Below are 115,343 nucleotides of genomic sequence, written 5' to 3'. Positions count from 1 at the left end.
GTTTCGAACTTCATTTTCCATAGCAACCTGGCCTTCATCCATAATGGTTTTCCACGTACCGTTTACATTTTCCTGGAAACTTACTTTTGCAGTCACCACTAAATTAGAATTCTGAGGTAAAACTTCACTGGAATTAAAGCTTAATAAGTCTTTGGTACTATTCCAGCTGATGGTACCAATAACAGGAACGCCATCTTTTTTGATAGTGTATTCTTCAAGTTTGAGTCGGTATGTTTTTGTTCCCTGATCATCTTCGAGTGTAAAGTTTTTATCTACAGGCATATTAAAGGCGACTTGCGGAATCGCAAAAACATCTACATCTTTTGATCCCTCTGTTGGGGTAACGTCAGCAATAGATTTTAATCCTGCCAATGGATCTGCATTTATAAATTCGCATTCTTTTCCAAACTGTAATTTAAATCGGAAACTGCCTCGTATGGCTCCTCCGAGTATACTAAATTTTCCGGCCATATAACCTCTTATCCATAACGGATTAGGTAGTTTGGCTTGTAGTAAAACAGCGCCTCCTCCCTTGATGATAGATATTTTCTTGCGTACGAAAAGCAATTTAATATTAATCCCCAGTTCCCCCTGAAGATAAGCATAAGATTGTCCATTGGCATACCATCCGTTTAAGCCAATCTGGCCGGAACCCTTACATTCAGCGTCGCCATAATCTTTGACCATAATATCGAATCCAAATCCGGCCTGAAAATTAGCGTAAAACATTAAAAAGCTTAAGTCTCCTGTTTTTATGCTAAAATCTGCACCAAACGCAAATCCTCTTCCTGCATCAATCATATTTTCATTACGCATGTAATCCAGTTTGGAAGCATCTACTCCCAAAAGCTGTGCAACAATAGCAGGTGGTGGTGGACTACCCGGAATATCGTCACCCAGCATAAAGTAACCACCGGCTTCCACTTCAATGGATCCTATGGCTAATTTAATACCTAATCGGTCGGTCGGTTTTCCCATATGGATGTACCATTTATCAGGGCCAAAATGCAGGACAGCCCATCCGGCTCTGTTTCCTGAGGCACGTCCTTTTATAAAACCTCCAGGGGTATCAATATATAAGTCAAAAGATCCATGTAAAGTTTTGGCTCTGAAATCATATTCAATAGCAGCAAATGCATTGATACCCATAGAACTTTTTACATCATTCGGGTATAAAGTAGCAGCAGCTTCTGATAGATTGGATGTTTTTAGAGCCTCTAGGGCTACTTTTGTCATTAGGCTTTCGTTTTCTGCGACAGCTTTTAAAGCGCCTTGCAGTTCTTCTGCACCTGGTATTTCAAATGGCTGCATAACGTGGCCCTCACCATAAATACTGATTCGGTTGAGACCGCCGCGGTTGTTAAAAGCGATTTCAAAACCTGCACCTCCCCAAAAAGCATCGGCAGTAGCAGTTCCGGCAAATTTAATCATGGCTTTTACCCCAAGACCGGAGTCGGAATCTGGTACATAATTAGACCCTGAAGCAGCAAATCGGTTACTAAAACCGTCTTTTTTCATTCGATAATAAGCACCGCCGCCAAAACCTTTAAAAGTAATAGCACCAGCCGGGATATTAAGGTTATCCACCATAGCATCTACATACCAGTACCTGAAAGTGGTAGAGCCAAAAATAGCATTGGCCTCAACAGATATTCCTCCTGAAAAATCAGCTTTTAGTGATCCTTTAAAACCTTTACCATAGACAGGGTCATTGTCCATTATCTCAATACTTCCCTTGAATTTCATACCGCCTAAGTCGGCAGCAATGTCTACGCGTTCAAATTTTAAATGAGAAAATTTCCACTTTTGTATGCCGTCGTCTTTTCCAAATTTACCTACGACATTAAACCTTGTCCGCCCGCTGAATTGATCTTTCATCAGGTTAACAGACAAATCTATTTTTAGGGATGCGGATACATCATCTGCAATAAGGGCAATCTCATGAATAGTAATCGGGAAATTGGCGACTTTAGAAGAATTAGGATCGGTTTCAGCTTCATTTTTATAACCAAAGTACTTCGCCTTGAAAATTGGGGTGACTGTTTGTAATTCTAAATCCTGAAATAAGATGCCCTGAAAAGCAACGGCACCTTTTTCATCTTCATCTTCAGTCTGAGCTGGAGTTGGAGTTGTTGTAGTGGTTTTTGTTTGGGTTGCCTGCGCCATCGGTAGCCCCATAGAAGATAATGGCGGTCCGGAAGCTTCCGGCTCCTGATCAGCATTTGGCTTGTTACTGCCTTTTATCGTAATGCTTCCATTCAAAAAAGCTTTCGGTAAAAACTTGCCTTCTTTTACTTTTAATTCGATATAGGATCCCTTGTCAAATCGGGCTGTGGCTTTAAAGGCCTGAAAACATACGTTTTCGCTTACTTCAGCCTTTAATAAATATTCATTGTCGACAGGATTGATAAGAGCATTATAAGCAATTTCACCGCGTGTTTTGGCAGCACATTTTTTGGATTTATCAGACAGCGGTAAAACAATGGCTCCGTTAAATTTAGCATGCATTAATGAATTTGCCCTGAATTCCATTTCAATATGATCAACAGAGAACTGCCATCCTGCAGCACTGCCTTTCCCCAGATCCAGAACATTGTCGGCAGAGAAATTTCCAGACACCCCCATTCGGTCTATTAACAGATTGGATGCTTTAAATGTAAGTCGGTTATCGGTTCCTTTCTCTTTGAATTGGGATGGAAGCACTACTTTTAAAGAACTTACAAATAATCCTCTCCATAAATTTTCATTTCCGGGTACCAGATAATCTTTTTCATAATCTTTAGGCCAGACAATAGAACTGGAATTATGAAGGTCGCTAAAATCAATTACAGCTTTGTTCAGTTCAAAACAGGTTCCTTTATAATTCGTGAGTTGAAAAGTAGGGAGCGATATTTCTATTAGGATATCATTCCAGTTCGATACAATAGTTTTAAATGAAGCCTGAACTCTTTTTTCAGCCGGAAGCGGATTGTAACTGGCATCTACCGGTTCTAATAAACTTCTGGAGAAAACAACATCAGCCTCCAGTCCGAGCTCCTTAAAGCCGTTACAATCTATAGTGACATAAGTTTTATTCTTTACTTCTCCGGTAGACATTTCCATGCCGCCTTTTAAAATCAGCAACAAATTCTCCCCATTGATTTTTATAGGGACATCACCAAGTAAAACCAGATTAGTAGCACCAACCAAGCCGCCTTTATGAGAAAGTTTGATATTGTTGGCTCCAAAAAATAACTGTTTTTGTTTTCCCGTTTCATCCGTCTGAGGAAGAGTAATCCTTACAAAAGCGGTCAGTTCAGTGTATTCCGGAGTAAATTTGGCATTGCTGATGCCTAAAAGGTATTGTATGCCGCCAATAGTTTTTTTGATTCCCAGGGGCAGAGTCGAAAGCTTTTTGGGTTCCAGAAAATCAGTAAGAAGGCTCATGTTCTTATCAATTTCCTCGCAGGTTGACATAGCCTTTCCTAAATCATTACTGGTCTGGGCCGAAATTGGAAAATTGCTTTGGATAAAAGAACTTGTAAATTCACTTTCTGCCGGTGCCGATATCGAAAATGGTGTAAGAGGAGGAACCTCTTTTTGTAATCTGCTGTTTAATGAAAGAGTTTGTTTCTTATGGTCAGTGATAGTATCATTTACATGGGCATAAGAATTAATGCTGATAAATAGAACAAGAAACAATAAGATATGAGAGAACTTCAGGGTAATTTTTTTCAATGTAGGGACAGGTTAAGTTTGGTAATAAATGTTTATTGTAATAGTAAAAAAAACATTTATGTAATCGATTAACGGCGGTCAAATATAAAATAAAATTAACAGGAAAAAATAGAATTTTTAAACTTTTTTTTAACATGTTTTTTAAGATGAATTGAAAAAGTATATTTTTGATTTTGCAACCTGAATCTGAAATTTTCTCTAATAAAATGGAGTATTTTTAAGGTGTAATTTTTAGATTTAATTAAGTCCTTCTGAAAGTAAGGTTAATTCTGGGTAATACATCTCTTGCTGTTTTAGGAACCTGATGCTGCCAGAAACTGTTCGTAGCGCCGGCCATAAGTAAAAAAGTGCCATGGTGCAAAGGAATTTCAATCTGTGGAATTTCCTTTCGAAACTTGTGTCTGAGTCTGAACATTCTGGTCTCTCCAAAAGTAACAGAGGCGATATCCATGTTCTTGTTGCTGCTCCTGGTCTTATCACTGTGCCATCCCACACCGTCTTTTCCGTTTCGGTAAAGATTAAGCAGTACGGCATTAAATCGCATATGGGTTTCCTTTTCTACACGTTCCCTGATATGTTGTAGTTCATCCGGCCAGCTTTGACTGGATTCACGTCCGTCTAAATTATCGTCGCTGTACCACGAAACCATTCTGGGAGCGGTAACTATTTTGTCGTACATTGGCATATCATATTCGTGCCATTGCGTTTGGTTCAGTAAAACAGTGTAATAGTAATCAGATTCTTCTTTCGAAAAAAAGTTATCGATTAAAAGTAAGTCGGCATCAGGAACATCAAACTGCTTTTTGCCTCCTGAACCGCTCGAAAACAATTCGGTATCATTAAAAAGTGTCATTTTTCGTTGTTTTTGGAATTGATAAAATTAGCACAGGTAATAACAATTTTTTTTATATTTGTGGTTATAAATTGTAACAAAGTGATTATGTCCTTATTTTCAGATAACATCAGGGTTTTAAGGGTTAGGCAAAAAATTTCACAGGAGAAATTAGCAGAAAGCCTGCAGATTACCAGAGGCAGATATGTCAAATATGAAGACGGTACTTCAGAAGCCCCGTATGAAATTTTAAAAAAAATAGCCCGTTACTATCATATGAGTATCGATTTGCTGCTTTCGGTAGATATCCGTAAAATAGATATCCAGCATTTACTAAAACTGGAAAATAACAGGTTGGTTTTGCCGATTATGGTAGATCATCAGGGAGAAAATTATATTGAAGTAGTAACTCAAAAAGTAAAAGCAGGTTATCTCAATGGCTACGCAGATCCGGAATATATTGAAAGTCTCCAGCAAATTTCACTTCCTTTTCTGGGACCGGGTAAACACAGAGGATTTCCTGTTGAAGGGGATTCAATGCCGCCGCATGAAGACGGAAGCATCATTGTAGGGCGTTATGTCGAAAGGCTCGGAGATGTACAGGACGGCAAAACTTACATCCTCATTACAAAAACTGAAGGAATGGTGTACAAGCGCCTTAATAAAAATAAAAAGAACGCTTTGGTTTTAGAATCAGACAATAATTTCTATCCCAATTATGAAGTCAGGCTCTCCGACATCATCGAAATATGGGAATACCGTTGCAATATAGGAAGGACAGACAAAAAACAGGAATTAAATGAAATTCAGGACCTCAAAGAATTGATTTTAGACGTAAAGAGGGAAGTAAACGAAATACGTAAAAATAAGCAATAAATAGGTTAACCGGAATTATACTTCCGGTTATTCCTCTGCCGGCACAAGCACAGACTCCATGAATTTTCCGGTAATGATAGTGCCTTCCTCATCTTCCCATTGAGTAATAACATTTTCAATCAATTCAGGTTCAAAACCAATTATCTTCATGACAGGACCGCCAAACTCTTGGCGTACTTCCTGATTTTTTTTAAAACTAGTATTCATATAATTTCATTTTTAATTGTGATGATTCAGATATTAAATACATTAACTCTGGTAATTCAAAAATAAGAGCTGATGAAGCAAAATCTTTTATAAGATAACAATGTTTTATTATCAAATTTAAAGTTTGCTGATATGCATCTGCGTAACTTCAATTAATTAGTCCTGCATCATTTAGAGGCTATTGGAACGATTCTAACGTTAAATGAAATTTTGAACTAATAGTACCCGAAGCTTTAAAATAGTATATTCGTGCTCTTAAATAATACACCAACAACAGTAAAATGGAAAATATCACCATAATTATTATGTTACTATTTGGGGTTGCATTCCTGAGCCTCATAAGCAAAAGATACAATTTTCCCATTCCTGTGGTACTGGTAATTTGCGGGCTTATTATTAGTATCATCCCAGGGCTTCCGGTAATTGCCCTAAGTCCTGAAGTTGTTTTTATTATCTTTCTTCCGCCGCTTTTATATCATGCGGCATGGTATACCAGTTGGTCTGATTTTAAACAAACCATTCGGCCTATTACTTTGGCTGCAGTGGGTTTAGTGCTTTTTACAACCGTTGCTGTAGCGATTGTTGCCCACATGCTTATTGGTGATATTTCATGGCCGTTGGCTTTTCTTTTAGGGGCGATTGTTTCCCCTCCGGATGCGGTTTCGGCAACTTCAATCACAAAAGGTCTGGGTTTACGCCCCAGATTGATTGCGATACTGGAAGGAGAAAGTCTTTTGAATGATGCCAGTGGTCTGGTAGCCTATAAATATGCGCTTACGGCTATTACAGCGGGAAATTTTGTGCTGTGGCAGGCAGGATTGAATTTTGTCGTGATGTCAGTTCTTGGAATTGCAATTGGTTTGGTTGTAGGGTACATCATGAGTTTTATTCATAAAAGGTTTGTTTGCGATGAAGTTATCGAAGCTACTTTAACATTACTGACACCCTTTGCTTCGTATTTAATCGCAGAACATTTTAAAGCTTCGGGAGTTCTGGCAGTAGTAGCAACCGGACTTTTTCTTTCCGCAAGATCGGGTACCATTTTCTCGCATGAAAGCCGAATAATGACAGGAACAATCTGGAGTGTTTTAACCAATATTTTAAACGGGTTGATTTTTATTTTAATCGGTTTACAGTTGCGGCAGATTATGTCAGGAATTGAAGCATATTCCGGCTGGTCTTTGTTTGTCTGGGGATTTTTGGTTAGTGTGACGGTGATTGTAGTACGTTTTTTATGGGTCATTCCGGCAACATTGCTTCCCAGGGTGATTAGTAAAAAGATTCGCCTTCAGGAAGAATTCGATTTCCGAAACATGATTATTTTTGGCTGGTCAGGAATGCGGGGCGTGGTATCTATGGCAGCTGCTTTGGCACTTCCGCTAATGATGAATGAAACAGAAGAATTTCCTTTACGCAACCTCATTATTTATCTGGTATTTTGTGTCATCCTTTCTACTTTGGTTATTCAGGGATTTAGTTTGCCATGGCTGATAAAGAAATTAAAAATTGAAAAATACTCAATTCTTGCAGAAGAATATGAGGTTCGAAATATAATAGTTTCCCAAACCATTAGCCATATCGAAGATAATTTCTCGCTGGTCAATGATGATTTACTCCACAACATTAAAAGTAAATATGAAGTAAAATTCAATCGCCTGCAAAAAACGGAACTTCCGGCCAACTTCTTCGGAAAAGGAAATCTGATAGGAGGTGAGATCTTCAACGATTTTACGAAGCTTCAAATCGATTTACTCAATGTAGAAAGGAATAAACTCGAGTCAATGCATAAATCTGGTAATGTCAACGAGGAAATTTTCAGGAAAATTGAGAAAGAACTGGATTTGGAAGAAACGAGATTATGGATGGAGATGTATGAAGAGTAAATATTCTCCCAGGATTTAACAGGAATTGTATTTTCGGTTATGCATCTGCCGGTACAAGCACAGACCCCCGCTAGCGCGAGCGTCTCGCTCGTGCAATTACTCGTAATCAATTAATATCAATTTCTAAAACAGTTTGGTCATTGTTGCCATAATTTTTGGCAGAACTGTATTTCCAGTCTATAGGATTTGTTATAAAGCCAGTTTCGACCGGATTATTATGGATGTAATTTAATTTTTGCTCAAAAATTTTTAGAGACCAGATTTCAATGGGTTTATTGTTTTGCTGCCAAAACTGCCTGAATTTTACATTGCTGTTTTTCTTTCCGGCTCTTTCAAACATCCAAAGCATCCATTCTTTTCTGCTTTCTTGTGGATTTTCTTCGATTGCTTTGAGCATTTTTCTGGATGTAAATCCTTTAAAGTCTCTTATTAGTCCTGAAGGATTTCCGCTTGCTGATCTAAAAATTAAATGAATATGGCTAGGCATGATACAATAGCAATAAATTTCCATTGATTTATGTTTACGGCAATAGTCTAATGATTCAATAATATTTCCAAAATACTCATCCCTTGTAAATACATCTATCCAGTAAACTGTAGCAAAACTTATAAAGTATGCTCCGGTCTTTTCACCAAACTTGTATTTTCTGCTCATTTATTTTTTTGAGCTAATGTAAGAAATACTTCTCTTTTAAGAGTTGGATAGTTTTGAGTTACTGTAAAAGATATACTTTGCGTTCACGAGCATGATGCTCGCGCCAGCGTGGGAGGTTTAAATGACAGATTTGGATAGCTTTTTATTAAGAGAACAGTATAAACATTACCTTTATGAATTATTAGGTAATAAAGCGGGTTTCTGTAATGAAATAATTTCTATATCCTCACAACTAAATTCGATACTGCCATCTTCATAGTCTTCAATATAAAAATTTATATGCTCCAATCCGTGATCAGAAGCATCAATGATATCAAAGCCTGATACAAAATGTAATCCATTACCAGTAAAATCTAATTTCATATTAATTACATTTCTAAATTCAAAAGTGGCTTCAATAAAATCTTTTGTAAGATCTGGCCATTTACTCATATTAGTTTTAATTTGAAAATATAAAATTATTTTTAAATTATTTTTAGACCAGTTTATTTCTTTTATAAAAGCAATATCTGATGGTTTCCAATCATTGTAAAAATCTCTAATTTTTTCTATTTGGTTAATTTCTTTCATATTTAATCATTTGGTCTCAGATCGGATTTTAAAACCCTGCAATTTATTGCAGTGCTTTAGTAATGCGGAAAAATATAATCTTTTGACTTTTTAGTTTTGATAAAAAGTTTTCAAAATCGAGAGACTGAAAGTCTCTTGTCAAACAAACTTCTGCACTTTCAGTGCAGAGTAGTTTAGTTATTTTTTATCATAGAATGCGCAGCTTTACATTATGAATACTTCGTATAGTGCAGGGCTATTTTTTTTTAGCTATATATAAACGATATAAAAATATTATTCCTGCAGGATATAGAATTAATAAGATTCCAAAATTTACTTTTGTTTTTAAGATAATATAGCAAATTGTAATAATGATTAAGGATATGGCAATGATAATTCCATAAAGCATACCTATTTTAGTTTCATATATGGTAGGCTTTTCATGAATCAAATTTGAGTTTGTCATATTATGTTTTTCAATTTGAATTTTTAAATCATCATAAAAACCATCAAAAGATTTCAAATTTTCGATTTCAGTAAAAATTAAAAATTTGAAATTGATTCCTTTCTTTTTATTTAAATAGAAAACTTTATATCCATTTCCATATTCGTACAGATAATTTTTAATGTCAGAAATAAAAAAAACATATTTTCTTTTTTTTAAAAAAGGGTATTTTAATTCAATTTCAATTTTAGTTTTATCAGTAAAGCTAATCCAAACGTCAATGATAGATTTTTTTTTTTGTTAAAAAGTAAACAACAAAAAAAACTAACAAAAAACTGGAAATAAACAAAATTTTGTTGTTTAATCTTATATAATCATTTAATGCAATTATTGTAAAAGGAATAAGTGTTACAATCGATGTAAATATAAGTCTTATAAATAATAGGAAAATATTTGTTGTTTTAAAATTATATTTTTTCATTTGTTAAAAATTTGATTTTAGCATCGCTACCGCACGAATCCTTTCGTGTGGCCCGTCCTATTTAAACATCAAGCATTTTAAAATAAACCACCACATCATCTTTAGTTCTTTAGTTCACAAATAATCATAAGAACTGTTGTTGTCTTTTTTTGATTTTAAAAACTAAATAATATTTTTTAGAAATTAAATTTAGAAAATTTACTTTATTAAACACAAAGCCACACGAAAGGATTCGTGCGGCAGCGCGGGCTCTGTTCTTCCTGTCCGACCGCTTACTCTAAACCAATCTATTCTTGTTTTTCCAAGGTACCAGATAAAAGATCTACTTCAAATGTTGTATTAGTTTCATTCCGTATATCCCAGAATTCACCTCTTAAATACGTATCTGTTATCTCTGTTATTTTAAAGCCATCATTAGCAACACGTTCATGCCATTTAATTCCATTTTTATCATAGCCTATTAGATCAGTAAAATCAGCGAACACGATAATGTTTTGAGACTTTATGGATCGAACATCCATAATAGGGATAGATTGCACTTCATTCCAATCATTTGGATTAAAAGATGAAACAATATAACCTGATCCTCTTGATATTACACAAAACTTATCGGGATTAGGTGTAGTATAAACTCCACATAAACCTTTATAACTTATTTCACCAAAAGAAAAGACCCCAATCCACGATTCACCTTGTGAAGGAATAACTTTCACAATTAATCCGTCTTTTCCTCCACAAGAAGCATCACCCGGATAGTAGTATCTATTGTCTGTACCAAGTTTTTCTAAAAGTTCTAAACTATAATTACTTTGAAAACTTAAATCAATTATCATTATCTTCTTTTTACTGGATTAAAAAATCTATGCCATATAACTTCTGTTTTGCCTGATACAGAAGGTCTTATGCCTATTTCAAAAAAACCTTTATTTCCATTAATAATACCAGGATATTGATATAAAATATTAGTATTGCTTAACCCACCTTTCGAAACGGTAAAATAATTCGGAGTAACAGTTTTCGTCCCATTCTCAAAAATCACATTATTAAACACTTCTGGAAAATTATGAAAAGGACCAGGTTCTTCAACTCTTCTAAGTAATTCTCTTGCAGAATAAATACGCCTTATCCCATCTGCTCCGCCCTTAGTTGCTTTAAGTTCGGATAAGGCAACCTTTGCCTCACCAATTGAGGATAGAGATGAAATAGCTCCAACTAACCCCCAAACCGCTTCGTCTGTATTTGTTGTGGAACCATTTAAGTTACGCATACTATAATCTCCAACACCTCTGCCAATAAAATATTGTCCCGTAGTGTAAAAACCATTATAAAATTCGTAAATAAATCTTTCGCCTGGCTTACCCTCAGATAAATATGTCCAGTTAAACCCAAAACTACTATGCTGAGTTGGCATTTGTATATTAGCATATGTACTCAAATTAGGTGGCGGTCCATCGCCTCCTAAACCAAGAGCTCTTCCTATAGATTTTATATTTCGTCCAACATAATTCCCTACAGATTTAGCATTGTCACTCGAATGGGATTATTTATGTGAAAGTTTTTTGAAAAGCTTAAAAAATAAATCATCAAATGTATTTCCATATCGATTGTTTATAGAAAATTAATTTATTTGAAACGACTAAAGAATAATCAGCTTGTAATTTGTAAATGGATTTTGTTTACAATTTTGGATAAAAAAGCATGACTTTTAAATCATGCTTTTTCTGGTTATTATAGGTTGGTTTTAAAATGATCAAATGTCTTCAAAGGTAGTACCCTGACGGATGTCACCGCTGGTAAATCCTTTTTTAAACCAGTACATCCGTTGTTCAGAGGTACCGTGTGTAAACGAGTCAGGTACAATCTGGCCCTGCATTTTGCTTTGGATGGCATCGTCACCAACAGCGTTGGCTGCACTCAGGGCTTCTTCAATATCACCGGTATCAAGGTGTTTTTGGTTATAGTGGGTCCACACGCCGGCATAAAAATCGGCCTGTAGTTCTAAGGCAACAGACAATTTATTGGCTTCTGCCTCACTTTTGCCTTCCTGGGCTTCTCGCATTTTGGCAGAGGTGCCCAATAGGGTTTGCACATGATGGCCTATTTCGTGTGCAATGACATAGGCAATGGCAAAGTCACCGCCTTTGGCGCCAAACTTGGTTTTAAGCTCATCAAAAAAATCCAGGTCCATGTACACTTTCTGGTCGCCCGGGCAGTAAAAAGGGCCTGATGCCGAGGAAGCACCTCCGCAGGCCGTTTGCACAGATCCTCTAAAAAGGACCAGTTTCGGGTTTTGATAAGTCATGCCGTTCTCGGCAAAGATTTTCCCCCAGATATCTTCATTGTCGGCAAGGATAACACGCACAAAATCCCCCATTTCTTTATCGGCTGCACTCAATGGGGCTGCCGCCTCCGTTTGTTGCGGGTTGCCCTGGAGCTGTTCCAGCGCATTTCCCACGGTTTGCCCGGTTTCACCGCCAAAAACGTTGAGTAACAAAATAATGATCCCGATAACGCCGCCTCCCAGAACAGCTTTTCCGCCGGAGAGACCTCTTCGGTCTTCAACATTGTCACTTTGTCTTCTGCCTAACCATTTCATAAAAGAATGTTTTTAAGTTAATTGGGGAATTTAAGGAACACGAATTTATATTTTTTTTGAACAAATGGCTAATAAAAACAACGAATTATTTCAGCCATTTGGTTAAGGTTTCTTCTACAGAACCTTTCATGATCGGTTTCGGGATATAATCGTTCATGCCGGAACTGAGGCATTTATTGCGTTCTTCCTTTTCAGTACCTGCCGTCACCGCAATAATAGGGACATCTTGTCCGTTTGGGGAATTCCGTATCGCCGTCGAAGTCTCATAGCCGTTCATGATAGGCATTTGGATGTCCATGAAAATAAGGTCAGGGATAATCGTCTCAAATACTTTTAAGGCTTCATAACCATTTTCACATTCATAGATCGTAGCATTGCTGTATAGGTTTTTGATAATGGTTTTCAGCAGCAGCATATTCACCTTGTTGTCCTCGGCAATCATAAAGGTAAATTTGGCTGTATTTGTAGGACTAGGTGGTTGTGGAGCCGGAGTATTAAAGCTGTTGAAATCGTTCTTATAGTTTTCGTTGCTGTTATGTGCGCTGGTTTTTAAGGTCAGATCAAAATAAAACGTGCTTCCCTTTTCTATTTTGCTCTTAAGCTGCAGGCGGCTTTCCATAAGGGCAAGCAGTTGGTTAGAGATAGTAAGACCAAGTCCGGTACCGCCAAATTTTCGGGTAGTGGAGCTGTCTTCTTGCGAAAAAGCCTTGAAGATTTTCTCCTTGTTTTGTTTTAAAATCCCGATACCGGTATCGATTACAGAAAACCGTATAACGCAGATGTCGTCCTCTTTCTTTTCTAAAACCACCACGTTGACGGTAATAGAACCTTTATGCGTAAATTTGACGGCATTGGATAACAGATTAATTAATATCTGCTTCAGCCGCACAATATCGGTCCAGATGAACTGAGGCACAGCAGGGTCTATATGGAGCTCAAGCTTCAGGTTTTTTTGATTTGATTCATATACAATCAGGTCAAATACCTGACCCACGATCTTATTGATATCGTACAAGTCGATAAACAAATCCAATTTTCCGGCCTCAATTTTCGAAAAATCAAGGATATCGTTGATGATTTCCAGTAAGGAATGGGCAGACTGATTAATCGTGGTCATATATTTCTGCTGGATTTCTTCAAGTTCGGTTTTCATCAGCAGGTCTGTAAAGCCAATAATTCCGTTAAGGGGCGTACGGATTTCATGCGACATATTGGCAAGGAAATCCGACTTCGATTTATTAGCGGCTTCGGCAAGTTGTTTGGCTTTGATAGCATCCTCGGTCTGCTTTTTATTGGTAATATCAAAATAGATGCCGCCGATAAATTCAATTTCATCATTCTTTTTAATAACATCTCCGAACTCTTCAATCCAGATATATTCGCCCGTTTTCCGCTTGATTCGGTAAGTGTTGTGCAGGGCCTTTCCAATTTGGAGGTTTGTAAGCTGGCTGCTGATAACTTCTTTTTTATCATCAGGATGAATGAGCGAGATGAAAGAAAGGTTATGTTCCAGAAATTCTGCTTTTGAATACCCGGTAAGGTTTAAAATTTGGTCATTAAGGAATATTTTCGTCGAAAAAGTGTCAAATTTAGAAAGGTAAACCGTTCCGGGAATATTATTGGCAATCAGTTTAAATTTCTCTTCACTTTCAATAATTTGGGTCTGGTTTCGGTTTCTTTCCAAAGCAGACGAAATGTTGTTTGCAAGGGTTTGAAAAATGTAGATTTCTTCTTCAGACCATTTGTGTTCAGTGTGGCAGTCGTCAAAACCGATAAACCCGCTAAAAACATCCTGCACATACAAAGGCAGGATCAATATCGATTGGATATGATGGGTCAGGAGTAAATTTTTAAAAAAACTGTCTTCCAGTTGTCGCGTCAGGGTATTCAGGATTTTCTTGTTTTGCGCCTTTTCGGTTATTTCTTTTAAATGGTCCTCTGTAAACTTTTGAAGAATAATGCTTTCATCAGGGTTCTCTGCTCTCGACCATTTGTATTTTTGGCTGATGGTATTCGTTTCAAAATCCTTTTCATAATAATAGATATGGTCGGCGTGCGCTACTTTCCCAATGATATTGTAAGTTTCCTGAAACATCTCCTCAGTAGTTTTGCTCAGTAAGAATTTCTCGGTACAAAGGGCTAACGCAGAAAGCAGCTGGCTTTTAAACTCTAGTTTGCGTTCCGCTTTTAGGCGCATCTGCGATGATATGGCAAGCGAGATAACGTCTGCAATAGTCCGGGCATAATTGATGTCTTCATTATCCCATTCTCTTTTTTTTACAGTGCTCTCAAAGCACACTACGCCGGCTAGTTTTCCATTAAAAAAAATAGGGACATCCAGCATAGATTGTATGCTGTTTTTGATAAAATAAGCTTCCTGAAATTCGGAAGTTTCCAGTTTGTTGAATACGTCGCTGGCGTTGATGACAGCCTTGTTTTGTAAGGTTTCAAAATAAATAGGATACGAGGCCTTGTCCAGGATGTCCTTATAATAAACATCAGATTGGTTCTGGCTGTAGAGATTTTTGCAGATGATGGTATCATTATAATACTTCCAGAAACTGATGCGGCTTGCTTTTGAAACAGCGGCCTCCTCGATAATAAAATCAATAACACTGCTTAAGCTGTCATAATGGCTAAAATCTGTAGTTGATAATTTTTTGGTAGAATTGGTATAAGCTTCGATTTTTTCAAGACGGATTCTTTTCTCATTCTCATTGTTTTTCAGCTCGGTAATATCCCTGGCGATACCTGCAAAACCAATAGTTTCGCCCAGATCATTTTTGCGGATGATGACCTTTTGCGAAATCCATATTGCTTCACCGTTTTTCTTTAAGATGGGAAATTCAATTGTATCATAATTAAATTCTTTTTCTTCAAGGTTTTTATAAAAGTCCGCAACTTTTTTGCGATAGGCAGGGTGGATAAAATTAGCATGATGTTTAGAAATGACTTCTTTTTCAGTATAATGTAAAACAGAAAAGGCAAAATCATTTATAAATGTAAAATTCCCTTCGGTATTAATTTCAAAAATGATGTCTGCTGCAGTCTGGATGAGGTTTTTATACTGGTCCTGAAGTTTGATTTGCTCTGTGATATCTTGTCCGATACCAATAAATAAGTCTTCAGAGAAACGCTTGTCTTTCCATTGGATATATTTGTATTCGCCATTTTTACATTTTAATTTCCGGGTATACAAGACATTGTCCTGATAATGGTCTAAAAACCGGTCACCAATAAAATCGGGATCTTCGGTTAAGTTCCAGAAACCCATTCCCATAACATCTTCAGTGGTATAGCCTAGTATTTCTTTAATTGACTCACTGCAGAAAATAAGCTCTCCTTTTTTATTGGAAGCAACCGTTAGCGAACTCCCTTTATGCACAATTTCGTTGGTAAACCTGAAATTGTCCCGGGTGTTTAAAAAAATAGCATATTTGACCTGATTGATGACAAAAATGACCAGGGAAAAGGTAAGAAGTAAAATGGAAGATTTCACTGCAATAAAATCAAAAGCCAGATTGATGATCAGAAAAACAAATACTGCTGCTGCAAAGTACCAGTAAATTTGGATAGGTCTGAGGACGCTGTATGAAAAATAAAAGGTAATTAAAAAAGCAATAATAGGCACAATGTCATTAGGATGAATAATGATATTTCGGGCAATATGGGAGGTAAATAATAAAAATATGAAAATAAAAACCACCGAAATGTTATATCTTAGATATTCGATTTTGAGCGTTAAAAAATAAAACAATAAGATCGAGCCCCCAATAGATAAATTGACATACAAGAGGCTTTCTGGGCGTATTTGAAAAATTTCATTAATGATTTCGATTACGATAATAGTAATACTGAAAAACAAAAGATAAAGCTGGTATTCTTTATGGGAAACCTCTTTTTCCTTTTTTTTTTCAATGAAGGAACCAATTTTGGTTTTGATATTGAAAAACTGATAAACCAGAAATCCCATAAAGGCAATCAGGCATAGCTCCAGCATGATTAGTTTGGGAGTATTGTAGAAGATAAGATTGGATTTAAAAACAAAACAATTGATCCAGAATGATTTCGGGGCAGTGCCAAAAATGGGAAGCCCTGAAATCAAAAAGTTTGAAAAACTATAGCTGAATAGCATAGAATTTGGATATTGGTTGTTTTAAAAAAAGTATTTTATTCCGGATCTGGCTGGCCAATAGAGTCGATTGAATCAGGGGTGTCAATCTCCAGTATAGCGCTGTAGATAGCATATTTTACAGAATAAGTTATAGGAATGGTAAATACAACTCCAATACAGCAGCCAATAAAGCCAATAACAGAACCAATTCCTGCCACTATAAATAACAGGGCTATAACAAGGGGCTGTTTGCTGACAATTACAATACTTGATTTAATAGCATCTGTCGTATTTAAGTTTCCAAAAACAATAAGCGGAACGGACATGGAAGTAAACAGTGAAATAAGTATGGCAATAATACTATCGATAAATGTAATTCCAATGAGATTGAAAGCCACAGAAATACCTCCGCTGATGAGTCCAATCAATAAAGCGGTGACAAAAAGGCGCGAAAAATAAGGAGCTTTGTAATAAGTGAAAACAGTGGAGAAATTAAACATTTCATCTTTGTCGGCACTGTCCGCCATTTTTAAAAAACCTGCTGTAAAAGGAGTCATAAGCGCAGTTACAAAAGTGATGATAAGTGTATAGATGAGTAGGGTTGTACCTTCTGGCTGATTTTGCTGTAAACCCTCAAAAAATTCTTTGTTGAAGTGCTCAGCGCCGTATAAGGCAACTAATACCCCGCCTCCAAGGAAAAAGCAAAGTATGGAAATGACTAATAGAATAAGCCCTGCATAAACGGCAATCTTTTTATAATTTTCAAAAGCATGATTAAAAACATCCGAAAAATCTAAAGAGTATCCTTTATTTTTTATGTCTTCGATTTGATCAAGAGTAGATTTCATATTTAGTAGAATTGTTTTATACTTTAGTATTTAAGTGTACTATTCAAACGTAAATATAGTATTTTTAATCAATTTCATTTCATAATATAAGATAATAGTAAAGGCGTCGTTTTGCTCTGTTACATCCAGTCTAATACCCTTTTGATGGCTTTTAATTTATTCTGATATGGGGCATAACGCATGGGAAGATCTAACCAGTTGCCTTTTTTTACAATAGCCTTATGATGGGAGAAAATATCAAAACTTAGTTTCCCGTGGTAAGCTCCCATTCCGCTGTGGCCTACACCTCCAAAAGGCAGTCGTTTATTCGTGAAATGGGCTACTGTATCATTGATACAACCGCCTCCAAAAGAATAACGTGTAATCATTTTTTTAGCAAAAGAATCATTATCGCTAAAAACATAAAGTGCCAGGGGCTTTTCATATTTGTTGATGACAACATCAATATCATTTTCTGATTCATAAATTAAAATCGGCAGGATCGGGCCAAAAATTTCTTCTTTCATTACCGGACTTTCTAATCCAGGTTCGTCAATCAGAGTAGGGGAAATGTAAAAATCGCTGGCATCGGATTCTCCTCCAAAAATCACTTTTTCAGAAGCAATCATACCCGTTAGGCGTACCCAGTTTTTACTGTTGATAATACGGGCGTAATCAGGGGAATTTTTTATCTTTTTACCATAAGCCAGAATGATTTCTTCAATAAGGTAAGTAATAAATTTAATCTTCATATCTTTTTGGACCAGAATGTAATCAGGAGCAATACAGGTTTGACCCGCATTGATAAATTTTCCCCAGACAATGCGTTTGGCGGCCAGTTTTAAATTGGCGGTCTGATCTATGATGCATGGATTTTTGCCTCCTAATTCTAAAGTTATGGGTGTGAGATGTTCAGCCGCAGCTCTGGCTATAATTTTGCCAACCAAAACACTTCCGGTAAAGAAAATATAATCCCATCGTTTGGCCAGCAGCTTATCAGAGGCTTCAATGCCGCCCTGAACAACTTCTGCATGATTGATGTGAAATGATTTTTCGATGATTTTGGCAATAATGGCAGAAGTATTGGGAGTAAGCTCTGAGGGTTTTAAAACAACTTTATTTCCTGCAGCAACTGCAGAAATTAAAGGGCATAAAGCCAGTTGAAAAGGATAATTCCAGGGAGCAATAACCAAAACTTCTCCATAAGGCTCTTTATAAATAAAATCTGTAGAAGGAAAATTGAGCAGGGAAGGGAAAACGCGGGTAGGTTTAACCCATTTATCTATATTTTTGATTGTGCTTTTTAATTCTGAAATAACATAATTGGTTTCTGTTAAAACAGCTTCAAACTCAGGTTTTTTAAAGTCATCGTACAAGGCTTTTACAATTAAATCCTCATTTTTCTGAATATTAAAAAGTAATTTTTTAAGCGTTTCTTTTCGGTACTTTATATCGTTTTTATAGTCCATTTTAGTGAAAACTTAAATTTTGGCTATGCAAGTTAACGGATATAAATTGAAAATCTGACAATTAAATCATAAAAATCATACAGCATTCCAGATTGTTTCATCTGGGATTGGGGCTGTTATGATGATGTTTTCTTTTGAAACAGGGTGAATAAAAACTAACTTTCGTGCATGCAGGTGGATGCCTCCGTCAGGATTGCTTCGGTCTGCACCATATTTCAAATCTCCTTTTATGGGAGAACCAATGGCTGACAACTGGGCACGAATTTGATGATGCCTGCCGGTATGAAGATTAATTTCAAGGGCAGTGTAATTTTGAAGCTCTTTAATAATGGTATAATCCAGACTGGCCAGTTTGCTGTCCGGAACTTCTTTTAAATGGGCTTTTGAGGTGTTATTCTTTTCTTTTCGTTTTAAATAATGAACCAGTTTGGCTGAAGCTTCTTTTGGTTTATTTTTTACTACAGCCCAATATGTCTTTTTAGTTTCACGATTGCTGAATAATTCGTTCATCCGTGTCAATGCTTTACTCGTTCTGGCAAAAACAACAATTCCGGTTGTGGGACGATCCAGACGATGAATAACGCCCAAAAAAACTTCACCGGGTTTATTGTACTTATCCTTAATGTACTCTTTTACAACATCAGATAAAGGTTTGTCGCCTGTTTTATCACCCTGTACGATATCGCCCACACGTTTATTGACCACAATAATATGGTTGTCTTCATGCAGGATTTGCAGATTATTTTTGTTGGAAACTATTTTCAAAATGATTTAAAATTGTAATTACTTTTTACTTTAGCTTTAATAGTTTTCTGAAATTGAAATCCGGGTTACATTATTAAGGTGGATTGAAATTTTAGTTTCTAATTCTGAAATACAGATTAATTCATTGTTTACAATTTCAGCTTTTAGTATCGGATTAGAAAAGGTAAAAAAGATAGCCCATTTTAATTGATTGTCCCTATCTGTTGAAGCAACAAATCCCTCATTTCCCATACTTCCGTCACCAAATACTATTTTTTCATTTCCATGAGTAATTGAGCCATTAAAGATATCGACTTTTGTCCAGATGTCATCTGAGTAGTTTTCTAAACTCTCAATAGTGGTGTCACATAAGGGAAACCAGTATTGTTTATTTTCGAGTGTATTATAATCAATTGTTTTATAAGTGTTGGCAATGATAATTTTTCCATCTTCAAAAACGATACAGTCAATGCCGGGTAAAAATCCTTTTTCCCACTTATCTTGTATGTAATTGACCGTTTTATTCATCACAACAAATCATCAAATTTATTATCTAAACTAATATTGCTCCCTCTCATTAGGAAAATCTTTCGATTTCACATCAGCGGCATACTGACCGATTGCCTTTGTCATTTCTTCATATAAATTCAGATAACGGCGAAGAAAACGCGGACTGAATTCATTGTTCATTCCCAGCATATCATGAATAACCAAAACCTGCCCGTCTACGCCGCCTCCGGCTCCAATTCCGATTACAGGGATTGCAATACTTTTGGCTACTTTTTCGGCTAAATCAGCTGGTATTTTTTCTAATACTACAGCGAAACAGCCAACTTTTTCAAGCATTTTGGCATCTTCAATAAGTTTTTCGGCTTCTTCATCTTCCTTGGCGCGAACGCTGTAAGTTCCAAATTTATAAATAGACTGAGGGGTTAAACCTAAATGTCCCATTACAGGGATTCCTGCGTTTAATATTTTCCGTATTGATTCTTTAATTTCTTTTCCGCCTTCCAGTTTCACAGCATGTCCGCCGCTTTCTTTCATGATTCTGATAGCAGAACGCAAAGCTTCTTTAGGATCAGACTGGTAACTTCCAAAAGGCAAATCTACCACAACAAGACCTCTTTCGACAGCTCTGACAACCGATGAAGCATGGTAAATCATTTGATCTAAAGTAATAGGCAAAGTAGTTTCGTGACCGGCCATTACATTAGAAGCCGAATCTCCAACCAAAATCACATCAACACCTGCTGTGTCAACAATTTTCGCCATCGTATAATCGTAAGCGGTAAGCATAGAGATTTTTTCTCCGTGGCTTTTCATTTCAATCAACGACTTTGTGGTGATTCTTTTATAATCTTTTTTTGCTACTGACATTTTTTGTTTTTTTTGAGAATGTAAAAGTATTGAATAAATAATAGACTGAAATCAGCAATCAAATAATATTTCGACAGAAAACAGTTTCCCGTCTTTAAATATGATTCTGAGCAGACTGTATTCCATAAAGATGGAATAGGTATGAGGAGACTTAATGGAAGCTTCCAGATACGTGCCATATTTTTCAATGAAAGCTTTTTCAGACAGCTTATAATCTAAAATAACATTCGGATTGAATATGAGTTTGTTGTTTTCATTGATAAAAACTTTAACTATTTCTGCCTTGTTTTGTTTTTCATCTACAGAAACTTCTAAATCCGGATAATAGTAGAATAAATCACTCAGGTAAACACCGCATTCATCTCCGATACTGGCTTTTTTAATAGGGCTCCCAAAGATTTTTACCAATTCTTTTTGAGTGAAAAATAATGATTTTGTACTGTTTCCTTTTAAAACAAATTCGGCTTTTTTAGTGAAAGCTGCAATTTGTTCAGGAGATTTTCGGTTAGCCAGACCTTTTGCCAGAGCCATATTTAATTCGGTATCAGCAATCAATTTTGGGTCGTTTAACTGTTTAACAACCTCATAATATCTTTGATAAGCCGGCATTAATTTAGAATAATTGGTATTCCATGCCAGTTCTACGATTCTTTCGCTAAGTGTTTTGCGTTCGGTAATATTGTTGGTATTAAGTTTGTCAAAATCGTTGAGTAAAATATCAAAATCAGGTCTTGGGCCAAGGAACTTTCGTAAAGTATATTTTGCATATTCTTCTGTAAAACTGCCATTGAGATTTACCCATTCATCAGGATTTTTAGGTACATAATTAACAGCAACAGGGTCTCCTGCAAAAAGGATTTCTTTAGTCTTTGAATTTTTATCAGGCAAAGCCCTTGCTTTTAAACCAGCCACAAGAACAAAAAGATGATTTCCTCCATAATAATAATCTCCCCCTTCTAAAATGGGGTTTTCAGCGTCTTTGATTTTGAGATCTTTCGCATTCAGTCTGGTTGCTACAAATTTTTTCTCTACATAGCCTTCGTTAAAATTGTCTGCCTGAACTTTATACCAGCCATTTTCAGCTCCGGATAATAAGCGAACTTCAGCACCATATTTAAAATATCCTAAATATGAGGAAGAATTAGGGGAAATATAAAGTCTGGTGTCTGAATTTAAAAAATAACGTTCTTGTGAATGAATTAGGATAGAAAAAAATATCGCAATGATGAAGTAAGTTTTTTTCATAAAGTTAACAGGATTGTCTTTGGATGTAATTCTTTTTAAATCTAGCAATCTGACATATTTACTGCTACAGCCAAACCCCCTTCTGATGTTTCTTTGTATTTCGAATTCATATCTTTTGCCGTTTGCCACATGGTATTGATTACTTTATCTAATGGGACTTTTGCATTTTTAGAATCGGTTTCAAGGGCCAGCTCGGCAGCGTTGATGGCTTTTATGGCACCCATTGTATTTCTTTCGATACACGGAATCTGAACCAGACCGCCAATTGGGTCACAGGTTAAGCCCAAATGATGTTCCATGGCAATTTCGGCAGCCATTAAAACCTGGGCAGGAGTACCGCCCATTAATTCGCAAAGTGCCGCCGCAGCCATCGATGATGAAACGCCAATCTCGGCCTGACAGCCTCCCATTGCTGCTGAAATTGTAGATCCTTGTTTAAATAAACTTCCTATTTCACCTGCTACCATCAAAAACTGTTTGATTTCTTTTTCGCCGGCTTTATGGTTTTCGATTACCAGATAATACATTAAAACTGCAGGAATTACACCTGCACTTCCATTTGTAGGTGCAGTTACGACACGGCCTAAAGATGCATTTACTTCATTCACTGCAAGTGCAAAACAGCTTACCCATTTTAAGATTTGACGAAACTTCACTTCGGTTTTTCTGATTTCTTCGAGCCAGGACTGCGGATTATTGTAGTTTGACAAGCCAATTAAATTCTGGTGCATGTCGAAAGCTCTTCGGCGTACATTTAATCCACCGGGTAAAATACCTTCTGAGTGACAACCAATATACATGCATTCCAGCATTGTGTTCCAGATTCTCATTAATTCTGAATGAATTTCTTCTTCAGTACGCATTGACTTTTCATTCTCATAAACAATCTCTGAAATGTTTTTGTTTTCTTCAATAGCATATTTCAATAAATCATCGCCATTGTCAATCATAAAAGGGAAAGCACATTTTATGGCCATGTTATTTTGGGCATTGGTCCGCTCTTCTTTAACGACAAATCCGCCTCCTATGGAATAAAAAGTAGATTCGTATTGAGAATCATCTTTTTTATAAGCCGTAAATTTTAATCCGTTGGCATGGAAGGGAAGGAAGTCTTTATTGAAAACAATGTCCTGAAGAAAGTAAAACGGAATGGTAAGCTGATTGCCTAAAACAATCTCGTTTTTGGTTTCAATTGTTTTGATAATTCCCGAAATATTTTCAATGGGAATATATTCCGGATCCTGTCCGCTGAGCCCCAGCATAACAGCCAGATCTGTAGCATGACCTTTGCCTGTTAACGAAAGCGATCCGTAAAGATCAACCTTAACTCTGTTAATCTGCTCTAAAATTGACAGTTCTCTCAGTTCTTTTAAAAAGCGCTCAGCAGCACGCCATGGCCCGAGTGTATGGGAACTCGATGGGCCAACACCAATTTTAAGCATGTCGAAAACAGAGATACATTCTTCCATTGTTCAGTTTTTGTTTAAACAAAGATAATTGAATAATGCAATGAATTGTCTTTTTTATTTGTTAATGTTGAGGTTTTGTTAAAAAATATATTAAATAATAATAATTCATCAATAAAATAAATTTAATTGTTTAAAATAGGACTTTAATAAAAAGTTCAGCCCTTTTTAGGTACTTTTGTAAAGAGGCTTTCTCTGAAAAACTGGCTTTTTAGTTTTTTAATAATTGAAATAAACAGCAATTTTGAGTATTTGGTTTGAATTAAGAATTAGAAAAAGATACTCAACAGCTAAATTACACTATGATAGAATTTTTCAGGCATTTTATACAAGAATTTGAACTACCGCTTAGCAATCCCGTATTAATTTTTTCGTTGATACTTTTTATAATTTTATTAAGTCCTATTTTACTTAAAAAAATTAATATTCCGGGAATTATTGGTTTGATCATTTCGGGTGTAATTATTGGACCGCACGGACTTAATATTTTAGCAAAAAACTCTGCGGTAGATTTATTTTCTACTATCGGATTACTTTACATTATGTTTATTGCTGGTCTGGAACTTGATATGAATGAGTTTAAGGCCAACCGTAATAAGAGTTTATTATTCGGTTTTTTTACTTTTATCTTTCCGCTGACCATTGGCTTTCCTGTTTGTTATTATTTACTGCAGTACGATTTCAACGCCAGTTTTTTAACAGCAAGTATGTTTGCAACACACACATTAGTAGCGTATCCAATTGTAAGTAAATTAGGAATAGCAAAAAATCAGGCGGTTGCGATAACCGTTGGAGGAACTATTCTGACTGATACAGCAGTTTTGATTATTCTGGCCGTCATTATGGGAAGCAGTGAAGGAAATCTTAATCAGGCTTTCTGGATAAAATTAACTATTTCCCTGGCTATTTTTTCAGCAATAATGTTTTTGCTGATTCCAAGAGTGGCAAAATGGTTCTTTAAAAAACTGGAAAGTGAAAAACATGCCCATTATATTTTTGTCCTTTCAGTGGTTTTCTTTGCAGCATTTTTGGCAGAAGTAGCAGGAGTAGAGCCTATTATTGGTGCTTTCGTTGCAGGCTTGGCTTTAAATCCTTTGATTCCGCACTCATCTGCTTTAATGAACAGGATTGAATTCATTGGAAATGCTTTGTTTATTCCTTTTTTCCTGATCTCTGTGGGAATGCTTGTTGATATCAGTGTGATTTTAAGCGGACCAACAGCCCTGATTGTTGCAGGAACTTTGAGCATTGTGGCTATTTTTGGAAAATGGATTGCAGCATTTTTTGCCCAGATTGCTTTTAAATATACCAGAACTGAAAGACAATTAATTTTCGGATTAAGCAGTGCACATGCTGCAGCAACCCTGGCCGTAATTCTGGTTGGATTTAAAGCAAATATTCTGGATGAGAATATATTAAACGGAACTATCATTTTGATATTGATTACGTGTATCATAGCGTCTTTTGCTACCGAAAAAGCCGCTAAAAAGATTGCTATTTGTGAAGAGGAAGTTTCTCCTCAGGATGCCAGTAAAGATCAGATTTTAGATGAACATATTTTGATTCCATTAGCAAAAACATCTGCTACAGAACCTCTTTTGGATTTTGCACTTTTGATAAAAGACAAAAAATCAGCTAATCCGGTTACGTTACTTACAATAGTACCTAATAATGATCAGGCAGAAATTAATATTTTAAAATATAAAAAAGCAGTGGATAAGTTTGTTATCCAGGGATCAGCTTCTGAAATAAAAATTAATACAATTGCCAGAATTGACCACAATCCGGCTAGTGGAATTGCTAGAACTTCCAAAGAAATCATGTCAGATATTGTGATTATTGGATGGCCAAGAAAAACGGGGTTCCTTGATAAAATTTTTGGGGAGAATGTTGATTCTATCATTAACAACGTAGATAAAAACCTCTTTATTTGCAGATTTCAAAAACCATTCGTTGAAGAGAGGAGACTGGTTTTTATTTGTCCTCCTTTTTCTGAAAGAGGAATCGGGTTTCCGCCACTTATCCAGAAGATCTGCAGGTTATCACAGGAATTGAGTACGCAGATTGTTATTTATGGCGAATATAAAACGCATCAGGCAATTCAGCAAATAGCCAATAATCTCAAACTTAATTCAAAATTAGGTTTTAAAAGTATCCTGGATTGGGATGATTTTGAAGCCATTTCAGATGAAATTAAGCCCACAGATTTAATCGTGTTTAATTTATCCAGAAAAGGTTCTGTTTCATACCAGTCTATCTTTGATAAATTGCCTCAGAAATTTGAGAAATCTTTTAGCGAAAATAATTTGATATTAGTTTACCCTCAGGATGAAAGAAAAGAGAGTGCGATGGATGCTTATGAAGACTTTACGGCAACACCATTAACAAAAAGTATTGAAGCTATTGAACAGATAAGTAAAGGTTTGGGTAATATTTTGAAGAAGGGTTAAGGTTGTGAATAAATTAAAAGTGCTTTAAATAAAAATCACACAACTTAACTGTATTCTTTTCACGCTGATACCAGTCATTATAAACCAATTCAATTTTATCAACCGTGAATTTTCCAAAATCATGGTTTCTGAATTTTCCAGTGATTTCAATTAGTTTCTTTGGGTTTTCTATTTTTTTTTGAAAACGCATCACGGTAGAATGTGCAGTCGTAATACTATAACGGCTATCGATACTCTGATTTAAAGAAGATTTTTTGAAATTATCCCGAAGCCGGTCTCTCAGAATATTCAATGACTCATCAGATGGAAACCCCTGAATCATTATGGCTGAAGGTGATAGAGTAACTCCCCGATAATTAATCTCGATTTGGTTTACATCTACCAGACTTTTTTCGATAATTTCAACATATTCAGACATTGAAAATTTATCTAATGTAAAACCATCGTGACATGAAATAATTGATAAAACTGTTATATGAATATCAGAATCCGGGTAATAGTATTGCTCTGGTCCTGTCTTTTTTAATTCTTTCAGGAAGGCCTGTATATTCGTTTTTATTTCTTCACTGGGCCGCACAAGTAAAGTAATGCCAAATCTATTATCTGAATCATCATTAAGTTTAGTATCTATTGCGTAATTTTCAGATAAGATCAGTTCTGATGATGTATTGAAAAGCTCATTATAATGTTCAGATAAATTCATATTTGATTATTTATTTTACTTTTTCAAGATTTTCCTGTACTCGGAATTTGACAATTTTGGTAATTAAATCAAAAGGTATCGGCAATTTAAGAGGAAATTGTACGGAACCTTTGCCTGATTTATATTTTGAAAGTTCTTCCCTGAATTTTTCATGACCGGTTGGCAATGCATAAAGCCCAATATGATTTTTATATGCTGCAAAGTAAACCACTATTCCGTTTTGTTCAAAAGCAGGCATCGAATAACTGATTTTTTCTTTGGCATCAGGCGCTGCTTCCTGAATCGTCATTCTTACTTTTTCTAATATTTCCTGAACATCGTTTGGAAAACCACCAATATATTCATCAATATTTGCAGGTTTAGGAGTAGGAATAGTTGCCATGAATCTTTATTTTAGAAGGTTAACTAAGACCTTTTGGAAATCTGTCTAACACTAAATTCAACTGAATCTGATGTTCTAAAAAAGCTTTTGCTCCGGCCAAAACCAGTGTAAAACCTTCGGTAGAATTCCGAACTTCAGAAAGTATTTTGTCTGCATCGCCTTTAAAATTAGAATTGGTAATGCTTACAAAAGTTTCTTTTTCATCCAAAGAGCTGAAAACCCATTCTACAATAGTTTCTTCTCCGCTGTTTCCCCATTTAATAACAATTCGTTTGTCTGCTTCAATTACTTTGGTTAAAACAGTAAGAGAAAAACCGTAGATTTCCCAGGTCCATTCAGCCGATTTTCCTTCTTCTAATTTCCCGGATCCTTTAGTAAACCAAAAATTGCGGGTAATTTCAGGATTTATGAAAGCCTCAAAAACTTCTGAAACGGGTTTTCTGATCAGCATTTCGGCTTTTGCAAAATTATTATTTACTGTTGCCATATCTACAGATTTGAAAGATTATTTGCTGCTGTTAAAAGGGATATTGTTGTAAATTACAATCTGAAATTGGTTTCGGCCCGTTTTTTCCTGAATCTGTCGCATAAAACCGGCTTCAACCCTGAAATTTTTATTAATCACATAGCCCAATGCGCCATAGACACGGTCTCTGTCAAAAGCAGGTGATTCAGCATTTATAAAAATTTCATTATAAGCTGAAAAATAAAAGGCATTGTCTTCCATTTTTGGTTTGTTTAACGGAACATTCAAAGCCAGAAAATATCGAAAACGCATTTGAAAATCATCTTTTAAAAAGCGTTCCTCTACACGATAACGGTGCTGTAAATAAAACCTCCCAAAATTTTGACGTGTTATAAACTGCTGAAAAATCCGGTGTTCATTATTGTCTGCCTTATCATCTGTTCCGGGGATATAATTCTGTGAATTAATAAAACCGTAACCTAATAAAATATTATTGTTGTTTTCAGTAAGATTGTATCCAATTCCTGTTCTTAGCAATAACTGTTGAGTGTCTCCTGCAAAATTATAGTTACGGTACTGTACTTCGTTATGCCAGTTCCATTTTTTATTGATGGCCTGATTTCCAAAATAAATAAACCAGTTTCCGGTATCAGTATCCTGAGCGTTTGTGAAATTTACAGATAAAATAAGGGCAAATAAAAGGTAATGGGCTTTTAAATATTTCATTTTAGATAACGGATTTTCAGTTTTTTGGACCCACAAGATAAGAAAGTTATTCCGGAAATTGTGTTAAAAACAAAAAATCAGACTGTCAAAAAAGATTAAACTTCTCCTTTCTCAATCCATTTTCCAACCGTTGGAGCTTCGTAATTCTTCATTTTCTCGAGTAAATCATCAATGTTATCACTTACTAAAAGCATTTGCTGGTTAACCTCTTTCAATAAACCTTTGCTGACCATGGTTTCAGTTAATTGGATAAGCGAATCATAAAAACCATTAATATTCAAAATTGCGATTGGTTTTTTATGCAGTCCTAACTGAGCCCAGGTAATCATTTCAAAAAGTTCTTCCAGTGTTCCGAAACCACCGGGAAGCGCAATAACACCATCGCATAAATCGTTCATTTTGGTTTTTCTTTCGTGCATGCTTTCTACCAGAATAAGTTCTGTTAAGCCCAAATGTGCAATTTCTTTTGATCTTAAAAAATTAGGCAAAACGCCAATTGCTTTTCCGCCATTATTTAAAACACCATCAGCAACAGCGCCCATTAGACCTACATTGGCTCCGCCATAGATCAACTCAATATTTTGTTTTGCAAATGTTTCTCCAAGTAAGCTTGCCTGTTCTTTGTAAATTTCTTCAGTACCAAAACTGGATCCGCAAAAGACTGTTATTCTTTTCATTATTTTTATTAAGGGATTAGATTATGCAAAAATTACTAGTGACTAATTACTGTTCACTGAATAGCTTTAACCAATTCATATTCAAAATGGGGCAAATCAACTCCATTATGAGGAAAAATCATTTCGTTTGTTTTTACTGCGCCTAATTTTAAAACCGCTTTTTGTGAACGAAAATTTTCTGCACCAATATGAAAAATAATTGAATTTACTTTTTGAAAAGCATAATCAATCAGTAATTTTTTTGTAGCTGCATTATAAGGTCCGCCCCAAAACTTTCTTCCGATAAAGGTAAAGCCAATTCCCACATTTGATTTCTCTGGATTGTAATCGTAAAATCGGGTAGTGCCGATAACTTCGTTTGTATTTTTGTCTAAAATCAAAAAAGAACTTTTTGAACTTATGGCGCCATCAAAAAAAGGTTTAAAAACATCTTTTTTGTAACGGTCTTTTATCGGATGCTGCTCCCAGATTAAAGGATCAGATGCTACTTTGTAAAGTGCTTCAAAATGATCTTCGTGAAGCGGAATTAATTTTATGGTTTCATTTTCTAAAAAATCGGGTTGTAAATTAAAATTTGATATCGTCATTTTACGGGTCTTTATGGTTTTATTTTTTTAATCTGAACGCAGGAAACATTTTCCATTTGGATTTCATTACCGGTTTTTTTTAGCAATCCTGTTTTTGGGTTTCTTTGAAAAACGATTACATTTCCTGAATTTACATTTGTGGCAATCAGGAATTTTCCGGTTTCATCAAGAGCAAAAATTCTGGGATGATCGCCTAAAGTAGACTGATACCCTACATTCTTTAAGAGCCCTTTTTTATCAATAGCAAAAATGGCAATATTGTTTTCTTTTCCCCTGTTCGAAGCGTATAAAAATTTTCCGTCGGGAGAAATATGAATGTCTGAACTTGCAAAACCTTCCTTAATTTCATCAGAATGTGTATTGATTCTCTGAATTTTCTGTAAAGTTCCATTTTTGTATTTATAAACACTTATTGAACCAGCCATTTCTTCAATACAATACCCAAATTTTTGATTGGGGTGAAAAGTAAAATGTCGCGGCCCGGCTTCTAAATTGGTTTTTGTAAATGCGACTTTAGCTTCAGTTAAAGGTTTTTTTTGTTTTTCATCAAATTGATAACATCTGATTTTATCCGCACCTAAATCAGGTAAAAATAAATAATCAAAGTCAGGGGAGAATATAGCCGAATGAACATGTGAACGTGTTTGCCTTTCTTTATGGACACTGCCGTCCGTATATTGAAAATTTTGTGCAGTCGAATCGATTGTTCCATTTTCCAGTAATGGATGAACCGATACGCTTCCTTCTGTATAATTAGCATTTACAAGCCATTTGCCATTTTTATGAACCGAAACATACACCGGATTTTCACCTCCGCTGGTTTGTTTGTTTAAAAAAGTAAGTGTCTTGTTTTCGGGGTTGAATTCAAAACTGCTTACACTTCCTGCATTTGGTGTTTTTGTGTCTGTACAGGCATAAATATACTTTCCGTTTGGAGAAACCGTTAAATAAGACGGATTGATGATATTTTTTACGCCGGTTATTTTATTAAGATTTCCGTTTTTGGTATTCAATTGGTACACCTGGATAGATTCTGCCGATTTATCAAGATTGTAAGATCCTAAAAAGACGTAGGTATTTTGAGAAAATATAAAATTGCTGACTAATAAAGTAAGGGCTAATATATGTTTTTTTAAATTCAAAACTTGTTTGTTTTAAGGTAAAGATTTTTAGTAGAGAAATAACAATTTATCATTTATAATTATTTTATCCCTTTCCACCATTGTTTAAATTCCTGTTTATCATTTTTCAGTTCGACCAGTTCTCCAATCATCGGTGTAATCAAAGGGATTGGATTTTCTGACCTGGCATTCAATTCGGTTATTTTTATCATAGGCTCATCCCACGAATGAAGAGATAAAGGAAATTTAGAATTATGTACAGGAAAGACTCTTTTTGCTTTTAAGTCTTTCACTGCTTTTATTACATCTTCCGGTAAATTGTGAATGTATTTCCATGCCGGATTATACTGGCCATTATCAATAAGCACAATGTCAAAAGGTCCATATTTATCGCCAATTGATGCAAAATGATTGTCGTAACCGCTGTCACCGCCCAAATACATTTTGAAATCTTTGCTTTCTAAAATAAAAGAAGTCCAGAGTGTATTGCAGCGCTTAATGCTTCTGCCGGAAAAATGTCTCGACGGAGCAGTATGAAGCGTTAAATTATGATCTAATTCGATTTTTTCATGCCAGTCTTTTTCGATAATATTTTCTGGTGGAAAGCCCCAAAATTCAAAATGCGAGCCAACGCCAAGTGCAGTAATTACTTTTTTTATTTTTGGCTTTAGTTTCATTATAGTTTTATAATCTAAATGATCATAATGGTCGTGTGTGATTAGCAAATAATCAATTTCAGGAATATCATCATAGTTGTAAATATCAGTTCCTTTAAAGGCTTTTGTAGTGCCGTAAACAGGGGAGGCGTTTCCACTGAAGACAGGATCAATCAAAAACCGTTTGCCCTGAAGCTGAATGTAATAAGACGAATGCCCAAACCAGACTAAAACATCTTCATGTAAAGGAAGTTCCTTTAAATTCGTTTTTACTGAAGGAATAACATCAGTGGGGATTTTTCGGTCAACTTTCTTAAATAAAAATTCAGTTAAGACATTATAATAACCGTAACCTTCTGCCAGTTCGGGAGTGAAATTTTCATTTTCGAATTTTCCGTTTTTGTATTGAGGCGATTTTTGTATTCTGGCCAGTCTTTCCCCGGAAGGTTGTTTTCCGAACCTGGGATGGAATAAAAAATAAAAAATTAATAGTAGTAAAAGAAGGATTATTGTTAAGCCCATGATTATTTTAGATTGACGGATATAGTTTTTGTATTTCTTTTACTGATGCAGAAATCATGATTTTCAGAATTTCGAGATCAATATCATTTAAATTTTTGATATAAATACAGCCTTTTCCGGCTTTATGTTTTCCGAACTTAGAAAGAAGTTCTTCTTTATTTTCGAAAGAAGAATTGAGGTAAAGTGAAATGGCATCTTTTCTGGGTAAAAAACCGGCTAGGGGCGCATCACCTTCATGTCCGCTTTCGTACTTATAATGATAATTTCCAAAACCAATAATATTCGTTCCCCACATTTTAGGTTCGAAGCCGGTAACTTCCTGTATTATTTCCAGAAGCTCAAAAGCATCCTTTCTTTTTGCTTCATTTTCAATAGTATTGATGAAATCGATAACGCTGTATGTTGTTTCTGTAGTCTTATTTTTTGCCATAGCTGATTATTTTTGACCCGGTATCTCAAATGGAAATTTTTTAAAACATCCCATTTTCATTAATGCTTTTCTTTGGAATTGGCTGTCCTAAATCCCAAAGTTCGACTATTTTGTCTGACTCAAATCGAAAAATATGAACTACAGCGACACCTGAATCTCCTGAATTTTGTTTGACATGTGAATGAACTGCAACCAAATCTCCATCCCTTAAAACATGATGAATTTGGAGAACTTTATTCGGATTGGTTCTGGCCGATTCTTCCATGGCAAGCATCAGGGTTTCTGCATCTCCTTTAAAATAGGCATTATGATGTTTGAAATTTTTGCCGGTATATAGTCGAAATGCTTCGTGAGAATGCCCAGTAGCAGCTAGCTTTAGAAAATTCCGGGCTATAGATTTCTTAGTCATGGCATATCGATTTAAAAGAAATCTAAGTTATGAAATTTAACTCTTTTTGATGAATAATATGCCTGAAACTTGAATAGAAAGAATGTTGGGTCTGGTAAAACAGGTTTGAAGCCTGAATGGCGAATCAGTTTTATTTCACCAATCCCCATAGTGCAGTTTCAATTTTAATTTGCCTGATTTTGTTTTTGTCTGGCTGGATAAGTACGTTCAGGGCAAATGCAGCCGCAGAAGTATCAAAAACAGAATAATCAAGAGGTGCTTTAAAATTGTTGAAATATGTTCGTTGACAAGGCAAAAAGCAATAATAAAAAGCCATTTCTTTTTCGCAATTAAGTGTGTTTTAAAATTAAAGTTATGAAACTTGAAATTAATATGTTTTGAGTAAATAATCAAAATGGAACAGGATTCAATGGTATCTTTTATTCTTTGATTTTTATTGTTCCCTTTTTATACAGGTCTAAAGCTTTCTGTAAAATGTTTATAATAGCTTTTATGGGTAAATCTTCATTTGGGTTAACTCTGAAAATTTTCATTCGTGTACGGTCTCCTTCTTCTAACTGAGGATGATCAAGATATTTTCCTTCAACCATCAAAAGATAGGGCTTATCTATTTTTTTATCTGTCCATAAATAGCAGAACATTTTTTTCTTGTAGCAAAAGCAAGGCATTCCCCATTTTTTGGTCTCAGTGATGTTTGTATCCTGCTTGAGGATAATGCTCCGCAAGGCAAGCAGACAGCTCTTATTTGGCTCTGCTTTGTTTAAATAATAGTTATCAGGTTGTTGATCCATATTTTTCTTTTCCATGCTTTTTGAGCAATTCTTCAAACAGGTTGTTTTTTTTAATTCCTCCAAACTGTCCTGAAACATATTTTATGTTGGGTGCTTTTATTAGAAATTCCAAATCATCGGGAGCTTGCGGTGTATCTACGATTTCAAATTCTTCAAGATTTGGTATTAAAGTTAGAGACTGAATATCTGTAAGTCTTTTGCATTGCCAAATTCGTAATCGTTTCAGGTTTTTACAGTTGCCTAAATCAGGGAATTTTTCAAGTTTGGGCAGATACAGCAAATCAAGTTCTATAATTTGTGACAACTGATTGATAAAAGATAAATCTTCATGATTTTTAATAGCGTTCAAAAAAAGACTTTCCAGTGTATCTATTTTAGCCAGCGCATCAAAATTGTATGTGTGAACACCGTATAATTCTACAGATTTAAGCTTTGGAAGTGACTCTAAAAAATCCAGATTTCTATTTTTGATGTGCCACAACCCAATTTCGGGGCAGTTTTTATGTTTTTTGATTTGTTCGATTTCAACTTCACCCAAACGTTTCTGAATGAGAATTTTATTGCGCCCTTTTGCTTTTTGAAATCCTTCTTCCATGGTTAATTCTCTGTTATAAGCATGATTTCATAAATGTTTTTGATAAAGGAATTTAAATCCGCTTCTTTTCATTTTAATTAATAGCTTTATAGTTGATGCCAAATTAAATTCTGTTTTTAGATTAGCGTTACGGGATTTATTAATTCCAAACCCCATTCATTTCTGTAAGTATAATGGGCTTTCCGTCAGTAATAACAATTGTATGTTCGTGCTGGGCCATAAATCCTCCTTTGTCACCTACCATTGTCCATCCGTCATTAAGTTCGACTGAATATGATGAAGTTGTTGAAATGAAAGTTTCAATAGCAACTACAGAATTCTTTTTAAATCGTCGTTGGTCGTATCGGTTTTTATAATTTAATAATTCATCAGGCTGCTCGTGTAAACTTCTTCCAATTCCATGGCCACCAAGGTTTTTAATAACTTTATAACCTCTCTTTTTAGCTTCATTTTCCATAAGAAACCCTATGTCTGCAATTTTTACTCCGCCTTTAATAGTATGAATGGCTTTATGTAGTATTTCTTTTGAAGCTTCAACTAATTTTTGATGTTGATGAATATCCTTGCCCAGCACAAATGAATTTCCATTGTCAGACCAAAAACCACCAAGCTCTGCTGATACATCAATGTTTATTAAATCACCTTCTTTAAGTATTTTTTTATCAGAAGGTATGCCGTGACAAAATTCGTTATTTACGCTTATGCAGGTCCATCCCGGAAATTTATACGTCATAAAAGGTGCTGAATTCGCTCCGAAATCTTTTAAAATACTTCCTCCAAATTCATCAAGTTCTTTCGTTGTCATACCAACTTTAGCATAATTTTTCATTTCTTTTAAAGTGTAAGCAACAACGTTACTCACTTTTTGCATTCCAATGAATTCTAATTCAGTTGTTATAGACATGATAATTTTATTTTTTGTTCTGTTTTCTCTTTTAGTTTAATATTTGTGAAGGTCTACAGCTCCTAATATGTTTAAAAAGGAAGTGAAGTTTGATAACTTTAATTTATTTAATCCTGCAATTTAAAGGGTTCCCATTTATCTTTTACACTTTTCCTTTCAGCACCCACTTTTATAGGCATTTCATATAAATCATTTACAGTATGGTCGAGTTCTGTAACTTGTTTTAATGAAATGATTTTTGCATTCTCTTCAGTATGATCATCTTGTCCGCATAAAAATTGCCAGTCAGCTTCACCATCATGAGCAGCATATAAAATTGATCTCTCTTTACTTAACACATGATTACAAACAATGCAAGCCGTATTTTCGGAGTCTTTAAATTTATACTGTTTTTTTGTGGATTCTTTTTTCTGTTGTCCAAATAAGTTAAACATAGAGATTGTCATTACAAAGGTTAGTAGATATAATTTTTTCATTTTATTGATTGTTTGGTGGTGTTATAGAAAATTATGTAGATTGATTTTTGTATAGTCATTTAAAAAAACAATGTCTTATGAATTATTTTGTCCTTGATTTTTTATTCTTTAATAACTCGTTTTGTATATACTTTTCCTGAGTCTGCTATAACTTTTACTGCATATATCCCCTTTGGTAAGTTTTTAATGTTAATTTGCTTAGTCCCAGAATGAGATAAAAGCAGCTTACCGGTTATATCAAATAAATACAACTTTTCAATATTCAGCAAACTACTTATGTAAAGAATATCACTTGTTGGATTAGGGAAAATAGCTATTTCTTCAGAACTTGCATTTATCGGAGTTGAGGTACCCAAAAATTTGTCAAATATTGCTTCACCCATAAAAAGAGCATCTACATCTAAATTACGCAATCCGCTATTGTTAGTGCTTCCAATTACGTAACCTAAAAAATGAATTGTGCCATCCGGAGCTATTTTTACTTTTGAAATAGCAGAAGACTTTGTCTGATCAATTTTTTTTGCGTTTACCCAGTTTCCGGCTGTGTCAATGATAGCAATGAAAGGATTTGTTTTGTCTGAATTTAAGGATAGATTACCCAATGAAACATTTCCTTCGAACTGCCCTCCAACAACAATTTTATCACCGTTAATAAACATGGTAAGGGCATCGGAACCATTTCCTCCGTCTATGGTTTTCAACCAAACCAAATCTCCTTTAACAGGTTCGTATTTGGCAATGAAAGCAGTTCCACCGGAGGCAGATGCCTTTGTATCATAGGCAAAAGTATTGTTCAAATCGAAATCGACGCTACTTCCCCTAAAACACCCGATAACATATACATTTTCATTTTTATCGGTCAGTATTTCGGTAGCTCTGTCATACAACATACTATTAATTGTTTTTGCCCATTGCACTTTCCCTGAGCTATTGTATTTCGCAATAAAGATGTCTTCTTTCTCTCCGGCACAATCCTGCATGGTCATACTTTTGGGAGTTTTGTATGGAGTAGCATCATTAATAAACAATTCAAGTCCAGAACCAGAATGATAATTTCCGGTGATGTAAAAGTTGCCTGAAGCTGCTGAATGAACATTTAGTTCTCTGACTACTCCGCCTCCGATACCTTTAACATCAATAAATTCTCCGTTTCGACTGTATCTGGCAATAAAAGAAGTATGACAGTTATTAGCAATAATAAGGTCAGCATCATTTGGATACGTCTTGGTTTTGTCAAAATCAATAGTGATATAGTCTCCAAAACTTCCTGTTACAAGAATATTGTTGTTCTGAGCAAAACTGAGTCTGTATCCCGAGTTTAAAAGTTCTTCTCCTTTAATTTCTTTACAAAAAAGTAATGTACCTTCAGGAGAATATTTCACCAGTATAATATTTTTGTTGAACCTCCATGAGTGATCCCAGGCATTGTATATTTCATTTTTAATAATGGATTGGGGAGAAGTGTGCTGAGGATCGAGGTCTATCACATCGTTTACAAACAAATCTACATCTGCTAATATGTAGATGTTATCTTCACTGTCAACCAGCACGTCTGCTACCTGATCGACAGAGGAATGTGTTTCTTCATGTTTACTCCCGCCGATACTTTTTATCCAGATTATTTCATTATTGCTATTATATTTTGCAATAAAACCATTGGCTTCAACGCCTGTGCTCAATAAATGTGAGCTGTCAAAAGCTACATTTTTGCCCGAAAAACTACCAACTACAATTTTATTCCCTTCTGAGTCAAAGGCGATACCAGAATCAAATCCGTCCCTGGGAATTACATAGTCATTATTGAATGGGATGCTGTGCTGATTGGTAAGAGTTAATTCCTGAGCATTAGCATAACTAAATCCGAAGAAAATTACGGTTAACAATAGTAGTCTGTATATTTTATTTTTCATCTGAAACTTTTAAATAACCCAGGGTAGTTTAATTTTTTTCTTACAAATATATACAAATATATCATCTCATTTAACATAAATGAACATACTTTACTTGTGTTAATCATAACGTTCTGCCGCTTTACACAGTTGCGGGAAAACGGTTGTTATTAAGAGACTATTGTTTCTTTTCGCGCTTGATTGTCCAACGTATTAAAAATATCAAAAGACCAAATGCTAACATGTTAGCAAAAGCTGTGAAATAGTTATATGGTTTTTCAATCTGCTTTATGTTTTCGGAATTGGTAATTTTTATGGAATTAAAAAACTTTTCTTTGGCTTTTATGTCGTAGGATTGGACTTTTGAATAAATAAAAATGTATGTTATACCATTTAGATACAAAATCAAAGTTTCTGCACTTTCTTTTTCTGATTTTTTTTCTTTGAAAATCAGTTTGTAGGCATTATAATTTTTAAATTTTATTTGAATAGAGTCTTTAAGAAATAATCCTTTTTTTGCCATAGCTTTAATTTGAAAACTGGCGATTATTTTATAATTTTTCCATAACTCTTTTTCACTTTCGGGAAGTTGATTTTTAACCAAAGTTTCGGCACGCATTGCTACATAAGAATCTGCATTTGAATTCAAATAAAAAGCTCTGAGTTTTGCTTCTTTTGTAACTTGATTAATTGTTTCTGTTTTTCCGAAAAAATCAACCGCGACATTGTTGTCAAGCTTTGCTTGGCTATTAATAAGAAACGGGAATATCAGAATTGCGAAAGTTATATATTTAATCATATTCTGTTTTAGCAATGTGTTTAACTTACTGCTGACATCTTGGTACTTGAAGAGGTTGGAATAAAGATGCGGGATTTTTTAGTTAAAATACAAAAACATCTTTAAATTCAGTCTAAAAACGTAATCGCCAAACGGCTGTTAGCAGTAATGTTTTTATTTAACCTCAATTATAATTTTAGTTTTCCAACCAATTCCATCTTCTCTGTTTTCAATTAGGAATTTCTCCATTTCCCTTTTACTTTTTAAAGTTTTTTTGAAATCAGAATTTTCAATTTCAAGTGTATTAAATGAGTTAACTTGTCTTCTTATTTCAGATTCTGACCAAGTTCCGATTCCAAAATCTAAACTTGCTGTATCTTTTTCCTTAATATTAAAAACTATTGAATCTCCTTTTTTATTTTCTGCATAGTCTAAATCGTAGGTAGTTACTGTTGAGTCTATTTTAAATTTTATTTTCAATTCAGAATCCGCATTGTTTATAAATTCAATTGAATGTGGCGGGTCACAACTTAAACAAAGCATAACAATTAATAAAAGGACGATATTTTTATTTATATTTTTTTTCATTTCACATTACCGCTAACGTGTTGCTACTAAAGTGGGTTTGAGACTAAATTAAGACCATTCTTCGGATTTGCCACTCGAGCGACAGGCGAAGCAAATCATCCCAAATACAAGGCCATTTTTAAATTAAGCCAAATGCCTAAATCTATTGTAGCAAGTAATAGTGTTTTTTATATCTTAATAAATTTACTTTTAAATATTTTGTATTCAGAATGTATCTCAATCATATATATTCCTTTATCTAAATGGCTAACATCTAATCTTGAACTACCTTTATATTCTTCCAATATTTTTTTGCCTAAAATATCAAATATTAAAATTTTTGAGATTAAAAGATCCTCTTTATTAATATTAATTATCTCTGTTGTTGGATTGGGATAAAGAGTAATCAAATTTTTCAAATTGAATTGATCAGTCGTTAACGAGCTACAGCTAATTAATGTAGGTAGATTCCTTGTTGAGTATGTTCCATCTCCTGTATAACTTCCAGATGACCAGACTGTATTGTTTGATTTTAATGCGCATGAACGGTAAATTCCCAAAGAAATAAATTCCCAATTGGTATCACTTCCAATTAACGTCGGTAAAGATTTGTTACTATTGGTTCCATCCGCTAATTCGCCCGATCCATTACCTCCCCACATAAACAAAGAACCGTCTGATTTAATCCCAGCACTGTGATATCCTCCAGCGGAAACAGATAACCAATCCGTATCAGTTCCTACTTGTATTGGACTGCTACTGTAGTTATTTGATCCATCTCCTAATTGGCCTACATCATTCATTCCCCAAGAGTATATTTTATTATTATTTTTAATTCCTAAGGTGTGATATAAACCACATGATATTGATTTCCAGTCAGTATCAGTCCCTATTTGGTGTAAATTATAATCTGTTACGATCGTACCATCGCCTATCTGACCATAAAAATTACCGCCACAACCCCAAATAGAACCGTCTGTTTTTAAAGCAATGCTATTATTATATCCACATGAGACACTTGACCAGTTATTGGAAATTCCAATTTGAGTTGGAATAGTTTTATTAATAGTAGTTCCATCTCCTAACTGACCATAAGAGTTGCTGCCCCATGACCATAATGTACCATTTGTTTTTATTGCCAGAACGTGATTCGAGCCAGCTGAAAGTAATTTCCAATCTGTATCTGTACCTATTTGAATTGGGATTGTTCTATTGATAGTTGTTCCATCTCCTAATTCTCCATGAGAGTTACTTCCCCAACACCATAGTGTACCATTGTTTTTTATTGCTAAAGTAAAAGCGTAGCCCGTTTCAATAAATTTCCAATCTGTATCTGTTCCAATTTGTATTGGAGCTGATTCAGCATTTGTATTTCCATTTCCTAACTGGCCAGGATAATTATAGCCCCAACCCCATAAACTTCCATCCATTTTTAGAGCTACGGTATGCATTGATCCCAAACTAATTTTATTCCAACATTGAGCTTTTGCCTGGATTGATAATAGTATGAGTATTAATATTTTTAAGGTTTTCATTTTTCATTTTTTAATATTATCACCAACGTTCTGGCGCTACACCAAGGTGGCGATTCGATTTCGAAGCACTTAACTTTCAACTAAACACAAGGCTTGATTTAACCACTGAACCGCCAATTTTGTTAGGTGCTGTTATGGTCAGTTTTTATTTTAGTTCTGCTAAGATAATTTTCTTTTGCTGCAATGTATTCTTCATTGCCTTTTCTCTAACCTTTGGATCAGCATTGTTTATAAGGTCAAAATATTCAACAGGAACTACTTGCCACGATAAGCCATATTTGTCTTTGCACCAACCACATGAGCTTTCTTGTCCACCATTTTTAGTTAAGGCACTCCAATAGTAATCTGTTTCGGCTTGATCTTTAGTGTTAATAACCAAAGAAACTGATTCATTAAATTTTTGAAATGGACCTGCTGCTAAAATGCTTAATTCCATACCAGCAATTTCAATAATCGCTGTTTCAAAGTTTCCGCCTCCAGCTTCTGGTGGGTTTGTGTATTTGTGGTGCTCTTTTAGTTTGCCGTCTTTAAATATTGAAAGATAATAGTCGGCAACTGCTTTTGCATCTGTTGTTTCTACCCAAATTGAAGGTGTTATTTTTTGAGTAATCATATTTTCATTGTTTTTGATTGTATCATTTCTTATTAAAGTTTGGTTGATTGCTTTGTTAGCGTTATTAGATTGACTTTAATTTGAGCAAGAGGTTGTCAAGCCAATAACAAGTACATAGTTATTCATTTTTTATACTAAGGTTTGTTTGTCTATTCGTTCTTTTTGGCGCATTACGCATAACGTTCCGCTACTACAGCGGGTTTGGTTATCGCCAGTTATTCTTCAGTTCTTGTTTTCAATGGAGTTAAAATTAGTGAAATTATTCCAGACGAAATTGTTGTAACGATTACATTTCCGTATTGCTTAATTTCAAGTCCACTTAAAATTCTGATTGAAATAATTGTAAAAGTCAGTCCTGCAAAAATTATCCAGTATTTCAAGTTTATTTTTTTATTCACGCTACTATGCGTTGGAAGTTTATAAAAAGCAAGAGCAATTAAAAGACCACCGATTAACGTGCTAGAATGTTGTAAAATTTTAAAAATAGGGATTTGTTCTTCAAAAATGTCAATTGTTTTTGTCAAGCTCGGAATTGCTTCAACGAAGTAGCCGTGATTGTGTGTAAAGCTGTCCCAAAATAGGTGTGAAGCCGTACCAATTAAAATTGAAATTATCACTACCAACCAATTTTTGTAGAAGAAGCGATTCCAGTTAAATTGTTTAAATGTGGAAAATCTTGACTTTAAAAAAGTCGGCAAGTTGTCAAATAAACTGTTACGAACTATGTTGTGAAAAGTAAAAGCAAGTAGTAAACCTAATGGTAAGTCAAACCAAATCATACCTTCTAAAGTATGGCTGTAATTACTCTTAACTCTCATTCTTAAAAAATATTCAAAGTCTGGTGTTAAACTTCCGATTACAAGCCCAGTCAACGAGAACCATTTGCGAGGCAAATATGTCAACGGTAAAATTATTGCTGGATGGGTAAATGTAAAAGGCATTCTTTTCTTGTTTTTTAGTTTGGTTATCTTCTGTTGTAATTGGCGCTAACGTTCCGGCGCTTGCCGAGGTTAGGGGGCAAAGCCGAGTATTTTCGGCTAAACGAATATATGAACAAAAATGATAATTCCACTAAAGCCCCAATCACGGCAAACGCCTGTTGGCGGTAGTTTTTATTGAGAAATAGTTTCTATGAAATAACTGTTTCCCAATTGATTTAACGATATTATTTGATTTTCAAAAAGCTCAATAAACATTGGGATTCCAGTAGTGGGATATTGTTTTATGGTTGACGTAAAGTTATTTTTTTCGAAAACATCAATTCGCGGGTTGTTTAGATGTGAAAAGTAAATAAGGTTGTTTTTAGAAATTTTTGCATCTCCAAAAATAGGGTTTTTAGAATAACTTTCGGTTGTAACTGTTGATACATTTTTATAGTCTAAAGAAGATTGATAACCCAGATTTGTACTTATAAAAAAAGATTTATCATCTGATAAGGTAAATAATCTACTGTCTAATTTAGTATAATCATCAAATTTTGTCTCTGTAGATACTTCATTTCCGTTTATGTTTAATTTAGTAACACCAGTACTTCTATATTCTAGTCCGTCCACTTTAAGGAAGAAAAAATAGTTTTCTTTTGCATATACGAGTTTTGACTGAGGGTTACTGGTGTATGTACCATTTCTATTTAAAACGATATTGCTTGTAAAGTCATATACAAACATTCCTCCGATATATGCATAAGGATGTTTTTCGATAAATAATAAATGATTGTCAATTGTTATTGCAGATGTTATGTCGTAATCTGTAAATAAGTTTATAGTTTTTTTAATTTCATAAGAATTTAAATCTATAACAAAAACTTTCCCATTTTCACTTGGAACGTATAAATCAGTAACACCATTTAATTCTCCGATAGAACAAAAGAAGATTCTGCCAGCTATTTTTATTTTATTATTTGTTAATGAATTTATATTGTAAAATACTATTTCACCGTCCGGGTTAATGATAATTATCTCATTTTGATGAAAAGGATTTTTAAGTGTTTGACTAGGTTTAAAATTTAGAATCTTAGGGTTTTCTATGGATAAGAAATTTTTACTCAGTATCTTTTTGCCATTTATAGTCTTAATAACCGCAAAGTTGATCTTTTGTTTTGTATATTGACTGGCATCTGTCAAGGTATTATCTTTTTGGTCATTAAGAGTTTTCAAGATCATTCCATTTCTGACAATATCTTCACTGGAATAGGATGCGTATCCATCAAAAACAGCTATAGAATAATTTTCAAAACCTACATTATTGTCTTTTTCCCATATTAAATTTAAACTTCCGTCGGCTAATTTTTTTAGGGATGTTATTGAAAATGACAAATCTTTATTTTCGTACGAAAGATAATTGACGCTGGTAATACTCGTTTTATTATTGTGTTCATCCATATAATTTGTTACAACAGCGTAGCCTACAAATGAATTAAACGGAACTTTATTATCTACATAGACATCTTTCAGGTTATTAGTCCCTTGATATATAAGTTGTCCTAAATTGGTAATCATATTTGGACTAAAAAACTCATCCGTGTTGGATTCAAATCTATAAACGCTATAGCTTATAAATTTTTTTATTATAACTGGTTTCCAGCTTAGTGTTAACTGATTATTATTCCCTATTAGGCTAATTAATTCTGTCTGTGGTGCAAAAACTGAATTTTCAGGTAAGTCATCCTCTTTAGAGCAACTAATAAATAATAGAAAAGTAAAAGAATATAAAAACTTTTTTTTAAAAAAATAGAGATTCATAATGGTTTTAATAATCAGATTTGGGTTAATTATATAAGGTTTGGGATTAAAATGTTTCAATGGCACATTTTATATTTAAGTCAAAACTATAACCATATCCAAAACTCCAATAGGATGCAGGTTCATAGCCTCCAATAACTTTTAAACCATTACTTGTAACCATCGGGTAAAATGGATAAAGCTTAGTTTTGATTATTTCTATAAGGTCATAATTGGGGTTGAATTTATGAATAGTTTTTTCTCCTTGTACAGTCGCATAAAGGTTATCTTGGTTATCAAAGGCAAACTGAAAATAATGTTTTCCTGTAATATCATACAACCTTTTTTCAATTTTGAAATCATTGATATTAAAAATACAACCATTTATAGAGGTGATAATTTTGCTTTTTGATGTGTTCCAGGCAAATATATTCGCATCGATTGAATTTGCTTGAAGTAAAGTATTTGAATGATTATACGAAGTACGTGAACAACTTGAGCTTGTGCAAGTTCCAGAGGTAAACTCAAAAATATTTAGCCCGTTATTTCCGTTATAGCAATATAAAGCAAATAATTTAGTTGAATTATAAGGTTCCAAATAATCAGCATTTGACCCCCAACCTGTATTTATATTAATACCTGTATTTATATCATAATAACACCAAGTATCTTTATCTTGGTAATATATTATATTCCCCAATACTGAAAATGCATTTAATCTATCGGTTATTTTGCAGGAGTAAGTTGCAATTGTTTGATAATTATTGTTATTTATTTTATAAATAACACCTTTGGTATCAGCAAGAAATATTTCGTTATTGTTTACAATTTGAAATTTATTATTTAACAAGCTTCCGTCTTTAAAAGCTTTTGTATCTGTTAGTTTATTTTGTACGCTATTGTATTTTTTTAAAAAGCCGGTACTTTCTTTGTCCAATATATGGAAAACGTCAGTTTGGTTTGGTTCTTTTAGAACTTGAAAAGGAACTCTGTCAAATTTCACAATATCTCGTGAAAAAATTTTATTTTCACTTTCTAAAACAGCAATTTTTGCAGGGGATATCCTTTCATCGGCATAGGTAATTACAATTTTATAGGACACTTCAGAATTATAGGGTACCTCATTATCAACAAAAGCTGTTTCATTAGAAGGTAGATTAGCTATCTTTTCAAATGGAACGAATTCATTTTCACTGTTTTTTGCTTGCCTTTGAATTGTTAATTCCTGAATAATTACTCCTTTGGGTCTTGAAAGCTCCCAGTTAATTTTTACTTGATTGTATGAAGTTTCAAATTTTGAAACTGTAATTGCCAAAGGTAATGTGTTACTATCATCACTCTCGCTACAACTAAAAAGAATTGCAAATAATATAATCAGTAGGTATTTGTATTTAGTATAATCCATTTAATATTTCTTTTCTTAGTTTATAGGTAGCGGTAGAGTTTGGGTAATAGCTTATCGAACCGCCTCTGTAATAAATTTCATTATTTAGAGTGAAGAAATTGGTGCCAAAACCAGATAAAGAATATAAATCTACTTGTTTAGAGGCATTTGTATTGATATTAAAAAGATGTGAATTATAATTAACCTGACCTCCAAAAACGGCATTTGAATATGTAAAAAAAATATTGTACAATCGATATTCAGTAGTGTCTAAATTAGGTGTGATTTTGTATGTTTTATAATTACCCCTAAAAGTTGTAATATAAATATCTTTTCCAACAAATAAATAATTATTTCCAACATTCCCGTTACTATCTAATGCAGGAATTTCTGAAAATGAAGAACTTGGTAGAACAGTCCAAGTGTTTGTTACTTCTGAATATCGATATTTTTGATCTATAATGGTAGTATTTACATTATTGTTAATAATTCCACTAAGGAAATACAAATTATTTTGATATGCAAAAATTATAGAATTGTAAACCTTATTTCCAAAAGGGAGAATTATAGGTGTTTCAATAAAAGTCTTTAAATCTAACTTCGATAAAGAATATTCATTTGTTGTAAAAGATCGCTTATATAAATACACATATCTTTCACCGTCAAAAACAGCTTCTTTGAGATAACCCGTATATTTGAAAGACGATATTTCTGTCCACTTTTCGGTGGTTGAAGAAAATTCTAATAAAGAATATGTGAAATTGAAATCATGAGATCCATTGTCATTATATTTAAATTGATAAGCTTTGTTGTTGTATACAAATGCCGGATGTTGAAAATTTGCATCTTTGACATGGTCAACCAAAATACCATCGTTCTTAATATTTAATAAACAGTCAAAGCTATAGGTTAAACCAGCAGTTTTGTATGTTATATTGGTAATTTTAAAATCTTTGTAGGGACCCGGAGGAGTGTCTATGGTCAATTTATTATTATCAGCTTGAAACCTAGATGGAACACCATTTACAAATACTTCTCCAAAATCTTTATTAGGATTAAAATTTTCTCCAAATACAATAAGCGCTGTTCCAATCCAGACGATACTATTATTAATGCCCAAAATCACGGGTGATTTTAAAGACAAAGGCAGGGTTGATGTAACTTCTTGAAGTTGACTTCCGACCTTGATTTCTAAGTTTGTAGTTCTAATTTTAGAAGGGATTTCCAACTCAATTTTATTGTAATCAATATTAACAATTGTAGCTGTTTCATTATTTACAGTTACCGAAGCAAAATCTTTAAGTGTATCGAAATTTTCACCATAAATTGTAAAAGTTTCGTTGAATGTAACACTATCACTACTGTACTTACTAATTATTGGTTTTTTTAAAGAAAAAGCCTGCTCTAGTATTGTTTTATTTTCATTTAAATCAATAATCTTAAGTGTTGGGTTATTTCTTTTAATTGTCCTGGGAACAATAACTACAATCTCTTTATCAGATTTATAATTTATTTGGGCTTTTTCTAAATCAAAAAAGACCTGTAATTTGTCAACTTCAAAATTTTCTATTTTAATCGTTATTGGCTGACCTAACAAACCACTCTCCGGAAAATTAACAATTGTTGGAGAAATATATTTTTTGTCTTCGGAAGAACTACAAGCGTTTAAAACGTATGCCAGCAGGATAAGTGTTATTATAATATTTTTACTGATATTTTTCATATATGATAAAATTGATAATCTTAAAATTGATACTTGTTTTATAGTCTAATAACTAAAATATTTATTCGTTGGCTTACTGTAATTCAGTCGTTTTTGGGATAATTACCGCCAACGTTCTGGCGCTTGGCGAAGAACGGATTTCGAAGCACAAAACTATCAGCCGGCACTTAACTCGATACGAAGCACAAAGTTTCATTTAAGCACTGAACCCGCTTTTTTGCCAAACGCCTGTTAGCCACAGTTTTTCTCTTTGGTTAGTCTATCTAATGTTTTTAGCAATGTTGGTATTCGGTTTAGTCCATCCATATTTTCTATGAGTTTCTTTGCTTTGTCTAGGTCAATTCCAATAGAAGTTATGTAAAGCGGCTTTATACTTTTTCCTCTTGTAAGTTGTCGCTTATTTTTCTCTAGTGTTGCGAAATTTGTTTTAGCAACACCTATTATTGGTATTTCCTCTTTCAAATATTTGTATAAATGTCCGCCTAAACCCAATTTTTCATTGTCGTCTAAATACACATAACCGTCAACAATAATTGCTTCAATATTTTTGAATTTAATATTTTCGAGCAAACTTACTATGGATGGTAATTCTCGTTTGTAAAACTCACCTGATTTATATTCTTCAATATTTTCGATTATCTTACTGTGAACGTTATAATTTTTTTGGTCTGCCCAACTGTCAAATGAAATACAAACAGTTTTTGCTTTGTTCTCAAAATAATAAGTGTCAAAAGCTAGTATCATTAGTAAACAACTTTTGAATTTTCATTGTATTCCATCCAATACGTTTTTTCATTGTCTCCCTTCTTTTTCCTAACTGTAAATGAATACAAATGTTTAGCAAATTCTTGAATGTCAGCAATAGGATGCACAAAAAGTTCTGTAAGCAATCTTTCTCCCAATTTACTATTTTTCACATATACCTGACTTATCCAATCAAAAACTTTATATTTCAGATTATGAGAGTTTGAATCAAGTTCAGGGTAAAGAGCAATCAGAATCTCAGGATAGAATGAGAGTAAGTTTTTATGATAAAAAATATTTTTACTACAAGGGCTATGATACTCCGTAATAATAGCTATCTCACCATTAGGGTTAAATATGGTTGAATTGCTTTCCTCATATTTTTCTTTAATAATGCCATTTTTGTAAAACCAGCATCCATTTTCAAATGCAACTATTCCATCCTTATCCCACTTTGTTTTTTTTATAGAATCATATTTTATTTGCCCATTATCATACCATTCCTTTCCTGAAATGTAGTTGCCATTACTATAAATACTAGTTTCAGCTAATTGTCCATTCTTATGATAGGAAACAGATTCACCATCATAGTCACCATCTTTATACTCTGTATAAGAAAAAGGATTTGTGTCATTATACAAAAGAGTTCCCGTAAAGAGTTCTCCCTTGTATTTAAGATAATTTGTCCCCCAAAGATTGTGTTCTAAATTGATGTCTTCGTCAAGTATTACGGGCTCTCTCATAAAATTGTGGCGAACGTTCCGCGGCTTGACGCAGTAGCGACTGCATGAAACGATTATTTGTTGCTAAGATAAGATTTTCTAGCGGAAAATCGAACGTGATGTTAATTGTGTTTTAGTTATTGAGCCAAACCGCTGTTATAAGCCGTTTTTTCTTGACTTTCTCCAATCCTCTAATACTATCAGCTTTTTGCTTTTTGGGTCGAAAAATTTTATTTTGAAAGTTTTTTGATAAATGTAATAATTGAATTCTTTTCCTTTTTCGATATCAACTCTAACCCAATAATAATCTTTTTCATTCTCTTGAGGAGATTCTAAAATTGCAATTCCATTCCAGCCTTTACTTTCAGGTAAGTTTTGCATTAGTTTCATAATTTTTGTTCTGTTTTCATTGTCAGAATCACAAATCTCAAAGCTTGGGTTTCCAGTCGGAAAAAAGATTTCATTAAGAAGAGGTTTTCCTTTTTCAAGTTCTCCAACCCTTTTTAAAGTCCATTTGTAATAAGCAAAGTGTTTTCTAGATTTATCTTGCTCAATGGTTTTTCTATATGTTTTAAGCGCTGAAGTTTTATTTCCAGTACTTTCATAATAATTACCCAATGCATATTCATCTCCGTTCCAATTACCAATACTGTCAATAAATGATTTTGCGGTCTTGAAATCTTTTAATTTAATATAGTTTGCCGCATATGCAATAGCAGCATCTCCAGTTTTGTTGTTTTCAAAGTTTAATTCAGTGATTGATTCTTTATATTTCCCAATTTTATAAAATATTTCTGCTTTTAAATAGTGTAATTTGCTTTCAATATTAGACTTTATTTGAGATTTATATTTTTCAGTTTCTTTTTTATTTACAATAAATAAGCTATCAGATTTTTTAATTACGTTTTCTGAATTGCTTTCAGATTCTTTGTATAAAGTTACCAAATAGTCATCAAATTTTCTCATTTCTATAGAAACTTTATCTGCTTCCTCGCATGCTTCATGTTCATGTTCATATACATCTTCATGCTCATTTTTACATGATATAAAAAATATAGATAATATGATTGTAAATAATATCTTCATATGCAGATTTGTGTTTAAAATGGCTAACGTTGTGGCGCTACACGAGGTTTGGAGTTAAATTAAGCCAAATGCCCCAATCTCTTGTAGCAAGTGTTGGGCGTTCGGTGTTTTTTAGGCGTTACTTTCTTTAATTTTGAAATAGCATTTTTCACAAACAATTTTAAATTTACCTTGTTCCCAACACTTTCCTGCTAAACTATCTTCTTCAATTCTTATTTTTTCACATTCGTTACACCAAGCTACAAAGTCGTCATCTTCAAATTCAAACTCCATATCTTCAGCTGTTTCAAAAGATTCTTCAAATCCATTTTTGCTTCCTTCTTTTAAATGTTGACAAATAAAAGCTCGTCTTCTTCTATTATGATTTTCGCAATCTACATATTTGTTCTTTTCCGTATCTGCTAAATCATTATCCATCAGTTCTGTTAGTACAATATGAATCTTTAAATGGTCATAAAAAGGTCTATAAACTCCGATTCCACCAATTAAATTAATGCAAATAGACGATAATTCCCAACCTATTTCTTCATAAGAATCAAATTCGCCATTGATTAAATTCTCATACTTATTTGTAATTCCAAAACCTTTAATTATTTCAGCATCGACGGCTACTTTTTTTGTCGTATTTTCATTATCCCAAGACCATTTCCAAGTTTTTAATTCAGTCGAATATGTTCCAACTTGATAGTATCTAAAATTAAGAATTTTGTCAGATTTAGAAAGAGTTATTATTCCGCTTGCTTGGTCATAATCCCATTTTGTGAAGGAATTAATATCATAAATCTCATTTAAATTATCTTGTAACTTTTCTAATTCTTCAAAACAGCTAGTTAAGAAATCTTTATATGTCATATTTTATTATGTTGTGAAGTACTGAATTTTCTCTTCTGCGGTACAATGATGCCCAACGTTCTGGCGCCTTTAGCTGTTTGCAACTTATGAAACAGAGCATTTTCAGCTTAACGAAAATATGAATTAAAACCGATAATTTCACTAAAATTGCAAATAGCTAGAAACGTGTGTTATACCTGATTGTGACAGGTCTGTTAAGCACGAAAGATTAGACGTTCCAATTTTCGATTCCTATTTCTTAATGCTTTCCGCTTTCCAAATTCTATCACGAAAATGCTTGTACTTTCTTCTTTTTTTTTATAAAAATAGGATACGACATATACAATAAGAAGATATGGGCAATAAATAACATAAGTCATAATCGCTTTTAATTGCCAGCCTATTCCCATCATACTTATTTCTAATCCTTTTACTTTTTCCAAGTTTTCTTTGATAACATTTTTATATCGTTCAACATCATTCATTGCCTCGAAATCATAACCATAGTGAGAAAGGAGAATTTTATTTGAAAAGTCTGACCACCATCCAATTAAAAAAGTTAAAAGTGAAGTTATAATAATGCCTAAAATTAGGTAAAGGAGAAAATTATTTTTCAGTTTTAGTTTGTCTAGTTGATTAATTATAAACAGAGGAGAAACAATAAGAGTCAACAATAAAAAAAATGAAAAAGATGTTGTTAGAATTTCCATTATGATTTTGTTCTTTTAATTTTAGATGTTTTAAAAGCGAGTTTTTCTCGTCCAAGGAGCAATCAGGTATAACGTTCTGGCGCTACAATCGTTTTGCGGATTTTGAAACCGAGTATTTTCGGCTAAACGAAAATAGGGTTTAAAAACGGTAATTCCACTAAATTCGCAAATCGATTGAAACGTGTGTTGGTAGCAGTATTAATTCCACTCGTTTAATTCTGCATCAAATTCTTTTCTGTTATGATTTAAAAATTCAAGTTCAAGGATGTAATCTTTTCCGTTGATTTTATAATCTATTTTGTCAGCTATATATTTTTGGATTAAGTTTAATTCTGTTTTACTTGTTACGATTTTTAAGTTGTTTGGGTAAGTACCATATTTGGTTTTATGTTTTTCAATTTCGGTTGTTATTTTAATTCCGATTTTATTTGTAGTATAATCATAGATTTTGAAAACTAACACTATTAAAACCATATTAATAAACCCTAAATATGTTATTCTTTCTGAATATTTCCGAAGTTTGGAATTATTACTTGTTCCTCTATACCATTTAGCAATTAATGCTGATATTCCCATTATTATCATTATTGCCCAAAAAGCATAAAAATTACTTAATGAAATTATACCTAAACCTATAATAATTAAAAAGTATAAAAAGTATTTTTGAAAATCAGAAGTTGAATTCAAATTATGATTTGATAGAAATGTTCTGATTAGATTGTTTCTATCATTTTTTTCAACGTCTTTTATTTTGTTTATTAATATTGTAAGTTGGTTTTCGTCAATTTTTAATTGACTTAAATTTAGATTTAATTTTTGTGCGCCAATTAATTCAGTCAATTTTTCTGCCCAATTGTACTGTCTTTTTTTGAATTCATAAGTTTCATCAACAATAATTGAAATAAATTTTTGGTTATAAATGTCAATCGGATAAGCTTTAATAATTTGTTCCCATTTTATTTCGTTCTGCTTTGTCGTCCTGTCCCAAATTCCATTTTCATTTATTATTATTTGCGGTCTTTTGTCCAACAAAGTAAAAATACTGATTGGAATTCCTAAACCAAAAAATGAAGCAATAAACCAGCCCATATAAAAATCAAAAGTTCCATTTTGCTTTTCAGAAATCATCCAAACACCAATTAATACAAAAGGTAAACACAAAGCAAAAATTTTAATTCCTTTCAAGTTAGATTTGTATAGTTTTATTTCTGTCATTTTTGATTTCGTCTTTTTTTCTGTGAGTTGCGAAAATATTGCCACCAACGTTTCGGAGCTTTGCGATGGTGGGGCTAAAGAAGCACAAAATTTCAATTTTGCACAAATGTTGAACCGAAGAACAACTGTTGAACTTTGCAGTTTCGTCCCACTATTGCAAAACACTTGTTAGCACCAGTTTTTTTATGTTGTCTTGTAAATATACCATCCGTTTCCAATTTCTCTAATCATAATTATTCTGCTTAGGTTCATTTCGGGTAAATCTTTTTTGTCTTTTACATAAAAATACCCAACAGAGTTGTCAAGCATTCCACCAATTAAAAAATTAATACAATTTCCTAATTTGTAACCACCTGTCGAAACTGAGGAAATGAAAAGTTTATTATAGTCAATTTTAGAGGTTTCAATTAGTTTCAAACTTCTTTCTTCATCCACTTTTTCTTTTTCAAGTTGAGTTAAAGCAAGGTTTTTAAGTCTTTCAAATTCTGATTGGTTTGTCAGGAAATGTTTTATAATGTTTTCATCTAATTCAAGTGTAAGTTTTACGTTTCCTAATTGAAAATTGTAATCTTCTTTAGATTTAAACATTTCAAAGTCCTTATTTTTATTCTTTTTTGACTTTTCAATCATTTCGTCCACTTGTTGTGGTGTCATTTTTTCAAGCTCTATTTTTATCTGCTCAATCATTCCAGTCATTGCTAAAGCTCTGAATGCATTCATTTTCCAAGAAGTTTCTTTCTCAAAATGTAAATATGTGTCAAAACCTTTTCCTAATGTGTCCAAGACCGTCAATCCAACAACTGCTGTTTTGTCTGTTTGTCCAAGTAATGCAAATTTTGTAACGGTTCCATTTTGTAAATCTTTTCCGTTAGGTTTTCCTTTATATTCGCCCGAAACATAATTTTCGATGTTTGGTAAAGTCTCTTTCGAAAATATTTTCTTTGCTAAATCCAATGGCTCATAAGTCTGTCCATAAACTGTCGTAAATGTAAGAAGTAATGTCGTGAATATTGTCGTTATAAGTGTCTTCATAAAATTGGTGCTAACGTTCCGGCACTTGGTGAGGTTGCGAGCTTCTGAACCGTATATTTTCTATTAAAGATGAAATTTCTTGCGAAATGTAAACGTGAATTTACTACAAAATTCGCAATCTTGCCAAACGCCTGTTAGCAGTAGTTTTTTATATTTCGGGATCATATTTAATACTTTTCAAAGTTTTATTTCCAATTTCTAAACGGAAAGCAAAATCATTTTGAAGATAATCTAGTAAAATAATTTCAGTATTAAAAATATCATCATTATCAACATTAATTGAAAATTCAAAAACATCTAAACCGTCGTACCAGATTTGTCCAACATTAGTTAACTTATGACGAAAATTAGAATTATTATAAAAATCAATAACTTCATCTTTTATTTGTCCAAGCCATTTAATGTATTCTATTAATGATTGTAATAAATAAATATTTGGTTCTTTTTCAGAGTACAGATATCCATATTCATTTTCATTTGGCATTTTTTTATTTAGAATCACGATATTCTTAATTTTTTCAGAAATTTTTATGGTATAAGTGTTGTCTCTTTCTTTAAAAATGATAAAATCTTCTATATTTAATTTGGTTGAATCTTTAATTATTTTAGAATCACGTAAATCTCTATGTATTTTAACATTCCAATTATTACGTTGATTGTCAATTCTTTTTTGAATGGACTTTAATCTTTCAATTTGTTTGCCTTTAGCGTTAATGAGTGAATTATTAATTATTTTTGAAGCAAATATATTTTCACCAACTAAATTGTAGATTTCTGCAAGAATATAATTTTGCTCAAAATTTCTGTCTTTAATGTCTTTTAGTAAATAAATTATATCATACAAATTTTCGACGCTATTTTCTGACCCATTTGAGTTTATAAACTCTTTTTTAGCATTTATAAATCTTGTTGTTAATTCTTTCACTATCTTGGTTTTAAAATTACTGCTAACGTCCCGCCGCTACACGAGGTTTGGGATTAAATTAAGCCTTATTTTCGGATTTGCCTAAACTTCCCAAATACAAGACCATTTTCAAATTAAGCCAAATGCCCAAATCTATTGTAGCAAGTGTTAGCAGAAGTTCATTATTCTATTAGTTCAGATTCATACAAATATAAATCTTCATCTATTCTATGATCTACTAACCGTCCACGTAACTGTAGTTTTGAGCAATCATAAAAGTTGTAGCTAGAAATAATATTGTCACCGTCTTCATTATGAAAATATATTCTTAATACCCTTCTTTTTCCTTTATATTTAATTATAGTTCTTAAATAGCTATAATCTGTTTCTTCATCGTCGTTTTCATCGTTGTAATCAAAAAAATGAATAAAGTGAAACTTTTTAATTTCAATTTCGAAACCAAAAGTCATTTTATCAAATCTTTTCCAAGTTTCTTCAAAATCTGATTCTGACATAACGAAAAGTTCAGAAAATACTTGGAGATCATTTTCGCATAATTTGGTGTTTAGCCAAAACCCGCTATTTTCATTATTAGGAGCCCTAGACGCTACTTCGCCATTCTTAATCTCTATTTCACGGATTGGTGTATCTATATCTGAAAACTCGATAAACCAGCCATCAAGTATTTTAAAGTTAATACCATATTCTAAATAATCATTTTTGATATGATGCAATAAATTATTCATAGATAATTTATCATCATTATTTAGAATTTGAAACTGAATATATTTTTTCATAGAAAAGATATCTCGTTATGGTGAATTTCTGCTAACGTTCTGGTACTACAGCGGGTTTGGGACTAAATTAAGCTCTATTTTCGGATTTGCCAAATCATCCCAAATACAAAAACAACTTTCCATTAAGCCAATTGCCCAAATCCGTTGTAGTAGCTGTTGTATGCTGGTTTTTTACTTCCACAACTTTTCAGCATCTTTTTTTGTCAATGCTTTTATTAGATTTTTTGAGAATTCGACTGTTACGAGTGGAAATTGAATTTGATTTTCGCCCGTCAAAATCAATTGTTTATTTAAAACACGACTGATTTTATTCATAAAACTCAAAACCTTTTCATAATCCTCGACAGAGTTTATCTCTTCAGGTTCAATATCGAATTCAATTTCATCAACTGTAAAAAAATGAGTATTTATAATTATGTCGTCAATAATTATTGCCACAGTTTTTAATTCTAATTTCCCTGTAACGTCCGTCAATAATTGAATTAAATAATCTTTATTAATCTTATTTATAATTTGATTATCATCTGACGGCCCATATTTTACAATATGATTTGCATTTAAATAATCGATTAGAATTTTACAATCTTCAATATCTACGTTTTCTACATAAATATCTCTTAAAGTTCCGTCAGGCTCAAAAATCCATTTTATTTCTTCCCAATTATTTGTCATTCTTCATTTGGATTTTCTGAGTTTTTTTTAACCGCAAATTTTCTGATAGACTAGCATCCAACGTTCCCTTGCTACAATAGGTTTGGGGTTAAATTAAGCCTTATTTTCGGATTTGCTTAAACATTCCAAATACAAGACCATTTTTAAATTAAGCTAATTGCCCAAATCTATTGTAGCAAGTGTTAGTGGCTGGCTCTTTTGATGTTATTGATGAATGTTAGTTCGTTTTTTTTGTTTCTACCCATTGAAACTAATGAGCTTTTTTTGTTTAAGTCACAGATACTATTTACGAGGATTTTATTCTCAATAAAAATTAATGTTATTTGCTCGCCCCAACTTCCGGAAGTAAATTTCGGATTTGTGTTAGCTGTCAAATATTTTTTTGTTTTGTGATTTATTATCCATCCTAATTCGTTGGCTGTTTCTTCAGTAATTTTAAAAACTTCGTCTATGTTCAGTTTTGTTTCTACAATTTTAAAACTCAATCTTTTCTTTTGTAATATATAAAATAGAACAGAAACTATAATTGGAATTACAAATAAATAAATTTCGCCGTCTCTACTTGGTCTTTCTGTTTTATTTATAACATCTATAATTTTATAAGTTATAGAACAAATCGGAATAATTAAAACAAATATAACACTCCAATAATGACTGATTTTATCCCAAAAACTCAATTGCAATTCGTTTTCTTCAATACACTTTTTTATAATCTGGTTATTCATTTCTTAAAGTTGTAATTCGCAATTTAGCTGTGAGGTTGCCACTAACGGTTTGGCGCTTGGCGCAGTGGCGGATTTCGGAGCACAAAACTGTCAATACACCACAAAAATTGATGCGAGGTAGAATGTTCGATTAACCACGTCACCCGCCATTGAGCCAAACGCCTGTTATGCCCAGTTTTTCTATATGTCGAAATTGTGTGCATTTGTTGTCTGATTGAAATTAACTTCTAATGGTGTACCTGTTAAAGATTCTCTAATCGTTATCCTACATTCAAATGTTCTGTTGTCGTTAATAGTCAGATTTTGCAATTCTAAAATTTGGTTATACAAGGCATAGTTTATTTTAGCATTTCGAGTAAGGTCGTCATTGTTATTAACTTCTCCTTTAGCAATACCTGTCTGTACTCTATGTATCCATTCAAATATTTCAAACTTGAGGTGTTTTTTAATTTCAATTTCTATTACAGGAACAGCCTCCTTTAAAATTGTTATTAAATCTGAATATCTAGCATCGATTTCTGCATTATTAGCTTGTAGAATATAATCTCGTTCACTGTGAAACCAAGTATCTTTATTCGTAATACTCAAATAATCGATGGCAGATTGAGTATAGTAGTGTTCTATTTCACCCTTTGGAAATATGAAAGTATTGCAGGATTTGAAAGCGTTATGGAGTTGTGCCATTCTTCCAATTATTAAATTTAGATTAGCGATATTAGGAGCATCCAAGACTGTTCTGATTTCTGCATCATATTTAAGAACTGTTAAAAGTGTGGCAACCCTTTTTGAATGTTCTTCATCAGCAGTAAATGAAGCTAATTTTGTTTTTAGTGCAATAAGTTGTGGAATAGCTGTTTCTTGGCTTTGTATTCTCGTAGCGATGCCGCTTAGATGTGTTTCTAAATCTCCAATTTCATTTGAAAGATTTGCTCCAATTCCGTGTTGTTGAACATAATTTTGAGAACGCTCATCTTCACAAACAACTCGTCTTAATCGTCCTCTAAAAACAGCATCCAAGTCTGCAATAATTCTACAGTTAATTTTTAATGATTTGCAAAGTTTATAAAATACACCTAGTTCATCTTTACCCCCAACATCAATAATGCAAGAACCCGATGCACCAATATTTATTCCAATTTTTTCAAATAATATTGAAATTATTTGTTGGTCTGTATATCCTTCAACAAAAACTGGGTTTGGTGAAAAGAAAAATTGTTTGTGATGCGTATTAAATCTCGGCAGGAATTTTCTTAACACAAACTGGTCATCTGCATCTAATTCGGTTACATAAGTAGGAACTTTATTTAAATGACAAACCAAAATATTTTTTAAATCATCAAGAGTTTTTAAGTCAATAAAATAGGGAGAATGAGTAATAATAAAAAAAACCTTTTTACTTGGGTCGGTCAATGGGTCGCCAGCAACTTTTCTGATTTCTTGAAGAAAGAAGGATTGAAATTGTGGATGAAGATGTAATTCTGGCTCGTCAAAAATTATACAGTTTTTGGTTGGGTCATATAGGAAAGTTAACAATGTTATTAGCTCTTTTAGTCCGTGACATTCGCTTTGGCTTAAATTGTATTCATCTCCAGCCTTTATATTTTGCATTTTGGCTTTTAGAAAACCACCTTCTTCTACTAGTCTTATAGTTTTTCCAAAAATATCAGAGAGTAAAGCTTCAATTTTAAGTCGGATGTCAAGTCTTTCTTTGAGTATTATGATAGCTGAGGAAGACAATCCACCCCTTTCTGCATAAGTCTTATAATCATTGAAATTGCTAATATTAAATCCTTGTTTAAGACTAGCGCCACCATAATATGAAATATCATTTTTTTCAAGCCCCATAAGTCTTTCTGCATTTAGATACCTTGCAGTATAACCATTGTTGCTAAAGTGATTTTTTAGTTGTTCAGCAAGTAAAGATTTTCCTGTTCCATTCGCACCAACTAAATAATTAATAAAACCCCATTCATTTTTTATGAAGTGTTCATTTCCCCATAAAATCGGAATTGATATGTCTATGTTCTTTGTTATCATTGTGTCAGTGTCTTTTTAAAATTGGGCATAACGTCCCCTTGCTACAAGAGGTTTGGGATTAAATTATGCCTTATTTTCGGATTTGCCTAAACATCTCAAATACAAGACCATTTTTAAATTAAGTCAATTGCCCAAATCTATTGTAGCAAGTGTTGTGTACAGTACTGTTTAGTTACCCGAATAGTCATATTTAGCTATTATTGTCCATACTCCGTAAACTTTTTTTAGAAAATATTTATTTCCGTATAATTTTGGTGCAAATTTCCAATAAGTGATAGAAACAATACAATTTTCGTAATTATTATCAAAAATAGGTTTGCTTATAGCGATTAGGTTTTGTGTTTTTTTTGTATTTTTAAATATCCCTTCTGCATCTTTTTTAGTCAAACAATTTTCATTAATATGATGAGATATGTTACGCAGTTCAATTATTTCTGAATCCCACATTTCATTTTTACCTTTCGCTCCGTTTATCTCAATTTCTTTTAATATGTTTTTTGGGACATTAAGTATGGTTTCTTCTTTAAAAACTTTTTGGTCAAAAGTAGTTTTAGATTTTTCACATAGTATGTATATGTCTATTACACCCTTTTGTATTTCTTGTTCAATAATTTTTCTAAAAATTTCAGATTCAGAGCTATTCTGTGAATAAGCTAAAGTTGAAATAAGTATCAAAAATATTTTTAAAGTCCTTTTCACAGTATTTTAAGGGATTTGATTGGTTAATAAAGATGTTAATTTTTATCAACTTATTTTAAGATACACGTTTTTTAGTATTGTACACAACGTGTTGCTACTACAGCGGGTTTGGGAGTAAATTAAGACTATTTTCGGATTTGCCAAATCATTCAGATACAAAACCATTTTTCCATTAAGCCAATTGCCCAAATCCGTTGTAGTAGCTGTTGTGTGCTGTTTTATTTCAATAATTTGTTCCATAAAGATTTAAGTGAATATAAAATTTGGTCAGATACATCCCATTCACCTGATTGTTTTTTCAATTCTATTTCTCTTTTTTCGGATTCTAAAATGAGATAATGCATTTTTATTTCTTGATTTAAAGTCATAATAATCCAATCATTAAAATTCATTCGACTTTTGTTTTTTTCTATATCATATTCAGGATACACTTCGTCATTTGACGCAATGTCTTCAGTCCAAACATTTCCAAATTCTTCTCCATTTACAACAATCATAGAGCAAGTTCCGCATCCATAACCACAGAGATGAATTACTCCGCTTTTGAATCCATCATTTAAATAGAAAAATTCCTCATCAGACTTAGTGTCATCACAAACATATGTTTCATAAGGATAATCACCAAAATCTTTTGGCTTATGAAATATAACTTTCCTTGTGAGTTTAAAATTTACTGCAGGATTGTATTCTTCGTCATACCAATAATCATTGAAATTTATTTTATCTAATTTATCAAAATTCCAATCTTTTTTGCTAACTATTCCATTTGCAATATTTAGTAAAAACCATCTATATTCATTAGGTAATTTTACTTTAAATTTATTTTCAAATGAAACTATATCTTTCTCATTAGCGACTGTTGAAAATTTATATTCTCGTCTAAATATTTTTTTGAATTGTTTGATTGTTTCAAATAATTCTTGGTTATAATCATTCATTTTAAAAATATTTATATCCGCTATAAAATGGCGACTATACATCCAAATCTAAATAGATTGTCGCTATTGAGTTGCGGATTACAAACAAATATATGGTTAATATTTTTATTACAAATCATCAAACGGGCTTTTTATTTGTTGTAAACTTTTGGTACTTACATGGGTATAAATTTCTGTGGTTTTACTGCTGTTATGACCTAATAATTCTTGAATGTATCTTAAATCGGTTCCGCTTTCTAAAAGATGTGTGGCATAACTATGTCGCAGCCAATGTAGGGTAACTGGCTTTGTTATTTCCGCTTTTTTTAATGCCAGCTTTAAAACTTGTTGTAAACTCCTGTCATCATAAGATTCCCCCTTGATTCTACCTTCAAATAAATAAACTGAAGGTTTGTAAGCTACAAAATAAGCTCGCAATATTTCTAAAATCTTAGGACTTAGCGGAACTATACGGTCTTTTTTCCCTTTGGCATTTTTTATCAATACAATATTTCTAACCGAATCGATGTGTACGGGCTGAAGCGTTAATAATTCACCACAACTTAATCCGCAGGAATAAATTAAACTTAACATGGGCTTATGTTTGATGTTATTTGGTGCATTCAATATTGCTTTTACTTCTTGTTTGCTTAATACATTAGGCAATACTTTTGCACGCTTTGGGCGGTGTATTTTTTCAATTTCTATTTTAGTTTCTAGCATGATCTTGAAAAACAATTTAATGGCATTTACAATTTGATTTTGATAGGAAGCCGAAAGGTTGTTTTTTAAAATGTAATCGTTATTATATAGTATGATATGATCATTTGTGATTTCAGAAACAAGAAGTTCCCGATGAAAAACCAAAAAGGATTTTAAAGCTTCAGTATATGTTTTTACAGTATTTGGACTATAACGTCTGGAAGTAAGCCAATTGCTAAACTTTTGAATAGCTAAAATTCCTTCTTTTGATGGTAATGATAAATATGCTGCGGGAATTTTAAAATGAATCCGGTTCTGTTCATTGTCCGGTAAATGCCAGACTTTAAGGTTTGACTCCATTTTGCACCTTCAAATTGTTTGATGAGCTTAATTAGCTGAACATTTTTTTCAAAGTAAACCGCGATTCGGAGTTCTTTTTTATGATGGATTAATTTGGATGACCAATTCATTTATGTTTTTTAAACTAAAAATAAATATAAGGAAATTCTGTTTTATTTTTTGTTTCCAAACACCATTTTTAAAATCTTCATCCCTAAATTAAATAAAACTTTCTGATGAAACCTTATGGGGCATGAGGGATAGCAGCGGTATCTTTTTGTGAAGAGAAACGGAACAAAAAATTTAGCGAATAGCCCGACCCGCTTTTTCTGCGGGGCATGCCATAAAAAAATCCGAACTGCTTGTCGCAAATCGGATTCTTAAATAGTTTGTTAGTTTTGGCTTACTTTGGTATTTCGCTTCAGATACAAAAACACCGTGAGTACATTGATGACCGCCAGAATCCATAACAGAGGATTGCTGAAAAAAGCCTGATAACTGCTTCCTTTTGGGATTTCGATAAACGGAACTGTAACCAGTACATCCAGAATCAATGCGGTTCCTGTAATCACGATTCCTGCCAGAAGTCCCGACTTTTTCGCTGCTTTTTTATAATAAAACCAGGCAGCAAACCAGGCATAAAATATAATGGTAAATGCAGCAATGAAGGCTTGGGCGGTCATTGATTCGTTAAAAAACGGAATGTGTTCCAGAACATAAAAAGTGATCACAACACAAAGCCATGCAATAATGCCTGCCAATAGGGCTCTTGGATAATTCATGGTGTTGTTACAAGTTTAGGTGCATCCCAGATACCGGTTTGCGCTGTTTCTTTTACGTAGTCGGTAAAATCTTTGGCTTTTCGGCCTAAGACTTTTTCAATATCATTGGTAATGCTGGAATTTCGGCCATCCAAAACTTCAGTGAAAAGATAGTTTACCAGCCAAAGTTCGTCTTCCGGAACCTGATATTCACGTAGCATGCCAATATATTCGTCTACAGAAAGCGGCTGAAAATGGATTTCCCTGCCTGTAATCCGGGCTATTTCTGCAACAGCCTGTTCAAAATTTAGTAATCTCGGACCTGTAAGTTCGTATGTTTTGCCGTTGTGTTTTTCGTTTAAAAGCGCTTCGGTTACTACAGCCGCAATATCATCGGCATCGGTAAACGGCTCCGGAGTTTCTGCTCTTGCGATGGCTACGTGACCTGCGAGAATAGGCTCTAAAAAGATGCTTTCGCTAAAATTCTGACTGAACCAGCTGGCTCTTACAATTGTCCAGTTTTTTGCGGTCGATTTTACAATTTCTTCGCAAACCTGCGCTTCTTTTTCACCTCTTCCGGAAAGCAGTACGATTTTCTGAACGCCGTTTTGAGTAGCCAAAGTTGTAAATTTATTAATCGTTTCCGGTGCTGACGGAATGGCGAGATCCGGCTGAAAAGTGATGTAAACCGTATCGATGCCTTCTATTACTTCAGACCAGCTTTCGGGATTTTCCCAGTGAAAAGGAGGGATACCGCTTCTGGAACCGATGTATACTTCTGCATTGCTTATTTCTTTTAACAGTTTCGTTACCCTGCGGCCTGTTTTTCCGTTTCCGCCAAGGACTAAAATTTTCTGATTTTCCATTTTTATATGATTTTAGATTAATGATACTGCAAAGTTGCACGGATCATCATCAAATCATTTGTCGGAAAAGAATTAAGATTTGTTTGAAAGGAATTGTTTTTTCACTTCGTTGGGCCTTGAACCAAACTTTTTCTGAAAAGCATTCGAAAACGAACTCAGGCTTTCGTATCCAACTTCCCAGGCAGCTTCCTGAACGGTTTTCTCGGTTTGCGAAAGCAGTTCGTACGCTTTGTTCAAACGCTCTTCGTGAATATATTTGTAAATCGGAATGCCAAATAACTCCTTGAAATTCTTTTTTAATTTGGTACTGTTGAGTCCGATGAGCCTGGACAATTCTGAAATAGTAGGCGGTTTTGAATATTGAGTGCTCACGATATCTTTTGCGTGAAAAAGTTTCTCTTTGTCTTTTTCGGTAAATTCTACTTTTTTATCATCAGACAAAAGGGCAAAGTAATGCGCGAGTAATTCATTAACCTGACTTTTTAAAAATAATAGTCTTGTATTGCCGGAGTAGGAGGTATTGAATATTTTTTGGACAGCAAGCTGCATATCAAGTGTCATAAAATGAGTAGGCCCTTTTACAAAATGCTCCTTTGGATTCAATAATTCGGGCAGCTGTTTTTCGAAGATTTCTTTTTCGATCTGTGAGAGTGTATGCAGGTTTTTAAGTTTCGTAAAAATACTGATGGACTGGAGCGGTTTGTCCGGAGCGATTTTATGGGCAAATTCTACTTTCTGATTGCCAAAAAAAGAAATCGCCAGTCCGGTAGTATTCGTTAAATATTTTGTCTGATTATTGTGTTTGATTTCTAATTCTACGTTGCCGGAACCATAAAAAGCAAAACCAACCGCATCTCCGTCAATCTCACATTTCTGAACAAAGGTTTTCTCTGCATTAGATTGTTCGATCAGGACGATAAAATTGTTTAATTCTATGATGTCGGTGGTCATGTCTTTATAGGTGAAGTTTAAATACTCTCAATCACACTGTCCAATAATCTTCTCGATTTTGGCATCACTTCGATTCGGTTAAAATCATCCTCGGCGCCATAACCAACAGCCATTGCAAACAAAGGCTTGAAGTCTGTCATATTAAGGATTTCTTTGTATTTGTCAGATTCAATCCCTTCCATAGCTGTAGAATCCAGGCCTAATGCAATACTGGCTGTCAAACCAACTCCCAGGGCAATATATACTTGTTGCGATAACCATATTTTCAAATCGGCCTCCGGCTTGCTTGCCCTGATCTGATTGTACCAGTTTCTGCGGGCTTCCGGGAACTGAGTATCTACTATTTGCTGAAAAGCATCCAAATCATCTGCAACACTAAAAACCACTACCAGCTGCGCCTGATTTACTTTTTCCAGATTGTGCATCGAAACCGCAGCCAATTGTGCCTTTACTCCTGTATTCTGCACAAAAGTAAATTTCCATGGCTGAACATTTATAGAAGAAGGGCTCAGGTATAAAACCTCTTTCAAAGCTTCGATTTTTTCCTGCGGAATAGCCTTGTCAGCGTTGTACTTTTTCGCAGAGTATCTTTTTTTCATTAATTCCAAAATATCCATGGTGCTGTATTTTAACGTTTTTAGTTTAGACTGCAAAGTTAAGCTGATAACCTGAATATTTCGACAATTGTAGATGTAGTTTTGTAAACTGAGTATGTTTTATTGTTGTTTTTTAGAACCGTATTATTCGCCGGCGCTCAGTTTTCTTTCATTTTCCGTCTGGGGTTTTCCGCTCGCATTTGGTTCGCCTTTGCCGGTCGTAATCAGTTTTTTTAGACTGTTCTGAATGTAATTGGTCCACGAATCCCTGCAGATGTCAAAACATTCATATTCAGGAACCAGACCAACATGCGAAAACTTAAGTTCTGTTTTTCCGTCTTTCTCCGATATTTCAAAAGTTGGTTTTGTACCCGTCCATTCGGTTTCGTCTTCTGTAAATTTAAAATAGTTTTGTTCTACCAGCCAGACGATTTTCTGGTTCGGAATCACCTCTGTTAGTCTGACTTTGCAACGGTGAATATCTTCGTAATGATAATTAAATTCATCATTCAGCTTTGCCGAATCGCCTTCAATTTCTTCCGACCACCAGCCACGCACGTTAGTTACGGCATTAAAAACTGCCGAAGGAGACTGGTCAACTTGTATTACGGTGCTAAAATCTGATGTGTTCATTTGGTGTGTTTTAAATAGTTATTACACAAATTTAAGCTTAAAATGCAATAGGTTAGGGGTGAAAAAGGACAACTTCGGCATTAATTCGGACAATTCGTATGATGAAGTTAAGGAGCAGAACATTCCTTTTCATCAGAACCTTTTGTCCTGCTGTCCGCTAAATTCCCTCAAGAAAAACTACGGCAAAAAAGCCTTGTTTTCTAAATCGGGCGATACCGCTCCCATCAGGGCTAGCTTAGAACTTCTGTCATTTATAAGACTAAAACTACACACGTTGGATGTAATTATCAAATACTAATTTCGCTCAACGCGTTAAATTAATTAAAATATTTAGTTTAATTGCAGGCAAAATCAAACAAACCGGATGTTTTTCATTTTTTTTTATAAACTCAATCAGGCTTTGGAAGCTGGCATTTTTATTTTTCGCCCGTCTAGAAAATCCCATTTTTCCTGTACAATTCCATTTGAAGTAATCATCCATAAAATGGGACACCTGCTTTTGTATAGGGGTTTGGGACCAAAACCATCTGTAAAATAAATCAGGGAATCAGGGCGGTAGTGGGTATTTGCGTAATGTATCGGGGCATCAAAACAGGTTCCTCCTCCTCCTGAAATCATTTGAGGCGTCTGACCTTTATAAATATATTCTTTTTGAATAATCGTATCACATTCAACAATCATAATTTCTGCCGATTGCTTCCATATATGATACACTTCGTCAAAAAAAAACTTTAGCTGATTTTCATCAATACTCCCGGATGTGTCCAGGGCAATCAGCAGTTTTTGCTTACTGCGTATCTTAATACCCGGTACCGTACCATATCGTTTAGAGGGACGTTTTAATGTGTTCTTTATAAACGTTTTCCGGCTGCTTTCTGCGAAAAGTTTGAGCATGCGTTTCCAGTTTACCTTCGTTTGAAATCGTTCAGCTACTGCGGTCAGCAAGGTTTGCAGTTCAGCAGGAAGCAGTCCGAATTCTTGTGTATTTATCCGTTTGGCACTATTATCTATATACATTTCAATAGTGGCCTGTATAAGCTGTTTTACTGCCCCTTCCTGATTATTGATTTTCTCCCAGTCCTGATGCTCATCCGGAGGTTTTTCGCATGCTGTATTGCCGGGCTCATCTGCATCATCCTGAATTATGTTTTGTATTTCGGGAGTATCATACTGTGCTGCCAGCTTAGTGTAATAATAATCAACAGTCTGATGAGGCAAAAGATTCAGTACTGTAAAATTTTCAAGGCAGATTGCATCCTGGGTTAATTGTGACTGCAACAGATATTGGTTAACCACAAGATCTGCAGCTATATGAAAGATCTCCTTGTTGCCAAAAAAACTCACTCTGTAGACGTGCTTAAATATCAAATGCAGTATCTGATGTTTTAGACAGCCCATTTTTTGTTCACAGGTCTGGAGGCTTTGCCAGTATTTGGGGTTAATCAGCAGGATGATGTTGTGGTTTTCTGTTACCGAAACCGAAACTCTTTTGACTTCTTCGCTGATACTTCTCTGGATATGGGTAAAAAAATGCCCATAGAAAGACTCGTGAATTAATAACTTTACGGTCGTTTTACGGATGTCATCCAATACATTCATGGGCTACATATTTAGCAGTATCAATTCGGTAACATAAGGATCCGCGGCTATAGGATGAAGTAATGTATGTTTGATTATATCCTGAACAGATGACAGCCGAAGATCATTGGGCAGCACTTCAAGCTTTAGGAATTTCTTGATATTTTCCAGCTGTACATTAGTCGGTTTTACTTCACGGGCCAGCAGATAATTTGTCAATCGGGTACAGATTGTGGCTAAAATGTCCAGGCGAATGTGATCCTGCATTATATTTTCTATAACTTCCCTGACTTCTTTATCGAAATTTTTTGCGTTTAGAATTTCGTCAGGACTGATAAGTCTGCTTAAATTATTCTGTACAAAATTTATGAATGTAGTACTGGCATTAGGATCTAAGCCTGAAGCGGCTAATAGCTGTACCATAGCAAGTTCTTTTTTTAAATCTTTGACAGATGCAATCGTATCAAAAAACTGAACAAGAGATCTTGGCGTAGTACGCTCTCCCGAAATAAGTTCAGGATACGTCAGCACAAAATTGATGCCCCGCTCGTCAACACCGTTTTGCTCTGCCCATATTGCCCAGGCCTTTACATCAAACTGCATGGTAACATGAAGCATTCTCGTAATCATGGCATCATCCATGGGCGTCACCGAATAATCGCCGCCATCTGGATTAGCGGTAAGCACTATGGTCCACTGTGAAGGAAGTTTCCAGCTCTGGAGTTCATAATTTTGAAGTAATTGCATAATTCCTCTCAAAATCCGGTCATCTGCACGATTCACGTCATCCAGCAGCAGAATTCCGGGTACATCTTCTGTTGGTACCCAGGCAGGGGGTACAAAAACCGTTTTATCGCCTGTGATTTTAGGCATACCAAGCAGGTCACCCATCTCCTCAAACTGGGCTGGTGCAATGTAAGCAAACTTCATCCCGTTTTCTTTCGCTAATTTCTCTACTAATTCCGTTTTACCAATGCCGTGCTTTCCCCAAATGCAGACTGATTTTCTTTTTTTAGCTTCCTTAATGGCCTGCTCATTGGTTTTAACCACATGCAGAATAAATTTTTCTATTTCAGTAGCAGTGGTGTGCGTGCCGTAATAAACATATTGCTGTTGGTTGTTTTTAGTCATTTATTTTATGTGTTTGCATATCCCCGCTATGAAAGCTGTTTGTTATTCTTTTATTTTTCTTTCCTTATAATTTTAAAAGAATATTTTTAACTGTTTTAATACTTTGGTGGTGTTTTGTTATCGATTCGCTTTATTTTTTCGATCAACACTTATACAGATAATAATCATCGATTGATAAAGGTATTAAACCCTGAACTTCTTCGTCCTTCTGCCAGGGATTATCTTCTGTCCGAAACCAGTTAAAATCAGATTTTTCAGCTCCGTGCTGCGCTGCTAGCTTTATGCTTTTAATAAGCTTATTTCTATTGTTAAATACGGAGTAAAACCTGGAAAGAGAAACATATATAACTACATTCGGTGTAATTTTATTGATAAAAGGACTTACCTGATCCGCAAATTCCTGATCTCCCAGACGTGCAGCTATTTCTATCAGGTTACCAATAATAAGTGTTCCGAAACACAATGGAAATGGCCTCTTCTGTAAATAATAATCCAAAGCACGCACCTGTTTTTTTAATTCTATTCGGTCTTCATCTGAAGATGGCTCTCTAATATACCGGGACAGTACTGAAAGAACTGCTTCGTCAAGCAAAGGACTCATAAAAGAAAAATCTTTTATGTTCATGATTATATCTGTTCGTTCAGCAGAAGTAGTTTTTTCAATATTAGTCATAAATTCAACTTGCAACGGATCTGTCATTGTTTCTTTTGCAGCACTTGCAAAGCAAACATGTCCATTTTTAAGTATTGAAGTTAATTCATATAAATAGTCCCATTTATAACCCTGCTGGAGTTGTATATCTTTCTTTAAAGCATCAATCTGCCCTTTAATTTTATCTGCATTGCCATATTCTTCACTATACTCTCCATGTTCATCAATATCCCTCAAAGCTCTTTTTAATGTACGACATATGATGATTGCAGCGTCTGATTTATTAAAATCAAGTGTCCTGACTACATCAGCTATTGCCGATGAACTTAAACGATTACAACTTTTTATCCAACCGTACAATTTGGATGTGTATACATCAAGTACACTTTGTGCATTGCCATCCAGAATGACCTGAACTAATTCTTCTTCATGTTCCATTTGCATGTATTTTAATTTTTTGTCTTTTTTATACCAGAATCATAGTGTAGATTTTTGTAAGCTTTCACAAAGTGTTTTGTCAATAATAAGTGTTGGTTTTTTTGAAAGTCTAAAAAAGTCATTTAACTCATATTTTTTTCAGGGTATATCTTTTTTATTAATCAGATCTAAAGGAATTATTCCAGGGAAGGAATAAAAAACTAGCTTTCAATAAAATACAAACCAATTATTCATGTTTTTGTTCGTTGTTTTTATAGATTGGTTTTAAAATAAATTATTCGCTCCACCTTTTATGAGACTTCTGAAAAATAACTTGGCAAGATGACGGTAAAAACGCTTTTTTTTGTTCCCACAAAGTTTCCGCTTCAGCTTTTTCAGAATCAAAAAAATACTCTGTTACAATCACTTGTTTTAACTGTATAAGATTTTGAAGTCGGGGAAGTTCTTTCAATTGATTAAGGTCTATTTCCAGGACCTCAAGCGAGGTTAGGGTATTAATCACTTCAGGAAAATTGTCACATACCGGTAAGCCAAGATATTTTAAGGAGTTAAGATTAGAAATACTTTCAGGAAGAGATCCGGAAAGATACACACCAAACAAATCTAATTTTTCTAAATGAACCAATGAGGTTATAAAATCAGGAAACTTTTGAAGCCTGTTTCTGGAATTTCCCTTCGAATCTACAAAGTATAGGGCTTTGAGCGTATCGAATTGTCCAATTTCATCCGGAAATTCGTCTAATCCCCAACTACTGAGATCGAGTGTGTCATTTGTTATCATTTTACTGATAAAATCGATTCGTTGTTGTCCTTTGGATCTTTTTGCATACAAAGCCGGATAAAGCTTTTGTACTATAGGAAGAGAATCTATTGCTGTATGCTGATCCAGCCAGTTATATACCGATTCGTCGCCTGAATAAAATTCCAGTAATTTGTAGTATCTGTGATTTCTGGCTTCCAGAAATGTAATAAATTCCTTTGGGCCAAACTTTTTAAAAAGTGACTTTGCCGTTCTTATCGCTGTCTTGTCTTTGGAACTATTTATAAAAATAAGCAGTTCGCCGAGTAATTCATTGGAAACTCCATTAGTTTTCATCATCTGAAGTGCAAGCGCTACATTGGCAGGATTAGCACTGTTCAGCATGGCAGCTACATTGGTAATCGCCTGAGCATTTGCTTCTGTCTTTTCGGATAATAACAACTTATCCGCTTTATTAATCCACTGATAAAAATTATCTTCAGTCGTTATCAAAACATCATTTATCGGCAATTTCAGTTTCGGTTCTTTAGCCAATACGACAAGAGTGGCGTTTTGACTTATTTTATTCTGAAGGTTTATATTCAGCTTCTTGAGCCTTGGTTTGATATCAGTCTCAGCAAATGCTTCTGTATTCCCAACAATACACACAATGTTGTTTTCGCTGAGGGTTTCCGTCATCGGAAATATTTCATTGAGTTTTTCCAGTGCTTTGGATTGTATTTCTTTGATTCTATAATCTAAGGCTGCAATCACGTGTTCTTTTTCTGCAACAGCATCAAAATCCTGTTCTTGTAAAAGCATCAGAAAAACTTTGGCTTGTGGCTCTGTAATTTTCTTTCGCTGGAACTCAAAAATAACTTGTCCGGCCAATTGTATGTGCTCAGGTGTGTTTCTTTCAAAAAGAATAAAGGTTTTACTGAGTCCGAGTATTTCTACAGGCAAATACAAGTTTGTATTCCCTACAAAACGTAATTCTTTCAGCTGCTGAAAATTTGCAATGGATCCGGGAATTGCCAATGCTGAATTGCTGATTGTTAGCTTCTCTAAATCAGTCTGTGCCAAAATATCCTGAGGCAATGAAGAGATTGAGGTTAAAGTAAGTTCTTTCATAACTATTATACTATAACTTTTTTAAAAAAACTACCAGATGCTAACTTCACACTGGGGCAGCATCCCTTTTACTGCTTTTGACAGTTTCTCTCTTTTCTCATCATTATATCCATTATACACCCTAACTTTCTTCAGGTTGATTAACGAAGAAAGAACTTCTGGGTTATTTAGCAAGCCTAAACTTGTTTGCAGTGTTTCTAATGTAAGTAATTCGGAAATCACACTTGGAAATTTTTCAAAATTGTTTTCATTTCTTCCAGCAGGTGCCCATCCATGTATTACCAATTGTTTCAATTTTTTTAACTTCTTGATTTCATTCGGAACAGAAGAAATTCCAATACTGGCAATTGAAAGATATTCTAAATTTTCCAATTCGAATACCGCTGCCGGGACTTTACCAATAGGATTATTTGTAAGGTCAAGTTTTTTCAGATTTTTTAACTGACTGATACTATCGGGAATTTCAGTGATACACTGCTTATTGTCTTCATTACCATTGTTCAGGAATAATTCTTCTAATCCGGGAATACTTAATATTTCCTCTGGAAACTTTTTAAAAGATGCCGTACTGATGTCAAGTTTTTTCAGATTTTGAAGATTTACTATTTCTTTTGGCAATTTACTTAAGCCAGACATCGCCAAATCTAAACTTTCCAACAGCTCCAGTTGGGTAATACATAGTGGCAATTCTTTACCTCCACGCCATGAAACTTTCTTGATTCGGTTTTTCAGTTCCAGAATTTCATTAGGAACGTTACCGCCTAACTGAATCAAACCTTCTTCCTTTTCATTCCTGACACCTTCGTATGTATCTATAAATGATTCCAATACTTCTTTCTTCATTTCTGAAGTCCCAAATTCAAGCAGGTAATTGGAAGCCTTATGATTTGTTTTACGGAATATGGTATAAGCGACTTTCAGTTTATCTAATCCTGCTTTTTCAAACAATGTCTGTATATATTCTCCAATCTTTTTTTCACTCGCAGATTTAAATCCATACTTACCTGCTAAAGCAGACTGCAGATCTTCTGAACAATTTCTCTTAATTAAATTTTGTAAATGCTTTTTAACATCTTTATCTGTGGCATATTGATAGCTGATAAAAAGTTCTGCCTCAAAAGCACTTACTGCCCTGTATTCTTCAATTAGTTCCAAAGCCATAGAAACATTGCTGTCCTCAGGACTTAGGAGCAAAGACTGAATCTGTTCCTGAGGAACATCTTTGGCAATTTCCATTTGTGTATCCTTAGTAGCGTCTGCCTTATTCAGGATGCCTTCTGTCACCCACTGAATAGCCGCTGAGTTCAGTCCATTCAGTTTTTCTCCAGGTTTTTCTCCGATAAGGACATGCGTGGTTTTCGCTGAAAATTTAGTGCTTACTGTTGCGCCTAACGCTTCAATCTCTGATTTGATATCCGCATTGCTTTTAGAAAATTTCCCTAAAATAAAAACTTCAGATCCTGAAGCGATTGGCTTGTCTGAAAATGAAGCCTGTACTGCATTGCTAATCCAGATCAACGAATTAGATCTCAGCATACCAACCCCCGAGTTGAGTGCTGCAAGGGCATCTTCAAATATTCCGCAGGCAGCTACATAACCATTGTTGCGCTGAAGCAAAGCTAAAAACACAGCTAATCTTCTTTTTTCTGTTTTGGCATTTAGTCCTTCTTCAAATAATTTTGCCGCTTCTGTACCAGGAAAACCATTTTTGGCAAACGATACCCTTTCAAGTTTCGGCATGGTAAAAATATCCTCAGGTAAATGTGCTAATTGTTTATTGTCGGATATATACAAGGTGCGTAAATTGTGCAGCTGGGCTATTTCAACCGGCAGACTGGTAATTGCAGTATCTCTTATTTCTAAAGAATGTAATTTGTTCAGACTGCCAATCTCCCTGTCTATCACTTCTATTTCTCCATGTTTAATACACAAATCTTCCAAATCCTTAAAGTGACTAATTTCTTTGGGAATGCGTTTAACTTTAAGGCTGCTCAGACCTAACTTTTTCAGATTGCTCAGTTTTTCTAAATAAGACGGGAACGCTGCAAGTCTCTTAAATTCCAGTTCAGCATTATCTAATTTAAGATCCAGCAATTCTTCAGGAAACTCCATCAAAGGATTATCCAGCAACTGGATTTCTTTTAATTTTTTTAATTCGGCAACAGCAGGCGAAATTGATTTTAAATTTGCATCATATACCGTGATGGTTTGAATATTTATACCATTTGCAATTTCCGAAGTGATAGCGCCATTTGGCAGAGGCTTATTATATGACCTTACCTCAAATTCATTATACTTTTCCGGATTGGCTTTAAAATCTTCAGACAATAAATCATTACATGATCTATTACTATAATCCCGTTTATATTTCGTAATGAGTTCTTTGTATTTATCTGTTTCTCTAAGTGCTTCCAAATCAGAATCATTTTTCAGATTATATTCATTGTGAAATAAATAACCATAATAACATGCTTTTTCTAACCATACAAGAGCTTCTTTAAGATTTCCCTTTACAGAATAGAAGCAACACTTATTAAAATAGGTCTGACTAAATTCCGGCCATTTAGCAATCGCAGTATCATATAAAGCAATAGCTTCCTTGTCTTTACCTAATATCGTGCATGCTATTGCAAAATTATTATAGGTCCAGAGGTCTCCATTCCCGGTGTCTATTGCTTTTTGATAAGGAACGATGGCAGCTGTCAGGTCTCCCATTAAATGCAGCGTATATCCCCATCTGAAATAGCTCTGCCAAAGATCTTTCTCTTTTGATTTTTCTCCTTCAATTGCAGCCAGCTCAAAATACTGAACAGCTTTGGCATTGTCCTTCTGGTTTACAGCAATCCATGCGGCATAGTAATAGCCTAAATAGGATTTAGCATTTAAATAATAATTGGATGCTTTTACGAAATCATTTTTTGCCTGATAAATTTGCCCTAACAGAAAATCAGCCTCAGGACCTGCTGTTAATAATGAACTTTCTGCTGTTTCAAAATCATTTTGAATTAATGCAATTTCGCCTTTTAGCAATGACAATTTATCTCCGTCTTGTTCGCTTTTTATTAAAGGGCTGATAGCATTACATAGATCTTTGGCATGCATCAGCTCATTTTTCTGAATGAATGATCGGATGTGAATCAAATTTTCGTCAAAACTTTCCTGAATGGGTATAATTTCAGTTTCTTCGGATGCTGCTTCAATGACCTGCTTTTCAGACGGCTTCGGTTTTTTCTTTGTCACAGTTGCACTTTTAATCTCAACTGGCGAAATTTCTACTGATACCTCTTGAGTTTGTCCTTCTTCAACATATCCTTTTTTGAGTTTTTCCTGTATCAGTTTCTGAGCCTGAGTTAAACAAGTCGTCTCCTGATCAAATGTTTTGTTTGAGGACTGTCCTGCAGTGCCGCTCTTTCCAAAAGTTACTGTAAATGATAATCCGGAAACAGTTATATTCCAGAATTTATCCGATTTATCATCCTTAAAAATCAACTTCTTTTCCATATTAATAATATTCTTATTAGTGCATTTTTATAAATATGAAAAAAATAGTTTGTATAGCTTTTTTCACACCTTCCGCAAAACTAGAATGATTAATTGTAGTGATATTCATTATAAATAATGATTTTGCTCCACAACTAACGAAAAGAATATTTTAAGGCGATATTATATTCCTGAATAAAGGTTTTTTGATCTATGCGAATGCGCTATAATTTTTATGATGTTGAAAATATGACATGATTTAAATTTAAAATTAACAGGTTGGGATAAAAAGAAAACATCAGCATCAAAAAGAACAATTTGTATGATGATTTTTAAGGAGCAGAAACATACAATTTCATCAGCACCTTTTGTCCTGCTGTACGCTATATTCCCTCAAGAAAAACTACGGCAAAAAAAGCCTTGTTTTCTAAATCGGGCGATGCCGCTGCCATCAGGGCTAGTCCAGACTTCTGTCATTTATAAGACTAAAGGCTATTTGATGCGCTCATATTCAGACCTGTAGCAATCAGCACATTCGTCTGTTAAATAAAGTTTCCTGCCAATGATTTCAAAGGTACGGTCTATATAGATTTGATTTGTGTATGTGTCACCCGGGTCTATTAGAATTACTTTTCGGAAATTTCCATCAGATGCTCGTTTGTTTTTAATAGAAAATTTTTGGGTCTGTAATAAAGTACCATTGACATAGGTTTTTAAGGTATTGCCTGAGAACTCGATAACTCTGGTTTGTTTAGTCGTTTCCGGTGTCTGGGAACTGCCTGTAATTCCACCTGTGGTAATAAGCCAATTCCACTTGCCTTTTAAGTTATTCTTTGATGATATATCGTTATCATCATTACTGCAGGAAATAAGGGTTGCAAAAATCAATACTAAAGTAAACTTTTTCATAGGTTAAAATTTTAAGATAGTTTACTTAAGAGATACAGGTTTTGTTAAAAGGTTGCTTATTAGTTGATTAGATTATGCAGAATGTTCTTTAATTTTTGCAATAAGGTCTTCAGTTTGCTGCATGTGCTGCCCAGTCACATTTTCTAATTCCAAAGTCCTTCAAGAATCAGCATTTCTTTTTGCTCGAAACATTTCCCCAGGTGACGTCCAGCATAATGTTCTGCATGCTTTATGTGATTCCAATTTCATTTTAAAAAGTATTGAGATGACCTGCGGTGCAAATCACAAGTCCCGGTTTCATATTCCGTTTCAGACAAGTCGCCCTGAAAGTTCATTTCGTACAAATCTGAAATTTCAAACTTTAATTTTTTTTTGCTGAGTGTGGCTTTTAGACGCCCCACTAAAGCCTTCCCCGTTGCGGTTTGGGAAACATGGATATATTTCGTCATTAATTTCGATATCCACCATTTTGAAATCAAAAATTGTTTCATAAAATTTTCTTGCCCGCTCCATCTCTATTGTAGGGATTTCAAGCCAGTTTACCATTTCTATAGCCATACTCTTGAAAATTAAATAGTTGAATAAGTTGCGAAATTTCGATATTGCAGTATGTTATCATTTAGCTTTTTTGTGTTTTTTACCGAAGTTGTTGGCTTTTCGTGAAACGCAAACCTGAAATTCCAAAACTTTCAGGCTGATACTTTTCCTGCTATTGGATAGACATGCTTTTACCAGCTGTCTATTTCCAGTATTTCTCCATCTTCGGGGATAAAAACTTTATCTTTTAATTCGTTATTTGTTAATATGATTTTTAATTCGTCCCGGGTCAAAGGGCAATGATTTATGGATTCCATATGGTTTGCAATAACTTTTCCGGATGAGTTTTTTATAAATTTTATAATATCATCGACATTCATAATTAGTGGCCTGAAAATATCGAATTGAGCGGCCCCACAAGCCAAAACGCTTATTTCTGGTTTGTAATTATGAAGCACTTTATTAACCGAATCTGTATATATGGTGTCTGAAGTTAGGTATATTGATTTTTGATTAGGAAGTTTGATAAAAAAACCAATTACATTTCCCATTAATTTAGAAACAAATCCATAGCCGTGTTTAGCTGGGATGCCTTCAATAGTACCACCTAAAAAAGCTTGCTTTTCCCAATATTTTAATGTCTGAACAACATTTAAGCCTCTTTTTTTAAATGCCTTTTCATCTTTTAGGCTGCAGGTAACAGGAATGCTTTTTTGGTTCAGGAATTTTATAGCTGCACTATCTATATGATCAGGATGCTGATGTGTTATTAAACAATGGGTCACTTTTTCAAGTACTAAATTGATGTTTTTAGGCAGTGGAGCGGTAGGATTTCTCCTGGCTTTATGTCTAAAAAGTGTAAAACTTGGCATAATCCCTTGTTTACCCAGCATCGGGTCAATTAAAATAACTTCTTTTTCCGTTTCAAGAATCATTGTTGCATTCCTGATTTGATAAATTTTTAACATAGTATAAAATATTTTATACAAAAATCTATTTTATAAACTTGATTTTCATTGATTCAAATCAAGAACTACGTTTTCTTATTCTGCTTAGTGTTTCGGGTGTTATATTTATGTAAGAAGCAATATGATATTGAGGAATTAACTGAAGCCATTCAGGCTTGTATAAACATAAGTCTTTGTAAAGCTCATCAGGTGTTTTGGTCGTTCGATTAAAATCTGATATTTCCGTTTGCTTTAATATTTTTTTAAAAGAGGATTCAACAATCGATTTTCCACATTCGTATTCTTCCAGTAGATCAAAGAACAAATGCCTTTCTATGCTTAAAACTTGTACATCAGTAAGACATTCCTGATTCTTTCTGGTATTGAAGTTTTGAGTGAAAGATAACAAGTCAGATATAAATTGAGGTTTTACATAAAAATTGATATTTATTTCTTTTTCCTGATTAGAGTAATATTCTCTAATTACACCTTTATTAAGGAATCTGAGTTTCTTCTGCTTAGTATCTGCTTTTAGTATTAAACTTCCTTTTTCATAATTTTCTACTTTAAATAACGAAAAAAGTTCCTCTAATCCGTGTTCATTCAGAGGATATTCGGTTTTAAAGAATTTAGAAATTTCTGAAAACATAGTTTTTTTAGTTTTTAGATAACGTTCAGGCGCTGCAAAGGGTTTGGGTTAAATTAAACTCATTCTTCGGATTTGGCACTTAAGTTTAATTCTGTTTAGAGACAATACACAATTTTCAAATAAATTAAGTACTTTATTGCTTTCTGCATTTTCAGCACAACTGGAAGTGACTTTTGAAATCAATCGCTTGTAATTCCAAATTTTTTATAATTTAAAATTATCTGCTTTTTTGTGTGAGAACTTTAAATTATAATTTTCTTCTCCTGCTTTTTTTATCGCAATTTTTGCTTTGTTAAGGTCTAGTCGGTATTCTTTTAAACAAGTTTTTATACTGCTAACTGCTCTTTCATCGTCAACAACTTTACAATAAATATTAAGTTTCCTTTGCCCCATATCAAAGCCGTCAACATTACCTAATCCAGTCCAGCCAAGATGGTTTTTCAAGTATTCTTGCACCTTCTCTTTCAGCCACAAATCTCTTTTATTCCCGAACTCACTTTTTAAAGAATATTGAATAACAACCCAATGATGATTATCATCGTCAATTTGATAATAACCATTATTTGAACATTCTTTACAAAAAATATTAATAAATTCATCATTAGCAGTTTGCATCTCAATAGGAATTTCTTCTACTTTTCCTTTGTATCCAACTTTTCCGTAGTGAACAATTGCTTTCTTGTTTTTTTCGTCAAACCAAGTTTCTTTGTAAAGTAGTTGTTCTTTATCATCAGTTTTATAATATTTTATCATTTTTATAAATTGTGTCAGAGGTGTCTCATATAATACCAATTAAGGTTCCCTTTACTTGTGGTTAAATTAAGCCCTGTTTTCGGATTTGTCAAATCATCTCAGGGACAAACCCAAATTTCTATTAGCAATTGCCCAAATCGTTGTAGAAGCTGTTTGTAGTTTGCAATTTATTCCTGTTGAATCCATTCATATTTTCCATTTTTCATATATATTATTCCGCCTCCGCAACTTTCCTCAGCGTGCATATAAATACCGTCATTTAACAGTTTTATTTTATCAACGTCTTTTATTTCTTCTTCGGATAAAATCTCTCCATCTTCATTTACATTATTCCAATAGATTTTATTTTTCGGTGCTTTTTCAAATATTCCCGCCCAGTCAATTTCGTCAAAACCTTGTTCTAATATGTTATTTCCCATTCCGAAATAATCAGTTTTATTTCCATTTCCAAAGATTATTCTCAAACCGCTTTTTCCGTTTTTCGTGCTCTTAACAATTTCAACTATTTCATTCAAATTATCTCCGTCTAAATCACACAGAATTTTGTTCGTTTGTGTTTTTTAGAAGTTTCTATTGTGTCAATATTGTTAACTTCGGGTACTCTTTTTACTATCGTGTTATGTCCTCTGTTTTGGACTTTTTCGGATTCTTCTTTTACTACCTTTTTACAAGAAATTAAAACTAAAATAATAACTATTGAGATTCTGATTTTCATATTTCAGTTTTCTGTGTTTTATGTTTGCTTGCCACTAACTAATAAAATCAGACTTATCCATCTTAAATGGGGTAGCTGTATTACTATTCTCAAATATATTATATTTTCTTATAAATCCTCAAAAAGATTCTTCATTTGGTAACCGTTTTTAGTATTAAAACAGTAATTTAATAATGAAACCGGATGCCCGCATGAGGGATAGCAGCGATATCCTTTTGTGAAGAGTAACGAAACAAAAGATTTAGCGTATAGCCCGGCCCGCTTTTTCTGCGGGGCATGCCATAAAAAAAAATCCGGTCTGTCTGCACAAACCGGATTTAGTAGTATGTTGAAAAGGTTTAGAACTCTACATCATCAGCAACGTTTCCGCCTTGTTCTGCAGCGAATTTTGCTGCATATTCTTTTTGTTTTTCCTGTTGGTAATTTGAAAATTCCATAATCTCTTCTGAGTTCCAGTTTTGATTCTGCTCTGTCATCCACTGCATGGCCACCGACTGGAAATCGGCCAGGTTGATTCCGTAATTGTCCAGAATCCATTGCGCACCGTCGATTCCGTATTCGTAAGCGGCCTGTCTGGCACCGGCAAGTTCTTCGTAGAAATAACGATCTGTTCTGATTTTTTCAAGATTTGCCTGTCCATCTTCTGAAATTTCGGCTTTTACATTTTCTAATTGCGGAAGAGTAACATTTTCCGCATAATACTGTCCGAATAGGGTGGTAACGGTAAACGAAGTATCTTCGCCCATACGCTGTGGCCAGATGGTATTTAATTCTTCCCAGATTACAGATTCGATGCCCATTGCTCTGCAAACTTCGTTGTAATCTACTCCCGCACTAATTTTCAGGCACATGGCTGTATAATCTCTTAATGAAATACCGTGTACCGGTTCAAGAAACGGATTGTTGTCATCTACTTTTACAAACCCTGAAGTCTGAACACCACTGTATTTTAATGAATTGGCATTCTCAAATCGGATCATTTGATCAGAATCGCAGTTATTCCATTCTTGGTAAACTTGTCGTCTGTAATTGGTATAAATGCTTTTAATATCGCTATCTTGTAAATTTTGGCCGCTGTCACGTTCATCCTGAATCCATGCTTCGGCTCTTGTCTCAACTTCATTGTCAAAATCTTCAACATCGTAATGTGTTCCGTGCAAAGTTTCAGGATCGTATTCTGTTTCCTGATATTCGTTCACGTAATCATTTTCATAGTGATCATTTGAAGCTTGTGCTTGAGCCTCGATTTGATTTTCTTGTGTATCGTTTCCTGTTAAGGAACCAAAAAGTTTTTTAAACATTGTTCTGTTTTTAAGGTTATTAATTTATTTGTATTGTAATTGATTCTGATACATTTTTTCGTTGTGCTCTTTTAAATCGGGTGTGATTTTGTTCCACTCGTCATACATGGCTCTCAAATACGCCTGATATAATTTTGGTGCATTCTCTATTGCATTTTGCCTGTCAGTTTCAAGCTGATCCATTTTGGTTTTGATATCATTTAGGACTTTACTGTCTTTTTCATGGATTTTGCTCAGGCTTAGTTCATGACGCTGGTGATATAATTCTCGCTCTTTGTTATTTTCAGTTTCAAAAGCTTCGTACAGATGAACTGTTCTTTGCTCGGCAAGGCCTCGTGCAATATTTTGCAGCATTCTGGCCTGTGTGCTCGGAGCAAAAGTATTTTGAGATTTACAGTACGGACACGGAATATAGGTTTCGATTAAAAAAATCTTATCAATAGTGATATTTCCGCCGCATTGTTTGCAGCTGAATTTATCTTTGATGTTTTCAAATTCATTGAGGATTTTTTGGTACTCAATTTCAAGATCGCGTTCCTGTGTTTTTTCGATTTGGCTGCTCCAATAATCAAATTTTCCTTCGAAATCTTTGTGATAACGGTCTGAGCAGGCCGTTCTGAAATCAGAAAGCAAATCATGATGTGGGCTTAAAACAGAAACCTGAGCGTTGAGGTCGTAATAAAGACTATCTATTTTCTGTTCGTACGTATCTCTGGCTTTTTCCCTGATGTTGTTTAATTGACCATTTATGCCCGCCAGCACTCTGTGAAAAGTTCTTTTATAAAGATCTTCATCTTCCTGTAAAAGCTGTTTCAGTTCCGGAATTGCCGCTGTTGCCAGTTCTTCCATTTTGGCTTCCAGTTTTTCCAGAAAAGTAAACCATCTTTCTTTTGATTCGTGAAGTTCTGCATTCCATTCGGGGATTTCAGTTTCTTCGTTTTTTTGTTTATTGAATCCGAACACTTTATTGTTTTTTAAATTGAATTATCTTCTTTTTTGATATAAAATCCGTCTGTAAGTTTTACTTGTATGAACTCAAATCCGCAATAGGCACAATGGGTTACGCCGTCCTGTTTTGCTCTTCCGGCACCGCAGTTTGGGCAGTCTCTCAGGTTCATTTGGGCATCGGTTATCTCGGTTTCGCCTCCATAATTGGTTTGTTTTTGAGCCTTTTCTTTTAATTTATCCAGAAACGAAGTCACTTTTTTCTCTTCCATTACAATTGGCTTAATAATTCGGTTTTCTTGGTTTTAAATTCTTCTTCTTCGATTAAACCGGCATCAAACAAGGATTTCAGTTTTTGAAGTTTGGAAGTCAGGTCGTCTTTCGGTTCTTCTTTTGGAGTTTCTTTATTTTGTTGCAGCTGGTTTAAAAGAATGCCCATACTTAAGGCATTTTGGGTGGCATCGTGCATTGCCGTTCCTTTTTCACCAATGGCTGTTGCAGTATTGAATTTGGTAAATTTATCCATATCGGTTACCATATTCATATTGGTGATTTTGTCGTAGTGGGCGGTAACTTCTTCCGGTAAGGTTACGCTGGTGATGACAAATTGCGTTAATTCAATTCCGAATTGAAGAAAATACGGTTTGAGATACGGTTCAATCTTTTGGCCCAATTGGGTAATGTTTCCGGCAACATCTGTAATGGTAATGTTTTCATTCGCCAGAACTTCTCCAAACTTAGGAGCTACAAAATCCCTTAATTGGTTTTGGAGTTCAAAAATAGTCAGCTGTTCAAAAGTCCCGGCATATTGACGGAAGAATTTGGCAACATCAATGATTCGGATATCAAAACTTCCAAAAGCCCTTACCCTGATTTGCCCAAATTGCGGGTCATGGAGCAGGATAGGAGCGGGAGTTCCCCATTTGTTGTTTATAAACTGGTGTGTATTGAAAAAATAAACATCAACTTTAAACGGACTTTCGAATCCGTATTTCCATCCTTTTAATGAACTTAAAATAGGAATGTTTTCTGTTGACAGGGTGTGAAGTCCCGGTGAAAATACGTCGGCAAGCTGTCCTTCATTTAGCAACATTGCCTGCTGGCTCTCGCGGACTGTTAATTTTGCTCCGTTTTTTATTTCTTTGTCTTCATCATGGAATTTCCACATTAACAAATTAGGATTGCTTGTTGTGGCTTCAATTATTTCTATAAAGGGTAATTTCATACGATATTTTTTACAAGGATTAAAAATAGGAATTTTAATACAGTGTAAAAGTTTTTTCTATGAAATTTTTAATATTTTTTTGTTAATAAGGAGTATTGTTGGAATGTAATATTGGTTTGAGAACTTCTAATTGGTCTTATCAGTTCTCAAATCTATTTCAGGGTTTTTAGTGTATGGATTTTTTCTCTTTCTTAAAATACCTATCATTAAATTTATAATATAGATTGGTTGTCCAATTAATAATATCAATACTGTTAGCACTACAAGTGTTAGGTTAATTAATTCATAATTGTCAAGTAGAGGAAAAGAATTATCTGAAAAAGCTCTAATATACCCAATTAATAGCCAATAAACTAAAAAACTTCCATTAAGGATTACGGAATGAATTATAGTCAATACACGAACTAACTTTCTCTTCATTACTTTTTGAACAATCCAATATCCAAGTCCCATTAGATAATAAGCTAAACTCAAAAAAAGAGCAGCATAAATATGTGCAATTACAAAATAGGTATCATGAATATTTATATCAAAAGTGGTATCTTCATTATTGGTCTGGATTAATCCAATTATTAGTATTATTAAAGCAACTAACCAAAATAAATTATATATTTTAAATTTTTTGAAATCCATAAGTTATTTATTTCTTCTTATTTTTTCAGGGTTACTCCTAACGTTCGCAAAAAAAATATTAAGTCAATTGCCGAATCCGTTGTAGTAGCTGTTATAGGCAGTTAATTTTTCTAATTTATGTATGTAAGCGTCCGATAGGCGGATTTACAATCCGTGCCTGCGAATTGGCTTTTTGCTATGTTAGTATTGTGTCTCACTGTTAGGAGCACACGGATTGAAAATCCGCGCTATAGAACCGGAAGATATATCTGAGCTATCTGGAAACTTTCGATTATCAGTAGTAGGTACACTTAATTTTTTAAAAAGGTAAGTCATCAGATTCCTCCTCTCCTTCTTCGTTTTTCAATCCAAACTGATTATTTATATCAGCTTTAATACGGTCATTGATTGTCTCAAATACACTTTCGATTCCTCCAATCATAGAATTTTCAATTGCAATTTTAGAAATATTATAAGTCCACTTAATTTTTTCAATATCTAATTTCCGTGTATCCCATCCGTCTTCTATATACTGAAGCACAGTGTAAAAGAATGAAATTTCTTTTTTTGAAACTAAAAAAGCAACGTTGCAACGATAAGATTTAAGGTTGGGAAATTTGCTCATAATTTCAATAATAAGTGCAGTGTAAGGAGCATCGTCTACCAAAAAATTATACCCACTTAAAATGTTATGAACTTCTCCGTTGTATTCATTGTATTCTTGAGAGTATAAAGGTTTGGCGAAAAAATCGTTTTTATTATCCCTAAGCCATTTACCAATTGTTTTAATTCCAACAATTGAATTTTGGTCTAATAAAAAATGCATTTCAACATCATACAGTTCTGCAATCTCTTGATCTAATTTTAGTTTTTCGAATTGGATTTTGCAATACTCCATTGCTTTCAAAGCACCTTCTTTATCTACATATTCCTTCGCATTACTTCTTACCAATTCTAATAATGTTGGATTTTTTTTATCCTCTTTACTTGAACTTTTATTTTCTATTTGAAAATTTACTAGATAATTTTTTAAGTCTTCATTAAGTGCACAAAATTTTTCTGTGAGTTCTGCTTGAATAACAAAAAATGGAGTTTGTTCTTCATTGCCTTGAAAATCATCCAGAATAAAGTCAATGATATCTTTATATCTAATTTCTGAAGATGGATGATCTTTCAAAGACTGAACAAAGCTGTAAGTGAAAAAGCTAAGATTATCGTCCTGATAAGATGATTGATTGCTTAGGGAGGAATTTAAAAAGTAGCATTTATTAAACCCTTTTTTAGTTTCATTAAAGTACTTTGTTAAAACATCACTTTCTTTTATATAGCTCGTTCCCGATTGGCATGCATCTATAACTTTAACGACGATGTTGGGATTTAATGTCCGAATCAAATCGTCAACTTCATTGTTTTGAAGGGAAGTCTGATTCTTTCTCTTTAAATCAAAATCGGAAAGTAAATAGTAAAATTCGTCATTGGTAAATTCTCCATGGCCAGAATAGTAAAAAAATAGTTCTTCGATTTTTATTCCTTTATTTTCGATAAAGAAATTGCTCAACAATTCTTTTGTTTCAGAACTGGATTCGTTATTATTAATTGTTAATATTTTATCATATTTTTTCGTAGAATGCAAAATCCCACTTATTATATCTCCATCTTTCTTCGAAGCGGGAAGGTTATTAGCAGAGTTATTATATTTACTCACTGCTAAAATAATTGCTATGTTCATGTTTATTAATTATAGTTCGATTTTTTTGTATTTCTGCTTAGATGTAAGCATATCTGACACCAGACCTATCAACCCCAAATAGGTTGGCTATGTCTGAAAAACATCAGATTTTATTGTTCTCAAATATATGATATTTTCTTATAAATCTTCAAAAGCACTCTTAATTTGGTAGCCGCTTTTAGTATTTAAACAGTAATTCAATCATGAAACCGGATGCCCGCATGAGGGATAGCAGCGGTATTTTTTGTGAAGAGAAACGGAACAAAAGATTTAGCGTATAGCCCGGCCCCCTTTTTCTGCGGGGCATGCCCATAAAAAAATCCGACTTGTTTTTACAAACCGGATTTCTTAAATTGAAAATTATATGTAACCGTAAAACGGCTATTGATTACAAGTGAATTACTTCGCCGTAAGCATCTGCAACGGCTTCCATAACTGCCTCGCTCATGGTTGGGTGAGGGTGGATTGATTTTAAGATTTCATGACCTGTAGTTTCAAGTTTACGGGCTACAACTGCTTCAGCAATCATATCAGTAACTCCGGCACCAATCATGTGGCATCCTAACCATTCTCCGTATTTCGCATCGAAGATTACTTTCACGAATCCGTCAGCATTTCCGGCAGCTTTTGCTTTTCCTGAAGCAGAGAACGGGAATTTACCAATTTTTAATTCGTATCCTTTTTCTTTAGCCTGTTTTTCTGTTAAACCTACAGAAGCGATTTCTGGAGTTGCATACGTACAACCCGGAACGTTTCCGTAATCGATTGGATCTACGTGTAGTCCTTTAATTTTCTCCACACAGTTGATTCCCTCAGCAGAAGCTACGTGAGCCAAAGCCTGACCCGGAGTAACATCACCAATGGCGTAGTAACCAGGAATGTTAGTTGCATTGAAAGCATTTACTAAGATTTTATCACGGTCTACAGCAATACCCACTTCTTCTAAACCGATATTTTCGATGTTTGTTTTGATTCCAACTGCAGAAAGTACGATGTCTGCTTCAAGGATTTCTTCTCCTTTAGCTGTTTTTACAGTTGCTTTTACACCAGCTCCTGAAGTATCTAATTTCTCAACAGAAGAATTAGTCATTACTTTGATACCTGCTTTTTTCAAAGATTTTTCAAATTGTTTTGAGATATCTTCGTCTTCTACCGGTACAACGTTTGGCATGAATTCTACGATAGTAACCTCAGTTCCCATTGAGTTGTAGAAATGTGCAAACTCAACTCCAATTGCTCCAGAACCTACAATAATCATAGATTTTGGCTGTGTTGGCAACGTCATTGCCTGACGGTACCCAATTACTTTTACACCATCCTGAGGCAGGTTTGGTAATTCGCGTGAACGGGCACCTGTTGCGATGATAATGTGATCAGCGCTGTATTCTGTAACTTTATTGTCTTTATCTGTAACGTCAAGTTTTTTTCCCGGTTTCAATTTTCCGAAACCTTCAATAACGTCGATTTTGTTTTTTTTCATCAGGAAAGTAACTCCTTTGCTCATTCCTTCTGCAACACCACGGCTGCGTTGGATAACTGCCGGGAAATCTTTATCGAATTCAGAAACTGTTAATCCGTAATCAGAAGCATGTTTTAAATAATCAAAAACCTGAGCCGATTTTAGTAATGCTTTTGTTGGGATACATCCCCAGTTTAAGCATACACCACCTAAGTTTTCTTTTTCAACTACGGCTACTTTAAAGCCTAATTGTGATGCTCTGATGGCTGTTACATATCCGCCCGGACCACTTCCTAAAACAATAACGTCGTATTTCATTTTATTTTTGCTTTTTAGTTTTACTATTGAAATTAAGGGTTATTTTTTTCGAAACTCAATTCCAATAATTCACGATTATTTGTGCCTGCGAATTTAAGGATTTATTTTAAAAAACACTTGTAAAATTGTTTTTACCATTGGAAATTTTAATCTTTTCACAGAAAATAAGGGAATTGTGAATTGTAAATTATGAATTATGAACTATAAATTGAAATTTTGAAAATAAATCTGAAAAACGAAGTGCTTCCAAAAAAAACAAAGCCCAGGAACTTTTACATCTCTTAGACTTTGTTTAGTGCGGTATCATTAATAATTTACCATTAACAATTGATCATTAAATTTTTACATGTCCCCAGTTTTCCCCGCTGGCAATACGTCTAATCTGCATTTCGCTGACACCGAATTGTTTGGCAATCATTTTAAGTCTTGTTTTTTGTTCGGGGCGGGCTAATATTTTTTTGATCAGCATGACTTTGGTAGTAGTCAGTTTTCTGCCGTCTGATTTTATGTTGTGTTCAATGAGGTTTTTTTTAGCCTGAATGACGTGCGGACTTTTACGGCTGTGGGCTATCATTTCTTCTCTGGTGGCCCAGCGCAGGTTGTTGACATCATCATTGTTGCGTATATAATCTAAATGAAGTACGTAAGTCTGATCTTCAGATTGTTTCGGAATAAAATACTGGGCAACTAATTTGTAAAGGAAGAGGTATTTATTGACTATTTTATCATCTTGTCTGATTTTGAAACGAAACGTAGGATATCCATCGCTCAAACCTCCTTTTAAAAGGCGTCCGTTTTGTATCTCATCTGTAAAGCTAATCAGTCTTCCTTTGTTTGAAATGGCATATCTAAATTGTAAGGACTCATTAATATCTATTTCTTTGAATTCTTCATTTGGATAAAATCTAATCTGTGGCATGTTCTTTTACATTTGAAATTCTAGTTATCTCAAAGATACAATTTCAATGAAAAAAAAGCTATCTGGTTGATTATGAAGTATGAAATTTATGATTCTTATAACGCTTTTTTAACTTTTAAAAAGAATATAAGGATGTTTTAGTTAGCTAAAAGTTATAAATTAACAATTATTGCAGCTTTTTCAGTATTCCTGAATGTATTTTTTCAATTGAAATGCCTGATTTTATTGGTCGAGCCAGTTTTTAAAATTGTTTATTTCTTTCTTACTGATGATAATTGGGTCATTTTCTATGGGAGGAACAGTAAGAATCAACTCGATTTTCTGATTGGAATGTTTTACAACTTCCTTGATGATATTTCTGCTTACGATATATTTTCGGTTTACTTTAAAGAATAAAAAAGGATCCAGAGAGTGGATTATATCTGTAAGGGTATTGTCGTATAAATAACTATTTCCGGATTTAGCATAAATAAACAAATGTTTTCCGGAGGCGGCAAAATAAGTGATTTCCGTTTCATTTATCGAAATCAGCTTGTAACCGTGATTAACGAGAAAGTGGCGCTGTATTTTAGATGTTTCTGGACTTTCTATTGCTACAAGCGACTGCAGGGTTGCATCGGTGTTGAAACTGTCTTTGATTTTCTGAAACTTGATTAAGGCTTCTAAAAGTTCCTGCTCTTCAAAAGGCTTTAGAAGATAATCAATGGTAAAATGCTTAAAAACTGAAATAGCATATGAATCATATGCCGTAATAAAAATAACCGGACAGGAAACCGTGGCTTTCTCGAAAATTTCAAGACTTTTTCCGTCACCGAGATGAATGTCCATAAAAGCTAAATCGACATTGTTTTCGTTAAAAAACGCAACGGCCTCTTTTACAGATTTTAAAACGGTAGTCCTAGCTATTTGTAAAATGTCCTGCTGCTCTAAAATGGATTGTAAATAACTTGATGCAAGATATTCATCTTCAACAATGGCAATTTTCATTCTTTTGAAAGTAAAGTTACTGAAGCTGCAATCCTAAGAAGCTGCTTTTAATTTTTTGCAAATATATTTAGTTCGGGTTTATAATTATTTAAAGGCGAAATATTTTTATTTATTTTAAATTAACAAAAAAGGCCCAGTTTTAAAACTGGACCCTTTTGCAAAAAACAATAATAGGTAATTATAGATTGGGATTGTTTAATCTCGCGCTTGCCGGATAGATAATCGTATAACGCGGATCATTTTGTATCAATGTATAAGTGTCACCGTTAAATGGGTGAACGATTTGTTTTTGATTTGTTCTTCTCAAATCAAGCCAACGGTGTCCTTCAACCGCGAATTCACGCTGTCTTTCTGCCAAAATGAAGTTTGTCAGGTCTATTGCATTCATTGCATTAACTTCACTTTCAAGCTGCGTATATCCGGCTGCAGAATATCTGTTTTGGATGAAATTCAAAATCGTAGTTTTTGCATCACCAGCATTATTAAGTTTTAAAGAAGCTTCAGCTTTAGTTAAATACAATTCAGAAGTTCTGAAAGTACATTTTTGGTCATCGTTACCACCTTTTTGAATTCTGAAACGGCTTCCACTTGCTAAAAAGTAAAGAGGAAAACGTAAATCAGCTGTTTTGTTATAAGCAGCAACTAATTCAGGCGAAGCGTAAGTAGCTGCCTTTAATCTGTTAATGTATCCATCTTCTAAAGCTAAAATAGATTCTTTTGAGTCGTATTTTGTTGCAAAAAAAGAAGTAGCTTTTAAATCAACCAGATTGTTGTTGATTGCCAGCGCTTTATTTGCAGCATCTAAAGATTTCTGCCATTGCTGTTGGTGTAAATAAACACGGCTTTCTAAGCTGTATAATGCAACTTTTGAAAAACGATAATTTAACCCTTTTGTTTGTGAATTTAGATTGATTAGTTTTTCAGCTTCCTGAGTATCAGCAATAATCTGATTGTAAATTACTTCAACACTTTGAGGAACAAAAGCCTGCTCTAAGTCAATTTCTAAAGCCAATGGAACTCCTTTGTCTGAAGCAGCTGTTGCAGCGTTGTAAGGTTTTCCGAAAAGGTTAACCAAATCAAAATAAGCCATTGCTCTTAAAGCATAAGCTTCTCCAATTAATTGATTTCTTTCTTCAGATGAAGCTATTTTTTTTGATGCTTCATTGATCACCACATTCGTATAGAAAATTACATTATATAACTCCTGATACTGGAAATCTCTTGTGATACGGTCCGGATTAGAATCTTTCCAGGTAAAAATGTCTTTGTAGATATTGACATCGTCACTAAACTCATTCAAAGTCAATTCGTCTGTACGAAGTGTAGTCAATGCTTTGTGTTCCGGGTATTTTGAATATCCTGTTGTTAATACTGCACGAAATTGTTCTTGTGTTTCTGGAATAACACGTCCAACAGGTGTTATATCCAGATATTCATCGCAGCTTGTTACTGCAGTGGCCGCAGCAAAAAGTAATATGTATTTTGAGATTTTTTTCATCTTTAATTGTATTAGAAAGTTACATTACATCCAATAGTGAATGATTTTGGAACTGGCTGTGCATAAATATTTCCGTAAGTTTCAGGATCAAAATATCCTTTAAAGTCAGAACTGATTACAAATAAGTTTCTTGCTTCAACATTAAATCTGATGCTTTGAATGTTGATGTGATCTGTAAATGCTTTAGGGAATGTATAACCTAAACGCATACTGCTCAGTCTCATATAGCTCATTTCGCTAACCCATGTATCTAAATAATTATTCCAGTTTAACGGAGTAGCTGATGAGAACCATTGATATGCCATCCATGAATCTCCGGTTCCGGAATCTTTACCTGTAATTCCTGGCAAATTAGAAGAAGTATTGGTTGGTGACCACGCATTCAAAATATCAGTAGAGTAATTCTGTCCTCTGTCTACTTCAGTTCCGCTGTACGGAGGTGTTTTTACAACAGTTTGTTTCAGATTAAATGCTGCAGCAACTGTAAAATCAAAATTATGTACTTTAATTGTATTGGTAATACCTCCGGTGAATTTAGGATCTCTGTCGCCTAAATAAACAAACAAATCTCTATACTCAGTCGGGGTTAAAGAAGATTCTGTAAGTTCACCAGGGAAGAAATCAGCATAAGGATCGTATAATTTGAAGAAAGTCTGAGCATTTACTGTTTCACCGTTTTTATTAACAAATAAAGGATAACCATTTTCGTCTATGCCGTTTGTTCTTAATCCAAAAACTGCATTTACAGGAAGTCCTTCTCTGCTTGGAAGTAAATCAGTATCACGTACTTCAATTCTGTCTACATTACTTTTGTTATGAGAAAAGTTAATGCTCGTATTCCATTTGAAGTTTGGAAGGTCAATGTTTCTTGTAGACAAAGTAATTTCATACCCTTTATTGGTTACTTGTGCCCAGTTCATGTTGCTGTATTCAAAACCGTTTTCGAATGGAACTGCTCTTAAACCAATTAAGTCAGTACTTTTTCTTCCGTAAAAATCAGTTACAATGCTGATACGGTTGTTGAATAAGCCAAGATCCATACCTAAGTTGGTATTAGTAGTTTTTTCCCAACGTAATTTGTCATTTGGCGGATTTTCAACAGAAATGGTTTGTTCTGTCTGTCCAGGTAAAATTGTTGCATTACCGTATCTTCCCACTACAAAAGGAGAAGTGTTTTTATCAATATTACCTTGTAAACCGTAAGAAGCACGTAATCTTAAGTTAGAAAGTGTTAAGTTATCTTTTAAGAAATCTTCTTCAGAAACAGTCCATGAAGCAGAAGTTGACCAAAGCGGCAGGTACTTGTATTTTGGATCTACACCAAATAAATCTGAACCATCATATCTCACACTTCCAAATACACTGTACTTTCTGTTGTAAGTATAAGAAGCTGTAGCAAAAAAGGAAGCAAAAGCATTTTCGTTTTCAGATTTCTGATACGTTTTGTATATGTCATTATTAGCAAAAGAACTGTTTGGAAACATAATTGGCTTAGTAGTCAAAGTGTTTTTATCAAATCCAAAACCTTTTGTTGATACAGTAGTTGCATAATTTCTTCTTAACTCATTACCAACCATAGCCTCAACTTCGTGTTTTTCTCCAAAAGTTTTAGAGTAATTCACCATTGTTTTTAGATTGTATTGGAAAAAGTCAGTGTTTCCATTTTGAATAATACCTCCCTCTGGTAAGAAATAGTTGTATGCCCCATTTGTAAAGTATCGGGATCTCTCTTTTTCTTTTCTGGTATAATAAGTGTCTTTATCCGCAAATTTTTCGCTGGATGTATTGTCTAATTGTAAACCTAATTGAGATGTTGCTTTTAAATCTCTTGTGATTTTATATTCAGCGTCTAATAAAGCTTTTACAGCTCTTGTTTTTAAATCGTAAGAAGTGTTTTCTCTTTCTTCTAAAATATTAAAAGGAACATATCGCTCAGAGTATCCGGCAATATCCTGATCATATTTATAACTGCCATCAGCATTGTATGGAGTCAGATATGGATTTACGTTTCTTGAATAGTTACTTGGGTTTGTATATGCGTCTGTATCTGTTAAGTAAGATGTCGTTTTGCTTTCTGAACCAAAGATTCCAACTCCAACTTTGAATTTATCTGTAATCTCGAAATTGTTTTTCAAAGTTAAATTGTAACGTTTGAAACCAGTTCCGATAGTAGTTCCTTTTTCATCAAAATAACCTAAAGAGAAATAGTAGTCAGACTTTTCACCTCCACCTGATAAACTTAGACCGTGCTGCGTGTTTACTGCATTTTGGTAAATTAAGTTGCCCCAGTTTGTGTTGTTGTTTCTTAAGTTGTTGATTGATTGCTGTGTAGCAGGGCTTAAAGCAGAAAATCCACCAGATCTGTAAGCTGCCAACTCATTTGAACCGTTAAGGATGCGGGAAATTTCTCCAACGTTGTCTCTGTATGTTAAATCAGCGCGGCTGGCCATGTCAAGTTCTAAATCAACTTTTTGGCTTGCATTCATTAAATTTAATTTAGAGAAATCAGGTCTTTGCGTAATAAATACGTTAGTATTAAAACTAACTACCATTTTACCGGATTTACCTTTTTTAGTAGTCACAACGATTACACCATTTGCAGCACGTGCTCCGTAAATAGCAGTCGCAGCGGCATCTTTTAAAATGGTAATATCTTTAATATCATCCGGGTTTAAACCAGCGATAGAGTAGTTGTTCAATAAATCGATATTGTCTTTGTCGTAATTTTTAGGAACTTCATTTCCTTCTAAAGGCAGACCATCAAGTACCCATAACGGATCTTGTGTACCGCTAAGAGAAGCTGTACCCCTGATTCTAATTTTGGCTGGTGCTCCAGGTGCTCCGGATGGCGTACTTACAGCAACCCCGGCAATTTGACCTACCAATAACTGGTCGATACTGGAAACCCCTGTCTGCTGGATGGCGGCCATGTCGATCTTAGAAACCGCTGCAGTAAGTTTTCTTTTCTCAATTTTTTGGTAACCTGTTACTACAACCTCCTGAAGTTTTGCAGTTTCAGATTTTAAGTTAATAGTATAATCCCTTTGGGCAGAAAGGTCTAATGTATAGGATACATATCCCATAAAAGTTACTCTCAGGGAGGTTACATTTTTGGCTATTTTTAATTGAAATTTACCGTCAAAATCGGTAGTAGTTCCGATAGTTGAACTCTCGATAATTCCTGCCATTGAAGTTTTATTGGAAATCGAATTGTTTTCGACAAAAATAGAAGCTCCCGGAATTGGGGACTTGTCACTTTCGTCCTGTATTATTCCCGTAATTGTTCGGGTTTCCTGCGAGTATCCTGCGATGGCCAGGAACAGCAGTAAGGCATGTAGAATTTTTTTCATGTTTTTGGAATTGGGTTTGTATTAAAAGGTTGTATTATTCAGGGCTCTTTCGATTCGTTGTATCAAATCGAGGTAATGGTTTTGGGTCGATTGGTCTCCGGTGCTTTTCTTTATTTTTAATAATTGAAGCACTTTATATAATTCTCCTTTTTTGTCAGAGGTTACTTCTGTAACTCTTTTTAAAAAGGACTGATTGATGTTTCTTGCCATGTGTTCATCATCTAAATCACTACACAAATGCGGCATGTTTAAAGTCTGCTGAATTTCTATAGTTTTTTTAGGTTCTGTTTTTTCAAATAATTTATTTGTCGAAACAATTAAAATATCCACATAATTTTTTTGTGTCATGCGCTCCAGAATGGTAAGCGATTTGTTTTGAATAGTTCCTGCAAATACATTCTGATGCATTTTTTTAAACAGATCATTTACGGTAAAAACCTTCTCATTGGTTTTATTTCGCTGGTATAATTCGTTTTCTGTCATTCGAAGCAAACGGTCATCGCCTAATAATTTATACATGATATCGTATTGCAATTCTCTTGAAAGGGTATAAGGAGTGTACTCATAAGGTCCAAGAGGAGTATCTTTCAAAGGATTTGTCTTGTCTAAAATATCATTGAAAAACAGCCACTGCGGAATCGTAAGTACATTTTTAACTAAATAGTCAGCGGCTCTTTTTTGCATTGCTGCAGGAACCGGAACATAGCTTTGTTTGTTATCGCCGTGAACTGTTGGGTTTAAGTAAATACCGCCAATATTGTTCATTACATGACGATTGTACATTTGCCATTGTCCGATAGCTCCAATATACAGTTTGCCTGTTTCGTAGTAAGACTGATCTTTATCGTATGTCCAGCTTAAGATATTATCGACAACACGTTTTAAGTTTTTCAAACCGTATTCGCTTGCTTTTACATTATCGTTTCCTAAATCTTCAGACTGTGAACGCGGATCAATTATCTCTCCCTGCTGCTCACCATAAAAATAAACAGGATCGTTTTGGTGTTTGGCGATTAGTGTGTTTAGTTTAACGGTTTCGTTTTCATTAGGCGGGTACCATCTGTATCCCCATTCAATCGCATACTTATCGTATTCTCCAATTTTAGGGGTAATAACCGTAACACTATCTTCCGGCTGTGCTACATAATTGTATCTGGCATAATCCATTATGGAAGGAGCAGTGCCGCCCATTTTTGCTGTGAATTCTTTAGAACGTAAAGATTCAACATCATAAGCAAACGAAGATCCCATATTGTGTTTTAAACCAAATGTGTGTCCTACTTCGTGAGATGATGCAAAACGTATTGCTTCTCCCATATGTTCATTACTAAAAGTATTTCCTCTGGCTTTCGGATCAATCGGTCCGGTCTGGATACGCATCCAGCTTTGAAGGGAAGTCATAACATTGTGCCACCAGATAATGTCAGCTTCAATAATTTCACCGCTTCTCGGGTCAACAACAGATGGTCCCATAGCATTGGATTTTGGAGATGCTGCATACGTAATAACAGAATAACGTACGTCATCAATATCAAAATCTAAATCATTTTCAGTAGGTTCTTTTGCGATAATAGCATTTTTAAAACCGGCTTTTTCAAAGGCCGTTTGCCAATCGTGAACACCGTCAATAATATATTTTCTCCATTGTTTTGGGGTTGCTGGATCAATATAATACACGATTGGCTTTTTAGGCGCTACTAATTCTCCTTTTAAATATCGTTCTTCATCTTCTTTTTTGGGTTCTAAACGCCAGCGTGTTATCAATTCTTTTTCAAGCATTGCCTGCTGTGCATCGGCAAAATACCAATGCTTTTCAGTGAAATACCCAATACGGTTATCAGAAAAACGAGGTTTCATTGGGGTTTTGTCCAATAAAATAATATTACTTGTTACGCCAAGGGTTACTGATGTCGGAATTCCATCTTCAGGAACAGAAGTCGTTAACTGCGATTTTACAATAATGTTTTTTGGAAACGATTTTGTACTTTCTATATAGGATAAATCAGATTTTAAAGAACTGCTTAATCCAACGTTGCTTAATAAGTCATTGAAACTCTTTTGTCTACCGTCGAAAATTTTATTTACTTTAATAACAACGGAAGTCGAGTCGTTATTTTTACTTTCGATATCAAAAACCTCAATAATAGATTCGGCAAAATTATTTTTTACAGAAGCTGTTATAGCATCATCCTTAGGAGAAGAAACTTTTGGAAGATAAGATTTTACCCAAACTTTATTTGCAATTGTATCTTTATAAAAACTGATTACTTTGTTTTCATAATTCATTCCTTTGTTTAAACCATATTCGTTTATCTGAAAAGGAACTTGTGATACTTTGTTTACAACTAAAAACTCTCTTTTAAATAAACTGTCCTGAATTTCAAAATAAACATCAGTCTTAACTTGTATAATATTGAAAAGACCTTTTTTTAGAGTTCCTTTTTTTACAAGGTCATTGTATTTTTTTCCTTTTTTAGATAAAGTAGTGTCTTTTGCTATTTCAGTACCGTTTTCTTTATTCTTATTCTTTTTTTGAGAATAGCCAGAAATTGGGCCTAATAAAAATAAAAGGAATACAGCTATTACTTTTAAGTTATATAGGATTACCTTTTCCCTCATTTTGATAATAATTTTATGTTAATTTTTGTGCGAAACTATTTGTTTCATGCTCAAATAAAAAAGGAAAGGGAGTGAATGGCTTATTTTTAGGAGTGAATGGATATTAATGGCAGGATACATACGAAATTGCCGTCTTTTTCTGAGGTTTCAAAATTGGTTCTGGAATAAAAAGTGTAAATACTCGAAAGGTATTTTAAGCCAAAATTAGCACCAGGTTCGCTGTGTGTCTTTTTTTGGAGATTGTTGCTGATAATAACCTGGTCTTTCTGAATTAGAATTTGGGTAGTCAGCGGATTTTCCTGCGTTGCCATATTGTGTTTGATGGCATTTTCGACTACAACCTGAAATGCCAGATAGGGAATGAATTTTTCTAGTGCTGTTTCATCTTCGATTTTGATAGAAAAAAACAATTCTTCCTTAAATCGGGTTTGCTGTAAAAAGATATATTTTTCAATGAAAAGTAACTCATCCTTTAGGGGAACTATATTCTTTTTCGGCGGATCAATAAGATAGCGGTAAATACGTGATAAATTCAAAGTGAATTTCTGTGCCGTTCTAACATCGCTTATCATTAACATATAAAGCGAGTTGAGCGAATTAAACAAAAAATGCGGATTAATCTGCTCCTTTAATTGCTGAAGCTGAATCAATGCCTTTTCTTTTTTTATTTTTTCATTCTCGACACGTAGCTTGTTTTTCTCCTTTATTGCTATTCCTTTTTCTCTGTAAGCACGTCTGTTAGCATATGAGAATAGATAAAATATTAGCAAAAGCATTACAGTTGTTATCAAATAGGTCCACGTCGAATATTTCTTTATCAATTGTACTTTATCATCTATAAAAAGCTTAGGTTCGTTGACACATATAAACCAATGAGAATTTTTTAAATCTAATCTTTTAGTAAACCGAATTACATCCAATTTTAAATATTCAGACAGGGTAACCCTTTCTACATAATCCTGTTTTTTACTGAAAATAGTATCAATAGATCGGGTAGAAGAGATTTTGTAAATATTTTTTCCTATAAATGCAGCCTCTGGATGATAAATACATGTTCCTGATTTATCAAAAATGAAAGCATAATTTGTTGTCGAGTTCGATTTGTCTACATTAGAAAAATATTCGTGAAGTTTTTTTAAGTTGATATCATAACCATAACGTATGGTTGTTTTTTTGGAGTTGAGTTTAAAATAAATTCTCCAAACCCAATCTTTTGCCTGCGGAATTACTGTATTGATATGGTCTGCATTTTTGTTTTGAAGAACAAAATCTGCAGCTTCATTTTTTACGGTCTCAGAAATAGAATCATTTCCAAATTGGATTTTATGATCATTGATTTGAAACCAACTATCGGTAACCAATGCATTAGTTCCCTGAACTGATGAACAGAGATTTAAATTGGTCGCTAGATTCTCCGGCGTACTAATTTTTAAAACATGTTTAATTCGGTTTTCATGTTCTAAAAATTTCGAAAACTCCTGCGACATAAATTCCTGCCTTTTCATGAAGTTGCGTTGCGCAGTCTCATCATTGGCTTCTTCCGTAAGATCAGTAATTAATTTACTTAAAATGTAAACAGAAGAAACTGTAACTAAAATTGTGAATGCAACATATATAAAGAACGCACGTCTGGATGTTATTTTTTTTAATCTAAATTTCAAAAGAAGTATATATAAATAGGAGTGTTTTTAATTGGCTACCGAAAATTGCGAGTCGTACAGGTTTTTATAATAACCATCTGTTTTGGCTAATAATTCCTGATGAGTTCCCTGCTCAACTATAAGACCTTTGTCCATCACCACAATTTTATCAGCATTAACAATAGTGGCCAGGCGATGCGCAATAACAATTGAAGTTCGGCCTTTGGTTATGGTTTCTGTAGCACGCTGAATTAGTTCTTCAGAATAAGTGTCGATTGATGAAGTCGCTTCATCCAAAATCAAAATACTCGGGTTGCTCACGTACGAACGTAAAAAAGCAATCAATTGCCGCTGACCGGAGGAAAGCATCACACCCCGTTCTTTTACATCAAAATCATAATTGTCAGGCAGGTTCATAATAAAACCGTGAACACCAATTTTTTTAGCAGCATCTATAACCTGATTACGCGTAATTTGAGGATTATGAAGTGTGATATTATTGTAGATCGTATCAGCAAACAAAAAAACATCCTGTAGAACCACCGCAATTTGTTTTCGCAACGAAGCCAGAGTATAGTTTTCGATATTGTGTCCGTCTATGAAAATGGTTCCGTTGTTAATTTCGTAAAAACGGTTCAGTAAATTAATAATGGTCGATTTTCCTGCTCCGGTTGATCCAACAATCGCGATTGTCTGTCCCGAAGCTACAGATAAATCAATACCTTTTATAACTTCTTCTTCCGGAATATAACTAAAACGAACGTCTTTGAACTCAATGCTTCCCTGAAAAACAGGTGCCTCAAGGGTTCCGGTGTCCTGAATATGATCCTGAGTATCAATAATATCAAAAACCCGATTAGCAGCAATCATTCCCAATTGCATCTCATTGAACTTATCCGCAATCTGACGCAGTGGGTTAAACAACATTCCAATAAACATGGTGTATGAAAATAGATCCCCAAAAGTGGTAAAGTTATCTCCGTTCAGAATTTTAAATCCGCCAAATACAACAACCAGTCCTAAAGTAATAGACGAAATAATATCGGCAATCGGGAAGAAGATCGAGTTGTATAAAATCGTCTTGATCCACGCAACCCTATGTTTGTCATTGATATTTTTAAAGTTTTCAGCCTCAATTTTCTCACGGTTAAAAAGCTGAACGATTTTCATTCCCGTTACACGTTCCTGTACAAACGAATTCATGTTGGCAATCTGCGTTCGTACTTCTTCAAAAGCAACCTGCATCTTTCGCTGAAAAATTCGTGTAATGTAAACCAGAATGGGCATGGCAACAATCACAATCCAGGTAAGTTTCCAGTTCATGTAAAACATAAAAATCAAAACTACCAGCATTTTCATCATATCGCTTATAATCATAAATAATCCCTGACTGAAAATACGTGCAATCGACTCAATATCCGAAACAGACCGGGTTACCAATTGGCCAACGGGAACCAAATCAAAATACTTCATCCTGAAACTTAAAATATGTTTAAAAAGCTTATTCCGAATATCTTTTACAATATCCTGTCCCAGCCAGTTCGCCCAAAAAACAAAATAAAACTGAGAGAACACTTCCATCAGTAAAACAATTCCCATCAGGATAATGTACATCAGTAAACCGTATTTATCATGGGTTTTAATGTAGCCATCAACAGTTTGTTTCAATAAATAGGGGCGAAGTGCCGCAAAAACTGATAAGGATACTGCAAAAACAATAACGCCGTAATAACGCCATTTATAAGGTTTGGTATATTTTAAAATCCGTTTGAATAATCCGGTATCAAATGCTTTTGCTTTCATTTATTTTAGGAGCTGTTTACTTCGTCAATTCGCTATCGCCCGTGACCTGCTTTTCACTTCAATCTTTTTTGTTTTTAAAGAAAAAACAAAAAATGATTTCCGTTGCAATCAGGGCTATTTTATGTAATCGTAATCAATTTTAGTTAAATATAAACCATGTGCCGGAACTGAAAATCCTGCTTTTTCGCGGTTCTTACTCGCAATTATGTTCTCAAAATCTTTCAACGAAATTTTGTACAGGCCTATATTTATTAAAGTTCCCACAATCGCCCGAACCATATTTCTCAAAAAGCGGTTCGCTGAAATAGTAAAAACCAGTTTGTTGTTTTCAGTTTTCCAATACGCCTCAAAAATCGTGCAATCAAATGTGTTGACATCCGTATTCACTTTAGAAAAACATTGAAAATCGGTATGTTTTAATAGAATCTTTGCTGCTTCATTCATAAGATTCACATCCAGTTTTTGATTCACATACCAGCTAAGTCCTTCCAGAAAAGGATTTTTAAAGGTATTAATATGGTATTCATACGTTCGCTTTTTAGCATCAAATCGGCAATGTGCATCATCATGAACCCCAATCAAATCAAAAATCGTAATATCTTTCGGTAAATACGAATTGAGTTTGTGTACCAAAACCGGAACATCAATAAGATTTTCAAAATCAAAATGCCCGTACATTTCAGAAGCATGGACACCAGTATCAGTTCTTCCGGCACCCATTACATTAATAGATGAATTTAATAAAACAGAAAGTGCTTTATTTAAAGTTTCCTGAACTGATGAAGCATTCGGCTGAAACTGCCAGCCATGATAATGTGTTCCGTTATATGCAAAGTGAATAAAATATCTCAAGTGTTCTTAAGGTTCAAAGTGACAAAGTTGCAAAGGTACAAAGTTTTTCTGTAGAGAAGTACAGCAGTGCGTCTAACTTCCTTAGAAGAAAATAAAATAGAAATAGAAATAGAAATCTTTGTATTTTAGCATTCCGAAATCTTAGCCCTAAAATGACCAAAATCCTCCTGCTTTCCGATACTCACAGCCATATTGATGATACTATTTTAAAATATATTGTTCAGGCAGATGAAGTCTGGCATGCCGGAGATATTGGAGATTTAAATGTCACTGATACTATAAAAAAACTAAAACCGCTGCGTTGTGTTTATGGTAATATCGATGACGCAGAAGCCCGGATAGAATTTCCGCTCCACAATCGTTTTTTTTGCGAGGAAGTTTCTGTTTGGATTACGCACATAGGAGGATATCCCGGAAAATATAATCCTGCCATAAGAGAAGAAATGCAAAAAAATCCGCCAAAATTATTCATTTGCGGGCATTCGCATATTTTAAAAGTAATGTTTGATAAAAAAAATAACCTACTGCATATGAATCCGGGCGCCGCCGGTAAAAGCGGTTTTCATCAGGTGAGGACTATGTTACGCTTTGTAATTGAAGGTGACAAAATAAAAGATTTAGAAATCATAGAAATTGATAAAAGAGTGTAATTTTTTAGTGAACAAGTCTCATGCACTAAGAACTAATTGCTAAGAGGAATCGTTATTTTAATAGAAGTACCCTCATTAATTCTTGACTTTACATCAAATTGTCCATTCAGATTATTTATCCTGGCTTTTATCTGGTTAAGTCCAAATCCTTCCACAAAATTAAAATCATTAATATCAAATCCTTTTCCGTTATCAGTAATTTCGATAATTAACTCTTTATGGTTTTCTGTTTCTGATAACGAAACTTCAGCCCTTGTGGCCTCGCTATGTTTTATAATGTTGTTTAAAAGTTCAGAAATGATAAAATAGAGCCTTGTTTCAAACTTTTCAGAATATCTTTTTTTAGTTGAAATAGTATTCTGATATTCAAAATGTAATGTTGAATTTGAATATTTTTCGCATAAATCATCCAGGGCATATAATAACCCAAAACGAACTAACAAAGTGGGAAGCAGGTCATGCGATAGATCTCTTACTTTGTCATGTGTTTCGTCCAGAATAAATTTTGTTTTGATGATTTCATCAGGAACAGTATTGTTTTGGGCTAAAAAAACATTCAAATGCATACCGGCAGATGACAATGAGGCACTGATGGTGTCGTGTAAAAACAATGCGATTTTTTTTCTTTCGCTTTCCTGTCCGTCAATACTTGCATTAATTATGTTTTGATGTATTTTATTCTGGATATTTTTAATCTTGTTTTTTTGTTTCAGCTTGGTATATTGATAAAAAAAGTAAAAAAGAACTGTTATGATAAGGAATAAAACAACAATGATACTGAATATCTTTTTATGACGGGATTGTTCTTCCTGCAATAATTTTTGTTTGTTTTTGTATGCTGTTTCTATTTTATCAACTTCTCTTTTAAATTCGTCCAGTTCGAGATTGACCCCAGCGAGTTTTGTCTTTTTTTGTTTTGCTAAATCAGCAATTTCATTAGTAAGGCGATTGAATTCTAATATATTTTCATAGGCTTTTTTATAATTTTTGTTTTTAAATAAAAAATCAGCGTATTTTTGATGAGTTATGGATAAATCAAATTTTTTGTTACTATTATTGCCTAGTCTGACGGCTTTTAAGAAGTGAAAATTTGCTTTTACCGTATCGTTTATATAATCACTGTAGACTCCATTTAACATGTTTAAGGCAACCTCTGTTGATTCGTCTCCATATCGTCTAAACTGATTTAGATATTTCAAATATTGTACGCCTTTGTTGAAATTATTGATCTCGAAGTATGCCCAGGTAATATTGAGTTTTCTAAGATAAATTAATGTATTGTCAGATGAGTTGCAATACTCAAGTGCTTTCTCATAATGTCTTATTCCCTTTCTATATTGTTTTTTTTCAAAGAAATAAATGTTTGCTAGATTATTATTAATTCTTCCTTTGTAAATGTTGTTGTCTGTTTTATTAATATAAAATAAAGCCTTAAGATAAAAGTCAAGTGCTTTGTCTAACATAAGTAAGTCATCAAAATTTACACCTATGGTGTTATAGCAACGCCCGATCAAATTGGGGTTGTTAATAGTAATGGCATGTTTTAATGCTGTTCTGGATTGTGTTAATGATTTCTCATAGTCATTGATTTCATAACTTTCTTTGGCATCATTTAATAATTTCTCAATTTGATTTTCAGAAAGGGTATTATTTTGAGAATACGATTTATCACTAACGTAAATTAGTATTACAAAGAATAATAAAAAAAAATGAGGTCTAAGCATTTGTAATAAGATAGTTGAATGTTTTATTAACATTTGTTTCAAATTTAATAATTAAATTTATTCTTATTAAAAAAATATATATTATTATTGTAAGACAATTAATCTTGATGTTTTGTATAACAAAATATGCCAAAGTGTTTTAAAAAGAATAATATTAATTTAAACAAACAGTTATGACAAAGAAATTTTTACAAGAAGCAGGGATTTATGATTTAGAGAGAAACTTATTAGGAAAGTTCTTTTTTGCAGATGATGAACAAGAAGAAGTGGAAGAAGAGGTGACAGAAGATAGAAAAGGAGGCAAAACAGAAATTTAAATTTAAGCATAGCTAAAAAAAACGCTTCATGATTTTTCTCTGAAGCGTTTTTAGCTGTTTAAAGGAACACTTATATTAATAGAAGTTCCCTCATTGATTTTTGATTTTACGTCAAATTGGCCATTCAGGTTATTAATCCTGGCTTTGATCTGATTAAGGCCAAATCCTTCTACAAAATTAAATTTATTGGTATCGAATCCCTTTCCGTTATCTGTAATTTCAATAATCATTTCATTATTGTTTTCGATCAGTGAAACTTCAGCTTTGTTGGCATGGCTGTGTTTGATGATGTTGTTTAAAAGTTCAGAAATGATAAAATAAAGCCTCGTTTCAAATTTTTCCGTATACCTTTTTTTGATTGGAATAGTATTCTTGTATTCAAAATGTAAAGTGGAGTTTGAGTATTTCTCACATAAATCATCAAGTGCATATAATAATCCAAAGCGTGCCAGTAAGGTAGGAATAAGATCATGAGAAAGATCCCGTACCTTATCATGGGTCTCATCTAATATTAATTTTGTTTTTGTAATTTCTGCAGGAAGGCTGTCATGTTGTGATAAAAAAACATTTAAATGCATTCCTGCTGATGACAATGAGGCACTAATAGTGTCATGTAAAAATAAAGCAACTTTTTTGCGTTCGCTTTCCTGCCCGTCAATGCTGGCGTTGATTATGTTTTGATGTATTTTGTTCTGGATATCCTTAATTCTGTTTTTTTGTTTTAGTTTTGTGTTTTGATAAAAAAAGTAAAATAAAATAAGACTAATCAGAAATAAGGACAGGATAATTGTTGTCATCTTGTTTTTACGGGCACTTTCAGAGTGAAATAATTTTTCCCTTTTTTTGCTTTCGATGCCCATTTTATCTATCTCCCGTTTATATTCATCAATTTCGAGATTAATTCCAGCAATTTTTGCTTTTTTAGCCTTGTCTTCAAGATTAAGTTCGTCGTTCAATTGCTGAAAAGAACTTAGGTTTTTATATGCAGCTTCGAAATTTTTATTTTTAGATAAAAATTTTGAATATTCCTGATAGATATAAGATAAATCAGTTTTTTCGTCGTATTTTATGGCGTTCTCTATGCCTTTGTTAAAACTGTAATCTGCTTTTTGATTATCTCGCTTATAACTGTAGTACATGCCGTTCAGCATGTTAATGACAGCAGCAGTTGTTTCGATACCGTATTTGTCATTATATTTATTAATGTGTTTTAGATAAGGATATCCTTCTGAGAAACGTCCTATATCAAAATAGGCCCATGCAATATTAAGTTTAGTCAGGAAAACCTGGGAAGAATCATTGATTGCCCTGCTGTAATATAATGATTTTATATAATATGAAATTCCTTTTTCATACTTCTTTTTGTCAAAACAATAAATATTTCCAATATTATTGTAAAGCCAGTTTTGAAGTTCTAAATTATTAGATTTTTCAGCATATATAAGACTTTTTTGATAATAAAATAAGGCTTTATCGGGTTCTGATATTCCATCAAAATTGGCCGCAATGGTATTGTAGGCTCTTGCAATAAGATTATTGTTTTGACATAAAAGAGAATGATTAAGGAGTAGTCTGGATTGTATTAGTGATTTTTCATAATCTTCATTATGAAGGTTTGTTGTTGCCTGATTATAAAGTTTTAGCAGGTCTTTCTCAGTAAAACTTTTTTTTTGGCTTGTTGCAGGAATATAAAAAAGTGTTATAAAAAAGTAAATTATAAAATTGCGCAAAACCGACATGTTAATGATAAGTGGGATAAAATAAGTTTATAAATTTCAATCAAATGCAATAATTTAGGATGGTATTTTTTGAAAGCACCTGGTATTGTTAATCTATTAAAAATGCTGAGTCATATAAAACGGTAATTTTACGACTTAATTAAATTATTTTTAATAGCATATTTTACAAGTCCAATAGTGTTTTTTGTCTGTAGCTTCTTCATTATATTTTTTCGGTGCGTTTCTACAGTGTTGGTACTGATGAATAATTGTTCGCTGATCTCTTTTCCGCTGTATTCGAGCGAAATTAGAGTCACAATTTCTAATTCACGGCATGTCAGGATTGAATTTTCAGGAACGATATTTTTCTTATTTAATTTGGGATTGTTTTCTGTGAAAGTATTGAAGATTTTTTCTCTTACGGAGTTACAAAAATATTCTTCTCCTTCATTAACCACTTCAATAGCTTCAATTATGTTTTCACCTGCGCATTTTTTAGTCAGATAGCCGCTGGCACCTAAATTCATGACTTCTCTGATGATTTTTAAATCATCATAGCTGGACAGGATGATAACTTTGCATGGATATCCCTTTTGCTGGAACTCTTTTAAAACTTCTATGCCGTCTTTTTCAGGCATACTGAGATCAAGTACAAGAATGTGTGCATTGTTTGCTGTTACTTCATCAAATATATTCAAACCATTAGAGGATGAACCAACAATTTCGAATTCAGAAACAGTACTTAATAAATTTATTAATCCATCAATAAGTACCAAATGGTCATCAGCGAGGTGTATTCTTATTTTATGTGCCATAAATAATTGAAATAACAAAAGCGAAATTATGAAAAATCTACGTACAATATAGGATTTCTAAATTTATTTTCTGTGTTTGGTAGTAAATGTAGTGAATTTTACACAAAAAAACCCGAATCATATAATTCGGGTTCTCTTCGCGCAATAAACTAAGTTTATAGGTTTATCTCAAACGATCTACAGATTTTACAAGATCTTCGTCCTTTTTGATGGCCTTATTAGCTAAAACTAATAATACGATAGCGACAATTGGAAGAAACATCCCAATACCTTTCTCAGAAACAGCATTAGCAGTTTCTCCAGATAAATTTAGTGACCGGTAAACAAATAATCCTAATAAAATTAAATTTAATATGATGTTCAGTCTGCCCATAACAAACTGATTTTGTCTTTTTTTGTATGAAATGATACTGATAATCGTCAGCATAGTACTTAAGCCTAACAATACAGTATAAAACTGATCCTGCCAAAAATGAAATGGTTTCTCATTTATTGTCCAGAGCGGAATGAAAAATAATAAAACTCCGGTAATTAAAAAAGTAAGGAGTAAATATATTGTTTGAATTCGTTGTATCATGACGTAAAATTGTTTTACAAAAATATATTTTCTTTTTTATAAATACTATTGTATGATAAAATTTTATTCGTATTATTGCATCATAATACCGTAAGCACTTCATACTGCGGTCAATTCAAAATAATTATCTACCTATTCTTTTTTATAGTATTTTTCCTTTAAAAATAATTAAATTCATAGAACATTCATGTTTGATATTTCTGCATTAAAAGAAATGAAGCTTTCTGAGCTTCAAGAAATAGCTAAATTAGCTAAAACGATAAAGTTTAATGGCGTCAAAAAGGACACTTTGATCAGTCAGATTTTAGCGCATCAGGAAGCGACTTCAGAGCAGCCTGTACCTGCTGTAACAAATGCAGAAATACTAGATGATAAACCAAAGAGAGCAAGAATTGCCCCTGCTAAAAAGGCAGTAGCCAGTAAAAATGCTCCTGTTTTAGAATTTGATAAAGTAGAAGAACCACGTGAGGTAAAAACACCGGCTGTTTCAAAACCAAATGCTAAAATTCAGCCAAAACCTAAAGCTGAGGATGGTGCTGAAAACAAAGAAACAGTGAAAAAGGAACCAAAAATCGTTAAGTTCAATAAATCAGCATACGAGAAAAAGGTTGCTTTGCAGAAAGAGAAAGAAATAGTAAAAGAAGAAACTACTGAAGAGGCAGTAGAGGCTGAAACAGATGTTCAGTCTACTCCGATAAGTGAAAAAGAAGAAGAAACTGCTTCGATAAAAAAGATTAATCCTAATCACAATAAAAAACAAAATCCGAACCAGAATCAAAACCAAAACCAAAACCCGAATCAGAATCCAAATCAAAATGGGAATGGTAATACAAATAACGGAAATCAGAATCCAAATCATAAAAACAAAAAGAATAATAGTAATAACTTCAGGGATTCAGACTTTGAATTTGATGGGATTATAGAAAGTGAAGGCGTTTTGGAGATGATGCCTGACGGTTACGGATTCTTACGTTCATCAGATTATAATTATTTAGCCTCTCCTGATGATATTTACTTATCAACTTCGCAAATCAGGTTATTTGGTCTTAAAACAGGAGATACTGTAAAAGGAGTGGTACGTCCTCCTAAAGAAGGAGAGAAATTCTTCCCTTTAGTACGTGTGTTAAAAATAAACGGACATGATCCGCAGGTAGTTCGCGACAGAGTTTCTTTTGAACACCTGACACCTGTTTTTCCTTCTGAAAAATTTAAATTAGCCGAAAAAGGCAGTTCTATATCAACCAGAATTATCGATTTATTTTCTCCAATCGGAAAAGGTCAGCGCGGTATGATAGTCGCACAACCGAAAACAGGTAAAACAATGCTTTTAAAAGACATTGCTAATGCGATTGCTGCCAACCATCCTGAAGTTTATCTGATCGTTCTTTTGATTGATGAGCGTCCTGAGGAGGTTACAGATATGCAGCGTAGTGTACGTGGAGAAGTTATTGCTTCTACTTTTGACAGGGAGCCGCAGGAACACGTAAAAATTGCTAATATTGTGCTTGAAAAAGCAAAACGTCTGGTAGAATGTGGTCATGATGTTGTGATTCTTTTGGATTCGATTACTCGTTTGGCCAGAGCTTATAATACTGTTCAGCCTGCTTCAGGTAAGGTTTTAAGTGGTGGTGTTGATGCCAATGCGCTTCAAAAACCAAAACGTTTCTTCGGGGCAGCAAGAAATGTTGAAAACGGTGGTTCGTTGAGTATCATCGCAACAGCATTGACAGAAACCGGTTCTAAAATGGATGAGGTAATCTTTGAAGAATTTAAAGGTACCGGTAATATGGAGCTTCAATTGGATCGTAAAATTGCTAACAAGCGTATCTTCCCTGCAATCGATCTTACATCATCAAGTACGCGTCGCGACGATTTGTTATTAGACGAAAAAACATTGCAAAGGATGTGGATTATGCGTAAGTATTTGTCTGATATGAATCCGGTAGAATCAATGGATTTTGTAAACGACCGTTTCAAAAAAACCAGAAATAACGAAGAATTTTTGATTTCTATGAATGACTAAAGGTAGCTTCTAAGGTTTTGAGGGACTAAGTTTCTAAGAATTTTAATCTATTAATGTAATATAAAAAAGGGATGAGTTTAAACTCATCCCTTTTGCTTTTTGACTTAGGAATCATAAAAAAAACTATTTCTTCTTATCCACTACCGGTCTGTTTTCTCTATTAGCCAGTTCCCAGGCAACAACAAATGCTAATTTTGTTCTTTTTGTTAAAGCATCATATTCGATTTTTTCTGCGATATCGTCTTTTCCGTGATAATCTTCGTGAACTCCATTAAAAAAGAAAACCGCCGGAATACCGTGTTTGGCAAAGTTGTAATGGTCAGAACGCTCATAAAAACGGTTTGGGTCTTTAGGATCATTGAATTTAAAATCAAGATCCATTTTAATATATTTGTCGTTTTGTGACACAACAGCATTATGCAAATCTGTAGACAATCTGTTTGCCCCAATTACATAAACATAGTTGTTTGTTTTAACATGTTCTGCATCACGGCGGCCAATCATGTCAATATTAATGTCAGCAATTGTGTTTGCTAAAGGATACAATGGATTTTCAGAATAATATCTTGAACCATGTAATCCATGCTCTTCGCCTGTTACATGCAGGAATAAAATAGAACGTTTCGGCCCATTTCCATCTTTTTTTGCTTTTGCAAATGCTTTTGCCATTTCCAGTAAAGCCACTGTTCCCGAACCATCGTCATCAGCACCATTATACACTTCACCATTTTGAACCCCAACATGATCATAATGAGCTGAGATTACTAAAATTTCATTCGGCTTTTCAGAGCCTTCAATAAAAGCCCAGATATTCTCTGAATCAGGCAGTTTTTCATCGTTTCTTGCATTTAAATAAGAAGCCGGAATATGTTGATAATAATCAGTTGCACCTTTTGGAAACGGAATACCATTTTTTTTGTATTGTTCTATCATGTAAAGTCCTGCTTTCTTTTGCCCTTTCGAACCGGTTTCACGACCTTCCATTTCATCGGAAGCTATCGTGTAAAGCATTGTTTTTAAGTTTTTTTCGGAAATTTTTTCTATATATTTAGAAGGGTCCGAATTATCTTTTAATGTAACAGTTTGTGTGTTTTTGCATGAAAACGCAGAAATAACAAATAATAAAATTGCAATTTTTTTCATTAGTCTTTATGTGAAATTATTTTTTTAATACTTCATTTAGAAAAAGCAATAAATGTTCAAAAGAACGTTTTGCTGCTAAAGCATTGTAAGCGGCGCCTTTTGAGTTGTCATTTCCTGCTTCAGGATTTGTGAATGAATGTACCGAATTTGCATAATAAATCATTTGCCAGTCGGCTTTTGAATCTCGCATTTCCTGTTGAAAACCAGCGATTTCTTCTTTTGAAACAAAGGGGTCATCAGCTCCGTGGCAAACTAAAACTTTTGTTGAAATTGATTCGTTTTTTCTTTCAGCATCTTTGCCTAAGCCCCCATGAAAAGACACAACGCCTTTTACATTCAATTTTCCACGAGCAGCTTCTAAAACTCCGGTTCCTCCAAAACAATAGCCGATAGCCACAATATTATCTGCATTTGCACCGGATTTGATTAATTGATCCAAAGCCAACTGAATACGTTTTTGATACGCTTGATAATTTTTTTTATAAAATCCTGCCTGTTTTCCTGCTTCTGAAGTATTCTTAGGATAATTTCCTTCTCCATAGATGTCAGCTATGAAAACAGTATATCCTAGTTTTGACAGGTTGTCGGCAATTTCTTTTGAAGCATTGTCGATTCCAAGCCACGCCGGTAAAAGTAAGATGCCGGGATTTTGGCTGTTCTTTTTAGCTGATTTAATCAATAATCCGTTTAAAATCTGGTTATTATCAGCGTACTTTACTGGTTTTGTTTGTGCGTGTAGACCACTTGTACTTAATATAATTCCTAAAATAAATAGATATATAGTTCTCATAAATGTTTAATTTTAAACAAATATCTGAAAATAATTGAAATTTTATTGGTTCATTTTGATTTTAAAAATCTCACAAAACAATATTTCTTTTAAAAGCACAGCCTAATTCGACTATGGAATCAGTTTTAGCAATACCTGAAATCCGGTCTATTTTTTCGTATAGTACATTTCGCATGTGTTCATGATTTTTGGCTATGATTTTTATATAAAGGGTAAAAGATCCTGTTACATAATAACACTCTGTAATTTCCGGAATTTGCTTTAAAGCTTCAATAATCCTTTCTGAATCCGAATCTTTATTGAGCGTAATTCCTGTAAAGGATGCCCAGTCATAACCCATTTTTTTTTCGTTAATTAAAGGTTTTATTCCTGAAATAATGCCTTGTTCTGTTAAGCGATTTACACGCTGATGTACCATCGTATTTGAGATTTTCAAATTTGCTGCAATAGTAGAAAAAGCCATTCTGCCTTCTTTTTCGAGTTCTTTGATAATTTTAATGTCAAATTCGTCTAATGAATCCATTTTTATATTGTTTAAAATTAAAATTGACTTTTAATTTGTTTTTATTTTTTAAATTGACTTTTTAATTATAAATTAAAGTCAAAAGTATTGATTTTTATTGTAAAATAAAATGATTTAATTAATTTTGAAAACATAAAAAACTGAAAATAATGGAACAGACCAAACAAATTCTTTCGTCTAAATCAGAAGTTTTAATAGAGAAAGAAAATAAATACGGCGCTCATAATTATCATCCGCTTCCTGTGGTTTTAGACAGGGGAGAAGGTGTATATGTCTGGGATGTGGACGGGAAGCAATATTATGATTTTTTATCGGCTTATTCTGCGGTAAACCAGGGACATTGCCATGCTAAAATAGTGGGGGCAATGGTAGAGCAGGCACAAAAACTGACCTTGACTTCACGTGCTTTTTACAATGATAGATTAGGAAATTATGAAGAATATATAACCAATTATTTTGGTTTTGATAAAGTTTTACCAATGAATACAGGTGCCGAAGCGGTAGAGACAGCTTTGAAATTGTGTAGAAAATGGGCTTATGAAGTAAAAGGAATTCATGAAAACCTGGCACAGATTATTGTTTGTGAGAACAATTTTCACGGAAGAACCACAACTATTATTTCTTTTTCGAACGATGAAAGTGCCCGCAAAAGTTTTGGCCCTTTTACAGAAGGTTTCATAAAAATTGAATATGATAATTTGGTGGCTTTGGAAAAAGCACTGGAATCATCAAAAAATATTGCCGGTTTCCTGGTAGAACCAATTCAGGGTGAAGCGGGAGTTTATGTCCCGTCTGAAGGTTATTTAGCGAAAGCAAAAGCACTTTGCGAAAAACATAATGTATTGTTTATTGCTGATGAAGTTCAGACCGGAATTGCGCGTACAGGAAAGCTTTTAGCAGTACACCACGAAAATGTAAAGCCTGATATTCTGATTTTGGGTAAAGCAATTTCCGGCGGTGTTTATCCGGTTTCAGCGGTTTTAGCAAATAACGAAATAATGAATGTGATCAAACCGGGACAGCACGGATCTACTTTTGGAGGTAATCCGGTTGCGGCTGCTGTTGCAATTGCAGCTCTTGAAGTGGTAAAGGACGAAAAACTGGCTGAGAATTCAGAACGTTTGGGAATTATTCTGAGAAAAGGATTAAACGAAATTGCCGAACGCAACAATTTAATTACACTGGTTAGAGGAAAAGGTTTGTTAAATGCGATTGTAATCAATTCTGATGAAGAATCTGATTTAGCTTGGGAAATCTGTTTGAAATTCAGGGATAATGGATTATTGGCAAAACCAACTCACGGAAATAAAATTCGTCTGGCTCCGCCTTTGGTTATTACTGAAGATCAAATTAAGGAATGCCTTGCAATTATTGAGAAATCATTGAATGATTTCAAAAATTAAAAATTTACTTTTTATTATATTTAAGCTAATACAGCTGCGATTACTTGTTTTCGCGGCTGTTTTTGTTTTACGTAAATTGAAATTATATAATGTAACTTTTATAATTATATAAATTTTTAAACCTGAAAGCTGAGTAGTTTTGGAGGACTAAAAATAACCTAAAATTTGTTTAACCTTATAAAATTATTCAGAATGGCTTACGCAAATAATGATTTAACACGCTTTTTAGATGCACAGAACAAACTTTATCTTACTGCTTACTCCGAATTGAAAAAAGGAAGTAAGGAAACGCATTGGATGTGGTTTATTTTTCCGCAGCTAAAAGGTCTGGGCAAAAGCACAATCTCTAAATATTACGCTCTTGCTAATCTTAAAGAGGCAGAAGATTTTTTGAATCACCCTGTTCTAGCGAAGCATTTGATTGAAATTTGCAATGTTCTTCTGGAATATAAAGCAAAATCAATCGAAGCTATTCTTGGAGAATTAAACGCAAGAAAGCTTCGTTCTTCAATGACTCTTTTTTCTCAGACAGAAAATGCAGATCCTGTATTCCAGGAAATATTAGATGTTTTTTTCTTAGGGTATTCAGATCCTCTTACTTTAGCAAAAATAGCTGCACCATTAGAAATTGCTATGGCATCTTAAATTTCACTTTCTTTTCTTAGTTATATTAATCAAAAAGCGATTGTCCGAAAACAATCGCTTTGGCTATAATTGCTTAAAATATCAAAAAAAACAATTATGAGTTTGAGTTATGAATCTGTTTTATTAAAATCTGACTTTTTTAAGTTCCCACAAGGTCTCTATAAATTTATCGACATCCTGAGTCGTATTATAAAAAGCCAGTGAAGGTCGAACTGTAGTTTCAACTCCCAATCGGCGTAAAATTGGCTGGGCGCAATGATGGCCGGTTCTAACAGCGATACCTTCTTTGTTTAAAGCCTGACCCACTTCGTCATTAGAGTAGCCTTGTAAATTAAAAGAAAGCACACTTGCCTTATTGGCAGCAGTTCCTATTAATCGAACCCCCGGGATTTCTTTCAGAAGTTTGGTGGCATATTCCAATAAAAAGTGTTCGTATTGCCCGATGGCGTTGATACCGATTTTTGTAACATAATCGATAGCAGCTCCAAGTCCAATAGCATCGGCAATATTGCCGGTTCCGGCTTCGAAACGATTCGGGGCTTTGTGGTATTTGATTTCCTCAAAAGTCACATCCTGAATCATGTTTCCTCCGGATTGGTAAGGCTGCATGCCGTTCAGCAAATCTTCTTTTCCATATAAAACACCAATTCCCGTTGGACCAAATATTTTATGGCCTGAAAAAACCAGCCAGTCTGCATTCAAATCCTGAACATCTACTTTCATGTGTGAAACAGACTGCGCTCCGTCGAGTAAAACTCTGGCTCCGACAGCCTGTGCCATTTCGACCATTTTCTTAGCTGGAGTTACGGTTCCAAGTGCGTTTGAAACCTGTGTAAAAGCAACAATTTTGGTTTTAGAATTCAGCAGTTTTGCATATTCATCCAAAAGAATTTGTCCGTCATCATCAACCGGAATTATTCTTAATTTTAGACCTTTTTTATCGGCTAATCGTTTCCAGGGAACAATGTTGGCATGATGTTCTAAATTACTCACCACAATTTCGTCTCCGACTGACAGATTGTTTTCTCCCCAGCTTTGAGCTATCAGATTGATTCCTTCGGTAGCGCCGCGTACAAAAACAATTTCGTTTATCGAACCAGCATTTAGAAACGTTTTAACTTTTTCTCTTGCTGCTTCGTAAGCATCAGAAGCCCTTGCTGCCAATTCATGTGCTGCACGGTGAATATTCGAATTTTCATGCTCATAAAAATAAGCAATACGATCGATTACCGATTTTGGTTTTTGAGTTGTTGCGGCATTATCAAACCAAATCAGCGGTTTTCCGTTTACTTTTTCTCTTAGGATCGGAAAATCTTTTTTAATCAGATTAGCATCAAAAGGGGCACTTTCTAATTGATTGAACTCATGAAATGAATTTTTATGACCCAATGCAGGAAGTTGGCTTTTTTTGTCAAAAGCAAAAGGATTATCTTCAAGAAAATAATACGAACTCTGGATTTCTGTTGGGTTTGTCACCAAAGCCGACTGGATTCCGAATACTGTATTTACACTTGTCAAAGCTTCTTTTAATTCGCTTTCAAATGACGATCCCTGTGTTTGAAAAGGCAGGTAATTATCATTTAAATTAAAAGAAGAAAAAGCGTTGGAATCATTTCCACGTTTTAAATTAACATCGCTAAAACCTGTATTCGGATTGTTGATGTTGAATTTTTTATCGTTTGGAAAAACGGTGTCCAAATCAGTTGGTAATAAATCTGTAACACCTGTGTTTGCATAACTACCAACCGATGGCGATACCCCAAAACCACTCACGGGTGAATGAGAAGGGTAGGCTGTTGTTGGGTTCTGCAAACTGGTATTTGGCGTAAATTCTTCGAGGTTTCCTGCACTCAATAGCGTTTCCACAACCTTTGTAGCTTTTGGATGATCGTTATGGTCTGGACTCAGTGAAATTTCCTTTGGAAACTCATTGGGCAGGGCTTTAAACAACTCATTAGCTATGTGCTGCAAATCGTCTACGTTATACAAACTGTTGTTGTTAGTATTTGTACTCATGATACTTTCCTATTTCTACATCTTCTAAAACGGCAATCGCATCATCTACCAAAATAGCTAATGAGCAATAGAGGGAAACCAGATAAGAAGCAATTGCTTTTTCGTTTATGCCCATGAAACGAACGGATAATCCAGGTGACTGCTCGCCTTGTAATCCTGGCTGAATCAATCCGATAACGCCCTGACGGCTTTCGCCTGTACGTAACAAGATGATTTTTGATTTACCGTTTTGAATAGGCAGTTTATCAGATGGAATAAGCGGAATACCTCTCCATGTTAAAAATTGAGATCCAAATAAAGAGGTTGTCGGAGGCGGAACACCACGACGCGTGCACTCACGGCCAAAAGCAGCAATTGCTAAGGGGTGCAAAAGAAAGAATCCAGGTTCTTTCCACACTTTTGTCAACAATTCATCTAAATCATCCGGAGTAGGAGCACCTGTTCTCGTTTTTATAATTTGCGAAGGAGCTACATTACTCAATAAACCGTAATCTTTATTATTGATCAATTCGCTTTCCTGACGTTCTTTGATAGTTTCAATTGCCAGACGTAATTGTTCAGTAATTTGGTTGTAAGGTTTGCTGTATAAGTCGGAAACGCGGGTATGAACATCTACAATAGTCTGAACAGCTGCCAGATTATACTCTCTTGGGTTATCGATGTAATCTACGAAAGTGTTTGGTAAAATTCTTTCGTCCCTTGCAGAGCAATCTACTTCGATGTGACTTCCGTCTTTTACTTTATTCAGACGATAAACCCCTGATTCAACAGGTGTCCAGTGTAATAGGTGTGTTAGCCAGCGTGGTGAAATGGTTCCAATTTGAGGAACTGAGCGTGTTGCAATTGCGAGTTGTCTTGCAGCTACATCGCCTAATGCGGTCTGTTGTTTTTTTGATTCTGCCATAATTTAATTTTTAAAGGTTAATTGATTTGTTTATTTGCTAAATTTTAATTCAATTGATTTATCGTTAATATTCTGATTTTAATAGAGTTGTTCAATAGATAAATACCTTTCGCCTGTGTCGTAGTTAAAAGTCAGGACCACGGCATTTTCAGGAATGTCCTTTAGTTTATGGGCAACTGCTGAAAGTACTGCCCCAGTTGATATGCCGGCAAAAATTCCTTCATCACGGGTTATTTTTTTCGCATAATTAAAGGCTGCATCTTTTTCGACAGTAATAACTTCATCAATATATCTGCTGTTAAAAACCTGAGGAATAAATCCTGCACCAATTCCCTGTAAGGGATGAGGGGAGGGCTGTCCACCACTTAAAACAGGGGATAAAGCAGGTTCGACGGCATAAGTTTTTAAATTTGGAAAATGCTGTTTTAAAATTTTGGAAACTCCTGTAATATGTCCGCCGGTTCCAACTCCGGTGATCAGATAGTCAATTCCATCGGGAAAATCTTTAATGATTTCCTGAGCGGTTGTTCTTTCATGAATTTCAACATTTGCAGGGTTATTAAATTGCAATGGGATGAACGAATTGGGAGTTGCGGCAGCCAGTTCATGCGCTTTTTCGACAGCTCCGGAAGTTCCTTTTTCTCTTGGTGTCA

General features: G+C 34.1%; 107 protein-coding genes (2 of these 107 cut by a window edge). 9 read left to right on the top strand and 98 right to left on the bottom strand.

Annotated features, from left to right (window positions below; all coding sequences use genetic code 11):
• Both GXM16_RS17955 and GXM16_RS17950 read right to left on the bottom strand, forming a co-directional pair.
• Window positions 1-3,717, bottom strand: the 5' portion of a protein-coding gene (locus tag GXM16_RS17955; protein ID WP_163395875.1) for a hypothetical protein. Its footprint begins 1,068 nt before the window's first position; only the first 3,717 of its 4,785 coding nucleotides appear in the window; the start codon lies at window positions 3,715-3,717; its stop codon lies beyond the left edge, outside the window.
• Window positions 3,718-3,958: 241 nt separating this feature from the next.
• Window positions 3,959-4,570, bottom strand: a complete 612-nt coding sequence (locus GXM16_RS17950; RefSeq protein ID WP_163395874.1) for an alpha-ketoglutarate-dependent dioxygenase AlkB family protein — start codon at window positions 4,568-4,570, stop codon at window positions 3,959-3,961.
• Window positions 4,571-4,657: 87 nt separating this feature from the next.
• Here GXM16_RS17950 and GXM16_RS17945 point away from each other — a divergent pair, with 87 nt between their 5' ends.
• Complete coding sequence (locus tag GXM16_RS17945; protein ID WP_163395873.1) at window positions 4,658-5,425, top strand: XRE family transcriptional regulator; 768 nt, start codon at window positions 4,658-4,660, stop codon at window positions 5,423-5,425.
• A 27-nt stretch (window positions 5,426-5,452) separates the two neighbouring features.
• Here the strand turns inward: GXM16_RS17945 and GXM16_RS17940 are convergent, their stop codons facing one another.
• Complete coding sequence (locus GXM16_RS17940) at window positions 5,453-5,632, bottom strand: hypothetical protein (RefSeq protein ID WP_163395872.1); 180 nt, start codon at window positions 5,630-5,632, stop codon at window positions 5,453-5,455.
• A 281-nt stretch (window positions 5,633-5,913) separates the two neighbouring features.
• Between GXM16_RS17940 and GXM16_RS17935 the strand changes: the two genes are divergently transcribed.
• Window positions 5,914-7,515 carry a Na+/H+ antiporter gene (locus tag GXM16_RS17935; RefSeq protein ID WP_163395871.1) on the top strand — a complete coding sequence of 534 codons (1,602 nt, stop codon included), beginning with the start codon at window positions 5,914-5,916 and terminating at the stop codon, window positions 7,513-7,515.
• Between the two features lie 106 nt (window positions 7,516-7,621).
• Here GXM16_RS17935 and GXM16_RS17930 read toward each other — a convergent pair whose 3' ends face one another.
• The 14 genes from GXM16_RS17930 to GXM16_RS17865 form a co-directional block, all read right to left on the bottom strand.
• The gene (locus GXM16_RS17930) at window positions 7,622-8,170 is read right to left on the bottom strand and encodes an REP-associated tyrosine transposase (RefSeq protein ID WP_163395870.1); all 549 of its coding nucleotides are present in this window, start codon (window positions 8,168-8,170) and stop codon (window positions 7,622-7,624) included.
• A 171-nt stretch (window positions 8,171-8,341) separates the two neighbouring features.
• Complete coding sequence (locus GXM16_RS17925) at window positions 8,342-8,740, bottom strand: hypothetical protein (protein WP_163395869.1); 399 nt, start codon at window positions 8,738-8,740, stop codon at window positions 8,342-8,344.
• Window positions 8,741-8,975: 235 nt separating this feature from the next.
• Window positions 8,976-9,242 carry a hypothetical protein gene (locus tag GXM16_RS17920; protein WP_163395868.1) on the bottom strand — a complete coding sequence of 89 codons (267 nt, stop codon included), beginning with the start codon at window positions 9,240-9,242 and terminating at the stop codon, window positions 8,976-8,978.
• A 690-nt stretch (window positions 9,243-9,932) separates the two neighbouring features.
• On the bottom strand, window positions 9,933-10,478 hold the full coding sequence (locus GXM16_RS17915; protein WP_163395867.1) for a hypothetical protein: 546 nt from the start codon (window positions 10,476-10,478) through the stop codon (window positions 9,933-9,935).
• Complete coding sequence (locus GXM16_RS17910) at window positions 10,478-11,056, bottom strand: hypothetical protein (RefSeq protein WP_163395866.1); 579 nt, start codon at window positions 11,054-11,056, stop codon at window positions 10,478-10,480. Before GXM16_RS17910 ends, GXM16_RS17915 begins: the two co-directional genes overlap by 1 nt.
• Before the next feature lie 339 nt (window positions 11,057-11,395).
• Window positions 11,396-12,241 carry a KPN_02809 family neutral zinc metallopeptidase gene (ypfJ, locus tag GXM16_RS17905; protein ID WP_163395865.1) on the bottom strand — a complete coding sequence of 282 codons (846 nt, stop codon included), beginning with the start codon at window positions 12,239-12,241 and terminating at the stop codon, window positions 11,396-11,398.
• A gap of 85 nt (window positions 12,242-12,326) precedes the next feature.
• Window positions 12,327-16,376 carry a PAS domain S-box protein gene (locus GXM16_RS17900; protein ID WP_163395864.1) on the bottom strand — a complete coding sequence of 1,350 codons (4,050 nt, stop codon included), beginning with the start codon at window positions 16,374-16,376 and terminating at the stop codon, window positions 12,327-12,329.
• A gap of 35 nt (window positions 16,377-16,411) precedes the next feature.
• Window positions 16,412-17,203 carry a hypothetical protein gene (locus tag GXM16_RS17895; protein WP_163395863.1) on the bottom strand — a complete coding sequence of 264 codons (792 nt, stop codon included), beginning with the start codon at window positions 17,201-17,203 and terminating at the stop codon, window positions 16,412-16,414.
• 119 nt (window positions 17,204-17,322) lie between these two features.
• Window positions 17,323-18,651 (bottom strand): aldehyde dehydrogenase, encoded by a 1,329-nt coding sequence (locus GXM16_RS17890; protein WP_163395862.1) that lies wholly within the window; start codon window positions 18,649-18,651, stop codon window positions 17,323-17,325.
• A 75-nt stretch (window positions 18,652-18,726) separates the two neighbouring features.
• Window positions 18,727-19,416: an RluA family pseudouridine synthase gene (locus tag GXM16_RS17885; protein ID WP_163395861.1), complete on the bottom strand. Its 690-nt coding sequence runs from the start codon at window positions 19,414-19,416 to the stop codon at window positions 18,727-18,729.
• Window positions 19,417-19,452: 36 nt separating this feature from the next.
• Complete coding sequence (locus GXM16_RS17880; protein WP_163395860.1) at window positions 19,453-19,926, bottom strand: hypothetical protein; 474 nt, start codon at window positions 19,924-19,926, stop codon at window positions 19,453-19,455.
• Between the two features lie 27 nt (window positions 19,927-19,953).
• Window positions 19,954-20,772: a 3-methyl-2-oxobutanoate hydroxymethyltransferase gene (gene panB, locus GXM16_RS17875; protein ID WP_163395859.1), complete on the bottom strand. Its 819-nt coding sequence runs from the start codon at window positions 20,770-20,772 to the stop codon at window positions 19,954-19,956.
• A gap of 51 nt (window positions 20,773-20,823) precedes the next feature.
• Window positions 20,824-22,017 (bottom strand): SH3 domain-containing protein, encoded by a 1,194-nt coding sequence (locus GXM16_RS17870; protein WP_163395858.1) that lies wholly within the window; start codon window positions 22,015-22,017, stop codon window positions 20,824-20,826.
• 41 nt (window positions 22,018-22,058) lie between these two features.
• Complete coding sequence (locus tag GXM16_RS17865; RefSeq protein WP_163395857.1) at window positions 22,059-23,486, bottom strand: L-serine ammonia-lyase; 1,428 nt, start codon at window positions 23,484-23,486, stop codon at window positions 22,059-22,061.
• A gap of 299 nt (window positions 23,487-23,785) precedes the next feature.
• Between GXM16_RS17865 and GXM16_RS17860 the strand changes: the two genes are divergently transcribed.
• Complete coding sequence (locus GXM16_RS17860; protein WP_163395856.1) at window positions 23,786-25,933, top strand: cation:proton antiporter; 2,148 nt, start codon at window positions 23,786-23,788, stop codon at window positions 25,931-25,933.
• 13 nt (window positions 25,934-25,946) lie between these two features.
• Here GXM16_RS17860 and GXM16_RS17855 read toward each other — a convergent pair whose 3' ends face one another.
• The 44 genes from GXM16_RS17855 to GXM16_RS17640 all read right to left on the bottom strand — a co-directional run bounded on the left by GXM16_RS17855 (window position 25,947) and on the right by GXM16_RS17640 (window position 64,526).
• Window positions 25,947-26,636, bottom strand: a complete 690-nt coding sequence (locus tag GXM16_RS17855) for a 2'-5' RNA ligase family protein (protein ID WP_163395855.1) — start codon at window positions 26,634-26,636, stop codon at window positions 25,947-25,949.
• A gap of 10 nt (window positions 26,637-26,646) precedes the next feature.
• Window positions 26,647-27,018, bottom strand: a complete 372-nt coding sequence (locus tag GXM16_RS17850) for an iron chaperone (protein WP_163395854.1) — start codon at window positions 27,016-27,018, stop codon at window positions 26,647-26,649.
• A gap of 19 nt (window positions 27,019-27,037) precedes the next feature.
• Window positions 27,038-27,505 carry an SRPBCC family protein gene (locus GXM16_RS17845; protein ID WP_163395853.1) on the bottom strand — a complete coding sequence of 156 codons (468 nt, stop codon included), beginning with the start codon at window positions 27,503-27,505 and terminating at the stop codon, window positions 27,038-27,040.
• 18 nt (window positions 27,506-27,523) lie between these two features.
• Window positions 27,524-28,210 (bottom strand): DUF2490 domain-containing protein, encoded by a 687-nt coding sequence (locus GXM16_RS17840; RefSeq protein ID WP_163395852.1) that lies wholly within the window; start codon window positions 28,208-28,210, stop codon window positions 27,524-27,526.
• A gap of 95 nt (window positions 28,211-28,305) precedes the next feature.
• Window positions 28,306-28,887: an LOG family protein gene (locus GXM16_RS17835; protein ID WP_163395851.1), complete on the bottom strand. Its 582-nt coding sequence runs from the start codon at window positions 28,885-28,887 to the stop codon at window positions 28,306-28,308.
• 53 nt (window positions 28,888-28,940) lie between these two features.
• Complete coding sequence (locus tag GXM16_RS17830) at window positions 28,941-29,474, bottom strand: GNAT family N-acetyltransferase (protein WP_163395850.1); 534 nt, start codon at window positions 29,472-29,474, stop codon at window positions 28,941-28,943.
• 11 nt (window positions 29,475-29,485) lie between these two features.
• Entirely contained in the window at window positions 29,486-30,616 is a 1,131-nt protein-coding gene (locus GXM16_RS17825) for a lactonase family protein (protein WP_163395849.1), read from the bottom strand.
• A 59-nt stretch (window positions 30,617-30,675) separates the two neighbouring features.
• Complete coding sequence (locus GXM16_RS17820; RefSeq protein WP_163395848.1) at window positions 30,676-31,773, bottom strand: MBL fold metallo-hydrolase; 1,098 nt, start codon at window positions 31,771-31,773, stop codon at window positions 30,676-30,678.
• Window positions 31,774-31,780: 7 nt separating this feature from the next.
• A complete protein-coding gene (locus GXM16_RS17815; RefSeq protein ID WP_163395847.1) occupies window positions 31,781-32,203 on the bottom strand; it encodes a DUF1801 domain-containing protein in 423 nt (140 codons plus the stop codon).
• Window positions 32,204-32,243: 40 nt separating this feature from the next.
• The gene (locus tag GXM16_RS17810; RefSeq protein ID WP_163395846.1) at window positions 32,244-32,612 is read right to left on the bottom strand and encodes a nuclear transport factor 2 family protein; all 369 of its coding nucleotides are present in this window, start codon (window positions 32,610-32,612) and stop codon (window positions 32,244-32,246) included.
• A 130-nt stretch (window positions 32,613-32,742) separates the two neighbouring features.
• On the bottom strand, window positions 32,743-32,928 hold the full coding sequence (locus tag GXM16_RS17805) for a hypothetical protein (RefSeq protein ID WP_163395845.1): 186 nt from the start codon (window positions 32,926-32,928) through the stop codon (window positions 32,743-32,745).
• Window positions 32,929-33,031: 103 nt separating this feature from the next.
• Window positions 33,032-33,418 carry a DUF1801 domain-containing protein gene (locus GXM16_RS17800; RefSeq protein WP_229684382.1) on the bottom strand — a complete coding sequence of 129 codons (387 nt, stop codon included), beginning with the start codon at window positions 33,416-33,418 and terminating at the stop codon, window positions 33,032-33,034.
• On the bottom strand, window positions 33,387-33,998 hold the full coding sequence (locus tag GXM16_RS17795; protein ID WP_163395844.1) for a hypothetical protein: 612 nt from the start codon (window positions 33,996-33,998) through the stop codon (window positions 33,387-33,389). Before GXM16_RS17795 ends, GXM16_RS17800 begins: the two co-directional genes overlap by 32 nt.
• 139 nt (window positions 33,999-34,137) lie before the next feature.
• Window positions 34,138-34,902: a type I methionyl aminopeptidase gene (gene map, locus GXM16_RS17790; protein ID WP_163395843.1), complete on the bottom strand. Its 765-nt coding sequence runs from the start codon at window positions 34,900-34,902 to the stop codon at window positions 34,138-34,140.
• A gap of 107 nt (window positions 34,903-35,009) precedes the next feature.
• Window positions 35,010-35,378 carry an immunity protein Imm33 domain-containing protein gene (locus GXM16_RS17785; protein ID WP_229684381.1) on the bottom strand — a complete coding sequence of 123 codons (369 nt, stop codon included), beginning with the start codon at window positions 35,376-35,378 and terminating at the stop codon, window positions 35,010-35,012.
• Between the two features lie 101 nt (window positions 35,379-35,479).
• Window positions 35,480-37,288, bottom strand: a complete 1,809-nt coding sequence (locus GXM16_RS17780) for a T9SS type A sorting domain-containing protein (protein ID WP_163395842.1) — start codon at window positions 37,286-37,288, stop codon at window positions 35,480-35,482.
• Between the two features lie 157 nt (window positions 37,289-37,445).
• Window positions 37,446-38,066, bottom strand: a complete 621-nt coding sequence (locus GXM16_RS17775) for a hypothetical protein (RefSeq protein ID WP_163395841.1) — start codon at window positions 38,064-38,066, stop codon at window positions 37,446-37,448.
• A gap of 153 nt (window positions 38,067-38,219) precedes the next feature.
• Entirely contained in the window at window positions 38,220-38,633 is a 414-nt protein-coding gene (locus tag GXM16_RS17770) for a hypothetical protein (protein ID WP_163395840.1), read from the bottom strand.
• Between the two features lie 167 nt (window positions 38,634-38,800).
• Window positions 38,801-40,147, bottom strand: a complete 1,347-nt coding sequence (locus GXM16_RS17765; RefSeq protein ID WP_163395839.1) for an RCC1 domain-containing protein — start codon at window positions 40,145-40,147, stop codon at window positions 38,801-38,803.
• A gap of 145 nt (window positions 40,148-40,292) precedes the next feature.
• Window positions 40,293-40,760: a VOC family protein gene (locus tag GXM16_RS17760; protein WP_163395838.1), complete on the bottom strand. Its 468-nt coding sequence runs from the start codon at window positions 40,758-40,760 to the stop codon at window positions 40,293-40,295.
• A gap of 215 nt (window positions 40,761-40,975) precedes the next feature.
• Entirely contained in the window at window positions 40,976-41,701 is a 726-nt protein-coding gene (locus GXM16_RS17755; RefSeq protein ID WP_163395837.1) for a DUF4184 family protein, read from the bottom strand.
• A 171-nt stretch (window positions 41,702-41,872) separates the two neighbouring features.
• The gene (locus tag GXM16_RS17750) at window positions 41,873-43,258 is read right to left on the bottom strand and encodes a hypothetical protein (protein WP_163395836.1); all 1,386 of its coding nucleotides are present in this window, start codon (window positions 43,256-43,258) and stop codon (window positions 41,873-41,875) included.
• Window positions 43,259-43,547: 289 nt separating this feature from the next.
• On the bottom strand, window positions 43,548-44,885 hold the full coding sequence (locus GXM16_RS17745) for a hypothetical protein (protein ID WP_163395835.1): 1,338 nt from the start codon (window positions 44,883-44,885) through the stop codon (window positions 43,548-43,550).
• Entirely contained in the window at window positions 44,872-46,587 is a 1,716-nt protein-coding gene (locus tag GXM16_RS17740) for an IPT/TIG domain-containing protein (RefSeq protein ID WP_163395834.1), read from the bottom strand. Before GXM16_RS17740 ends, GXM16_RS17745 begins: the two co-directional genes overlap by 14 nt.
• A 231-nt stretch (window positions 46,588-46,818) precedes the next feature.
• Window positions 46,819-47,331: an endonuclease V gene (locus GXM16_RS17735; protein WP_163395833.1), complete on the bottom strand. Its 513-nt coding sequence runs from the start codon at window positions 47,329-47,331 to the stop codon at window positions 46,819-46,821.
• On the bottom strand, window positions 47,331-48,074 hold the full coding sequence (locus GXM16_RS17730; protein ID WP_163395832.1) for a toxin-antitoxin system YwqK family antitoxin: 744 nt from the start codon (window positions 48,072-48,074) through the stop codon (window positions 47,331-47,333). Before GXM16_RS17730 ends, GXM16_RS17735 begins: the two co-directional genes overlap by 1 nt.
• Before the next feature lie 135 nt (window positions 48,075-48,209).
• The gene (locus GXM16_RS17725) at window positions 48,210-49,139 is read right to left on the bottom strand and encodes a hypothetical protein (protein WP_163395831.1); all 930 of its coding nucleotides are present in this window, start codon (window positions 49,137-49,139) and stop codon (window positions 48,210-48,212) included.
• 111 nt (window positions 49,140-49,250) lie between these two features.
• Window positions 49,251-49,991 (bottom strand): DUF6882 domain-containing protein, encoded by a 741-nt coding sequence (locus GXM16_RS17720; protein WP_163395830.1) that lies wholly within the window; start codon window positions 49,989-49,991, stop codon window positions 49,251-49,253.
• Window positions 49,992-50,185: 194 nt separating this feature from the next.
• Window positions 50,186-50,680, bottom strand: coding sequence for a hypothetical protein (locus GXM16_RS17715; protein ID WP_163395829.1), 495 nt, complete (start codon window positions 50,678-50,680; stop codon window positions 50,186-50,188).
• 198 nt (window positions 50,681-50,878) lie between these two features.
• A complete protein-coding gene (locus tag GXM16_RS17710) occupies window positions 50,879-51,895 on the bottom strand; it encodes an STM3941 family protein (protein ID WP_280115146.1) in 1,017 nt (338 codons plus the stop codon).
• A gap of 183 nt (window positions 51,896-52,078) precedes the next feature.
• Window positions 52,079-52,927, bottom strand: a complete 849-nt coding sequence (locus tag GXM16_RS17705) for a hypothetical protein (RefSeq protein ID WP_163395827.1) — start codon at window positions 52,925-52,927, stop codon at window positions 52,079-52,081.
• 148 nt (window positions 52,928-53,075) lie between these two features.
• Window positions 53,076-53,852, bottom strand: a complete 777-nt coding sequence (locus tag GXM16_RS17700; protein ID WP_163395826.1) for a hypothetical protein — start codon at window positions 53,850-53,852, stop codon at window positions 53,076-53,078.
• Window positions 53,853-54,013: 161 nt separating this feature from the next.
• Window positions 54,014-54,628, bottom strand: a complete 615-nt coding sequence (locus GXM16_RS17695; RefSeq protein WP_163395825.1) for a hypothetical protein — start codon at window positions 54,626-54,628, stop codon at window positions 54,014-54,016.
• Between the two features lie 171 nt (window positions 54,629-54,799).
• Window positions 54,800-55,300, bottom strand: coding sequence for a hypothetical protein (locus GXM16_RS17690; protein WP_163395824.1), 501 nt, complete (start codon window positions 55,298-55,300; stop codon window positions 54,800-54,802).
• A gap of 182 nt (window positions 55,301-55,482) precedes the next feature.
• Window positions 55,483-56,025, bottom strand: a complete 543-nt coding sequence (locus GXM16_RS17685; RefSeq protein WP_163395823.1) for a hypothetical protein — start codon at window positions 56,023-56,025, stop codon at window positions 55,483-55,485.
• 180 nt (window positions 56,026-56,205) lie between these two features.
• The gene (locus GXM16_RS17680) at window positions 56,206-58,062 is read right to left on the bottom strand and encodes an ATP-dependent nuclease (RefSeq protein ID WP_163395822.1); all 1,857 of its coding nucleotides are present in this window, start codon (window positions 58,060-58,062) and stop codon (window positions 56,206-56,208) included.
• Window positions 58,063-58,230: 168 nt separating this feature from the next.
• Window positions 58,231-58,761, bottom strand: coding sequence for a hypothetical protein (locus tag GXM16_RS17675; protein WP_163395821.1), 531 nt, complete (start codon window positions 58,759-58,761; stop codon window positions 58,231-58,233).
• A 218-nt stretch (window positions 58,762-58,979) separates the two neighbouring features.
• On the bottom strand, window positions 58,980-59,699 hold the full coding sequence (locus tag GXM16_RS17670; protein WP_163395820.1) for an SMI1/KNR4 family protein: 720 nt from the start codon (window positions 59,697-59,699) through the stop codon (window positions 58,980-58,982).
• 108 nt (window positions 59,700-59,807) lie between these two features.
• The gene (locus GXM16_RS17665; protein ID WP_208797398.1) at window positions 59,808-60,740 is read right to left on the bottom strand and encodes a tyrosine-type recombinase/integrase; all 933 of its coding nucleotides are present in this window, start codon (window positions 60,738-60,740) and stop codon (window positions 59,808-59,810) included.
• 371 nt (window positions 60,741-61,111) lie between these two features.
• Window positions 61,112-61,501 (bottom strand): DUF5367 family protein, encoded by a 390-nt coding sequence (locus tag GXM16_RS17660; RefSeq protein ID WP_163395819.1) that lies wholly within the window; start codon window positions 61,499-61,501, stop codon window positions 61,112-61,114.
• Window positions 61,498-62,346 carry a Rossmann-fold NAD(P)-binding domain-containing protein gene (locus GXM16_RS17655; RefSeq protein WP_163395818.1) on the bottom strand — a complete coding sequence of 283 codons (849 nt, stop codon included), beginning with the start codon at window positions 62,344-62,346 and terminating at the stop codon, window positions 61,498-61,500. Before GXM16_RS17655 ends, GXM16_RS17660 begins: the two co-directional genes overlap by 4 nt.
• Window positions 62,347-62,418: 72 nt before the next feature.
• On the bottom strand, window positions 62,419-63,297 hold the full coding sequence (locus GXM16_RS17650; protein ID WP_163395817.1) for a helix-turn-helix domain-containing protein: 879 nt from the start codon (window positions 63,295-63,297) through the stop codon (window positions 62,419-62,421).
• A 17-nt stretch (window positions 63,298-63,314) separates the two neighbouring features.
• Window positions 63,315-63,914 carry a nitroreductase family protein gene (locus GXM16_RS17645; RefSeq protein ID WP_163395816.1) on the bottom strand — a complete coding sequence of 200 codons (600 nt, stop codon included), beginning with the start codon at window positions 63,912-63,914 and terminating at the stop codon, window positions 63,315-63,317.
• A gap of 123 nt (window positions 63,915-64,037) precedes the next feature.
• Entirely contained in the window at window positions 64,038-64,526 is a 489-nt protein-coding gene (locus GXM16_RS17640) for an SRPBCC family protein (RefSeq protein WP_163395815.1), read from the bottom strand.
• A gap of 58 nt (window positions 64,527-64,584) precedes the next feature.
• Here GXM16_RS17640 and GXM16_RS17635 point away from each other — a divergent pair, with 58 nt between their 5' ends.
• Window positions 64,585-64,824, top strand: a complete 240-nt coding sequence (locus GXM16_RS17635; RefSeq protein WP_163395814.1) for a hypothetical protein — start codon at window positions 64,585-64,587, stop codon at window positions 64,822-64,824.
• A gap of 95 nt (window positions 64,825-64,919) precedes the next feature.
• On the opposite strand, the gene GXM16_RS17630 is transcribed toward GXM16_RS17635, so the two are convergent.
• The 27 genes from GXM16_RS17630 to truA all read right to left on the bottom strand — a co-directional run bounded on the left by GXM16_RS17630 (window position 64,920) and on the right by truA (window position 99,442).
• A complete protein-coding gene (locus tag GXM16_RS17630; RefSeq protein WP_163395813.1) occupies window positions 64,920-66,125 on the bottom strand; it encodes a vWA domain-containing protein in 1,206 nt (401 codons plus the stop codon).
• Window positions 66,126-66,128: 3 nt separating this feature from the next.
• Window positions 66,129-67,235 carry an AAA family ATPase gene (locus GXM16_RS17625; RefSeq protein WP_163395812.1) on the bottom strand — a complete coding sequence of 369 codons (1,107 nt, stop codon included), beginning with the start codon at window positions 67,233-67,235 and terminating at the stop codon, window positions 66,129-66,131.
• Between the two features lie 142 nt (window positions 67,236-67,377).
• Window positions 67,378-68,325 carry a hypothetical protein gene (locus GXM16_RS17620; protein WP_163395811.1) on the bottom strand — a complete coding sequence of 316 codons (948 nt, stop codon included), beginning with the start codon at window positions 68,323-68,325 and terminating at the stop codon, window positions 67,378-67,380.
• A 274-nt stretch (window positions 68,326-68,599) separates the two neighbouring features.
• On the bottom strand, window positions 68,600-70,195 hold the full coding sequence (locus tag GXM16_RS17615; RefSeq protein ID WP_163395810.1) for a leucine-rich repeat domain-containing protein: 1,596 nt from the start codon (window positions 70,193-70,195) through the stop codon (window positions 68,600-68,602).
• Between the two features lie 30 nt (window positions 70,196-70,225).
• On the bottom strand, window positions 70,226-73,696 hold the full coding sequence (locus GXM16_RS17610) for a leucine-rich repeat domain-containing protein (RefSeq protein WP_163395809.1): 3,471 nt from the start codon (window positions 73,694-73,696) through the stop codon (window positions 70,226-70,228).
• 471 nt (window positions 73,697-74,167) lie between these two features.
• Window positions 74,168-74,584: a hypothetical protein gene (locus GXM16_RS17605; protein WP_163395808.1), complete on the bottom strand. Its 417-nt coding sequence runs from the start codon at window positions 74,582-74,584 to the stop codon at window positions 74,168-74,170.
• 354 nt (window positions 74,585-74,938) lie between these two features.
• Window positions 74,939-75,142: a VOC family protein gene (locus tag GXM16_RS17600; protein ID WP_163395807.1), complete on the bottom strand. Its 204-nt coding sequence runs from the start codon at window positions 75,140-75,142 to the stop codon at window positions 74,939-74,941.
• 170 nt (window positions 75,143-75,312) lie between these two features.
• Window positions 75,313-76,089 carry an MBL fold metallo-hydrolase gene (locus GXM16_RS17595; protein ID WP_163395806.1) on the bottom strand — a complete coding sequence of 259 codons (777 nt, stop codon included), beginning with the start codon at window positions 76,087-76,089 and terminating at the stop codon, window positions 75,313-75,315.
• Window positions 76,090-76,147: 58 nt separating this feature from the next.
• Complete coding sequence (locus GXM16_RS17590; protein ID WP_163395805.1) at window positions 76,148-76,717, bottom strand: Crp/Fnr family transcriptional regulator; 570 nt, start codon at window positions 76,715-76,717, stop codon at window positions 76,148-76,150.
• Between the two features lie 204 nt (window positions 76,718-76,921).
• Window positions 76,922-77,470 carry a hypothetical protein gene (locus GXM16_RS17585; protein ID WP_163395804.1) on the bottom strand — a complete coding sequence of 183 codons (549 nt, stop codon included), beginning with the start codon at window positions 77,468-77,470 and terminating at the stop codon, window positions 76,922-76,924.
• A gap of 167 nt (window positions 77,471-77,637) precedes the next feature.
• The gene (locus GXM16_RS22900) at window positions 77,638-77,985 is read right to left on the bottom strand and encodes a hypothetical protein (protein ID WP_229684380.1); all 348 of its coding nucleotides are present in this window, start codon (window positions 77,983-77,985) and stop codon (window positions 77,638-77,640) included.
• An 11-nt stretch (window positions 77,986-77,996) separates the two neighbouring features.
• Window positions 77,997-78,185 carry a hypothetical protein gene (locus tag GXM16_RS22895; RefSeq protein WP_229684379.1) on the bottom strand — a complete coding sequence of 63 codons (189 nt, stop codon included), beginning with the start codon at window positions 78,183-78,185 and terminating at the stop codon, window positions 77,997-77,999.
• Between the two features lie 338 nt (window positions 78,186-78,523).
• Window positions 78,524-79,486, bottom strand: coding sequence for a DUF6620 family protein (locus GXM16_RS17575; protein ID WP_163395803.1), 963 nt, complete (start codon window positions 79,484-79,486; stop codon window positions 78,524-78,526).
• 24 nt (window positions 79,487-79,510) lie between these two features.
• Window positions 79,511-80,449, bottom strand: a complete 939-nt coding sequence (locus GXM16_RS17570; RefSeq protein ID WP_163395802.1) for a hypothetical protein — start codon at window positions 80,447-80,449, stop codon at window positions 79,511-79,513.
• A gap of 11 nt (window positions 80,450-80,460) precedes the next feature.
• Complete coding sequence (locus GXM16_RS17565) at window positions 80,461-80,703, bottom strand: hypothetical protein (protein ID WP_163395801.1); 243 nt, start codon at window positions 80,701-80,703, stop codon at window positions 80,461-80,463.
• A complete protein-coding gene (locus tag GXM16_RS17560; protein ID WP_163395800.1) occupies window positions 80,703-81,656 on the bottom strand; it encodes an SPFH domain-containing protein in 954 nt (317 codons plus the stop codon). The genes GXM16_RS17565 and GXM16_RS17560 overlap by 1 nt, the downstream gene beginning before the upstream one ends.
• 126 nt (window positions 81,657-81,782) lie before the next feature.
• Window positions 81,783-82,289, bottom strand: a complete 507-nt coding sequence (locus GXM16_RS17555) for a cbb3-type cytochrome c oxidase subunit I (protein WP_163395799.1) — start codon at window positions 82,287-82,289, stop codon at window positions 81,783-81,785.
• 298 nt (window positions 82,290-82,587) lie between these two features.
• Window positions 82,588-83,997, bottom strand: coding sequence for a caspase family protein (locus GXM16_RS17550; protein WP_163395798.1), 1,410 nt, complete (start codon window positions 83,995-83,997; stop codon window positions 82,588-82,590).
• A 388-nt stretch (window positions 83,998-84,385) separates the two neighbouring features.
• Complete coding sequence (gene lpdA, locus GXM16_RS17545; RefSeq protein ID WP_163395797.1) at window positions 84,386-85,774, bottom strand: dihydrolipoyl dehydrogenase; 1,389 nt, start codon at window positions 85,772-85,774, stop codon at window positions 84,386-84,388.
• A 334-nt stretch (window positions 85,775-86,108) separates the two neighbouring features.
• A complete protein-coding gene (locus GXM16_RS17540; protein ID WP_163395796.1) occupies window positions 86,109-86,693 on the bottom strand; it encodes an NUMOD4 domain-containing protein in 585 nt (194 codons plus the stop codon).
• Between the two features lie 222 nt (window positions 86,694-86,915).
• Window positions 86,916-87,680 carry a LytR/AlgR family response regulator transcription factor gene (locus GXM16_RS17535; RefSeq protein WP_163395795.1) on the bottom strand — a complete coding sequence of 255 codons (765 nt, stop codon included), beginning with the start codon at window positions 87,678-87,680 and terminating at the stop codon, window positions 86,916-86,918.
• Window positions 87,681-87,858: 178 nt separating this feature from the next.
• Entirely contained in the window at window positions 87,859-89,178 is a 1,320-nt protein-coding gene (locus GXM16_RS17530; protein ID WP_163395794.1) for a RagB/SusD family nutrient uptake outer membrane protein, read from the bottom strand.
• Between the two features lie 11 nt (window positions 89,179-89,189).
• On the bottom strand, window positions 89,190-92,528 hold the full coding sequence (locus GXM16_RS17525; protein WP_163395793.1) for a SusC/RagA family TonB-linked outer membrane protein: 3,339 nt from the start codon (window positions 92,526-92,528) through the stop codon (window positions 89,190-89,192).
• A 21-nt stretch (window positions 92,529-92,549) separates the two neighbouring features.
• A complete protein-coding gene (locus tag GXM16_RS17520) occupies window positions 92,550-95,147 on the bottom strand; it encodes a zinc-dependent metalloprotease (RefSeq protein WP_163395792.1) in 2,598 nt (865 codons plus the stop codon).
• An 86-nt stretch (window positions 95,148-95,233) separates the two neighbouring features.
• A complete protein-coding gene (locus tag GXM16_RS17515; protein WP_163395791.1) occupies window positions 95,234-96,808 on the bottom strand; it encodes a sensor histidine kinase in 1,575 nt (524 codons plus the stop codon).
• A 27-nt stretch (window positions 96,809-96,835) separates the two neighbouring features.
• Window positions 96,836-98,590: an ABC transporter ATP-binding protein gene (locus tag GXM16_RS17510; RefSeq protein WP_163395790.1), complete on the bottom strand. Its 1,755-nt coding sequence runs from the start codon at window positions 98,588-98,590 to the stop codon at window positions 96,836-96,838.
• A 114-nt stretch (window positions 98,591-98,704) separates the two neighbouring features.
• Entirely contained in the window at window positions 98,705-99,442 is a 738-nt protein-coding gene (gene truA, locus GXM16_RS17505; protein ID WP_163395789.1) for a tRNA pseudouridine(38-40) synthase TruA, read from the bottom strand.
• 152 nt (window positions 99,443-99,594) lie between these two features.
• Here truA and GXM16_RS17500 point away from each other — a divergent pair, with 152 nt between their 5' ends.
• Window positions 99,595-100,092: a metallophosphoesterase family protein gene (locus GXM16_RS17500; RefSeq protein WP_163395788.1), complete on the top strand. Its 498-nt coding sequence runs from the start codon at window positions 99,595-99,597 to the stop codon at window positions 100,090-100,092.
• Window positions 100,093-100,124: 32 nt separating this feature from the next.
• On the opposite strand, the gene GXM16_RS17495 is transcribed toward GXM16_RS17500, so the two are convergent.
• Window positions 100,125-101,849 (bottom strand): ATP-binding protein, encoded by a 1,725-nt coding sequence (locus tag GXM16_RS17495; protein WP_229684378.1) that lies wholly within the window; start codon window positions 101,847-101,849, stop codon window positions 100,125-100,127.
• Window positions 101,850-101,989: 140 nt separating this feature from the next.
• Here GXM16_RS17495 and GXM16_RS17490 point away from each other — a divergent pair, with 140 nt between their 5' ends.
• Window positions 101,990-102,133, top strand: coding sequence for a hypothetical protein (locus tag GXM16_RS17490; protein ID WP_163395787.1), 144 nt, complete (start codon window positions 101,990-101,992; stop codon window positions 102,131-102,133).
• A gap of 50 nt (window positions 102,134-102,183) precedes the next feature.
• Here GXM16_RS17490 and GXM16_RS17485 read toward each other — a convergent pair whose 3' ends face one another.
• The 3 genes from GXM16_RS17485 to GXM16_RS17475 all read right to left on the bottom strand — a co-directional run bounded on the left by GXM16_RS17485 (window position 102,184) and on the right by GXM16_RS17475 (window position 105,243).
• Entirely contained in the window at window positions 102,184-103,872 is a 1,689-nt protein-coding gene (locus tag GXM16_RS17485; protein ID WP_163395786.1) for a tetratricopeptide repeat-containing sensor histidine kinase, read from the bottom strand.
• Window positions 103,873-104,000: 128 nt separating this feature from the next.
• Window positions 104,001-104,666 carry a response regulator gene (locus GXM16_RS17480; RefSeq protein ID WP_163395785.1) on the bottom strand — a complete coding sequence of 222 codons (666 nt, stop codon included), beginning with the start codon at window positions 104,664-104,666 and terminating at the stop codon, window positions 104,001-104,003.
• Between the two features lie 163 nt (window positions 104,667-104,829).
• Window positions 104,830-105,243 (bottom strand): DUF4293 domain-containing protein, encoded by a 414-nt coding sequence (locus tag GXM16_RS17475; protein ID WP_163395784.1) that lies wholly within the window; start codon window positions 105,241-105,243, stop codon window positions 104,830-104,832.
• Window positions 105,244-105,430: 187 nt separating this feature from the next.
• Between GXM16_RS17475 and rho the strand changes: the two genes are divergently transcribed.
• Window positions 105,431-107,266, top strand: a complete 1,836-nt coding sequence (rho, locus tag GXM16_RS17470) for a transcription termination factor Rho (RefSeq protein ID WP_163395783.1) — start codon at window positions 105,431-105,433, stop codon at window positions 107,264-107,266.
• A 123-nt stretch (window positions 107,267-107,389) separates the two neighbouring features.
• Here the strand turns inward: rho and GXM16_RS17465 are convergent, their stop codons facing one another.
• The 3 genes from GXM16_RS17465 to GXM16_RS17455 form a co-directional block, all read right to left on the bottom strand.
• Window positions 107,390-108,409: a M28 family peptidase gene (locus GXM16_RS17465; protein WP_163395782.1), complete on the bottom strand. Its 1,020-nt coding sequence runs from the start codon at window positions 108,407-108,409 to the stop codon at window positions 107,390-107,392.
• Between the two features lie 16 nt (window positions 108,410-108,425).
• Window positions 108,426-109,199, bottom strand: a complete 774-nt coding sequence (locus GXM16_RS17460; RefSeq protein WP_163395781.1) for a dienelactone hydrolase family protein — start codon at window positions 109,197-109,199, stop codon at window positions 108,426-108,428.
• A 70-nt stretch (window positions 109,200-109,269) separates the two neighbouring features.
• The gene (locus GXM16_RS17455) at window positions 109,270-109,722 is read right to left on the bottom strand and encodes an Lrp/AsnC family transcriptional regulator (protein WP_163395780.1); all 453 of its coding nucleotides are present in this window, start codon (window positions 109,720-109,722) and stop codon (window positions 109,270-109,272) included.
• Window positions 109,723-109,871: 149 nt separating this feature from the next.
• Between GXM16_RS17455 and rocD the strand changes: the two genes are divergently transcribed.
• Both rocD and GXM16_RS17445 read left to right on the top strand, forming a co-directional pair.
• Window positions 109,872-111,125: an ornithine--oxo-acid transaminase gene (rocD, locus tag GXM16_RS17450; RefSeq protein ID WP_163395779.1), complete on the top strand. Its 1,254-nt coding sequence runs from the start codon at window positions 109,872-109,874 to the stop codon at window positions 111,123-111,125.
• 192 nt (window positions 111,126-111,317) lie between these two features.
• Window positions 111,318-111,770 carry a DUF1810 domain-containing protein gene (locus GXM16_RS17445; RefSeq protein WP_163395778.1) on the top strand — a complete coding sequence of 151 codons (453 nt, stop codon included), beginning with the start codon at window positions 111,318-111,320 and terminating at the stop codon, window positions 111,768-111,770.
• Window positions 111,771-111,893: 123 nt separating this feature from the next.
• Here GXM16_RS17445 and GXM16_RS17440 read toward each other — a convergent pair whose 3' ends face one another.
• The 3 genes from GXM16_RS17440 to cysK all read right to left on the bottom strand — a co-directional run.
• Entirely contained in the window at window positions 111,894-113,786 is a 1,893-nt protein-coding gene (locus tag GXM16_RS17440) for a family 2A encapsulin nanocompartment cargo protein cysteine desulfurase (protein ID WP_163395777.1), read from the bottom strand.
• Window positions 113,770-114,690, bottom strand: a complete 921-nt coding sequence (locus GXM16_RS17435; protein ID WP_163395776.1) for a family 2A encapsulin nanocompartment shell protein — start codon at window positions 114,688-114,690, stop codon at window positions 113,770-113,772. The genes GXM16_RS17440 and GXM16_RS17435 overlap by 17 nt, the downstream gene beginning before the upstream one ends.
• A gap of 78 nt (window positions 114,691-114,768) precedes the next feature.
• A protein-coding gene (gene cysK / locus GXM16_RS17430) for a cysteine synthase A (protein ID WP_163395775.1) crosses the window boundary here: on the bottom strand, window positions 114,769-115,343 show its 3' portion. Its footprint extends 334 nt past the window's final position; the window shows 575 of its 909 coding nt (coding positions 335-909); its start codon lies beyond the right edge, outside the window; its stop codon occupies window positions 114,769-114,771.

Origin of the sequence: Flavobacterium limi, from assembly GCF_010645075.1 — a bacterium.
In the GTDB taxonomy this organism is placed as follows: Bacteria; Bacteroidota; Bacteroidia; order Flavobacteriales; family Flavobacteriaceae; genus Flavobacterium; species Flavobacterium limi.
Note: the sequence above shows the minus strand (reverse complement) of the source record. Positions and strands in the feature narration are given on the sequence as shown.

What these genes read in the sequence shown, in the direction of transcription:
- GXM16_RS17950 (WP_163395874.1), bottom strand. Translation starts at nt 4,570, where the DNA reads ATGACACTTTTTAATGATACCGAATTGTTTTCGAGCGGTTCAGGAGGC.
- GXM16_RS17945 (WP_163395873.1), top strand. Translation starts at nt 4,658, where the DNA reads ATGTCCTTATTTTCAGATAACATCAGGGTTTTAAGGGTTAGGCAAAAA.
- GXM16_RS17940 (WP_163395872.1), bottom strand. Translation starts at nt 5,632, where the DNA reads ATGAATACTAGTTTTAAAAAAAATCAGGAAGTACGCCAAGAGTTTGGC.
- GXM16_RS17935 (WP_163395871.1), top strand. Translation starts at nt 5,914, where the DNA reads ATGGAAAATATCACCATAATTATTATGTTACTATTTGGGGTTGCATTC.
- GXM16_RS17930 (WP_163395870.1), bottom strand. Translation starts at nt 8,170, where the DNA reads ATGAGCAGAAAATACAAGTTTGGTGAAAAGACCGGAGCATACTTTATA.
- GXM16_RS17925 (WP_163395869.1), bottom strand. Translation starts at nt 8,740, where the DNA reads ATGAAAGAAATTAACCAAATAGAAAAAATTAGAGATTTTTACAATGAT.
- GXM16_RS17915 (WP_163395867.1), bottom strand. Translation starts at nt 10,478, where the DNA reads ATGATAATTGATTTAAGTTTTCAAAGTAATTATAGTTTAGAACTTTTA.
- GXM16_RS17910 (WP_163395866.1), bottom strand. Translation starts at nt 11,056, where the DNA reads ATGCCAACTCAGCATAGTAGTTTTGGGTTTAACTGGACATATTTATCT.
- ypfJ (WP_163395865.1), bottom strand. Translation starts at nt 12,241, where the DNA reads ATGAAATGGTTAGGCAGAAGACAAAGTGACAATGTTGAAGACCGAAGA.
- GXM16_RS17900 (WP_163395864.1), bottom strand. Translation starts at nt 16,376, where the DNA reads ATGCTATTCAGCTATAGTTTTTCAAACTTTTTGATTTCAGGGCTTCCC.
- GXM16_RS17895 (WP_163395863.1), bottom strand. Translation starts at nt 17,203, where the DNA reads ATGAAATCTACTCTTGATCAAATCGAAGACATAAAAAATAAAGGATAC.
- GXM16_RS17890 (WP_163395862.1), bottom strand. Translation starts at nt 18,651, where the DNA reads ATGGACTATAAAAACGATATAAAGTACCGAAAAGAAACGCTTAAAAAA.
- panB (WP_163395859.1), bottom strand. Translation starts at nt 20,772, where the DNA reads ATGTCAGTAGCAAAAAAAGATTATAAAAGAATCACCACAAAGTCGTTG.
- GXM16_RS17870 (WP_163395858.1), bottom strand. Translation starts at nt 22,017, where the DNA reads ATGAAAAAAACTTACTTCATCATTGCGATATTTTTTTCTATCCTAATT.
- GXM16_RS17865 (WP_163395857.1), bottom strand. Translation starts at nt 23,486, where the DNA reads ATGGAAGAATGTATCTCTGTTTTCGACATGCTTAAAATTGGTGTTGGC.
- GXM16_RS17860 (WP_163395856.1), top strand. Translation starts at nt 23,786, where the DNA reads ATGATAGAATTTTTCAGGCATTTTATACAAGAATTTGAACTACCGCTT.
- GXM16_RS17855 (WP_163395855.1), bottom strand. Translation starts at nt 26,636, where the DNA reads ATGAATTTATCTGAACATTATAATGAGCTTTTCAATACATCATCAGAA.
- GXM16_RS17850 (WP_163395854.1), bottom strand. Translation starts at nt 27,018, where the DNA reads ATGGCAACTATTCCTACTCCTAAACCTGCAAATATTGATGAATATATT.
- GXM16_RS17845 (WP_163395853.1), bottom strand. Translation starts at nt 27,505, where the DNA reads ATGGCAACAGTAAATAATAATTTTGCAAAAGCCGAAATGCTGATCAGA.
- GXM16_RS17840 (WP_163395852.1), bottom strand. Translation starts at nt 28,210, where the DNA reads ATGAAATATTTAAAAGCCCATTACCTTTTATTTGCCCTTATTTTATCT.
- GXM16_RS17835 (WP_163395851.1), bottom strand. Translation starts at nt 28,887, where the DNA reads ATGAAAAGAATAACAGTCTTTTGCGGATCCAGTTTTGGTACTGAAGAA.
- GXM16_RS17830 (WP_163395850.1), bottom strand. Translation starts at nt 29,474, where the DNA reads ATGACGATATCAAATTTTAATTTACAACCCGATTTTTTAGAAAATGAA.
- GXM16_RS17820 (WP_163395848.1), bottom strand. Translation starts at nt 31,773, where the DNA reads ATGGGCTTAACAATAATCCTTCTTTTACTACTATTAATTTTTTATTTT.
- GXM16_RS17815 (WP_163395847.1), bottom strand. Translation starts at nt 32,203, where the DNA reads ATGGCAAAAAATAAGACTACAGAAACAACATACAGCGTTATCGATTTC.
- GXM16_RS17810 (WP_163395846.1), bottom strand. Translation starts at nt 32,612, where the DNA reads ATGACTAAGAAATCTATAGCCCGGAATTTTCTAAAGCTAGCTGCTACT.
- GXM16_RS17805 (WP_163395845.1), bottom strand. Translation starts at nt 32,928, where the DNA reads ATGGCTTTTTATTATTGCTTTTTGCCTTGTCAACGAACATATTTCAAC.
- GXM16_RS17800 (WP_229684382.1), bottom strand. Translation starts at nt 33,418, where the DNA reads ATGGAAAAGAAAAATATGGATCAACAACCTGATAACTATTATTTAAAC.
- GXM16_RS17795 (WP_163395844.1), bottom strand. Translation starts at nt 33,998, where the DNA reads ATGGAAGAAGGATTTCAAAAAGCAAAAGGGCGCAATAAAATTCTCATT.
- map (WP_163395843.1), bottom strand. Translation starts at nt 34,902, where the DNA reads ATGTCTATAACAACTGAATTAGAATTCATTGGAATGCAAAAAGTGAGT.
- GXM16_RS17785 (WP_229684381.1), bottom strand. Translation starts at nt 35,378, where the DNA reads ATGAAAAAATTATATCTACTAACCTTTGTAATGACAATCTCTATGTTT.
- GXM16_RS17780 (WP_163395842.1), bottom strand. Translation starts at nt 37,288, where the DNA reads ATGAAAAATAAAATATACAGACTACTATTGTTAACCGTAATTTTCTTC.
- GXM16_RS17775 (WP_163395841.1), bottom strand. Translation starts at nt 38,066, where the DNA reads ATGATTAAATATATAACTTTCGCAATTCTGATATTCCCGTTTCTTATT.
- GXM16_RS17770 (WP_163395840.1), bottom strand. Translation starts at nt 38,633, where the DNA reads ATGAAAAAAAATATAAATAAAAATATCGTCCTTTTATTAATTGTTATG.
- GXM16_RS17765 (WP_163395839.1), bottom strand. Translation starts at nt 40,147, where the DNA reads ATGAAAACCTTAAAAATATTAATACTCATACTATTATCAATCCAGGCA.
- GXM16_RS17760 (WP_163395838.1), bottom strand. Translation starts at nt 40,760, where the DNA reads ATGATTACTCAAAAAATAACACCTTCAATTTGGGTAGAAACAACAGAT.
- GXM16_RS17755 (WP_163395837.1), bottom strand. Translation starts at nt 41,701, where the DNA reads ATGCCTTTTACATTTACCCATCCAGCAATAATTTTACCGTTGACATAT.
- GXM16_RS17750 (WP_163395836.1), bottom strand. Translation starts at nt 43,258, where the DNA reads ATGATTACCAATTTAGGACAACTTATATATCAAGGGACTAATAACCTG.
- GXM16_RS17745 (WP_163395835.1), bottom strand. Translation starts at nt 44,885, where the DNA reads ATGGATTATACTAAATACAAATACCTACTGATTATATTATTTGCAATT.
- GXM16_RS17740 (WP_163395834.1), bottom strand. Translation starts at nt 46,587, where the DNA reads ATGAAAAATATCAGTAAAAATATTATAATAACACTTATCCTGCTGGCA.
- GXM16_RS17735 (WP_163395833.1), bottom strand. Translation starts at nt 47,331, where the DNA reads ATGATACTAGCTTTTGACACTTATTATTTTGAGAACAAAGCAAAAACT.
- GXM16_RS17730 (WP_163395832.1), bottom strand. Translation starts at nt 48,074, where the DNA reads ATGAGAGAGCCCGTAATACTTGACGAAGACATCAATTTAGAACACAAT.
- GXM16_RS17725 (WP_163395831.1), bottom strand. Translation starts at nt 49,139, where the DNA reads ATGAAGATATTATTTACAATCATATTATCTATATTTTTTATATCATGT.
- GXM16_RS17720 (WP_163395830.1), bottom strand. Translation starts at nt 49,991, where the DNA reads ATGACATATAAAGATTTCTTAACTAGCTGTTTTGAAGAATTAGAAAAG.
- GXM16_RS17715 (WP_163395829.1), bottom strand. Translation starts at nt 50,680, where the DNA reads ATGGAAATTCTAACAACATCTTTTTCATTTTTTTTATTGTTGACTCTT.
- GXM16_RS17710 (WP_280115146.1), bottom strand. Translation starts at nt 51,895, where the DNA reads ATGACAGAAATAAAACTATACAAATCTAACTTGAAAGGAATTAAAATT.
- GXM16_RS17705 (WP_163395827.1), bottom strand. Translation starts at nt 52,927, where the DNA reads ATGAAGACACTTATAACGACAATATTCACGACATTACTTCTTACATTT.
- GXM16_RS17695 (WP_163395825.1), bottom strand. Translation starts at nt 54,628, where the DNA reads ATGAAAAAATATATTCAGTTTCAAATTCTAAATAATGATGATAAATTA.
- GXM16_RS17690 (WP_163395824.1), bottom strand. Translation starts at nt 55,300, where the DNA reads ATGACAAATAATTGGGAAGAAATAAAATGGATTTTTGAGCCTGACGGA.
- GXM16_RS17685 (WP_163395823.1), bottom strand. Translation starts at nt 56,025, where the DNA reads ATGAATAACCAGATTATAAAAAAGTGTATTGAAGAAAACGAATTGCAA.
- GXM16_RS17680 (WP_163395822.1), bottom strand. Translation starts at nt 58,062, where the DNA reads ATGATAACAAAGAACATAGACATATCAATTCCGATTTTATGGGGAAAT.
- GXM16_RS17670 (WP_163395820.1), bottom strand. Translation starts at nt 59,699, where the DNA reads ATGAATGATTATAACCAAGAATTATTTGAAACAATCAAACAATTCAAA.
- GXM16_RS17665 (WP_208797398.1), bottom strand. Translation starts at nt 60,740, where the DNA reads ATGGAGTCAAACCTTAAAGTCTGGCATTTACCGGACAATGAACAGAAC.
- GXM16_RS17660 (WP_163395819.1), bottom strand. Translation starts at nt 61,501, where the DNA reads ATGAATTATCCAAGAGCCCTATTGGCAGGCATTATTGCATGGCTTTGT.
- GXM16_RS17655 (WP_163395818.1), bottom strand. Translation starts at nt 62,346, where the DNA reads ATGGAAAATCAGAAAATTTTAGTCCTTGGCGGAAACGGAAAAACAGGC.
- GXM16_RS17650 (WP_163395817.1), bottom strand. Translation starts at nt 63,297, where the DNA reads ATGACCACCGACATCATAGAATTAAACAATTTTATCGTCCTGATCGAA.
- GXM16_RS17645 (WP_163395816.1), bottom strand. Translation starts at nt 63,914, where the DNA reads ATGGATATTTTGGAATTAATGAAAAAAAGATACTCTGCGAAAAAGTAC.
- GXM16_RS17640 (WP_163395815.1), bottom strand. Translation starts at nt 64,526, where the DNA reads ATGAACACATCAGATTTTAGCACCGTAATACAAGTTGACCAGTCTCCT.
- GXM16_RS17630 (WP_163395813.1), bottom strand. Translation starts at nt 66,125, where the DNA reads ATGAATGTATTGGATGACATCCGTAAAACGACCGTAAAGTTATTAATT.
- GXM16_RS17625 (WP_163395812.1), bottom strand. Translation starts at nt 67,235, where the DNA reads ATGACTAAAAACAACCAACAGCAATATGTTTATTACGGCACGCACACC.
- GXM16_RS17620 (WP_163395811.1), bottom strand. Translation starts at nt 68,325, where the DNA reads ATGGAACATGAAGAAGAATTAGTTCAGGTCATTCTGGATGGCAATGCA.
- GXM16_RS17615 (WP_163395810.1), bottom strand. Translation starts at nt 70,195, where the DNA reads ATGAAAGAACTTACTTTAACCTCAATCTCTTCATTGCCTCAGGATATT.
- GXM16_RS17610 (WP_163395809.1), bottom strand. Translation starts at nt 73,696, where the DNA reads ATGGAAAAGAAGTTGATTTTTAAGGATGATAAATCGGATAAATTCTGG.
- GXM16_RS17605 (WP_163395808.1), bottom strand. Translation starts at nt 74,584, where the DNA reads ATGAAAAAGTTTACTTTAGTATTGATTTTTGCAACCCTTATTTCCTGC.
- GXM16_RS17600 (WP_163395807.1), bottom strand. Translation starts at nt 75,142, where the DNA reads ATGGCTATAGAAATGGTAAACTGGCTTGAAATCCCTACAATAGAGATG.
- GXM16_RS17595 (WP_163395806.1), bottom strand. Translation starts at nt 76,089, where the DNA reads ATGTTAAAAATTTATCAAATCAGGAATGCAACAATGATTCTTGAAACG.
- GXM16_RS17590 (WP_163395805.1), bottom strand. Translation starts at nt 76,717, where the DNA reads ATGTTTTCAGAAATTTCTAAATTCTTTAAAACCGAATATCCTCTGAAT.
- GXM16_RS17585 (WP_163395804.1), bottom strand. Translation starts at nt 77,470, where the DNA reads ATGATAAAATATTATAAAACTGATGATAAAGAACAACTACTTTACAAA.
- GXM16_RS22895 (WP_229684379.1), bottom strand. Translation starts at nt 78,185, where the DNA reads ATGAAAATCAGAATCTCAATAGTTATTATTTTAGTTTTAATTTCTTGT.
- GXM16_RS17575 (WP_163395803.1), bottom strand. Translation starts at nt 79,486, where the DNA reads ATGTTTAAAAAACTTTTTGGTTCCTTAACAGGAAACGATACACAAGAA.
- GXM16_RS17565 (WP_163395801.1), bottom strand. Translation starts at nt 80,703, where the DNA reads ATGGAAGAGAAAAAAGTGACTTCGTTTCTGGATAAATTAAAAGAAAAG.
- GXM16_RS17560 (WP_163395800.1), bottom strand. Translation starts at nt 81,656, where the DNA reads ATGAAATTACCCTTTATAGAAATAATTGAAGCCACAACAAGCAATCCT.
- GXM16_RS17555 (WP_163395799.1), bottom strand. Translation starts at nt 82,289, where the DNA reads ATGGATTTCAAAAAATTTAAAATATATAATTTATTTTGGTTAGTTGCT.
- GXM16_RS17550 (WP_163395798.1), bottom strand. Translation starts at nt 83,997, where the DNA reads ATGAACATAGCAATTATTTTAGCAGTGAGTAAATATAATAACTCTGCT.
- lpdA (WP_163395797.1), bottom strand. Translation starts at nt 85,774, where the DNA reads ATGAAATACGACGTTATTGTTTTAGGAAGTGGTCCGGGCGGATATGTA.
- GXM16_RS17540 (WP_163395796.1), bottom strand. Translation starts at nt 86,693, where the DNA reads ATGCCACAGATTAGATTTTATCCAAATGAAGAATTCAAAGAAATAGAT.
- GXM16_RS17535 (WP_163395795.1), bottom strand. Translation starts at nt 87,680, where the DNA reads ATGAAAATTGCCATTGTTGAAGATGAATATCTTGCATCAAGTTATTTA.
- GXM16_RS17530 (WP_163395794.1), bottom strand. Translation starts at nt 89,178, where the DNA reads ATGAAAAAAATCTCAAAATACATATTACTTTTTGCTGCGGCCACTGCA.
- GXM16_RS17525 (WP_163395793.1), bottom strand. Translation starts at nt 92,528, where the DNA reads ATGAAAAAAATTCTACATGCCTTACTGCTGTTCCTGGCCATCGCAGGA.
- GXM16_RS17520 (WP_163395792.1), bottom strand. Translation starts at nt 95,147, where the DNA reads ATGAGGGAAAAGGTAATCCTATATAACTTAAAAGTAATAGCTGTATTC.
- GXM16_RS17510 (WP_163395790.1), bottom strand. Translation starts at nt 98,590, where the DNA reads ATGAAAGCAAAAGCATTTGATACCGGATTATTCAAACGGATTTTAAAA.
- GXM16_RS17500 (WP_163395788.1), top strand. Translation starts at nt 99,595, where the DNA reads ATGACCAAAATCCTCCTGCTTTCCGATACTCACAGCCATATTGATGAT.
- GXM16_RS17495 (WP_229684378.1), bottom strand. Translation starts at nt 101,849, where the DNA reads ATGTTAATAAAACATTCAACTATCTTATTACAAATGCTTAGACCTCAT.
- GXM16_RS17490 (WP_163395787.1), top strand. Translation starts at nt 101,990, where the DNA reads ATGACAAAGAAATTTTTACAAGAAGCAGGGATTTATGATTTAGAGAGA.
- GXM16_RS17485 (WP_163395786.1), bottom strand. Translation starts at nt 103,872, where the DNA reads ATGTCGGTTTTGCGCAATTTTATAATTTACTTTTTTATAACACTTTTT.
- GXM16_RS17480 (WP_163395785.1), bottom strand. Translation starts at nt 104,666, where the DNA reads ATGGCACATAAAATAAGAATACACCTCGCTGATGACCATTTGGTACTT.
- GXM16_RS17475 (WP_163395784.1), bottom strand. Translation starts at nt 105,243, where the DNA reads ATGATACAACGAATTCAAACAATATATTTACTCCTTACTTTTTTAATT.
- rho (WP_163395783.1), top strand. Translation starts at nt 105,431, where the DNA reads ATGTTTGATATTTCTGCATTAAAAGAAATGAAGCTTTCTGAGCTTCAA.
- GXM16_RS17465 (WP_163395782.1), bottom strand. Translation starts at nt 108,409, where the DNA reads ATGAAAAAAATTGCAATTTTATTATTTGTTATTTCTGCGTTTTCATGC.
- GXM16_RS17460 (WP_163395781.1), bottom strand. Translation starts at nt 109,199, where the DNA reads ATGAGAACTATATATCTATTTATTTTAGGAATTATATTAAGTACAAGT.
- GXM16_RS17455 (WP_163395780.1), bottom strand. Translation starts at nt 109,722, where the DNA reads ATGGATTCATTAGACGAATTTGACATTAAAATTATCAAAGAACTCGAA.
- rocD (WP_163395779.1), top strand. Translation starts at nt 109,872, where the DNA reads ATGGAACAGACCAAACAAATTCTTTCGTCTAAATCAGAAGTTTTAATA.
- GXM16_RS17445 (WP_163395778.1), top strand. Translation starts at nt 111,318, where the DNA reads ATGGCTTACGCAAATAATGATTTAACACGCTTTTTAGATGCACAGAAC.
- GXM16_RS17440 (WP_163395777.1), bottom strand. Translation starts at nt 113,786, where the DNA reads ATGAGTACAAATACTAACAACAACAGTTTGTATAACGTAGACGATTTG.
- GXM16_RS17435 (WP_163395776.1), bottom strand. Translation starts at nt 114,690, where the DNA reads ATGGCAGAATCAAAAAAACAACAGACCGCATTAGGCGATGTAGCTGCA.